The following is a 112,325-nucleotide window of genomic DNA, read 5'->3' as shown; positions in this document are numbered from 1 at the left end:
CGATCTCGCGGGTCGACGGTGTCGATGGCGTGTTCATTGGCCCGGCGGATCTGGCCGCCGATCTCGGGCATCTCGGCAATCCAGGCCACCCCGATGTGCAGGCCGCGATCGACGGCGCGATCCGCGCGATCAAGGCGGCCGGCAAGGCGCCGGGCATCCTGAGCGCGGATGAAGCGGCCGCGCGGCGCTATCTGGAAGCGGGCGCGTTGTTCGTCGCGGTCGGTGTCGATACGACGCTGCTGGCGAGGAGCGCGGAGCGGCTTGCGGCGCAGTTCAAGAAGGGCGGCGACGCCGCCGCGAAAAAGGGCGACGGTACGTATTGACGCGGCGGCGGGCGGTTGTTGTCTGCCGCCCGCCGGATCTTCGTCGTGCGGCTTCATGCGCGCGCATGGCCGCCGCTATCCGTGCGCCTGGCTTCCCCCCGCCAAATACCGCCCCGGCGTCGTCCCCAGCGCGCGCCGGAACATGTCGATGAACGCGCTCACGTTGTCGTATCCAAGATCGAGCGCGATCGTCGTCACCGGCACGCCGTCGGCGATGCGCTCCAGCGCCCGCAGCAGCCTCACCTGCTGACGCCATTGCGCGAACGTCAGCCCGGTTTCGGCGACGAAGCGGCGGCTCATCGTCCGTGCGCCGATGCCGGCCCATTCGGCCCATTCCTCCAGCCGCCGGTCGTTCGCGAGATCCGCGGCCAGCGCATCGGTGATCTTCACGAGCCGCGGGTCCCGCGGTCGCACCAGCCCCAGCGCTTCGGCTTCCGATGCCGCGATTTCATCGAGGATCACGTCGGCGATCCGGGCCTGTGCGGCATCCAATTCGGAATCGCCCCAGCTCGCCGCGCGCTGCACGGCCTCGCGCAGCAGCGGCGTCGTGCGGATCGCACGCGGCGTGGCCGGCAGCGCCGCGCAGCGCGCTTCGGCGACGAACGCCGACCAGCCGGAAATCGGCCCGAACGAGCGCAGCGAATGCCGGCAGTGCGGCGGAATCCAGATCGCGTGGATCGCGGGCACGACCCACTCCTGATCGTCGAGGCCGATCGTCACGAGCCCGCTCAGCGCGCCGACGAGCTGGCCGCGCGCATGCGAATGCGGCGCGGTGATACGGGGGGCGCGTTGCGACAGGGCGGCGGCGACCACGAACGGGCCGTCGTCGGACGTGACGAAGCGGGCGGGCAGAAGCGGATCGGACATGGCCGGATATCGGTATCGAATGGCCGTTATACCGGAGAACGGCCGGATTTGCACGCCTACACTGCGTCCATCGATGACAACCGGAGTACGACGCGATGCGAGCCGAACAAATGCTTCCCGACCATGCCAACCAGATCGATGCCGGCGGAACGACGATCCGCAAGGGCACGGTTGGCGCTTTTCTGGTCAATGCCCGTGTGTTGACCGATCCGAATGCCGCGCCGGCGGACAGGGCGCGCGCGGAGGCCGATGCGATCGATGCGCTGCCCGCGCTGCGCGCGCTCGGCCTGTTCGACGTGCTGGAAGTGCGCGATCCCGCGCTGCGCGCGTGGCTCGACGCCCGGTAAAGATCCACCGTCCAGATTGAAGGAACCACCATGAAAGCAGCAGTTGTTGAAGGCGCTGGACAGCGCCCGGTTTATACCGAATTCGAACCGCCGCGCGCGATGCCGGGCCACAGCCTGATCGACGTGACGGCGTCCGCGCTGAGCCGCATCGCACAGGGGCGCGCGGCCGGCACGCATTACTCGTCGGATCGACGCTATCCGTTCGTCGTCGGTGTCGACGGCGTGGGGCGTCTCGACGACGGTCGGCGCGTCTACTTCTTCGGCGCGCCCGTGCCGTTCGGCGCGATGGCCGAACGCACGATCGTGCCCGATACGCAGTGCGTGCCGCTGCCGGACACGCTTGACGATGTCACCGCCGCGGCGATCGCGATTCCGGGGATGTCGTCGTGGGCGGCGCTGACCGAACGCGCGCGGTTCGTCGCGGGCGAGACGGTGCTCGTCAACGGTGCAACGGGTACGTCCGGGCGGCTCGCGGTGCGAATCGCGAAGCATCTCGGTGCGGCGAAGGTGATCGCGACGGGCCGCAACGCGGCCGCGTTGCAGGTGTTGCTGAAGGCCGGCGCGGATGCTGTCGTGTCGCTGCAGCAGGACGACGCCGATCTGGCGCGGGCGCTCGAACCGCATTTCCGTGCGGGCGTGGATGTCGTGCTCGATTATCTGTGGGGCGCCAGCGCGCAGACACTGCTGGGCGCGGCCGCGAAAGTGACACCCGGTGGCCGGCGGCTGCGTTTCGTGCAGATCGGCTCGATCGGCGGCGCGGACTTGCTGGTGCCCGGCGCCGTGCTGCGGGCGACCGCGATCGAACTGATGGGCAGCGGTCTGGGCAGCGTGCCGTTGCCGGGCTTGCTGGCGTCGGTGCGCGGTGTATTCGAAGCGGCCGCGCCGGCGGGCCTGACGATCGACACGCGCACGGTGCCGCTGTCGGCTGTCGGCGAGCACTGGGGCGATACGAGCAGCGCCGTGCGTTTGGTGTTCACGATGCGTGGTGAGTAGGCGGCGCATCGCCCTGCGCCGGGTTGCACGGCAGCCTCCGGCCGTTCACTGTCATGCTGCCGCGCGTGGCAGGAAGGCAGACGGGCGGCTGACCGCCCGCCGACGCCGGCAGCGTCAGACTCAGAACCGCTGCTGAATCCCCGCCGTGACCCCGACCTGCGTGGTGCCGTACCCATTGAAATCGCGCGACACACCGACTTTCTGGTCGTGCTTCGCGATCGCGAACGCACCGGCTGCATACAGCACCGTGCGCTTCGACAGCGCGTACTGCGCACGCACCGACACCAGCGTCGGGTCGGCATCCGTGCCGCCCTTGATGTTCTGGTGGTAGACGGCCGCGATCAACGAGAACGTCGGCGTGAACTGGTACGACCCGCCGAGCCAATACATGTCGCTCAACTGGTTCGCGGCCGTGGTGTGATACGTGCGCCGATAGTTGCGATAGCCGGCCATCGTCTTCAGGTTACCGAAGTCGTAGCTCAGGCCCGCGTGGATGCCCTGGATATAGTTGACGGTATCGGCCGGCGTGACGCTGTCGGCCGCGCCGTTCTGCCGGTCGAACGTGACGACGGCCGCGAACGGCCCCGTCTCGTAACCGACCGCGAAATCGTATTTCGAGCTGGTCTTCACGCTGCCCGGCACGTTGCCGAAACCGTACAGCGCGCCGAACTTGAAGCCGCTGAATTCGCCGTCGTAGCGCACTGCGTTCGACGAGCGCGTGAACATGCCGTCCTTGCGGCCGCCCGTCGCCATCGACGACGAGGCCCACGAATAGTTCTGCGAGTAACCCATCGGGTCGAACGGCATCATGTAGTCGTATGTGACGGTGAAGTTGCGGCCAAGCGTCAGCTCGCCCCATTTGCTTTTCAGGCCCACCGTCGCGCGGCGCGCGAAGATCGAGTCCGGGCCGTCGTCGGACGCGCCGTTCGCGAGATCGATGCCGCTTTCGAGCCTGAACACGGCCTTCAGCCCGCCGCCGAGATCCTCGACGCCGCGCAAGCCCCAGCGCGACGTGTTCTTGTTACCCGATTTCAGCTTGAACGAATTGCCGCCATCCGGTGCCGCATGGTTCGCGTATTCGATGCCGGCGTCCATGATCCCGTATATCGTGACCGACGACTGAGCGTGCGCGGCCGGCACGGCGATACAGGCGGCTGCAGCCGAACCGGTGAGGACTACTGTTCGAATGGAACGTTCTGCGCGTGACTTCATTTTGACGGTGTCTCCTGGGTTGTTTTAGGCGGGTTGAAACAGAAAACGGGTACGCGGCGCGCCATCGGCGGACGCCATCAAGCGTCCGCCGATGCGAGTTGCAAACGGATGCGCGCTTGACTGCATGCGCGGCGGCGCGCGAGCCGCCGCGATCGGATCAGCCCGCTTTCGCGAACGCCCAGCAGTCGTTGGCCGGGAATTCGATCCAGTGCTTGCCGGCCGCGCGCGGCACGTGGCCGAACGCGCGCAGGCGCATCTCGCCGCAATGGAACAGGTATTCCCAGCGGTCGCCGAGATACATCGACGTGACGAGGTCGGCCTGCAGCCGGTTCGCGCCCGGGCCGTCGGCCACCTGCACGCGCTCGAGACGGATCACGGCCTGCGCGTCCTGGCCCGGCGCGAACGTGTCGCGGGCCAGCGCCTGCAACTCCCAGCCGTCGCCGGCAAGCGTCACGCGTTCGCCGTCGACGGCCGCGACGCGCGCGTCGATCCGGTTGTTGCTGCCCATGAATTCGGCGGTATACAGCGAGCGCGGCGCGCCGTACAGCTCGGCCGGCGTGCCTTCCTGTTCGATGCGGCCGTTGCGCAGCAGCAGGATGCGGTCGGACATCGCCATCGCTTCGGTCTGGTCGTGCGTCACGCACAGGGCCGACAGTCCGAGCGACACGATCAGCTCGCGCAGCCACGCACGCGCTTCCTCGCGCAGCTTCGCGTCGAGGTTCGACAGCGGCTCGTCGAGCAGGATCACCGGCGGGTTGTAGACGAGCGCACGGGCGATCGCGACGCGCTGCTGCTGGCCGCCCGACAGTTGATGCGGAAAGCGTTCGGCGAGATGGCCGAGGCCGAGCTGGTCGAGCGCGGCCTGCACGCGGTGTTTCTGTTCGGCAGGCGCCACGCGGCGCAGCTTGAGCCCGTAGCCGACGTTGTCGGCGACGGTGCGGTGCGGCCACAGCGCGTACGACTGGAACACGAGGCCGAGCGAGCGCTGCTCGACCGGCAGGTCGATGCGCCGTGCGCCGTCGAAGAACACGCGCTCGTCGAGCTGGATACGGCCGTCGGACGGCTGTTCGAGGCCGGCCACCGCGCGCAGCAGCGTGGTCTTGCCGCTGCCCGACGCGCCGAGCAGGCACACGACTTCGCCGGCCTTCAGTTCGAACGACACGCCTTTGAGGATCGGGTTGGCGCCGTAGCTGAGGTGCAGATCGTCGACGATGAGCTTATCCATGAAGTTTCACTCCGAAGCGCAGGGCCACGCCGAGACCGGCGCCGACCATCGCGATGTTGATGACAGAGAGCGCGGCGACCTGATCGACGGCGCCGGTCGCCCACAGCGACACGAGCAGCGCGCCGATCACTTCGGTGCCGGGCGACAGCAGGTAGACGGCGGTCGAGTATTCGCGCTCGAAGATCATGAAGATCAGCAGCCACGCGGCGAGCAGGCCGAAGCGCACGAGCGGCAGCGTCACGTCGAGCGACACGCGGCTGCGCGTCGCGCCGACGCTGCGGCCGGCTTCCTCGAGCTCGGGGCCGACCTGCAGCAGCGCGCTCTGGATGAGCCGCATCCCGTACGCGAGCCATACGACCGTGTACGCGATCCAGATGCTCCACATCGAGTTCTTCAGTTCGCGCAGGCCCGGCACGAACAGGAAGATCCACAGGAACGCGAGACCGGCGAGCAGGCCCGGCACCGCGCGCGGCAGCAGCACGAGGTAGTCGAGCAGCCTGGTCGCCCAGTCGGGGCGGCGGTGGCCGGCGAACGCGACGAGCGAGTAGAAGCCGATCGCGAGCGCGCCGCCGATCACGCCGATGCCGAGCGTGTTGACGATCGCGCGCACCAGGTTGTCCTGCTCGAACAGCTCGACGAAGTTCGCCAGCGTCAGCACTTCGCCGAGCGGCACGCCTTCGCCCCAGTTGGTCACGAACGCGCGCAGCACGATGCCCGAGATCGGCACGATCACGGTCAGCGCGAGCCACAGCGCGACGATCACGAGCGCGACCCAGCGCCACACGCCGAGCGGCAGCACGGTCGCGCGGCCGGCCTTGCCCTTCACGGTGACGAAGCGGTTCGCGGTCTTCAGCAGGCGGCGCTGCAGCAGCACGAGCGGGAACGTGATCGCGACGATGCACACGGCGACCGCGGCCATCAGGTGATACGACGGCACGCCGAGCTTGTTGGTCAGCTTGTACAGGTAGGTCGCGAGCACGAGGTGGCCTTCCGGGTCGCCGAGCACGAGCGGCAGCCCGAACACCTCGAAGCCGAGGAAGAACACCAGCACGCCGGCGAACAGTAGCGCGGGCATCGTCATCGGCAGGCTTACGTCGAGCGCGACGCGGAACGGGCGGGCGCCCGCGACGCGCGCGGCTTCCTCGACGTCCGAGCCGAGGTTGCGCAGCGCGGCCGACGAATACAGGTACACGTGCGGCACGTGCGTGAGGCCGACGATCACCGTGATCGCGAAGATCGAATACACGTTCCAGGGCACGCTCTGCACCCCGAACAGCTCCTTGAACCACACCGAATAGAAGCCGACCGGGCCGGCCGCGACCACGTAGCCGAACGCGAGCACCATCGGCGACACGAACACCGGCGTGAGCAGCAGCGGTTCGAGCCAGCGGCGGCCGGGCAGGTCGGTGCGCACCATCAGGAACGCGAGGATGCCGCCGAGCGGGATCGAGATGAACAGCATCCCGCCGGCGATGATGAACGAGTTCTTCACGGCCGACCAGAAATCGGGATCGCTGAAGATGAAGCGGAAGCCTTCGATGCCGAGCGTCTTGTTCGCGTCGAAGAACGGCGCGGACAGCAGGCTCTGGAACAGGATGAAGCCGAGCGGCAGCGCGACCGCGACGGTCAGTACCGCGACGACGATCCAGCGCAGCATGCCGGCGAGCGGCTGCAGGCTGCTGACCGGCAGCGCGGGAATCGCGTCGCGCGGGCCGGTGGCGGGCGGAACGGCCGGTGCCGTGCCGCGTGTGCTGGTGGAAAGCATGAGTTCGCCCCTGCGGCCATCCGGATGGCCGCCTCAAGGAAGTCGGTAAGGGGAAGGAGCCGCCCGCGCGCCGTGCGGCGGGCGGCCCGGCGTCAGCGGCTCAGCGCTTGATCGCCTGCTGCCATTGCTTCAGGAACGCGAGGCGCTTCGACTGGTCGAGATAGACGAGCAGGCCGGTGCCGATCTGGATCGGCTTCAGCGAATCGCCGAGTTCCTTCGTGAGGCTCGCGGCCGACGTTTCGCCGGTCACGTCCGCGCGGATCGCGTACAGGTTCGCCTGGTTCGCGATCAGCGTCTGGCCGCGCTTCGACAACAGGTAGTCGACCCACAGCTTCGCGGCGTTCGGGTTCTTCGCCTTCTTCGACACGGTGGCGAGGCGGCTCACGACCTGCGTGTAGTCCTTCGGAAACACGTAGCCGATCGACTTGTCCTTCTTTGCCTTCGCGTACGCATACGAGCCGATGATGTTGTAGCCGATCAGGTTCTCGCCCGACGAGATGCGCTCCATCATCGCGCCCGTGCTCGACTGCAGCTTCGGGCCGGTCGCGCCGATCGCCTTCACGAGTTCCCACGTGACCTTCTCGTTTACGTGCGCGTCCTGGGTCAGGTAGTTGAAGCCGACGCCCGATTTCTCGATGTCGTAGGTCGTGACCTTGCCCTTGAACTTGTCGGCCTGCGTGGTGAGCAGCTTGATCAGTTCGGCGCGGGTTTTCGGCACCTCGTTCTCGGGGATCAGCCGCTTGTTGTAGACGATCGCGAGCGGCTCGAACGTCGTGCCGTACGCCTGCTTCTGGTACTGCGCCCATTGCGGCACGTTCGGGCTTTCGGGCGAATCGTACGTCGCCATCAGGCCGTCGTTGACGAGCTTGACCTGCAGGTCCATCGCCGAGCTCCACAGCACGTCGGCGCTGGTGCTGCTCGCCGCGTTCTCGCTGATGTAGCGGTTGTACAGCTCGGTGCTGTTCATGTCGTTGTACTCGACCTTCACGCCGTACAGGCTTTCGAAGTCCTTGATCAGCGGACGCACGAGGCCCGTGTCGGTCGTCGAGTAGACGATCAGCTTGCCTTCCTTCTTCGCGGCGTCGATCACGCCCTGGTAGTTCCCCGGGTAGCCGGCCGGAACCTGCGCGGCGGCGCCGCCGGCGGCAGTGCCCAGGACGACCGCCAGCGCGGCGGCGAGGTGCTTCGGTGCAAACGGCATGTCTTCCTCCAGTGATGCGTTGATGTTGTTCGAATGACGCGGATGTTACGGGCGGGGCACTTTCAGCCCGCTTTCATTTCCGTTCGCGATTGCGCCGTTCGCGTCATGGATTTCCCGGGGGGCGACCGCGGCTTTCGCGGCGCAACAGGGGGGCGCGACGCGGGGTGACCGGCTACGCGGGTGCGGCCAGCAGTTGCCCGAGGACTTGGCCACCATGCCGCGCGTACGCGGCCGTCCGCGCCGCATACCCGACGCCGCCGCCGACGACGCGGCCCGTTCGCGGCACCCGCGCAACCCGTGTTTGCGCGAGGCGTGGAGACGGAAAGGATCATGTAATGTAGCGGGCTGTCGCTGACCTTACCGGAATCCCCATGCGTGTGCTGCTCGTCGAAGACAACCCGAACCTGGCCCAGTCGCTGAGCGATGCGCTGAGCGCCGCGCGCTTCGCGGTCGATCACATGGCCGACGGCGAGGCGGCGGACCACGTGCTGCGCACGCAGGATTACGCGCTGGTGATCCTCGATCTCGGGCTGCCGAAGCTCGACGGGCTGGAGGTGCTGCGGCGGCTGCGCGCGCGCCGCAATCCGGTGCCGGTGTTGATTCTCACCGCGCACGGGTCGGTCGAGGATCGCGTGAAAGGGCTCGATCTCGGCGCCGACGACTATCTCGCGAAACCGTTCGAGCTGACCGAACTCGAGGCGCGCGCCCGCGCGCTGATCCGCCGCAGCCTCGGCCACGAGCATTCGCGGGTCGAATGCGGGCCGCTTTCGTATGACAGTATCGATCGCAGCTTCCATCTCGCGGGCGAGCCGCTGTCGCTCACGCCGCGCGAGCGCTCGGTGCTCGAGGTGCTGATCCTGCGCAACGGCCGTGCGATCAACAAGGACACGCTGTCGGAGAAGATCTTCGGGCTCGACGAGTCGGTCAACGCCGATGCGATCGAGATCTACGTATACCGGCTGCGCAAGAAGCTGGAGAACACCGGCGTCGCGATCGTCACGCTGCGCGGGCTCGGCTATCTGCTCGAAGCAAAGGCTGGGACGGCCGAATGAGCGCCCGTCGCGCTCGCTCGTGCTCGCCGGCGGCCGACGCGGCGCCTGCGATCGTTGGCGCGGCCCGGCCGAACGCATGATGACCCGCCCGAACCTGCGCGCGCAGGTCGCGCTGTGGCTGCTGCTGCCGCTGCTCGGCCTGCTCGCGCTCGACTCGTGGCTCACGTACCAGCGCGCGATGAGCGCCGCGCACGTCGCGTTCGACCGCACGCTGTCGTCGTCGCTGAAGTCGATCCGCGAAGGCGTGCGGCTCAACGACGGCGAGATCGAGGTCGACCTCCCGTATCTCGCGCTCGAAATGCTCGAGTCGAGCGACGGCGGCAAGATCTACTACCTGATCCGCGAGGACAACGGCCGCACGGTCACCGGCTATCCGGACCTGCCGCTGCCGCACGGGCGCGACGCGGGCGACGGCGCGCTGTTCGTCACGCGCTACTACGACGTCGTGTATCGCGGCGAACAACTGCGGATGGCCGCGCTGCGCATCCCGGTGCACGACGTGCCGACCGCGCAGTCGCGCATCGTGTGGGTGATGGTCGGCGAGACGATCGAGGCGCGCCAGGCGCTCGCGCGCGAGATCCTGATCGGGTCGCTGCTGCAGGAAGGGCTGCTCGTCGTGCTGGCGCTCGGAATCGTGTGGCTCGGCGTCGGGCGCGGGCTGCGGCCGCTGAACCGGCTGTCGGCGACCGTCGCCGCGCGCAGCGAGGACGACACGACGCCGCTCGACACGGGCGCGATGCCGAGCGAACTCGCGCCGCTCGTCGATTCGATCAACCAGTACATCGGCCGCACGCAGCGGATGCAGGTGGCGCGGCGTCGCTTCTTCGCCGATGCGGCCCATCAGTTGAAGACGCCGCTCGCGGCGGTGCAGGCGGGCGTCGAGCTCGCGCTGCGGCCCGACGAGCAGCCGCGCATGAACGTGCACCTGCGGCGCGCGAACGGCGCGGTGCGGCAGGCCGCGAAGATCGTCCAGCAACTGCTGTCGCTGTCGCGGCTCGATTCGGACAGCGGTCATGCGGTCGCGCACAAGCCGGTTGCGCTGCACCGGCTCGCACGCAGCGTGACGCTCGACTGGTCGCCCGTCGCCCGCGCGCGCGACATCGATCTTGGCTTCGAGCACGAGGCAGACGTCGACGTGCTCGGGCAGTCCGACCTGCTCGGCGAGATGATCGGCAACCTGATCGACAACGCGATCCGTTATGCGGGCGACCATGCGGTGATCACGGTGCGCGTCTCGCGCGACGGCGAAGCGGCGCGGCTCGACGTGATCGACGACGGGCCGGGCATTCCGGCCGACGAACGCGACGCGGTGTTCGAGCGCTTCCATCGTGGCAGCAAGACGCAGACGGTCGAAGGCACGGGTCTCGGGCTGTCGATCGTGCGGGAGATCGCGCGCGTGCATCAGGGCAGCGTGACGCTGACCGATGCGGCCGGCGGCGGGCTGATCGTGACGATCCGGCTGCCGGCGGCGGTGAACGACGCGATGCCGCGCGCCGTATGACGGCGCGCGTAGTAGCGGGCCGCGCTGTCCGGCTCAATCGCCGAACCCGATCTCCGCTTCGACCGGCTGCCCGACTTCGAGCCACGCGCCCGCGCCTTCGACGACGATCGCATTGATACCGAACGTCAGCGCGCCGTCGTAGTTCGGGTTCGTGCGATAGGTCTGCATCGTGTCGGTCGGCTCGTGCGGCCATGCCGGGTCGGGCGTGCCGGTGGCCTGGTCGATCGTCGGCACCGGGCAGCGCGTGCACAGCTTGACGAGCCGCAGCCGCACCGGCGTGTCGCCGCCGGCGTCGAGATGCTCGACGAAATCCTCTTCGTACGCATCGAGATCCGACACGACGATGTTCGGCCGGAAGCGGTTCATCGGGATCGCCGGCGCGCCCTTCGCGGCAAGCCGCGCGTTCAGGTCGTCGAGCGACGACTGGCCGATCACCAGCAGCGGATAACCGTCCGCGAACTGCGTATGCGTATCGATGTCGCCGGTCCATTTGCGGTTGCAGCCGCGGCGTGCGTCGGGGCCGAAGCGCGCGAGCTTCGTCGGCGCGCCGAGGAATGCGGTGAGCCACGCGGCCGTTTCGGCGCCCGTGTCGATCGCGTCGACGGTGTCGCGCCACACGGTCGCGGCCATCTTCGGCGTCGCGGGCGTCGCGTCGCCGGCGAGCGGCGTGCGGATCTCCGGCATGCCCGGCGCGTTCAGCACGAGCGCATCGCCGTCGAGCGTCGGGCGGATCAGCGCGAGGCGCGGATGCGTGCGCTGCGTGAGCATCTGCCCGTGCGGATCGGTGATCAGCCAGTGGCGGTCGTACGCGAGGCCCGTTTCGAGCAGTTGCGCGCGCGACAGCGCGATGCCGGCGCAGGATTTGATCGGGTAGACGAAGAGTTCGGTGATGGCTGGCATGACGCTGGCTGAAGGCGGGATGGTCGAAGCGCGATTGTGCCAGATCGTACCGAAGCCGTTTGGGCGGCTGCGTGCCGCCCCGGCTCGTCACGCGAGCGGGAAGCCGGTATCGAAGGTCGTGCGCACGTCGAGCGGCTGGCGCAGCAGCCCTGCCTTCAGGTAGAAGTCGGCCGTGCGCTGCTGTTCGGCGATCACCGCTGCGTCGATCGGCTGCCAGCGCGTGCCGCGGCGCTCGAACTGCAGCTTCGCGGCGGCCGGTGGAATGCCGATGATGCGTGCGAGCGCCGCCGAATACGCGTCGACGTGCCGGTACGACCAGGACTGCGCGCGCACGACGCGCCGCAGGAAATCGTGCAGCACGTCGCGCTTCGAGGCGATCGCCGCGTCGGTCGCCGCGAGATAGCTGAGGCCCGACCACAGCCCGCGGCCGTTGACCAGCACGCGCGCGCGGCCGCTCGTTTCGGCGAGGGCGGTATAGGGCTCCCAGGTCGCCCACGCGTCGATCGAACCGGTGGCGAGCGCCAGCATCGTGTCGGCCGGCGGCAGGAAGCGGAACGACACCGCATCGGGCGGCAGGCCGGCCGCATCGAGCGCCTTCAGCGTGACGAAATGGCCGATCGAGCCGCGCGTGGTGCCGATGCGCTTGCCTTTCAGGTCGGTCGCGCCTTTCAGCGCGGCGTCGGGCTGCACGAGCACGGCCGTGCCGTACGGATCGGAACGGTTCGCGCCGATCACCTTGATGCGGGCGCCCGAGGCGAGCGCGAAGATCACCGGCGCGTCGCCGATCGGCCCGCAGTCGACGGCGGCCGCGTTCAGCGCTTCCGCGAGCGGCGCGGCGGCCGGGAATTCGGTCCACGCGATGTCGTACGCGAGCCCGTTCAGTTCGCCGGCCGCTTCGAGCAGCGCGCGCAGCCCGCCTTTCTGGTCGCCGGCGCGCAGCAGCGGGCGGACGCCCGACTGCGCGCGCACGGCGGCCGGCGCGGCGGCGATCGTGGCAAGGGCGCTCGCCTGCGCGAGGAAGTGGCGTCGGGTCGGATTCATCGTGAAGTTCGGTTCAAGAAAGGTTCAGGGATTCAATGCGGAAGCCCGGCCTGTACGTCGCGTACGGGTTCCTGGTCGACGCGCAGCAGCAGCGCGGTCAGTGCGTCGCCGCCCGTGGCGCGCGCGGCCGGGCGGGCCACCGTGTCCGAGCGGCACAGCAGGTCGGCATCCGACCAGCCGGCGCCGCCCGGCAATGCGCGCGCCCGCAGCCAGCCGCGCCGATCGGCAAGCAGTTGCGTGCCGCCGAGCGCATCGGGCGCGACGCCGGCGATCGTCGCGAACGCGAGCCACGCATCGGCGGTCGTCGCGACGCAGTTCGCGCGCGGGCCGGCTGACGGCGGCACGGGCGCGCCGCGTTCGGTGACGAGCAAGGTCTGCCAGCGCGCGTCTTCCTGCGGTGGCGTCGCGCCGGCCGCGAGCGCGACGACGCGCACGCGCTGGCCTTCGCGCCAGCGCTCGAGCGCCTGGGGCGCGGCGTCGCCGCACCGCACGTCGAGCGCCGGCAGCGGGACGGGCACCGGCCACGCGCCTTCCGCCTGCGCGCTGCTGCCGGCGGCCAGCGCTTTCAGGTAATCGAGCACGGCCCATGTGTCCTGCGGGCCGAGCGTCGCCGCGAAGCCGGGCATCGTCGACGCACCGTGCTCGTCCCGCGTGCCGTGGCGCACGCGCCAGAACAGTTCGCCGTCGAGCCGACGCGCGAGCAGCGCGCCGGCGAAGGTCGGCGGCCAGTGCGCGAGCGTGGCCGCGAGCGGGCCTTCGCCGCGCCCGTCCGCGCCGTGGCAGGCCGCGCAATGTTGCGCATACAGGTGCGCGCCGCGCATCACGTTCGACACGGAAAACGGCGCGGGATCGCGCTGGAAGCTCGTCGGCACGGCAGGCGCGAGCCACAGCGAAGCGGGCGGCCACGGCGCGAACCACGCGACGGCCAGCGCGGCGATGGCCGTCGCGACACGCCACTTGCGCGAAGCCAGCGCGGCGCAGGCGAGCCCGACGGCCAGCGCCGTCAACGTACACGCGAATGCGAGTTGCCGCGTGAGCCCCGCGTCGATGCGCAGCGTTTCAAGCGCGATGCGGTGTGCCCACGGCCACGCGGCCTGGCCGTCGGCGTCGCCGGTCAGGCCGATCGCGTGCAACCCATGCGCCAACGCGATTTGCGCGCGATACAGCAGTTGCAGGAACGCGATGGCCCAGTCGGCGAACGGCGGCGCGTTCATCGCGCGCGCCTCCGGCGGACCGCATTCGAACGTCGAACGGCACCCGGCATCTACCAGCTCGCATCGAGCCCGAGATGCCGCAGCGCGTCGTGGCGCAATTCGGCGAGGCGCGGATCGCCGCGATGGCGCGGGTAGGGCAGGTCGACGTGCAGTTCGGCGACGATCCGTGCCGGGCGCGGCCCGAACACGATCACGCGCTGCGCGAGAAACAGCGCTTCTTCCACGTCGTGCGTGACGAGCAGCGCGGAGAAACCGTCGCGTTGCCACAGCGCGGTCAGCTCGGCCTGCATCGTGAGCCGCGTCAGCGAATCGAGCTTGCCGAGCGGTTCGTCGAGAATCAGCAGGCGCGGGTCGTTGACGAGTGCGCGGGCGAGCGCGACGCGCTGCGCCATCCCGCCGGACAACTGATGCGGAAACACGTTCGCGAAGTCCTCCAGCCCGACGCGCGCGAGCGCATCGTCGACGCGATGCTGCGCGGTACGCGCCACGCCGCGTGCTTCGAGGCCGAGCGCGACGTTCGCGCGCACGCGCCGCCACGGGTACAGCGTCGGGTCCTGGAACACGACGATGCGCGACGGATCGGGGCGCTCGATCGGCACGCCGTCCTGCGCGATTCGGCCTTGCTTGGCGGCGTCGAGCCCCGCGACGAGGCGCAGCAGCGTCGATTTCCCGCAGCCGCTCGGGCCGAGCAGCGCGACGAATTCGCCGGCCGCGACCGACAGCGACACGTCGTCGAGCACCGGCAGCGCGCCGCCGGGGCCGTCGAACGCATGGCTCACGCGGCGGATGTCGATGCGTGCGCCTCGCGGCGGCGCGACGGCGGGCGCCGCAGCAGTGGCGGCGGACGGTTCGAGTACGGCGGCGCTTACCATTTGACGGTTCCTTTCTGCCAGGCGAGCACGCGGTCGCGCACCGCGAACAGCAGCGCGATCAACCCGGAAAACAGCAGCGCCATCACGATCAGCGCCGCATACATGTTCACGTACGACGCCCAGCCCTGCGCCCAGCTCAAATACCAGCCGAGCCCCGACTTGACGCCCATCATCTCGGCGACGACCAGCACCGTGAACGACGCGCTCAGCCCCATGAAGATGCCGACGAACACGTGCGGCAGCGCGGCCGGAATCGCGACGCGCAGCACGAGGAAGCGCGCGTTCGCGCCGAGCGTGCGCGCGACGTCGTAGTACTGCTTGTTCACGCTCGCGACGCCGGACCACGTCAGCACGGCGACCGGGAAGCCGGTTGCAAGCGCGATCAGGAACGCGGCGGCCGAATAGCTCGACGGGAAGAAGTAGAACGTGAGCGGCAGCAGTGCGGTGGCCGGCACGGGCCCGAGCACGCGCAGCACCGGATGCACCCAGTAGCCGATGCGGCGCGACCAGCCGATCGACACGCCGACCGCGAAGCCGACCGTGACGCCGTACGCGAACCCGAGCGCGAGCAGCTTCAGCGTGTTGCCGGCGCTGCCGGCGAGGCGCGGCCAGTCGTCGACGTAGACCTCGATCAGCGCCTGCGGCGGCGCGAAGAACGGCGTCGGCAGCCAGCCGGTTTTGGCGGTGACGATTTCCCACGCGGCGAGCACGAGCGGCAGCGCGACGAGCCACGGGCCGGCCGGGCGAACGCGTGCGAGCCGCGTGCGGGTCGCGGGAACGCGATGGCCGAGCGTCGCGGCGACGAGCAGCAGCGCGGCGATCGTCCACGCGGCCGTGCCGAACGTGTCGGTGTACGCCCAGTCGCTGAAGCCGACGATCCGGTTCGGCCACAGGTGCGTCAGCGCGCCGAGCGCGGCCCACGCGAATGCGGCGGCGATGCCGGTCGGCCAGGTGCGCGCGCGCCGCGCTTCCGCGGCCAGCGTGGCGTCGCAGGTCGTGCAGGCTGCGCGCGCGGAAGTTGCAGCGTTGGCGGCGCTGGCCGGAGCCGATGCGGCGCGTGCGGCGGACGCATGTTCGATCGTCGACATCGCGTTACCCCAGTACGTTCGCATAGACCTGCTGCGCGAAGCGCTGCGGGTCCGTGCTCTTCTTCAGCACGCTGATGCGGCGGAAGTCGTCCGCATAGAACGCGATTTCCTGCTGCAGGTCGACGTTGGTCGGGTGGTGCGTGTAGGTGAGCGTCGCGTACAGCTTGCGCAGATCCTCGGGGCTGATCTTCGGCGAATACTTCGCGAACACCTTCGCGGCTTCGTTCGGGTTGTCGTGCGTGTACTCGGTGGCCTGCACGATCGAGCGCGCGAGCGCGGCGGCCGACGGCCGGTCGTTGCGCACGAGGTCGCCGCGTGCGCCGATCACGCAGCACACCTTGCGCGCGTATTCGCCGGACAGGTTGGTCGCGAGTTCGGTATACGCGCCGTTGCTGCGCTTTTCGAGCAGATAGAGATTCGGGTCGCCGTCGGCGATCGCGTGGATTTCGCCCTTGTCGACCGCGACGCCGAGCAGGTCGGCCGGATACTGCCGCCACGTGATGTCGCGCTCGGGATCGACGCCGTTCTTCGCGAGCAGGATCGAGAAGAAGTGCTTGCCGGGCGCGGCCAGATCGCTGACGCCGACCGTCTTGCCCTTCAGCGCCTGCAGTGTCGTGACGCCGGCCGCCTTCGCGCCGAGCAGCCGCACGCAGCCGCCGTGCGAGCTGCCGATGATCTTCACGTCGAAGCCGGCTTCGAGCGGCTTCAGCCAGCGGTGGATCATCCCGACCGCCGCGTCGGCCTTGCCGGTCGCGATCGATTCGAGCAGCTGATCGGTCGAGCCGCTGTAGTTGATCAGCTCGACCTGCAGCCCGTTCTTCTCGAAGAAGCCGCGCTCCTGCGCGACGACGATCGGCGTCAGGCAGAACGCGTTCTGGTTCCACGCGAACGTGAGCTTCTTCAGCGGCGGCGCGGACCACGCGTGGCGGCCGAGCGTGATCGCCGGCACGGCGAGCGCGGCGGCGCCGGCCGCGCGCAGCAGCCGGCGGCGTTGGTCGTCGTGCGCGTCGTGGGGCGCGGGTGCGGTGGTTTGGGTCATGGTCTGGTCTCCGGTGTGGCGCAAGTCCGTTATTGGCGTGAACAGGCCCTAATCGAGCAGGTCGGGTTCGTCGGCGACGACGCGCGCGAACAGGCTGTCGAACGCATGCAGCGCACCGTCGGGACCGCCGATCTGGCCGTGCGTATGGCGCGCGGTCGCGTGATCGATCGGCCGCGGCGTGCCGGCCGCTTCGGCCAGCAACTGCGTGTGCGCGACGTTGTCGAGCGCGATGTACCACCACGCGGCGGCCTCGACCGTCGGGCCGGCCGTCAGGATCCCGTGGTTCTTCAGGATCACGCCCTTGTGCGTGGTGCCGTCCGGCTTCGCGAGCGCATCGGCGATCCGCGCGCCTTCGCTGGTGTCGACGACCATCCCCGTGAAATCGTCGAACAGCGCGTGATCCTCGTAGAACACGCACGCGTCCTGCGTGAGTGGATCGAGCGGGCGGCCGAGCGTCGACCATGCCTTGCCGTAGGTCGAATGCGTGTGCGCGGCGGCGACCACGTGCGGATGGGCTTCGTGGATCGCCGCATGGATCGCGAACGCGGCCTTGTTCAGCGGCCGCTGGCCGATCGCGGTTTCGCCGCGTGCGTTGACGAGCAGCAGGTCGGAGACCTTGATCTGCGAGAAATGCACGCCGAGCGGGTTCACCCAGAAATGATCGGGCAGCTCCGGATCGCGCGCGGTGATGTGGCCCGCGAGGCCCGCCGCGAAGCCGAAGCGCGCAAACAGGCGGAACGCGGCCGCGAGCCGCTCCTGCCGGTGGCGACGCTCGGCGGCGACGTCGAGGCGCGGCGCGGGCGGATCGAACCAGAAGTGCTGGCGCGGGGTATCGGCGAGCACGAGGCCCGATGCGGTACGGTGGGGCGAGGACAGGACGGCGGACATGATCGCGTATGGCTCCGTTGGGCTCCGTTGGCTCAGGCGGCGCGGCGTGCCGCGTCGCGTGCGGCGACGGCGCCGCGCACACGCGGAATCAGTTCACGGCCGCAGTCGATCGCGTCTTCCAGCGGGTCGAAGCCGCGGATCAGGAACGTCGTCACGCCGAGGTCGTAGTAGTCGAGCAGCGCGTCGGCGACCTGTTCGGGCGTGCCGACGAGCGCCGTCGAATTCGAGCGCGCGCCGGTGAGCTTCGCGATCTCGGTCCACAGCCGCTTGTCGACGCGCGAGCCGCGCTCGGCCGCGGCGAGCAGGCGGCGCGCGCCTTCGCTCTGCTGCGGGCCGCCGGCGCCGAGCCCGGCCGCTTCGCGCAGCCGGCGCGTTTCGTCGAGGATGCGGTGCGCACGCGCCCACGCTTCGTCCTCGGTCGCCGCGAGGATCGGGCGGAAGGATACGGAGAAGCGCACCTGGCGGCCGTGTTTCGCGGCTTCGGCGCGCACGCGCGTCGTCAGGTCGCGCACCTGGTCGAGCGATTCGCCCCACAGCGCGTACACGTCCGCGTGCTTGCCGGCCACCGCCAGCGCGGCTTCCGACGCGCCGCCGAAGTAGATCGGCACGTGCGGCTGCTGGAACGGCTTCACTTCCGAGAAACCCTGCTTGAACCGGTAATGCGCGCCGTCGTGATCGAACGGCTGCGCTTCCGTCCAGATTCGCCGCAGGATGCCCAGGTATTCGTCGGTGCGTGCATAGCGCGCGTCGTGATCGAGGAAATCGCCGTCGCGCTGCTGCTCGCTGTCCGAGCCGCCGGAGATGAAGTGCACGGCGAGCCGGCCGCGGCTGAACTGGTCGAGCGTCGCGATCTGCCGCGCGGCGAGCGTCGGCGCGGTGAAGCCGGGACGATGCGCGAGCATGAAATGGATGCGCTCGGTCGCGGCCGCCGCGAACGCGATCGTCAGCGTCGCCGACGGGCCGGTCGAGTGATGCGGCACGAGAATCCGGTCGAAACCGGCGGTTTCATGGGCGCGGGCAAAGTCGCGCACATAGTCGGGATCGACCACGGGGCCGGACGCCGGGTGGATTTCCGACTGCTTCTGGCTCTGGATCATGCCGATGAATTCGACGCTCATCTGGGTCTCCGGTGCAGGGATGTCCCGGCGCACGGCCGGGCAGGAATGGAGCGCAGGTTAACGCCGGGATCATGCGGAATGGAAATAATCAATCCCGATTTGAATATCAGATTTGCATGGTTTGGGGCCGTATGCGTTGCGCATACGCTGTGGGCTCGTGAATGATCGGGCGCGCGTCGGCGCTGTTTTCGCCTGCTGTTTTCGCCCGCCGTTTTCGTCGTTCCGCCGCCGTGTTCGACCTACCCAGGGAATCCGTTTCGATGTCCGCCAGCCTTGCCGTTTCCTCGCCGCCACCGCAACCCTCGCTGCGCCTGCTGCCCGCGGACGCCGCCAAGCCCGCCCACGCCGACGCCATCGACGAGACGGACGACGCGCGCCTCGCCGCGCTGCTCGAGCGTCTCACTCCCGAACTCGCCGCCGATGCGGCCCGCAACGACGTCGAGGGCCGCTTTCCGCACGAGAACTTCGCGCGACTGCATCGTGCCGGGCTGATCGCGCAGGTCGTGCCGCGCGAGCATGGCGGCGCCGGGGCGACGCTGGCGCGGGCGAGCCGGATCGTCGCGGCCGTCGCGCGGGCCGATCCGGCAACCGCGCTGGTGCTGACGATGACGTATCTGCAGCACCGCGCGCTCGGCCGCGCCGACAACCGCTGGCCCGCGCAGGCGCGGCGCGCGGTGTTCGACAGCGCGGTCGCGCACGGCGCGCTGATCAACGCGCTGCGCGTCGAGCCGGCGCTCGGCTCGCCGTCGCGCGGCGGGCTGCCGGCGACCCTCGCGCGGCGCGATGGCGACGGCTGGCGGCTGTCGGGCCACAAGCTCTACAGCACCGGGATTCCGGCGCTGCGCTGGCTGGCCGTGTGGGCGCGCACCGACGAACCGGCGCCGCGCGTCGGCGTGTTTCTCGTGCCGCGCGACCCCGCTGCGGACGGCGATCGCATCCACGTGATCGAAAGCTGGAATCACCTCGGCCTGCGTGCGTCCGGCAGCCACGAAGTCGTGTTCGACGACGTGCCGCTGCCGGCCGACCATGCAGTCGACGTGCGCGCGCCGGACGCATGGGCCGTATCGGCCGCCACTCATGCGGATGCCGACGCGCAGGCGGACCAGCAGGCGTGGATGGTCGTGCTGCTCGGCAGCCTGTACGACGCGGTGGCGCGTGCGTCGCGCGACTGGCTCGTCGAATTCGCGACGACGCGTGCGCCGAGCGGGCTCGGCGCCCCGCTCGCGACGCTGCCGCGCGTGCAGGAGGCGGTCGGCGAAATCGAAGGCTGGCTGCACGCGAACCGTGTGCTGCTCGACGATCACATCGCGCGCACCGACGCCGGCAACGCGCCGTCGGTGACGACCAGCGGCCTCGTCAAGCGCACCGTGACCGAGCACGCGATCCGGACGGTCGAGCAGGCGCTGAAGCTGTCGGGCAATCACGGGCTGAGCCGCGGCAATCCGCTCGAACGCCACTATCGCGACGTGCTGTGCAGCCGCGTGCATACACCGCAGGACGATGCGATCGCGGTGGCGGCGGGGCGGGCGGTGCTCGACGCGGCGACGCGCGGGGAGACGAACGCGGCGGCGGAAGCAACGTCACGCACCGGCATCGAAGGCGGTCGACGCGATGCGTGAGCCGGGCCAGGTTGCCGCGCACGGCAACGGCGCGGCGCGACGCAGGCGCCGCGCGGCCACCGAGGCCACCGAGGCTACGTTACGCGGCCTTGTCGTGCGATTGCTCGGGCAGCGCGAACGCCGTGCGCGCATGCGCGGCGACGGCCGCGAGCGGCGCGTCGAGGCGCGCGGCATCGTGCCGGCGCAGCAGCCACAGATCGATCTGCGGCTTGAAATCGGCGAGCGGCACGATATCGAGCGCGTCGCGCAGCGGGCTGCCTTCGACGAGCGGCAGCGGCATCAGCCCGAGGCCGAAGCCGTTGGCGACGCTCTGCAGTTGCAGGTCGCGGCCGTACGCATCGAGCGTGATCGGCATCGGCAGGCCCTGCGCGTCGAGCGCGCGCCGCAAGCCCGCACGAAAGCCGCAGCCGTCCGGGTTGAGCACCCAGCCGCGCGCGTGGCAATCGGCGAGCCGGTAGCTGCGGCGCGGCCAGTCGCCCTTGCGGCCGACCGCGACGAGCCGCGTGGCCAGCAAGCGTTCACCCTCGACCTGCGCCGGCAGCACCATCTCGCGCGCGAGGAAGACGAGCGCCGCATCGAGTTCGCGGCGGGCGATGCGGTCGACGAGCAGGCCGCCCCATGCGGTCGTGACCTGCGTCGCGAGCGCGGGCCACTGCGCGGCGAGATCCGCGATCAGCGCGGGCAGCATCAATTCGCCGAGGCCCTGCGTGAGCCCGATCCTGAATTCACCGGCGGGCGGCTGCTGGCCGGCCGTCAGTTCGCGCAGCGCGTCGACCTCGCGCAGGATCGCGCGACACTGCTCGAACACCTGCCGGCCGATGTCGGTCGGGCGCGGCGGCTTCGTGTTGCGGTCGAGCAGCGTCACGCCGAGCGTTTCCTCGAGATTCTGGACGCGCCGCGTGATCGCGGGCTGCGTCATCCCGAGCTCGGCCGCGGCCTGGCTCAGGGTCTGGCAGCGGACGACCGCTGCAAAAGCGTCGATATCGCTAATTTTCATGTTTGTTCTGCATGGTCTTTCGGGTGCATCATGACGATCCATCATATTCGGCATCATATTCGAGGAGACGGCCGATGAGTACGCTTTCGTTGCAACAGACGCCGCTGCGTCCGTTCGTCGAGGGTCTGGATGCGCTGCTCGCGTCCGGCGCGAACGAGGCGCGCATTCTCGACGAGGGCGGCGCGCTGCTCGCCGCGCTCGTCGAGCACGACGACTGGTTGCCCGACGCGTTCGCGCAGCCCGATCCCGAGCGTTACCGGCAGTACCTGCTGCATCTGGACCCGGACGAGCGCTTCTCGGTCGTCAGCTTCGTGTGGGGGCCGGGCCAGGCGACACCGATCCACGATCACACGGTGTGGGGGCTGATCGGGATGCTGCGCGGCGGCGAATTCTCGCAGCCGTACCGGTTCGACGCGGCCGGCAGGCCGGTGCCCGCGGGCGACGCCGTGCGGTTGCGGCCGGGCGAGGTCGAGGCCGTGTCGCCGCGCATCGGCGACGTTCACCGCGTGACCAACGCATTTGCCGACCGCGTATCGATCAGCATCCACGTGTACGGCGCGAACATCGGCAAGGTCGAGCGCGCGGTGTACCTGGACGACGGCACCGTGAAGCCGTTCGTGTCGGGCTATTCGAATGCCTGACGCAACGCCCGCTCGCGCGGCCCGTGGCGGGCGCGCGGCGGCAGGGCCACGATCGAGCCGTTCCGTTTTCTTCACCGACTTCAACGTATTCAACCCAGAGACATCGTGACGCACTCCGCAGATTCCCTTTCCCGTTTCCCCGTCGCGTCGTACCAGGACGTACGCGCGCGCCTGCTTGCCCGCGACGAGATCGCGCTGATCGACGTACGCGAGGAAGATCCGTACGCGCAGGGCCATCCGCTGTGGGCCGCCAATTTTCCGTTGTCGAAGCTCGAACTCGACGCGTGGACGCGGATTCCGCGCCGCGACACGCCGATCGTCGTGTTCGGCGAAGCGGGCGGCGAGGATCTCGCGCCGCGCGCGGCCGCGACGCTCGCGCGGCTCGGCTACACCGACGTGCGGCTGCTCGACGGCGGCCTCGCGGGCTGGGTCGCCGCGGGCGGCGAACTGTTCATCGACGTGAACGTGCCGAGCAAGTCGTTCGGCGAATGGGTCGAGGCCGAGCGCCATACGCCGTCGCTGTCCGCGCAGGAGGTGCAGGCGCTGATCGACGCGAAAGCCGATGTCGTGATCGTCGACGCGCGCCGCTTCGACGAATACCAGACGATGAACATCCCGACGTCGACCAGCGTGCCGGGCGCGGAACTCGTGCTGCGCGTGCGCGCGCTGGCGCCGGATCCGCGCACGCAGGTGATCGTCAACTGCGCGGGCCGCACGCGCAGCATCATCGGCACGCAGTCGCTCGTCAACGCGGGGCTGCCGAACCCGGTCGCCGCGCTGCGCAACGGCACGATCGGCTGGACGCTGGCCGGCCAGACGCTCGAGCGCGGCGCCGCACGGCGCTTTCCGGACGAGATCGATGCGACGCAGCGCGCCGAAGCGCGTCGGGCCGCCCGCGCGGTGGCCGAGCGCGCCGGCGTGCCGCGCATCGCGCTGGCCGACGTCGCCGCGCTCGCCGAACCGGGCCGCACGCTGTACCGCTTCGACGTGCGCACACCGGAGGAATACGAAGCCGGCCACCTGCCGGGCTTCCTGAGCACGCCGGGCGGCCAGCTCGTGCAGGAGACCGACCATCATGCGGCCGTGCGCGGCGCGCGGATCGTGCTGGCCGACGACGACGGCGTGCGCGCGGACATGACCGCGTCGTGGCTCGCGCAGATGGGCTGGGACGTGCGCGTGGTCGAGCCGGCCGGCGCCGCGGCATTCGTCGAGCGCGGCCAGCCGCCGCGCGACGTGCCCGCGACGCCGCCCGCGGCCGACGTGTCGCCCGCGACGCTCGCCGGCTGGCTGAAGGAGGCCGCGCCCGGCGAGCTCGCGATCGTCGACGTGACGGCCAGCGCGAACTACGTGAAGCGTCATGTGCCGGGCGCGTGGTTTGCCGTGCGTGCGCAGTTGCGAGACGCGCTGGCCGCGATTCCGCCCGCGAAGCGCTACGTGTTCACGTGCGGATCGAGCCTGCTCGCGCGGTTCGCGGCGGATGACGCCCGCGCGCTGCTGCCGGCGTCGGCCGAGATCCGCGTGCTGACCGGCGGCACGGCCGCGTGGATCGCCGCCGGGCTGCCGCTGGAGAGCGGCGAGACCCGTCTTGCGTCGCCGCGCATCGACCGCTATCGGCGCCCGTACGAAGGCACCGACAACGCGGCCGCGGCGATGCAGGCGTATCTCGACTGGGAATACGGGCTGGTCGACCAGTTGAAGCGGGACGGCACGCACCACTTCAACGTGATCTGACCGACGCGGTGCAACCGGGCGCGGCACCTCGTGCGCGGCGCCCGGTCGCGTGCGGGGCGGCGCTTCGTGTCAGCGCTTGAACGTATCGACGGCCGTGCGGCCGACGGCCGGATCGTCGGTGAAGAAGCCGTCGATGCCCGCGCGCAGGTACGCCTGGATCTCGCGCACCGAGCCGGCCGTGTTGCGCGTGGCCGGCGTGCCGCCGTCCTTCAGCGATGCGGGCAGGAAGTTGTTTTCCGGGCGGAACGTGTACGGATGCACGACGAGGCCGGCCTCGTGCGCGTAGCGCACGAACGGCGTCGGCTGCTGCAGCGTGCCGTCCGCGGCGACCGCGATGATCGACGTCTTGTACGGGCCGACGCCGTTCGCATAGGTCGCGATCTCGCGCATGCCGTCGCGCGTCGACAGGTCGCCGTAGGTGCGCGTGTCGTTCGCCTTCACGAAGTCGTACGGGCGCTGACCGGCTTCGTCCATCAGCTGCACGAGCCGCCAGTTCGGCTGGCTCGACTTGATCCGGTTGCGGATCGCTTTCAGGTTCGCGACTTCGAACGACTGGATGTAGACGGTCGCCGTGCGCGACGTGTATGAATCCTTCAGCAGCGCGTCGACGAGACGGTCCTCGAGCGGCAGGCCGATCGACTGGAAGTAGGTCGGATGCTTGGTTTCCGGGTACAGATGGATCGTGCGGCCTGTCTGAGCGGACATCTGCTTCGCGAGCGCGACGATCTCGTCGAACGTCGGAATCTCGAACTGGTCGTTGTAGGCCGTATTCGCGGGGCGCACCTGCGGAATGCGCTCGCGCGCCCGCAGCGTCTTCAGCTCCGCGAGCGTGAAATCCTCGGTGAACCAGCCGGTCAACTGCGCGCCGTCGATCGTCTTGGTCGCCTTGCGGCCCGCGAACTGCGGCAGCGTCGACACATTCGTCGTGCCCGAGATCTCGTTCTCGTGGCGCGCGACGAGCACGCCGTCGCGCGTCGACACGAGGTCGGGCTCGATCACGTCCGCGCCGTCCTCGATCGCCTTGCGATACGACGCGAGCGTGTGTTCGGGGCGCAGCGCGCTCGCGCCGCGATGGCCGACCACCTGGACCTTCGCGGAGATCGGCTGCGTGGGATCGCGCGTCAGAGCGTCGTCGCCGCCGCACGCGGCGAGCAGGAGCGCGGCGGCGCAGGCGAACGGGGCATAGCGCAGGGAGGTCGGGCGCTTGAGGAGCATGTCGTTGAACCTTCGAAACGGAGTCGGAAAGGGCGCTCGAGTCGGCGGCCCGGCGAGAAGCCGGGCAGAACGGAATCGAACGGTGCGCGATCGTCGCATCGAATAATTACATATGTATTACTTCGAGCTTTCCGTTCTGTTTTGAAGGGGCGACGCGCGCGGCAGCGCGAGCGACGGCAGCCTTGCGCGCACCGCATTCCGGCCGTCACAGCGAACCCGCGCGCCGGATGCACTAAACTTGCGGGAATTTTGCATCGCCGCACCGGGGCCGACGCCCGCCGCGCGCGACGATGCGGCGACTCGCGGGCCGGCGCGGGCGCCCGGCGCCCGTGTGCGTTCGGGGCCCGCACCGGCCGATTTTTCCCGACTCATGACGACCCATACCGATCCCGCCTATCTGCTCGGCGACCTGCTGAAGAACGTATCCCGCTCCTTCTACCTGACGCTGCGCGTGCTGCCCGACGGCATGCGCGACCCGGTCGGCCTCGCGTATCTGCTCGCACGCGCGGCCGATACGATCGCCGACACGGCGCTCGTCGCGCCCGAGCGGCGCGCGGCGCTGCTGACCGACCTGCGCGACGACATCGAGCGGCTCGGCGACGGCGCGGCGCTGTCGCGTTCGCTCGAGGACGTGACGCGGATGCAGACCGATTCGCACGAACACCTGCTGCTCGGTTCGATGGAACCGATGCTCGCGCTGCTGCGCGCGCAGCCGGAGGTCGATCGCGCGTCGATCCGCAAGGTCGTCGCGACGCTCACCGCGGGGATGGAATTCGACCTGCGCACGTTTCCGGACGAGCGGTCGGGGCAGGTCGCATCGCTGCCCACGCGCGGCGAACTCGACCGCTACACGTACCTCGTCGCGGGCTGCGTCGGCGAATTCTGGACCGACATGACGGGCGCGCATACGCGCGCCGCGCGCGGCTGGGATCTGCCGGACATGCGCGAGAAGGGCATCCGTTTCGGCAAGGCGCTGCAGATGACCAACATCCTGCGCGATTGCGCGAAGGACCTGCGCATCGGCCGCTGCTACCTGCCCGACGACGTGCTGCGCGCGCACGGGCTCGTCGTGGCCGACCTGATGCGGCCCGATGCGTCGGCGCGCGCACGCGGCGTGCTGGTCGACCTGCTGCGCGGCGCGCTCGACCAGTATCGCGACGCATGCCTGTATACGCTCGCGATCCCGCGCCGTTTCGTGCGGCTTCGACTCGCCTGCCTGTGGCCGATCATGATCGGCCTCGAAACGCTCGAACTGCTGGCCGGCCACGCTGCGTGGCTCGACCCGGCGCAGCCGGCCAAGGTGCCGAGAAAGCGCGTCTACCGGATCATGGCGGCGTCGCTCGCGCTGGTCGGTTCGAACACGGCGATCCGCGCGCGCCTGAGCGCGCTCGCCGACGCCGTGACCGCGCGGCTCGCGCGCCCCGCGTCGCAGCACTGAAGCGCGTCGGTGCGACCGGCACCGACGTCGCGTCCCGGCCCGCGCTCGCCGGGCCGTTCCCGTCCGATCTCCCGTGCCCCGTGCACGGACAAAAACGTTTTCATGATTTCGTGTCTCGAAATGTGGGTGTCACGAACGTCGGCGATCCTGCGCGGCGGCGTGAATCGCGGCGTCAGCTTCGATCGCGCATTTGTAAGATGTTTGGTTGCCGAAGGCGTCTGACGACATCGGACGGTCGCGTTGCACCCGTAAAAATGTAAAGCTAGGGTTTTCACCGGCAAATGCCGGAAAGGCCCGCCGCACAAGCATTTCGAGCTGTTATGTAACCGTTTGGTGAACGCCCGCGTTGCGTCGATCATACGATGACCGACTGCACATGTTGGGAAACAATTGGTAATCCGTCAGAATCGCGTCGGCATGTACTCGCACATGTGTCGGTCACAAAACCACACCAGAAAAGAAACATTCTTTGAGGACGGAGAATCAATGAAAAAGCGCGTCGCTTTCGCCATGACGGCAGTGGGTCTCGCAGCCGCTACCGCCGCCCACGCCCAGAGCAGCGTGACCCTGTACGGTATCGTCGACAACGGCCTGGCATACCAGAACAACGCGGCCCCGTCGACGGGTGCGACGACCGGCGGTCACTCGAAGGTATCGATGTCCACCGGCGTATGGGCAGGCAGCCGCTTCGGCCTGAAGGGCAGCGAAGATCTCGGCGGCGGCACGAAGGCGATCTTCCAGTTGGAAGCAGGCGTGAACTCGGCGACCGGCGCGTCGCAATGGGCAGGCGGCATCTTCACCCGCCAGGCATGGGTCGGTATGACGAACCAGGCGTACGGTACGCTGACGGCCGGCCGTCAGTACACGGCGTACTACACGCTGCTGTCGCCGTACAGCCCGACGACGTGGCTGACGGGCGCATACGGCGCGCACCCGGGCGATATCGATTCGCTGGATACCAGCTACCGCGCGAACAACTCGCTCGTCTACATGTCGCCGAAGTTCTACGGCTTCACGGTCGGCGGTTCGTACTCGTTCGGCGGCGTGCCGGGCAGCGTCAACCGCGGCTCGACGTGGAGCGCGGCGGTCCAGTACCTGAACGGCCCGGCAGGCATCGCGGTCGGCTATCAGAAGGTCAACAACTCGACGCTCGGCGGCGGCGTGTGGGGCGACAACTCGACGGTCACGAGCGGCGGCCAGCCGGCGGTGTCGGCGCTCAATGCCGGTTATCAGACGGCGCAATCGCAGCAGCGCATCGGCGTGACGGCCGGTTACCAGTTGACGCCGGCGTGGGATGTGTCGGCGTCGTACACGAACGTCAAGTACACGCCGGGCGTGGGTTCGGTGTTCCGCAACAGCGCGATCTTCAACACGGCCGGCGCCGTGCTGCACTGGAAGGCAGCGGCTCAGTGGGACTTCGCGGTCGGCTACTCGTACACGGCGGCGACGCAGTCGAACGGCATCACGAGCGCGGCCAAGTACCATCAGGTCACGCTGTCGCAGTACTACAGCCTGTCGAAGCGCACGGGCCTGTACGCACTCGAGGCTTACCAGCACGCGTCGGGCAATACGCTGAGCAAGACTGGCACCATCCAGGCAGCAACGACGCAGATCGGCGACGGCGTGGCGGCAGGTTCGAAGCAGAACCAGATCGCTGTCGGCGTCGGCATGATCCACCGCTTCTAAACGTCGCGCGGCGCGCGAGCGCCGCTCACGGCATGCGGTATGAAAAAACCGGCTTTCGAGCCGGTTTTTTCGTTTACGTCGCGAGCATTCGCCCGATTCGTCCGATTCTCCGGATCACTGATCGATCGGCGATTTCAGCGGCTGATGCTCGCCCGTCAGCCCGAACACGACCAGTTGCGCGGGCTCGGTCGCGCTCGCGTTGCGCGATACCTGATGGCGCGAGCCGGGCGGCTCGTACCAGCCTTCGCCGGCGCGATAGCGGCGCAGCGGGCCGCCGTTCACCTGCGACAGCACTTCGCCTTTCGACACGACCGCGAACACCGAGCCGAGATGCCGGTGCGCGTCGGACGCCTGACCGGGCGCATAGTCGACCGTCGCGACGACGACAAGCTTGCCGGGCGCTTCGGGCACGGCCTGCTGCATGATCGCGTGGACGCTGTCGCCGGCGTCGTGCGCGTGGGCGGCGGCCGGCAGTGCCGCCGCGAGCACGAGCCCGATGCACGGCGCGATGCGATGGAGCGGGGAGCGGATCATCGTCGCCGCCTTACTCGGGCATCTTGCGGAACGCGATCGCGAAGCGGTTCCACGAGTTGATCGTCGCGATCAGCATCGACAGGTCGAACAGCTCCTCGTCGGTGAAATGCGGCTTCACGGCTTCCCAGACGGCGTCGGGCACGTGGTTGCCGGCCACCAGCGTCAGCGCCTCGGTCCATTCCAGCGCCGCGCGTTCGCGCTCGGTGAAGAACGGCGTTTCGCGCCACGTAACGACGGTCGCGAGACGGCGGTCGGTTTCGCCGCCCTTGCGTGCGTCGCTCGTATGCATGTCGACGCAGAACGCGCAGCCGTTGATCTGCGACGCACGCAGACGGACGAGTTCGGCGAGCGGCTTCTCGATCGAGCACTTCGCGAGGAATTCCTCGGCGTTGCGCATCACCTTGATCGCATTCGGGCTGGCGGCATAGAAGTTCAGGCGCGGTTGCATGGCAGGTCCTTTTCGGTTGGGTAGCGCCGGGGTGGCGCGACAGGACCCACTTTAGGCCGCGCACTGGCCTGCTTGAATAGCCAATTCCGTGGAAATTCAGGTGACCAGTGACGGCCCGCCCGCGATGCCTGCTTCCAGCAGCCGGGCCAGCTTCGCGAGCGCCGTGTCGATGCGCAGCGCGTCGATCCCGCCATAGCCGAACAGCAGCCCGGCACGCACCGGCACGCCCGCGTGGAACGCGGAGATTCCGTACAGGCCGATGTCCTGCGCCCGCGCCGCGCGGACCAGCGCCGCTTCGTCGAGCCCCGGCTTCAGGTGCGCGGCGAGATGGATGCCGGCGGTCGGCACGATCGCGTCGAACCACGGCGCGAGTTCGCCGCGCAGGTGCGCGATCAGCACCTTGCGCCGCGCGTCGTAGTGCTTCTGCACGCGTTTCAGGTGCCGCGCGAAATCGCCATCGTGCATGAAGCGCGCGAGCGCCGCCTGCGTCAGCGTGCACGTGTGCCAGTCGACGATCTGCTTCGCCTTGGCCAGCGCGCCGCGCAGCGCGCGCGGCGCAATCGCGTAGCCGATCCGCAGCTCGGGAAAGATCGTCTTCGAGAACGTGCCGACGTACGCGACGAGGCCCGTGCGGTCGAGGCTCTTCAGCGATTCGACCGGGCGGCCTTCGAAGCGGAATTCGCCGTCGTAGTCGTCCTCGATGATCACTGCACGGCGACGCTGCGCCCATTCGAGCAGCGCGACGCGGCGGTCGAGCGTCATCGGCATGCCGAGCGGGAACTGATGCGACGGCGTTACGTAGACGAGCCGTGCGTCGTCCGGCAGCCGTTCCGTGACGAGGCCCTGCGCGTCCACCGGCACGCCGGTCACCGTCGCGCCGAGCGACGCGAACGCGGCGCGCGCGGGCGGATAGCCGGGATCCTCGACCGCGACGACGTCGCCCGGCCGCACGACCACGCGCGCGATCAGGTCGAGCGCCTGTTGTGCGCCTTGCGTGACGAGCACGTCGTCCCAGCTGCATGCGACCGCGCGGCTGAATCCGACGTAGCGCGCGATCGCGCCGCGCAACTGCGGGTCGCCGGCCGGATCGTGGTACTGGCCGGGGCCGCGCGCCTGCTGGCGCAGCGCGTGATGCAGGCAGCGCCGCCATGCGTCGAACGGGAACAGCGTCTTGTCGGTCACGCCGCCGCGAAAGTCGAAGCCGGGCGAATCATGCGGCGCGGGCATCGCGAGCGCGTCCGGCAGGTCGTTCCACAGCGCGCGTGCATCGACCGCGTCGATGCGCGGCATCTCGTCGACGATCGACGGCGCCGACGCGGCCGCGGCGTGCGGCACGCGCGCGAGGCCGTCCGCAACGAACGTGCCGTCGCCGGCGCGCGTATTCAGGTAACCCTCGGCCACCAGGCGCTCGAACGCGTCGAGCGTCGTCTTGCGCGACACGCCGAGCTGTTTCGCGAGGTCGCGCGTCGACGGCAGCCGCGCGCCGGCTTCGAGACGCCCGTCGACGATCGCGGTGCGCAGTTGCCGGAAGATTTGCCCCGTCAGGTCGTGACGGCCTTCGATGCGGATCGCGATGTCCATCGCAGTGGTTACCTCGATTCGTGTCATTTCGCCTCGGCCAGCATACCGGAAGTCGAGCGCGCCGGCGGCGGTTCGTGGCTCGCGACCGCAGCCGCCATCGCGCGATTGGACCGCCGTGCGCTGCTGCCTTACGATCCACGACAAACCTCACCGCGGAGCGATCTCATGCTGTCCGAAGACGAACTGGCGCTGCTCGACGCGATCCGCGCCACCGGCAGCCTGTCGCGTGCCGCCGCGCGGCTCGGCAAGGCGCCGTCGACGGTGTCGCACGCGGCGCGCCAGCTCGAAACGCGTTTCGACGCGCTGCTGTTCGACCGGCGCGGCTACCGGCTGCAGCTCACGCCGGCCGGACAATTGCTGGCCGACGAGGCGGCGCGGCTCGCGCTCGACGTCGCCCGGCTGACGCAGCGCGTGCGGCAGGTCGCGAGCGGCTGGGAGGACCGGCTGTGGATCGTCAGCGACGAGGTGCTGGAGTTCGATACGCTCGTGCCGGTCGTCCGCGCCTTCGATGCGCTCGATTCGGGCGTGTCGCTGCGTTTCACGCACGAGGTGCTCGGCGGGACCTGGGAAGCGTTGCGCGACGGCCGCGCGGATCTGGTCGTCGGTGCGACCAACGAGCCGCCGGCGATTCCGGGCCTCAAGTGGTTCGAGCTCGGCGCGATGGAGTGGGTGTTCGCGGTGTCGCCGCGCCATCCGCTGGCGTCCGCGCGCGGCCCGCTGACGCGCGACGCGATCGGTGCGCACCGCTCGGTCGTCGTCGCCGATTCGTCGCGGCGCGCGGCCGGCCGCGCGTATGGCCTGCTCGGCGGGCAGGCCGTGCTCGCGGTGCCGTCGATGCGCGCGAAGATCCTTGCGCAGCGCGATGCGCTCGGCGTCGGCTGGGTGCCGCGCCGGCGCGTCGCGTCGCTGCTCGCGCGCGGCGAACTGGTCGAGAAGCAGACGGCCGATCCGCGCGAGCCGAATCTGCTGTACGTCGCGTGGCACGGCGATCGCGACGGCCGCGCACTGCAATGGTGGCTGGAGCAATTGCGCGAGCCGAGACTCGCACGGCGGCTGCTCGACGGGATCGACGTGGTCGGCTGAACGCGCCCGCGCCAACATGTTCGACGTTTTCGAACATGTTCGTCGCGCCCGTCGTACGGCAAGGCCGGGCGCCGCGCGCATCCTGTGTTCACGGTCAACTCACCGGTTCACAGGAGAACATCATGCAACGCTTCGAAGGAAAGACGGTCCTCGTCACGGGCGGCAACAGCGGCATCGGCCTCGCGGCCGCCCGGGCATTCGCGTCCGAAGGCGCGCGGGTCGTCATCACCGGGCGCGACGCCCAGACGTTGGAAGCCGCCCGCCAAACGCTCGGCGAAGGGGCGCTCGCGATTCGCAACGAAGCCGGCAGCGTCGCGTCGGCCCGCGCGCTGGCCGATGCGCTCGCCACCGCCGGCGTGCGGCTCGACGCCGTATTCGTCAACGCGGGCGTCGCGAAACTCGCGCCGTTCGCCGACAGCGACGAAGCGATGTGGGATCTCGTGTTCAACACCAACGTGAAGGGCGCGTATTTCCAGATCCAGTCGCTCGTGCCGCTGCTGAACCGCGGCGCCTCGATCGTGATCAACGGCTCGATCAACGCGCATGTCGGGATGCCCGGCTCGTCGGTGTACGCGGCGAGCAAGGCGGCCGTCAATTCGTTCGCGAAGACGTTGTCGACGGAACTGCTGCCGTACGGCGTGCGCGTGAACGTGGTGAGCCCGGGGCCCGTGCAGACGCCGCTGTACGGCAAGCTCGGGTTCGATGCGGCGACGCTCGACGAGACGGCCGAGAAAATCAAGGGCCTCGTGCCGATCGGCCGCTTCGGCACGCCGGATGAAATCGCGTCGACGGTGCTGCACCTGAGCGCGCCGGAATCCGCGTTCATCGTCGGCGCGGAAATCATCGCGTCGGGCGGGATGGGGTTGCTCTGACGAGCCAGATGGGCGGGACCGTCGCCGGCGATGCGATGCCGGGCGGGCGGCCCCGTCACCCGCACCTATCGGGACGCGCAGGCGCCACGCGTATCGTCGCCGGCTTTCAGCTGCGTCACCGTCAATCCCGAGAACGTCGCGCGGCCGTGCTCGGCGAACACGGCCACGCGGTCCGCCTCGAGCGGCGGAAAGATCAGGTCGGTCAGCGCCACGCGGCCGCCGTTCGCGAATACTTCGACCGACCCGCGATCGACGACGATTTCGAGCCGCAGTTGCCCGTGCTCGAGCGGCAGATCGACGATGTGCTCGCGGCTGAACGTGCCGGCGAAATTCGTGTCGCCGGATTGCGACCGGTCGAGCGTCAGCGTGCGCTTCGTCGTGTCGTACACGATCCGCGTGCCGGTCGAGCCGTCGGCCGAGCGCCGGACGATCAGGCCCGCGCGCGCCGCATGCCGAGGCGAGATCGTCACCGTGATGCGCTGGACGACGCCGCGCGTCGCGGCCGACAGCACCCGCGTCGCGGAGTCGACCGTGACGTCGCCTTCGTGCACGGCGGGGCGGCCGTCGGCCCATGCGTCGAAGGCGGCGGCTGGCGCGACGACGAGGGTCGGCTCGCCGCCGATCGTCTTCAGCGACAGCTCGCGCGGCAGCGTGGTTGCGCCGCGCCACGGGGCGGTCGGCGCTTTCGCCGCGTAATCCCAGTTGCTCATCCATGCGATCGCGACCGGCCGGGCGCCGGGCGCGCCGGAGAACGTGCCGGCCGCATAAAAATCGGCGCCGTGATCGACCCAGCGGAATTGCGCGGGATCCGAGCCGGCCGGCGCGACGCGGTCGGGCACGAACGTGCGGCCGTCGAAGTTGCCGACGAAATACATCGCGCCGGAACCGCCGGCGATCGACCACGGGTTGACGTTGACGATCATCACCCATTTGATTCGCTCCGGATCGCCGTCGAGCGGCAGCGGCACGAGATCCGGCATTTCCCACAGCGCGCCCGCATGCGGCACGTCGGGCAGCGTGAAGTCGCTCAGGAACGACCAGTGGAGCAGGTCGTCGGAACGATAGAGCTTCACGACGTGCGCGTCGGCGACGACCGTCGTCATCAACCAGTAGCCGCCCGGCGCATACCACGACACTTTCGGATCACGAAATTGCTTCGATTCCGGGTCGAGCGTCAGCACCGGATTGTGCGCATACGGCTGCCAGGTCGCGCCCCGATCGAGGCTGTACGCGAGCGACTGCGCCTGTATGCCGGGTGCGTGACCCGAGCCGGGCTTGTAGACGCTCGTGTAAAGCGCGACGAGCGGCGCGTGGCCCGGTGTGCCGAGGCCGGACGTATTCAGCGTATCGGCGACGATCGAGCCCGAGAAGATTTCCTCGGTGGCGTTCGCGCGCATCGCGACTGGCTGCTCGCGCCAGTGGACGAGATCGGTGCTGGTCGCATGGCCCCACGACATGTTGCCCCAGTCGTTGCCGAGCGGGTTGTACTGATAGAACAGGTGATAGCGGCCGTTCTCGTACACGAGCCCGTTGGGATCGTTCATCCAGTTGCGCTGCGGCGTGTAGTGGAGGGCCGGGCGCCATTGCGGCGTGCCGTTTTCGGCCGGCGCGCCGCAGGGTGCGGCGGCGGCATGCGTGCAGGCGGCCGCGGCAAGCAGCAGCGCGGCGAAATGGACGGAAAGGCCGGAAGGGCCGGAAAGGCCGAACAACATTGATCTCATGCGTGATCCGGTGCTCCGTCGGGCGAAGCGGGAAAGGAGGGCGAATGCCGCTGCAACGACGGCATGCGCAATGGAGGAAAGAAAAAAGAGGAGGCGCACACGCGACACGCGCGATACGCGCCTCCTGAACCTCGTGCCTTTATCGACGACGGTTATTGTTGGTCATCCTAATTGGCCTGGGCGTTGCCGTCGTTGTGGCCGGCCCCCGTCGCGGGCAGGTTCGCCGGGATGTCGCCGTAGCCGCCGAGGCCGCCGCGTCCATACGCGCGGTCGACCGACGTCGACGTGCCGTTGATGTTCACCTTCACCGTCGGTGCGAGCGTGCCGCCGCGGCGCGGGCCGATCGCATCGATGAACGACTCGACGAGCCCGCCCGGCATCACGTAGTGCGAATACGACTGGAATTCGCGCGGGTTCTGGTTCGGGTCCTGCGAATACGGCGCGCCGGCCGGGGCCGAGAAGTCGGTCGGGTTGCCGAGCACGAGGCCGCTGCCGCCGTTCAGCGGCAGGAAGTCGCTGCGGATGCCGTTGCCGACGAAGCCGTACACGCCGTCCGGGCCGTCGACGCCGGCCGCCATCGTCGTGCGGTGGCTGATCGTGAACAGGTAGTACTTGCCGTCCTTCAGATAGATCTGCGGGCGCTCGGTCTGGTCGTCGACGCAGTTCGCCGACAGGATCGGCGGCAGGAACTTCCACTCGGTCAGTTGCGGGTTCGTCGCGACCGCGAGGCCGACGTTGGCCTTTTGATACACTGCGCCCGAATTCATCACCGCGTTGAGGTCTTCGCGGTTCGGATCGTTCGGCGCGTAGCCGAGATCGGCCTCGGTGCAGGTGCGTGCGCCGCGCGGGCCGCCGGTGTTGCCTTCGAACACCATGTAGGTCTTGCCCGGATGCGCGGGGTCGGTGAACACGAACGGATCGCGGAACGAGAAGTAGGTGTTCTGCTGGCCGGTCTGGTAGTACTTGCCGTCCGGTTCCAGCAGCGCCTTGTGATCGCCGAAGCCGGTGAACCACACGTGCTTGTCGTCGGCGTGGATGTTGCCGTCGGCGCGCGTGATGATCGCCTGCGGCGGCGTGATGTCGGCGCCGCCGGGCGCCGAGCGGTTGAACGACGTCGCGGTGTAGTACAGGCTGACGTTGCTGCCGTGCGTGAGGCGCGCGGAGCCCGACCATTCGGCGTTGTTGGTCATCGGCGCGGTGCCGAATACCTTGGCGCTCGCGCCGTCCGGGAACAGGTGGCCGCCCCAGGTCCAGCCGCCGTTCGCGGGGCGTTGCGACGCGGGGATGCCCGCGCGGCGATAGAAGAAGCCGATGCGGGCGTGCACGTGCCGGTCGTCGAACGTGTAGCCCGCGTGCGGATCGGCGGTGAGCGAGAAGATCACCTCCCAGCCCTTGTAGCTGAGCTGGTTCGCGCGCAGGTCGGCCAGCGGCCACGTGTCCCACACCCACACGTTCGAGTTGATCAGCGGGAAGTCCTGCGGGATGTCCGGCATCGTCAGTGCTTGCGGCAGCGAGTTCTTGTCGGCACCGGCGGTGTGCGATTGCGCGACGATCTGGCGGATGTCCGCTCGCGTCCAGCGCATCGTGAAGTTGCCTTCGGGATCGTAGGCTTGCTGCGTGTGGGGCGTGGGCATGGGCGCGCCCGTGCCGCCGGACTGCGCGTGCGCGACGGACGCGAAGGCGGCGAGTGCGCCGCCAGCGAGCAGCAAACGTTTGGCCGCGGTCGGGCGGAAAAGGGGAAAGTATGTCATCTCGTCGTTGTTTCCTGGAAAGGTGAAAGTGAACGGCTGAGTGGGCATCGATGTCCAAACCGGTTTGGATGCTATTTCAAACCGGTTTGGAACGCAAAAGATATTTAATTGACGGTAATCGTTACCAATTGGAAATAATTACCTGGTCGGCGTGTCCCGATGGTCGGGCGGCCGGGCGGAGCGGCGAATGCGAGGAGTGACGGTGAAGGTGAATCTGAAGGCGCTGTCGGACGCGCTCGGTCTGTCGCGCACGACGGTCAGCCGTGCGTTGAACGGTTACGACGACGTCAGCGAGGCGACGCGCGAGCGCGTGGCGAAGGCCGCGCGGGAAATGGGCTACGTGGCCGATCCGACCGCGCGCCGGCTGGCGACGGGGCGGGCCGACATGATCGGCATCGTCTATCCGTTCGGCGCCGGCGATCTCGGCGATCCGCGCTTCGGCGAGGTCGTCGCGGGCATCACCGAGCGGCTCGCCGAGCGCAATCTCGATTTCATCATCGCGTCCGCGCGACCGAATGCGGAACTGGACACCTACCGGCGGATCGTCGACGGCAAGCTCGTCGACGGGCTGATCGTCGCGCGCACGCTGGTCGACGATCCGCGGCTCGCGTACCTGCAGGCGAGCGCGTTTCCGTATGTCGCGTACGGCCGCACGCAGTCGGCCGGCCCGTATGCATGGTTCGACTTCGACAACGAGGCGGGCGCGCGCGACGCGGTGCGCCGGCTGATCGGCTTCGGGCATCGGCGCATCGCGATGATCAGCGCACCGCTGGCGCTGAATTTCGCCGCGCAACGGCGCGCCGGCTGTCTGTCGGCATTGCGCGAAGCCGGTATCGACGCGGATCCGGCGCTGCTCGTCGAGTGCCCGTTTACGCACGACGGCGGGGGGCAGGCAGCGCGGGCGCTGCTTGCACAGGCCGAGCCGCCGACCGCGCTGCTGGTCGACAACAACATTGCGGGCGGCGGCGCATTTCGCGCGCTGGTCGACAGCGGGGTGCGCCTGGGTGCGGACCTGTCGCTGATCGTCTATGACGGCGTGCCGCCCGATATCGCGCATCCGTATCGTGTCACGGCGGTCGTGCAGCCGACCGGGCATGCATCCGGGCGCGCGCTGGCGGAACTGATGCTGCGGCTGCTGGACGACGGCGCGCATGAGCATCGGCTCGAAGCGCCGACGATCGAAGCGGGCGACACGGACGGTCCGTTGCGCGGCTAGGTCCTCCGGCCGCGGCGAACCGAGGGCGGATGAGCGGGGCGGCGGGCGTGGTCGAACGACGCGCCGTCGCAAAGGCCATGACGTCGGCAGGGGCGAATGCGTGTTCTTCTAGACGACCGGTCTAATCCAGGGATATGATCCGTGCCGGTGAATGCGGCGACGTCCCTGGCGGATTCAGGCAGCGGGATGCCGTCGTTTTATTTCGGCCGCTTCTAGACGACTGGTCTAATAGGCATATATCGCATGCGGAGAAATGATTCGCACGTTGCCGCGCGCGGCCTGACTAACCGACAGGCGTGCCGCGACGTGCGGCGTCGTTCCCCGTTCATTTTCGAAGGAGTGTCCGATCATGAAGATTCTGGTTGTCCTGACCTCGCACGACACGCTCGGCGACACCGGCAAGAAAACCGGCTTCTGGCTCGAGGAATTGGCCGCGCCGTACTACACGTTCAAGGATGCGGGCGTCGAGCTGACGCTGGCGTCGCCGAAGGGCGGCCAGCCGCCGCTCGACCCGAAAAGCAGCGACCCGACGGCCCAGACCGACGCGACGCGCCGCTTCGACGCCGATGCGGCGGCCCGGGCCGAACTCGCGTCGACGCGCAAGCTGGCCGATGTGTCGATGGACGATTACGACGCCGTGTTCTACCCGGGCGGTCACGGCCCGCTGTGGGATCTCGCCGAGGATCTGCATTCGATCGGCCTGATCGAGCGCGCGCTCGCGGCCGGCAAGCCGGTCGCCGCGGTCTGCCACGCGCCGGGCGTGCTGCGCCACGTGAAGAACCCGCAGACCGGCGAGTCGGTCGTGCGCGGCAAGCGTGCGACGGGCTTCACCAACAGCGAGGAAGCGGCCGTCGAGCTGACCGAAGTCGTGCCGTTCCTCGTCGAGGACATGCTGAAGACCAACGGCGCGGCATTCGAGCGCAGCGCCGACTGGGCGCCGCATGTCGTCACCGACGGGCTGCTGATCACCGGGCAGAACCCCGCGTCTTCGGCGCCCGCGGCCGAGGCGCTGCTCGCGAAGCTCGGCCACCGCTAAACACGCGGCGCCGGCCCGGCCGGCGCCGCGTCCTTGCCGTCGCCGGGCGCAGCCGGCCCGCCGACGGCCCGCATCGTTGCGCCGTGCGCCCCGTACGGCGCATTCCCAGCCGTTTTGCAGAACCAAGCAAAGGAGTCGTGGATGTCTGCCCTGTTCGAACCGTTCAAACTCAAGGATGTCACGCTGCGCAACCGTATCGCGGTGCCGCCGATGTGCCAGTACGTCGCCGAGGACGGCGTCGTCAACGACTGGCATCACGTGCATCTGGCCGGCATCGCGCGCGGCGGCGCGGGCCTCGTGATCGCGGAGGCGACGGCCGTGTCGCCGGAAGGCCGCATCACGCCGGGCTGCGCGGGGTTGTGGAACGACGCGCAGGCCGACGCGTTCGCGCCGTCGGTCGCGGCGATCAAGGCGGCCGGCGCGGTGCCCGGTATCCAGCTCGCGCACGCGGGCCGCAAGGCGAGCGCCAACCGCCCGTGGGAAGGCGACGACCATATCGCCGACGGCGATCCGCGCGGCTGGCAGACCATCGCGCCGTCGGCCGTGCCGTTCGGCGCGCATCTGCCGAAGGTGCCGCGCGAAATGACGCGCGACGACATCGCGCGCGTGCAGGCCGACTTCGTCGCGGCGGCGCGGCGCGCGCGCGACCTCGGTTTCGAATGGCTGGAGCTGCACTTCGCGCACGGCTATCTCGGCCAGAGCTTCTTCTCGGTGCATTCGAACCAGCGCACCGATGAATACGGCGGTTCCGCCGAGAACCGCGGCCGTTTCCTCGTCGACACGCTCGCGGCCGTTCGCAAGGTCTGGCCCGAGCATCTGCCGTTGACCGCGCGCCTGGGCGTGATCGAATACGACGGTCGCGACGAGGAGACGCTCGCCGAGTCGATCGCGCTCACGCAGCGGATGAAGCTCGAAGGGCTCGACATGCTGAGCGTGTCGGTCGGCTTCTCGACGCCCGACGCCCAGATTCCGTGGGGCCCGGCGTTTCTCGCGCCGATCGCCGAGCGCGTGCGCCGCGAGGCCGGGCTGCCGGTGTCGTCCGCGTGGGGGATCGATACGCCGCAACTGGCGAATCGCGTGGTGGCGGAGCAGCAACTCGATCTCGTGATGGTCGGCCGCGCGCACCTGGCCGACCCGCACTGGCCGTACTACGCGGCCAGGCAGCTCGGTGTCGAGCGTCCGTCGTGGACGCTGCCCGCGCCGTACGCGCACTGGCTCGAGCGCTACCGGGTCGCCGACAAGGTGGCGTGAGCGACGCGTGACGACGCAGCGCCCGGGCGGCCGCGCATCGCGCGTGCCGCCGATCCGGCGCCGATGGATAGAATGGCGGTTCGCGCAGGCCGGTTGCCTGCGCGAACCGCCATTTTTTCATTTCGACCGAGGTGCCATGGGCGCGCATGTCCCGTCGTCTTCCGATTCCGCCGCGCGGCCGCGCGCCCAGCAGATCGCCCGCGTCGCGCTGTATGCGGCGTTGCTGGTGCTCGCGCTGTGGGTGATCCGCGATTTCATTCCCGCCATCGCATGGGCCTGCGTGATCGCCATCGCGATGTGGCCGCTGCTGAAATGCTTTGAATCGCACCGGCTGTTCCGCAACCGGCCGACGCTGATCGCGACCGTCATCACGGCGGCGATTTCGCTGCTCGTCGTGCTGCCGGTGGCCGTCGCGACGACCCAGGCGATCGCGCAGGCGCACGATCTGCGCGAGTGGCTGCGCACGATCCAGGACAACGGCATTCCGCTGCCGGACGTGGTCAGCCGGTTGCCGTACGGCGCGGCGCAGATCACCGAATGGTGGCAGGCCAATCTCGGCCATCCGCTGCATGCGGCCACCGCGATGCACGGTGTCAACGGCGAGAAATTCATCGCGTTCGGCCGGCACTTCGGCACGAAGCTCGCGCACGTGCTGCTCGAATTCGGCTTCATGCTCGTCACGCTGTTCGTGATCCTGCGCGCGGGCCACAAGCTGTCGGGTGCGTTGCTGCAGGGCGCGCGGCGTGCGTTCGGGCGCAACGGCGCGGAACTGATCGAGCGCATGGTCGCGGCCGTGTACGGCACGGTGACGGGGCTCGTCGTCGTCGGGCTCGGCGAGGGCGCGTTGCTCGGCGTCGCCTATGCGCTCGCGGGCGTTCCGCACGCGGCGCTGCTCGGCCTCGTCACGGCGGTCGCCGCGATGCTGCCGTTCTGCGCGCCGGTCGTGTTCTGCGGCGCGGCGCTCTGGCTGTTCGTGCAGGGGGCGACGATGTGGGCCGTCGTGATCGCGGCGCTCGGGTTCATCGTCGTGTTCGTCGCCGAGCATTTCGTGCGGCCGGTGCTGATCGGCGGTTCGACACGGCTGCCGTTCCTGCTCGTGCTGTTCGGCATCCTCGGCGGGGCGGAGACGTTCGGCCTGATCGGGCTGTTCGTCGGTCCCGCGCTGATGACGGTGCTGACGATGCTGTGGGCCGAATGGATTGCCTGACCGCGCATGCCGGTTCGACGCGGCGGTGCAGCGGCGCGGATGCGTGCACGGGCGCCGGTTGCAACGTTCGTTGACGATTCGGCTGGCGCGGATGCACGCCAGCGCGGGGATTCGGACAGAGATCTCTACATTTCTTTTCGATCCGGACCCAAAGGTCGAGTAGCATGGGGCTTTCGATCACGCCGGCATGGCGCAGCAGATTTCCCGAGCATGCGATTGATTTCGATGTCCCGTCCCGCGGCGGCGCTGTCCGTGGCCGCCGGCTGCCTGATGTTGCACGGCTGTGCCTGGTTCGACGCGTGGCTGCCGTTCTCGTACTCGCGCACGCCGCTCGCGCGGGCCGCGTCGCGGCATGGCGCGACGCGCGCCGACGTCGTCCGCGCCGCCGGCAACCCGCGCAGCGTGTGGATGGTCCGCAACGGCAGCGGCGTCTGCTACAACTATTTCATCGAGCACGGCAACGATCACCGCGCGTACTTCGTCGTGTTCGACAAGGCCGGCGTCGTCACGCGGTACGGCTTCGATTCCTGCATGGACGCCGATCGCAAGGGCGCGCTTCGCTCGGACAAGGCCGCTTCGCGCTAGCGCGGCCGCCCTGCGCCGCGCGAGCGTGTCACGCAGTCGTCACGCGATCGTGTCGACCACGCCGCCATCGACGCGCAACGCCGCGCCGGTCGTCGCCGACGCCTGCGGCGAGCACACGTACACGACCAGGTTCGCGACTTCCTCGGTCGTCGCCGGTCGCTGGATGATCGAGCTCGCGCGCTCGCTGCGCACGAAGTCCACCGCGATGTCGTCGATGCTGCGGCCCGTTTCGTCGGCCTGCGCCTTCAGCATCTCGCGCACGCCTTCCGACATCGTCGGCCCCGGCAGCACCGAATTGACGGTCACGCGGGTGCCGGCCGCGAGCTTCGCGAGGCCGCGCGCGATCGACAGTTGCGCGGTTTTCGTGAACCCGTAATGAATCATGTCGACCGGGATGTTCAAGCCCGATTCCGACGAAATGAACACGATGCGCCCGGCATTGCGTTCGATCATCCCTTTCAGGTAATGCCGCGCGAGCCGCACGCCGGACATCACGTTCATCTGAAAATAATGTTCCCATTCGGCGTCGTCGATGTCGAAGAACGGCTTCAGGCCGTAGATGCCCGCGTTGTTGACGAGAATGTCGGCATCCGGCGTGTGCTGCGTGACGCGCGCGACGCCGGCCGCGTCGGACAGGTCGGCGGCGACGCCGTCGAGGCTTGCGTCTGGCACGGCGTCGCGCAGTTTGTCGAGCGCGGACTGCACCGACGCGTCGCTGCGGCCGTTGACGACGACGTGCGCGCCGGCGCGCACGAGCCCTTCGGCGATCGCGAAGCCGATGCCGGCGGTGGAAGCGGTGACGACCGCGGTCTTGCCTTTCAGATCGATCTGCATGAGTGGTACCGGTTGGAAGAGGAAGCGGAACCCGCCGCGTCTGCCGCGGCGGCCGAATTCAAAGCTTAGGCGATCCAGCCGCCAGGCGTCGGTTCGCTGTTGCGCGGCGCCGCACAGTCTTGTACGGTGAGCGTTCGTCCGAACCGGGAGCCTGCCGCGTGAGCCGTACCGCCAACCGATCCGCCGTGCCGTCGCCGTTCTGGCGCGATGCGGCGCTGCCGTTCATCGAGGCGCGTACCGTCGACGACGGGCGCGCGATCTGCTATGCAAAGCACACGCACGACACGTTTTCGGTGGGCGCGATCGTCGGCGGCACGAGCACGTACGTGAACGGTGCGACGAACGCACACGTCGGGCGCGGCGTGCTCGTGATCATCGATCCCGAGCAGGTGCACGCGTGCAACCCGTACGGCCCCGATGCGTGGGCGTACCGGATGGTCTATGTCGACGTGCCGTGGCTCGCGCGGCTGCAACACGCGCTGGGCCGCGATCCGAACCGCGATTTTCACGGGTTTTCGACGAAGTGGACCGAGCGCGGCGATCTGTTCGCGCAATTCGGCGGCTTCTACCGCACGCTCGTGTCGCCACGCGTCGATGCGCTCGGCAAGGAGAGCGCGGCGGTCGAATTCTTCACGGCGCTGCACGGCGTGCTCGAACGCGAACCGCCCGATTCGCGGCCGGGCGACGACAACGCGAAGCTCGCGCGCGCGGCCGACTACATCGCCGCCCATTGCCGCGAGGCCGTCACGCTCGATGCGATCTGCGCGGCGGCCGACCTGTCGCCGTCGTACCTGATCCGCGCATTCAATGCGCGCTACGGAATGACGCCGCATGCGTTCCTGATCGATCGGCGCGTGCAGTACGGCCGCACGGAGCTGCGCCGCGGCCGGCCGATCGCCGAAGTCGCGCTCGATGCCGGCTTTGCGGACCAGGCGCATTTCCAGCGCGCCTTTCGGCGAATCGCGGCCGCGACGCCCGGGCAGTACCGCAGTGCGATGCGCTGACCGGCGAAGCCGCTACACGTCGAGCAGCAACAGCGCGCTGCCCGCGAGCAGCAGCGCCATCAGCCGGTTGAACACGCGCATGCGCCGTGCGTTCGCGAGCCGGTGCCGCAACGACGCGCCCGCATAGCCCCAGCATGCGATCGACGCGAAGCAGATCACCAGATACAGCGCGGCGAACTGCCAGACCTGCGCGCGGTCGCCATCGGCCGCATATGCGCCCATCGCGGCCACGCATGCGAGCCACGCCTTCGGGTTGAGCCACTGCATCGCCGCGCCGGCCGCCGCCGACGGGCCGGCCACGTCCGGATCGGCCGACAGCCGGCCGTCGTCGAGCGCAAGCCGCAACGCCATATACAGCAGGAACGCGATCCCCGACCACTGCGTGGCCGTCGTCAGCACGGGCCAGCGCGCGAGCGCCGCATGCAGGCCGAGGCCGATCAGCAGGAACAGCGCGACGAAGCCGAGCGTCGCGCCGGCCGCGTAGCGCAGGCTCGCGCCGAGGCCGTGGCGCGCGCCCGCGCCGAGCGCGACGATGTTGACGGGACCGGGGGTGATCGACGAGGCGAGCGCGAACGCGGCCATCGAAACCAGCATGCTCATCAGATGTCTCCATGCGACATGTCGAAAGTCGCACCGAGACTACGGGTGCCGCGTCGGTCCGTATTGAAGAAAACTGCCCTCGGCGGCGCGCGGCCGCCGTCAGTGCAGTGCGCCCGGCGCGTGCGCCGCGCGAGCGCCGTGGAGATCGGCCGGATTCGCCGAATCGGTGGAATCCGTGGAATCGGGCGGGCCGGCGGCGTCGCCGGGACGCAGCGGCCCGCCCGACCCGGGCTGCGTCGACACCGAGAAGCCGAACGTATTGACGCCGCCCGAGCACGCGACGAACACGCCGCCGCCGTGCATCTCCGCCACGGCCTTGACGATCGACAGCCCGAGCCCGTGGTTTTCCTTGCTGTTCGCGCGCGCTTCCTCGAGCCGGTAGAAACGTTCGAACACGTGCGAGCGCTGCACCGGGTCGATCGGCTCGCCCGGGTTCGACACGGCCATCTCGACGAGCGTGCCGCGGTGCGTGATCGTCACGTTCAGCGTCGCGCCGGGCGCCGAATGCTGGATCGCGTTGATCAGCAGATTCGTCATCGCGCGGCGGAACAGCGACGGATCGACGGCCGCGCGCGCATCGCCGTGCAGTTCGGCGCGCAACCGCGCCTCGTCGAGCGGGATTTCGAGGAAGTCGAGCATGCGCCGCACCTCGTCGGCCAGCGACACGTCCTTCAGGTCGGTCGCGCGTTCGCCGCGATCGCTGCGCGACAGGAACAGCATGTCGTTGATGATCACGCGCAGCCGCTCGAATTCCTCGAGGTTCGACTGCAGCGTCTGGCGCATCCGGTCGACCGAGCGGTCGCGGCTCGTCAGCGCGACCTGGGTCTGGCCGATCAGGATGCTGATCGGCGTGCGCAGCTCGTGCGCGACGTCCGCGTTGAACGCTTCGAGCCGCGCGTAGGTTTGCTGGATGCGTTCGAGCGCGCCGTTGAACGACGTCGCGAGATCGCGCAGCTCGGTCGGCAGCGCGTCGGTGTGCAGGCGCTGGCGGCGGTTCGTCGCGCTCACGCTCGCCGCGTCCCGCGACAGCCGGTCGAGCGGCGCGAGCCCGAAGCGCGCGACCGCGCGGCTCAGCAGCAGCGTGATCACGGTGGCCGTCGCGATCAGCGCGGCCAGCGTCCAGCCGAAGCGGCGCAGCATCCGCTGCGTACGCTCGCACGACGTCGCGACGACGAGCTGCAGCGTCGGCCGTTCGCCGGCGCCGGCCAGCGTAACGGTTTTCGTCATCACCGCGTAGCTGCTGTCGTTGAGCTGGTAGCGCTGGAACGCGCCGAACGGCGGATCGAGCGGCACGCCGTTGACGGGGCTGCCGAAGCGGAACGCGGGGTCGGGGCTGACGACCTGATAGTGCGTCGACCCGTCGGGCGGTTCGAGGTCGGCGAGCTTTTCCTGCATCAGGCGGCCGCGCGCGGCCGTGGTCGCGTGCGACACGATCATCGCGGCGACTTTGGCGCGCGTGTCGAGCGTCGCGCGCAATTCGGCGAACAGTTGCCGTTCCATCATCACGAACAGCCCGCAGCCGACCAGCGTGAACACCAGCAGCGACACGATGCCGAACATCGCCGAGAGCCGCAGGATGATCGAGCGTTTCATGCGCGCCGCTCCGTGTCGCCGTCGTCGCGCGCCTCGAGCACGTAGCCCATCCCGCGGATCGTGTGCAGCAGCTTCTCCGCGAACGGGCCGTCGAGTTTCGCGCGCAGGCGCTTGATCGCCGTCTCGACGACGTTCGCGTTGCTGTCGAAGTTCACGTCCCACACGAGTTCGGCGATCGTCGTCTTCGACAGCACCTCGCCGCTGCGCCGCGCGAGCACGCCGAGCAACTGGAATTCCTGCGCGGTCAGGTCGAGCCGCGCGCCGTCGCGGGTCGCGCGGCGGCCGATCAGATCGACGCGCAGGTCGCCGATCGAGATCAGCGTCGATTCCTGCACGCGCGCGCGGCGCGTCAGCGCACGCAGCCGTTCGATCAGCTCGAGGAACGAGAAGGGCTTGGTCAGGTAGTCGTCGGCGCCGCCGCGCAAGCCTCGCACGCGGTCATCGACGCGATCGCGCGCGGTCAGCATGATCACGGGCGTCTGCTTCTGCGCGCGCAGCGCACGCAGCACGCCGAAGCCATCGAGCTTCGGCAGCATCACGTCGAGCACGACCACGTCGTAGTCGAATTCGACGGCTTTCCACGCACCGTCCTCGCCGTCGAGCGCGGTATCGACGACCCAGCCTTCCTCGGTCAGGCCGCTCTTCAGGTATTCGACGACTTTCGGTTCGTCTTCGACGATCAGCACTTTCATAGGTTCGTTGTCCGCGTAACCGGTTAAGGGCAGGTCAAGGGCCGACGCCCGCGCCGCGCCGCGGGGCCGCCGACGCGACGTCGGACGGCGCGGCACCGTTCGCCGCATCGCCGTCCCAGCCGCCGCCGAGCGCCTTCGCGAGAAACACGACGAGCGCCGCGCGCTGGCCCTGGATCTGCACGGCCTGGCGCTCGCTCGTCAGCAATTGCTGCTGGGCCGTCAGCACGTCGATGAACGGCGTCAGGCCGCCCGCGTAGCGATCCTGCGCGAGCGACACGAGCTTGCGCGCGTCGTCGACGGCGGCCGATGCCTGCTGCGCCGCCTGCGCCAGCACCGACAGGCCGGTTACCGCATTCTGCACCTCCTGGAACGCGGTGAGCACGGTCTGCCGGTAGCTGGCCTGCGCGGCGACGTAGCCGGCCTGCGCGAAATCGACGCCGGCCTTCAGCTTGCCGCCTTCGAACAGCGGCTGGCTGAGCGATCCGCCGACCGACCACAGCAGCGCCGGCACGGTAAACAGGCCCGCGAAGCGCGTCGCGTCCCAGCCGATGTCGGGCGACAGCGTGATGCGCGGGAAATACGCGGCGCGCGCGACGCCGATCTGCGCGTTCGCGGCGGCCATCGCGCGCTCGGCCGACGCGACGTCGGGGCGCCGCTGCAGCAGGTCGCTCGGCATGCCGGTCGGCAGCGCGGGCGCGTTGATCGGCACCACGCGCGCCGGCAGCGAGAATTCGGGGGCCGGCGTGCCGACCAGCGTCGCGATCGCGGTTTCGACCTGCGCGCGCTGCTGGATCAGCAACTGCACCTGCGTGCGCGTCGCGTCGAGCTGCGCGCGCTGCTGCAGCAGGTCGAGGCCCGACACCGCGCCGAGGTCGTGGCGCGCGCTCACGTAATCGAGCGCCTTTTGCTGCAACGCGATCGAGCGCTTGACGACGTCGATCTCGGTGTCGAGTTCCCGCAACGCGAAATAGCTCGACGCGAGATCGGCGCTCAGCACAAGGCGCGCGTTCGCGAAATCGTCGCGCGCCTGCTCGCTGTTCGCCTGTGCCGATTCGACGTTGCGCCGCACGCGGCCGAACAGGTCGAGTTCGTAGCTGACCGCCGCGCCGACCTGGATCTCGTTCTGCACGGTCGACATGCTCTTCGTCGCGTAGTTGGTCTGCGGCCGGTCGGCGGAGATCTTGAAGCGCTGGCCGCTCGCGTTCAGCCCGACGGCCGGATACTGCGCGGACGCGACCGACGCGAGCGTCGCCTTCGCCTGGTCGTAGCGCGCGGCCACCGCCTTCAGGTTCTGGTTGTTGCGCAGCGCGTCGGCTTCCAGCGTGTCGAGCTGTGCGTCGCCGAACGCGGTCCACCAGGCCGGATCGAGCGGTGCGCGGGCCGGTGCGGCCGGGTGCCAGTATGCGTCGGCCGGGTCGAGCCGCCACGCGGCCGGCGTGTCGACAGCCGGGCGTTGGTAGTCCGGGCCGACCGTGCAGCCGGCGAGGGCGACGGCGGCGGCCGCGACGACGGCGGCGAGCGCCGCGGGCCGCACACGGATGCGTATCGCACTCACGACTTCGCTCCCGCGACGGCCGAGGCCGGCTGCGCCGCCGGCGCCTGCACGACGACCCGGTCGCCAGTCGCGAGCGCGTCGCCCGGGTTCGCGACGAGGCGGTCGTTCGGCGTGATCGGCCCGTCGACTTCGAGCGTCTGGCCGATCGTGCGCACGACCGTCACCTGTTTCAGATGAACCTGGCCGTTCGCATCGACGGTCGCGACCGTCGGGCCTTCGGCGCGGAACAGCAGCGTATTGGCCGGCACCTGCAGGCGGCCGACCGGCGTCATCGGCAGCGTCGCCTGCACGTACGCGCCGGGCAGCAGCCGCCCGTCCGGGTTCGGCAGCGTGATCTCGATCTGCAGCGAGCGCGTCGCGACGTCGATTGCCTGCGACGTGCGCGTGATCGTGCCGTCGAAGGTCCGGCCCGGCAGCTCGGCCTGCGCGACGCTCACGTGCTGGCCGACCTTCACCTGCTGCGCATACGCCTGCGGCACCTGCACGTACAGGCGCAGCCGGTCGGCCTGCACGACCGTGAACAGTGCGCGGCCCGCGTTGCCGGAATTGACGAGATCGCCGACGTCGATGTTGCGCTGCGTGACGATCCCGTCGATCGGCGCGACGATCCGCTGGAAGCCCTTCAATTCGGTGAGACGGCGCACGTTCGCATCGGCCGCCGCGAGATTCGCGGTGCCCTGGTTGAACGCGCCTTGCCGGTCGTCGAGTTCCTGTTGCGACACGGCATCGCGCTGGCGCAACTGCTGCGCGCGGTCGAACGACGTCTTCGCGAGCGCGAGCGACGCTTGCGCCTGCTGGCGCTGCGCGGTGGCCTGCGCGAGTTCCTGGTTCAGCTCGGGCGTGTCGAGTTCGGCGAGCGTTTGCCCCTGTTTCACGTGCGCGCCGATGTCGGCCTGCCAGCGCAGCACGTAGCCGCTGGCGCGTGCATGGATCGGCGCCTCGACGAAGCCGCGCAGCGTGCCGGGCAGCGTCAGCTTGCCGCCAGTGGCCGCGTCGACCGGATGCACGACGCTCACATATTGGCGCGTGTTCTGCTCGGCGACCGCGTCGAGGTGATGCCGGTTCAGCCCGTTGACGATCAGCGTGCGCGCGGCGCCGGCGGCCAGCAGCACGCCGACCACGATCACGACGATCCGCCCGCGTCGCGACACCGACGCGCGCGCCGGCAGGTGCATGCCGTGTTCGTCCACCTGGATGCCGACGGCGCTGTGATGTTTCTCTTCCATGAATTCAACCAATTCAACCAATTCAACCGGGTAGTGGGGCGAAAGTCAGTGTCCGGCCTGGCGCGCGCGCCGCCGGGCCAGCCGCGCATGCACGCCGCCGAACACGAGCGGCACGAACAGCAACGTCGAAACGGTCGCGAACAGCAGCCCGCCGATCACCGCGCGGCCGAGCGGCGCGTTCTGCTCGGCGCCTTCGCCGAGACCGAGCGCCATCGGCACCATCCCGATGATCATCGCGAGCGCCGTCATCAGCACCGGGCGGATCCGGGTCGCGCCGGCCTCCAGCGCGGCCGTGAGCGGCGGCGCGCCGGCGGCGAGCCGTTGCCGCGCGAACGACACGACGAGAATGCTGTTCGCGGTCGCGACGCCGACCGTCATGATCGCGCCCGTCAGCGCGGGCACGCTCAGGTGCGTGCCGGTGACGAACAGCATCCACGCGATGCCGGCGAGCGCGGCCGGCATCGCGCTGATGATGATCAGCGGGTCGAGCCACGACTGGAAATTGACGACGATCAGCAGGTAGACGAGCACGATCGCCATCGCGACGCCCGCGCCGAGACCGAGATACGACGTGCGCATCGTCTCGATCTGGCCGCGCATCGAGAGGTCGGTGCCGCGCGGCAGCGTCGCGCGCGCGTCGGCCACGATGCGGTCGATCTCGCCCGCGACCGCGCCGAGGTCGCGGCCCTCGACGCTCACGTATACGTCGATTGCCGGGCGGATGTTGTAGTGCGTGATCACGGCGGGGTTCGCGGTACTGCGCACCTGCACCAGGTTGCCGAGCAGTTGCAGCGGCGTGCCCGTGCGGCCGCTGGCGGAGATCGGCGTGCCGAGCAGATCGTCGACCGACGACAGGTTGTATTGCGGGGTCTGGATCTGCAGCGGGTACTGGACGCCGGTGCGCGGGTTGATCCAGAACGACGGCGTCGTCTGCGAGCTCCCCGACAGCGAGATCAGCATGTTCTGCGCGACGTTCTGCGCGGAGAGATTGAGCTGCTGCATGCGCGTACGGTCCATGTCGGCCAGCAGGGTCGGTTCGTCGTTACGTTGCAGCACGTGCACGTCGACGGCGCCGGGGATTTGCCTGATCTTTTTCATCAGGCCGCTCGCAATGGTCATGTTACTCGCGAGATCGTTGCCGAGCACCTGCACGTCGATCGCGGCCGGCTGCCCGAAGTTGAGGATCTGCGTGATGATGTCCGACGGCTGGAAGAAGAACTCGACGCCCGGGAAGCGCTGCGGCAGCAGCGTGCGCAGTGTCTGCACGTAGTGCCCCGTCGCGCGGTGGCCTGGCTTCAGCGCGATCAGCAGCTCGCCGTCGAGCGTACCGATCGTACCGGCGTTGCTGTACGACAGGTTGATGCCGCTCACCGGCAGGCCGAGATTGTCGACGATCGCGCCGAGCTCGTCGGGCGGCACGGTTTCGCGGATCACGCGTTCGACCTGGTCGGCGAGCCGCGCGGTTTCCTCGATCCGGTAGCCGGTCGGCGCGCGCACGTGCAGCCGGAGGTTGCCGGAATCGGCGTTCGGGAAGAAGTCGCGGCCGAGCACGAACACGAGGCCCGTCGACAGCACGCAGAAGCCGAGGAAGCACAGCGCGTAGAAACGGCGGCGCACGAGCAGGATGCTCAGCAGCACGATGTACCACGCGCGCAGCCGTTCGAACGCATGGTTGAACGCGTGATGGATGCGCGCGAAGCGCGACGTCGAAGGGCCGGGGCCGGTGCTCGCCTGCTGCGGGCGGAACAGCAGCATCGCGAGCGTCGGCACCAGCGTGCGCGACAGCACGTACGACGCGAGCATCGCGAATACCACGGCTTCCGCGAGCGGCACGAACAGGAAGCGCGCGACGCCGGTCAGGAAGAACATCGGCACGAACACGATGCAGATGCACAGCGTCGACACGAGCGCCGGTACCGCGATCTCGCCCGCGCCTTCGAGGATCGCGTCGTGCAGGTTCGTACCGAGATGGAGATGCCGCTCGATGTTCTCGATCGTGACGGTCGCATCGTCGACGAGAATGCCGACCGCGAGCGCGAGCCCGCCGAGCGTCATGATGTTGATGGTCTCGCCGAGCGCGGACAGCGCGATCAGCGACGTGAAGATCGACAGCGGGATCGAGATTGCAATGATCAGCGTGCTGCGCCAGTTGCCGAGGAACAGCAGGATCATCATCGCGGTCAGCACGGCGGCGATCAGCGCCTCGTGGATCACGCCCTGGACGGCCGCGTTGACGAACACCGACTGGTCGAACAGCGGCGTGATCGTGAGCCCCTCGGGCAGCGTCGGGATCACCTTCGGCAGCAGCGCCTTCAGGTCGGACACGACCTTGAGCGTCGACGCGTCGCCGCTTTTCAGGATCGAGATCAGCACGCCGCGCTGGCCGTTCTGGCGCACGACGTTGGTCTGCGGCGCGAAGCCGTCGCGCACCGCCGCGACCTCGCGCAGGTAGGTCGTCGCGCCGTTGATCGTCTGGACCGGCAGGTTGCTGATGTCGGCGACCGTATCGGCCGACGCGTTCGTGTCGATCCGGTATTCGGTCTGGCCCATCTTCGCGGTGCCGGTCGGCAGCACGAGGTTCTGCGCGTTGACCGCGTTGACGATGTCGGCCGGCGTGAGGCCCTTCGCCTGCAGCGCCTGCGGGTCGAGGTCGATCGCGACCACGCGCGTGCGCCCGCCGTACGGGAACGGAATCTGCACGCCGGGCACGGTGATCAGCTGCGGGCGCAGGAAGTTGAGCGCGATGTCGGCGAGCGACTGCTCGCTGAGCGTCTTGCTCGACAGCCCGAGCTGGATCACCGGGATGCTCGACGCGGAATAGGTGATCACGAGCGGCGGCGTCGCGCCCTGCGGCATCTGCCGCACGATCGCCTGCGCGGACGACACCGTCTGCGCGATCGCTGTCTGCACGTTCGCGCCCGGTTGCAGGAACACCTTGACGACCGCGATGCCGGGCAACGACGTCGATTCGACGTGCTGGATATTGTTGACGGTCGTCGTCAGGATCCGTTCATGCACGGACGTGATGCGGTTCGTCATCTCCGTCGCGGAAAAGCCGTTGTAATTCCAGATCACGCTGATCACGGGGATGTTGATCGCGGGCAGCACGTCGACCGGTGTGCGCATCAGCGCCAGCGGGGTGGCCAGCACGATCATGATGGCCATGACGATGAACGTGTAGGGGCGCCTGAGCGCGAGATTGACGATCCACATGGAGGCGGCGGGACAGGCGGTGATCGGGCGGCGGTGAAGGGAACCCGAATGATAGGCGTCGGCCCGCAACGGGTTACTGTCGCGAAACTGGCGGAATTGTCAGGTTGGGGCGTGGCGGCCGTCGGCCGATTCCGCAGACGGAATGCGCGGCCGCGATGGCGACGGTTCCGCGCATCGGGCGGCGCTCACAGCTGCTCCATGCCGAAACGCGCGAGCGCATCGAGATCGACGACCTCGATCTGGTTGTACGCGAGCCGCAGCGCACCGAGCTTTTCGAGCTGCTGCAGCGCCTGGTTGATCCGCTGGCGCGACACGCCGACGAGCATCCCCAGTTCCTCCTGCGAGATCGACAGCGACGGGCCGGTATCCGGATACAGCGCGGGGTTGAAGAGCTGCGCGAGCGCCTGCGCGACGCGCGCGTCGACGTCGAGCAGTCGGCTGTTCTGGATCGACGCGATGAATTCGCCCATCCGGTTGTTCAACTGATGAATCACGAAGCGCGTGAACGGCAGGCTCGTGTCGAGCAGCGCATGGAACGTGTCGACCGGCACGAACAGCACGGTCGAGCGCTGGATCGCGACGACCTCGTATTTGCGTAGCTCCCGCTTGATCACGCTGCCTTCGCCGAACCAGCCGCCCGACGGCACGCCGGAGAACGTGCAGCCGCGCCCCGATACGTTGAAGATCGCGAGCTTCAGCAGCCCCCGATGGACGCCGATCCAGTATTCGGACGGCGCGAGCCGGTGCGCGATCACGTCGCCGGCGTCGCACTGCGCGACGTGCGACTGGGCCAGCACGAGCGCCTGGTGTTCGGGCGCCAGCGTGCGGAACCACGCGCACTGGCCGAACAGCGTCGCCAGCGGCGGCACCGGGCCCGGTTCGGGAAGCGTGTCGGCCGGGGCGGCGGCCGCGTCGAGGTGGTCGTGCATGGATGCGGGTTTGCGAGGATAGGGATAACGCGCAGCGCTCGCGCGGCACTCTGTCGTTTCGATGACAGACGGCTCACAATAGCGCCCGTTAGGCTGTCGGCAATTGAACCACATCAAAACGATCCGGGGTGCATGCGCCCCGGTCGACAGAACACGGGAGACAGGATCATGACGCAGATGTTCGAGGCCGGGCTCGGCCGCCGCGACGCCAACTACGTACCGCTCACGCCGATCGATTTCCTGATCCGCGCGGCCGAAGTCTACGGCGAGCGCCTCGCGATCGTGCACGGCGACGTGCGGCGCACGTGGGGCGAAACCTGCACGCGCGCGAAGCAGTTGGCGAGCGCGCTCGCGCAGGCCGGCGTCGGGCGCGGCGACACGGTCGCGGCGCTGCTGCCGAACATCCCGGCGATGGTCGAGGCGCACTTCGGCGTGCCGATGGCCGGCGCCGTGCTGAACACGATCAACACGCGGCTCGACGTATCGTCGGTGCTGTTCATGCTGCGTCACGGTGAGGCGAAGGTGCTGATCGTCGACACCGAATATGCGGAGCTCGCGCATCGCGCGGCGCTCGAGGTGCCGGGCCTGAAGATCGTCAGCGTGGCCGACGCGATGCCGGCCGACCCCGAGCGTTTCGCGGGCGCGACCGACTACGAGGCGTTCGTGGCCGGCGGCGACCCCGACCATGCATGGACGCCGCCCGCCGACGAATGGGACGCGATCGCGCTGAACTACACGTCCGGCACGACGGGCGACCCGAAGGGCGTCGTCTACCACCATCGCGGCGCGTATCTCGCGGCGATCAGCAACATCCTCGAATGGGACATGCCGAAGCACGCGGTGTATCTGTGGACGCTGCCGATGTTCCACTGCAACGGCTGGTGTTTTCCGTGGGCCATCGCGGCGCGCGCGGGCGTGAACGTGTGCCTGCGCAAGTTCGACGCGAAGACCGTGTTCGACCTGATCCGCCGCGAGCGCGTCACGCATTACTGCGGCGCGCCGATCGTGCAGAGCGCGATCGCGAACGCGCCGGCCGAGCTGCGCGAAGGCATCGACCACACGGTGCACGCGATGGTCGCGGGCGCGGCGCCCGCGCCGGCGGTGATCGCGAAGATGAAGGAGATCGGCTTCGACCTGCTGCACGTGTACGGGCTGACCGAGGTCTACGGCCCGGCGACCGTCTGCGCGAAGCAGGCGCACTGGGATGCGCTGCCCGACGAGGAACGCGCGCGGCTCAATGCGCGCCAGGGCGTGCGCTACCACCTCGAAGCGGGCGCGACGGTGCTCGATCCCGACACGATGACGCCGGTGCCGGCCGACGGCGAGACGCTCGGCGAGATCATGTTCCGCGGCAACATCTGCATGAAGGGCTACCTGAAGAACCCGAAGGCGACCGACGAGGCGTTTCATGGCGGCTGGTTCCATACGGGCGATCTCGCGGTGCTGATGCCGGACGGCTATATCCGGATCAAGGATCGCAAGAAGGACATCATCATCTCGGGCGGCGAGAACATCTCGAGCATCGAGGTCGAGGACGCGCTGTACCGGCATCCGGCCGTGGCCGTGGCGGCCGTCGTCGCGATGCCCGACCCGAAATGGGGCGAGGTGCCGTGCGCGTTCGTCGAGCTGCGCGAAGGCGCGAGCGCGACCGAGGCGGAAATCGTCGCGCACTGCCGGCAACTGCTCGCGGGCTTCAAGGTGCCGAAGGCCGTGCGCTTCGGCGAGCTGCCGAAGACCTCGACCGGCAAGATCCAGAAGTTCCAGTTGCGTCACGCGGTCGGCTCGAACACGGCGATCGACCTGGCGGGCGACAAGAAGTAGGCAGCGCACCCGGCCGTGGCCGATCATCGGGCGTCGGTCACGCGCCGCGTTCGAGCCGGAACACGCTGACGGCGTCCGACAGTTGCGCGGCCTGCTCGCGCAGCGCGACGGCCGCGCGCTCGGCATCCGAAATCAGCGTCGCATTCTGCTGCGTCGCTTCGCCGATCTGCGTGACGGCCAGGTTCACCTGCTCGATGCCGGTCGATTGCTCGCGCGACGCGGCACTGATCTCGCCGATCAGCGTGCGCACCTGGTCGACCCGCGCGACGATGTCGCGCATCGTGCCGCGCGCGGCGTCCGCGATCCGGTAACCCTGTTCGACGGTCGTCGACGATTCGGCGCTCAGCGCGTCGATCTCCTTGACGGCGGCCGCGCTGCGCTGCGCGAGCGCGCGCACCTCGGCCGCGACCACCGCGAAGCCCTTGCCGTGCTCGCCCGCGCGGGCGGCCTCGACGGCCGCGTTCAGCGCGAGGATGTTGGTCTGGAACGCGATGCCTTCGATCGCGCCGGTGATCTCCGCGATCCGGCGCGTCGCACGGCCGATGTCGTCCATCGTCGCGACCACGCGCTGCACCGCGGCGTCGCCGTTCGTCGCGGCGGCCGATGCGTCCGCGACCAGCGCGTTGGCTTGCGCCGCATGCTCGGCGCTCTGCTGCACGGCGGCGGTGATCTGCTCCATGCTCGCGGCCGTCTGCTCGACGCTGCTCGCCTGCGTCGCGATTCGCGCGGCGATGTCGCTGCTGCCGGCCGCGATGCCGACCGTGCCGTGCGCGATGTCGGCCGCGCCGTTGCGCACCTGCGCGACGATTCGCGCGAGGCCGTCGCCGATCCCGTCGACCGCCTGCACGAGCCGGCCGATCTCGTCGTTGCCCGCGCTGCCGTGCGCGGCCGCGCCGTCGCGGATGCGCACGCTGAGATCGCCCGCCGCATAGCGCTCGGACGCGCGGGCGGCGGCTTCCAGCGGCCGGCTCACGACGCGTCGCACGACGATGACGAACAGCATCGCGAACGCCGCGACGAGCGCGGCGCCGATCATCAGGAAGCGGTTGCGGGTGGCGCGCATCGTGGCGAGCAGTTCGTCGTCGAGCGCGATGCCGCCGACGAGCCATTGCCACTGCGGAATCGTCGTGAAGGATACGAATTTCGCGGTCGGCCCGGCGTCGTGCGCGGCCGGGTCGGTCGACGTGTACGCGAGCCGGCCTTGGGCCGCCGCGAGCATCTGCGCGTAGGGCGCGCGCGTGTCGTCGGCCCGTTGGCCCGCCGCGTCGGGATGCACGACGAAGGTGCCGCGCGACGGCCCCTGCGATGCGTCGAGCACGAAGTAGTAGCCGTTGTCGCCGATCTTCAGCGCGCGGATGCCGTCTTCGACGAGCTTGAGCTCGGCGCCGATGTCGAGGCCGACGAACAGCGCGCCGATCACGCGGCCGCTTGCGTCGGTCACCGGCTTGTACTGCGTGATGTACGGCCGGCCGAACAGCTTCGCGAGGCCCGTGTAGCTGCGCCCGGCGACGAGCGGCGCATATGCGGGGCCGGCGCGGTCGAGCTTCGTGCCGACGGCGCGCGCGCCGTCCTGCTTCTTCAGCGACGTCGTGATGCGCACGAAATCGTCGCCGTCGCGCGCGAAGATCGTCGCGATCGCGCCGCTTTTCTTCAGGAACTGGTCGGGAATCGAGTAGTCGAGGTCGAGCGGCTGGCCGCCCGCGAGCAGCGTCGGCGCGGCGACGCCGCCGATATCGACGGTGCGCGCCGGGTCGAGCGAGAAATCGGCCGGCAGGAAGCTCGCGAACAGCGACATCGAGCGGCTGGCTTCTGCGCTCAGTGCCTTGTCGAACAGGTCGACCATCGCGCGGATCGACTGCTCCTTGTCGTCGATCCGCTGATGCGCTTCGTCGGCGAGCTGCTGGCCGGCGAAATGGGCGAGCGTCCACGCGAACACGGTAAACAGCAGGGCGACGAGCGCGCACGCCAGCGCGGCCAGACGCGCGCCGACGCTCACTCGGCCCGATTGGGTCATTCTCATGAGACATCCTGAGTGGGAGTGAGAGGAGGCGGAACGCACGCGTCACCGCTCGTGGACCCGTTAATACGGCAACTTTCGCGAAATCTTTAGCGGGCGTCGCAGATCACGGGCCCGCAGGCGGGCGAGGGGAGGCGGAGATCAGTGCGTGACGACCCACGCGACGGCCAGATAGCGGCCGACCTTCGCGATCGTCACGATGACGAGAAAGGTCGGCAGCGGCTCGCGCAGCACGCCGGCGATCATCGTCAGCGGATCGCCGATCACCGGCGCCCAGCTCAGCAGCAGCGACCAGCGGCCGTAGCGTGCATACCAGCGCTCGGCGCGCGCGAGCGCGGACGGCTTGACCGGAAACCAGCGGCGCTCGCGGAAGTGCTCGATGCCGCGCCCGAGCGCCCAGTTGATCGCCGAGCCGGCGACATTGCCGATGCTCGCGACCAGCACCAGCGCCCACACGGGTTCGCGCCCGGCGAGCAGCAGGCCGGCGAGCACGGCTTCGGACTGGAGCGGAAACAGGGTCGCGGCGACCATCGACACGGCGAACAGGCCGCCGTAAGTGAGCAATTCGGACATCGCGCGATTGTACTGGCGGCGTCGCCGCCGGTGCGGGGTGTCGCGGTCGCGTGGAAACGAACGCGTCGGCGGTTCTCAGTTCCAGCCGACCATGATCGCGCCCATCCCGACGAGCAGCCCGCCCGTCACGCGGTTCATCGCGCGCATCCGCGCCGGCCGCTGCAACGCGCGGCTCAGCCGGTGCGAGAACAGCGCCATCGACGCGACGCCGCCCGCGAACAGCAGCGCGAACGTCGCGGCGAGCAGCAGGTATTGAAGGTTCAGGCTCCAGTCGGCGTTCGGGCTGATGAACTGCGGAAAGAACGACGGAAAGAACAGCAGCGTCTTCGGGTTCAGCCCGGAAGTCGCGACGCCGCGCCAGAACAGCGCGCGCCCGCTGTCGGTGTCCGCCGCGGCGCTTGCCGTTGCGGCGCCGGTGTCGGCCGGTGCCGCGGCTGCGCCGGCCGGCGTGCGGCTCAGCCATTGCTTGCCGCCGAGCCAGACGAGATATGCGGCGCCGGCCCAGCGCAGCACGGTCAGCGCATGTTCGTCGAGGTGGACCAGCGAATTCAGGCACAGCGCGGTCAGCGCGAGTTGCAGCAGCACGGCGAGCGTGCCGCCCCAGACGCACGGCAGCGCGCGGCGCCAGCCGGTGCGCAACGCCTGGTTCATCGTGAGCAGGTTGACCGGGCCGGGCGCATAGATGAGGACGACGGATGCGGCGAGGAACGACAGATAAAGCTTGAACGACATACGGACTGGCAAGGAACGGGGAAGCAGGCACCGGCCCCGCACGCGGTCGGATAGGCGTGCGGGCGGCGGGGAATCGCATGCCTGCCGGCCGGCGCCGCAACTCGTGATTGCGGCCGTGCGTCCCGCTGCGACGGGTGATCGCGGGGAGCGTGCCGGGCAGCAGGCATGGAGAAAATGTATCAAGCGGCCCGGTTAAAAGGCTTCCTGTTTTCCAGCAAAACGGCCATGAAACCGGAATGGCGTTCAGATAGAATCGGGTTTTTCAGTAGAAGATTCTTCTCGCCATGGCTACCCGCGAACGCACGCCGAAAACGCTCGACAATCAGGACCGCAAGATCCTCGGTGCATTGCAGAAAAATGCGCGCCTGTCGAATGCCGAACTCGCCGAACAGATCGGCATGTCGACCACCGCCTGCTGGAACCGCACGCGGCAACTCGAACTCGACGGCTATATCGACGGCTATGTCGCACTGGTCAACCAGCGCAAGCTCGGCTACGCGGACATCGTGATCCTCGAAGTCACGCTCGATCGCCACGAGGACGACGCGCTGGCGCGCTTCGGCGCCGAACTGGCGGCGCTGCCGGAGGTGCTGGAGGCGTATCTGGTGTCGGGCGAGTACGACTACTGGATCAAGGTCGCGGTGGACGGCACGGCCGGCTACGAACGCTTTCTGCGGGAAAAGCTGTACCGGATTTCGAGCATCCGGCATAGCCGCTCGATGTTCGCGCTGCGGTGCATGAAGGACGTGCCTTCGATTCAGGTGTGACGGGGAATTGCTGGCGAGGCCGTTGTCGCGGCGGGCGGCGATGCGGCGTGGCGCTTGCGCGGAGGAAACCGGCGCAGGGCCGACAGGGAGGGCTCGCCGGGGAAAGGGCCCGCGGATACACGAAAACGGATGAATCTTCCGTCCGCGATGGTCGGGCACAATCGCGCGCCGGCGGGGAATGGTTTCTCGCCGAAGCGCCCGGTTTACAGCAATCCGCGCCGATAACGGATGAATCGGCGCCGGTATCGGCCTGAAACACGGCCTCTCAAGACGATCTTGAAACGCTCGCCGCGCGGTGAGCGCATTCGGCGGGTTGCGCCCGGCCTCTTGCTACACGACCGGCGCGGCAACAGCCGCTGCCGGCGTGCGTCAGCGCAAGCGAATCAGGGGGCCGGCGCTCCGGTGGCCGGCAATCCGGCTGCCCGCTCAGCGCGGCAGGCGCGCGTGTGCTTCAGCGATGACTTCGCAGTTCTCGAGGTGCAGCGCCCAGGCCTCTGCCAGCAGCTCGCCAACGCGTGCGAGCCAGCCAGTGGATTGGGTGGAACGATCGGAGACATTAGACGTTTGCATGACGAAGCCCCATATAGGTGGCGAGTTAGGGATAACCCTAATCATAGCGAAACGTCACCGCTTTGTGAAATTCGATTTCGTTATATGAGAATTTCTAACAGTTTATGTTGCTGCTGCGCAACATGAATATCGGCTGCCCGGGCGTATTGGATAGGCGTGACGAGGCCGTGCCGGCACGGCCTCACGGGGCGAAAGAAAGGGATTCGAGCGTACGTTCGGGAAAAGGGCGCGATTACCTGCCGATCCACCCGAAGCGCCACGATAGCCGCCGCGTCGCGGCCCGCAGCGTCCGCGCCAGCTCGCTGTCGGGCCCGCGCGGGAAGCCGCGCGACGCGCCGATGATCGCGATCACAAGCCGGATGCTGCCGGTGTGATCGAACACGGGCGCGGCGATCGTCCCGATGCCGGGCACCGGCGCGTCGAACGCGAAATCGAGTTCGTCCGCGCGGATCGCCGCGAGCCGTGCGCGGAACGCCGCGTCGTCGGGTGCGGCGGACGCGCCGGCGAGGCGCACGGGCTCGTTGGCGAGCAGATCGGCCAGCACGTCGTCGGACATGCCGGACGCGAAAATCCGCCCGATCGCCGTATTGACGAGTGACATCACGGTGCCGACCTGCAGGCTCACGTGCTGCGGCCGCGCCGATTCCTCGAGCCGGATCACGGTCGGCCCGAGCGGCCCGAGCGTCGCGGCGGCCACGCTCATGTCCGTCGCGCCGGCGAGCGCGACGATCTCGGCTTCCGCGTCGCGCGTCGGCGATACGCGCTGCATCGCGATCAGGCCGAGCGCCTGCGCGAGCGGGCCGCCGTCGAAGCAGCCGGCGTCGTCGCGGCTCAACAGGCCGATCTTCTGCAGGCTGACGAGATGCGGAAACGCCTTCGCGGCCGGCATGCCGGCCGCCGTCGCGAGATCGCGCAGCGGCAGCGCGCGGCCCGCCGAGACCAGCGCGAGCAGCAAGTCGCCGGTGCTGTCGAGGGCATTGATCCCGCGTTGCGCTTTCGCGTCGTCGGCGAGCGCGGGCGGCACGCGCGCCGCGGCCAACGCCGGCGCGGGCGTCGGTTCCGCATCCACCGCGCCGAGCGACGCGGTCGCCTGACGCGCCGCGTCGCGCAAGGCCGCCGCGATCGGCCCGTTCCAGTCGACATCGATCGATCCCGTCGAACCGATCACCGTCAACGCGAGTTGCAGACGCCCGTGTGCATCGAAAACAGGCACGCACATCCCGCTGACGCCGGGGCTGGGCCGGTCGATGCTGCGGTCGATGCCGCGGGTGCGGATCGCGTCGAGTTCGACGTGCCGCGCATCGGCGTCCGGCGCGGCCGGCTCGCCTTCGGCGCCGGCGAGCGTATCGCCCGCGCCGGCCTGGCTGGCCGCCATCGCGTCGAGTTGCGCGGCGTCGCCGAACGCGCGGAACACGCGGCCGGTTGCCGTCGTGTCGAGCGACATCACCGAACCGACGTGCAGGTTCACGTGCAGCGGATAGCCGCCGTGCTCGATGCGCACGATCGTCGGGCCGAGCACGCCCGGCACCGACAGCGCGACGCTCAGGCCGACCGTTTCCGCGAGTCGCACCGCATGCGGCAGCGTCGCGCGATAGGCCGGCTGGCGCTCGATCGACATCAGCCCGAGCCGCAGCGACAGCGGGCCCGGCTCGTAGTTGCCGGTGATCGCGTCGCGTTTCACGAGCGCGAGCCGGGTCAGGCTCACGAGATAGGTGTGCGCCTGCGCGGTGGAGAGGTCGGCCGCCGCGGCCAGCTCCGACAGCCCGAGCGGCTTGCGCCGGCGCGCGAGCGCGTCGAGCAGCCGGCCGCCGACCTCGACACTCTGGATGCCGCGCTGCGCCTTGGGCGGCGCATCGTCCGCGCTGACTTCGTGGTTCTGCACGCGATGATTCTTCCGTTGACGAAACCCCGCATGGTATCCGACGCCATTTCTCGCGCCAGCCCGCAGGTTTACCCGCATTAGACAATAGCAAGCGTGTTTGCCATTGACAAATATTCGATGCGGGCAGATGATCCGCTCATTCCCCTCAACACATGGCTCGCAGCCACGGAACGCACAATGGCCAAAGCATTCGCCTCCCAAGCCGATCTGGAAGAGAAGAAAGTCACCTGGACGCAGCTGTCCGAGAACGCGTACGCGTACACAGCCGAAGGCGATCCGAACTCCGGCGTGATCATCGGCGACGACAGCGTGCTGATCGTCGACACGACCGCGACGCCCGCGATGGCGCAAGACCTGATCGCGAGGATCCGCGGCGTGACCGACAAGCCGATCAAGCACGTGGTGCTGTCGCATTACCACGCGGTGCGCGTGCTCGGCGCGTCCGCGTATTTCGCCGAAGGCGCGCAGCACGTGATCGCGAGCCGCGGCACGTACGAGATGATCGTCGAGCGCGGCGAGGCCGACATGAAGTCGGAGATCGAGCGCTTCCCGCGGCTGTTCGCCGGCGTCGAGACGGTGCCGGGGCTGACGTGGCCGACGCTCGTGTTCGAGCGCGAGATCACGCTGTTTCTCGGCAAGCTCGAAGTGAAGATCATGCACGTCGGCTCGGGCCACACGAAGGGCGACACGATCGTCTGGCTGCCGTCGCAGAAGGTGCTGTTCTCCGGCGACCTCGTCGAATACGACGCCGCGTGCTATTGCGGCGACGCGCAGCTCGAACAGTGGCCGGCCACGCTCGAGGCGCTGCGCGCGCTCGGCGCCGAGAAACTCGTGCCGGGCCGCGGCCCCGCGCTGCTGAATCCGGCGGAAGTGAACAAGGGCCTCGACTACACGAAGGATTTCGTCACGACGCTGCTCGCGCAGGGCCGCAAGGCCGTCGAGCGCAATCTCGACCTGAAGGCGGCGATGGCGCTCACGCGCGAGGCGATGGACCCGAAGTTCGGCCACGTGTTCATCTACGAGCACTGTCTGCCGTTCGACGTGTCGCGCGCGTTCGACGAAGCGAGCGGCATCACGCATCCGCGCATCTGGACCGCGCAGCGCGACAAGGAAATGTGGGCCGCGCTCCAGGAGTGAATGGCTCAAGGCGGCGGCGCGGTGTTCAGATGACCGCGCCGCCGTTTCCCTGACGGTTGCGGCATTCGCGGCGGCATCGCGCCGCGGAGCCGGCAGCCGTATCCGGTCTCACAAGAAAGCAGGGCGCACGCACGCCCTCGGAGACTGCCGCGCGCTCGACATCGCGCGGCCCGTTTGGAGAGAGACATGCCCCAATCGCTTCCCGCCGAAGCGACGCTCGCGCACGCGAGCGCTTCGGCTTCCGTATCCGACTCCGCAATCAGCGACGCGCTGCTGTTCCGCAAGATCGCGTGGCGGATCGTTCCGTTCCTGTTCCTCTGCTACGTCGTGTCGTTTCTCGACCGCATCAACATCGGCTTCGCGCAGTTGCAGATGAAGCACGATCTCGGCTTCAGCGATGCGATGTACGGCCTCGGCGCCGCGGTGTTCTACGTCGGCTACGTGTTCTGCGAAGTGCCGAGCAACATGCTGCTCGCGCGGTTCGGCGCGCGCCGCACGTTCACGCGGATCATGCTGCTGTGGGGCCTCGCATCGACCGGGATGATGTTCGTGTCGCAGCCGTCGCATTTCTACGTGCTGCGCTTCCTGCTCGGCGTGTTCGAGGCCGGCTTCTTCCCCGGCATCGTGCTGTACCTGACCTACTGGTTTCCCGCGAACCGGCGGGCGGCGGCGATCTCGGTGTTCTTCGCGGGCGTCGCGGTGGCCGGCGTGCTCGGCGGGCTGTTGTCCGGCTGGATCATGCGCGACATGAGCGGCGTGCTCGGGCTGCACGGCTGGCAGTGGATGTTCGCGATCGAAGGCGCGCCGGCGATCCTGCTCGCGTTCGCCGCGTTCACGTTGCTCGTCGACCGGCCGCGGGACGCCACGTGGCTCACGGCCGACGAAAAGGCGCGCGTCGCCGCGCTGTGCGCCGAAGGCCGCGTACACGGCCACGGCAGCACACCCGGCGGCGCGCACGACGGGCGCAGCGTGATGGCCGCGCTCGCGAACCCGCGCGTGTACCTGTTCGCGTTCATCTATTTCTCGCTGACCTGCGCGTCGCTGACGCTCAACTTCTGGATGCCGCTGATGATTCGCGACTTCGGCGTGACCGACGTCGTCGCCGTGAGCCTCTACACGGTCGTGCCGAACGCGGTGGGCGCGGTGGGGCTGGTGCTGATCGCGCGCCGCTCGGATCGCACCGGCGAGCGCCGCAGGCACTTCGCGTGCTGCACGATCGGCGGCGGCCTCGCGCTCGCGGCGCTGACGCTGCATCTGCACAGCTTCGCGGCGATGCTCGCGTGCCTGTCGATCGCGGCGACGCTGATCTTCGCCGCGCTGCCGATCTTCTGGGCCGTGCCGACCCGCTACCTGTCCGGCAACGCGGCCGCGGCCGGGATCGCGCTGATCAGCAGCATCGGCATCACGAGCGGCATCGTCAGCCCGTGGGTGATCGGGATGATCCGCACGCGCACGGGCAGCATGGATCTCGCCGTGTACCTGCTCGCCGCGCTGCTGGTCGCGAGCGGCGTGGCGCTGATGCTCGGCGTGCGCGCCGCCCCGCGCGGCGCGGGCCCCGCCGCCAACTAGCGCGCTACGGTGTAACGCGGCGCGGGCGTATCGGCCGACAGGTGCGGCGCCATCGTGCGGCGCGCGGCCTCGTACGCCTCCCATTCGTCGCCCGCGTGCAGCGACGGGATCGTCACGAGTTCGCCGCGATCGAATCCGACCAGTGCGGCATCGACCATGTCCTGTGCGCTCATTACGATTTCCTTCGGCAGATGCTCGAGCGGCAGGCCGCCCGTCTGCCAGAAATCGGTGGCTGTCGCGCCGGGCAGCACGGCCTGCACCTGCACGCCCTTGTCGGCGAGCTCGTGATGCAGCGACTGGCTGAACGCGAGCACGAACGCCTTGCTGCCGCCGTACACGCCGTTCAGCGTTTCCGGCGAGATCGCGACGATCGACGAAATGTTGATCACCGCGCCGCGGCCGCGTGCGACGAAGCCGGGCACGGCCGCATAGGTCAGCCGCGTGAGCGCGGTCACGTTCAGGTCGATCATCCGCGTCATCGCGTCGACGTCGCTGTCGAGCAGCGGCGCATGCGTGCCGACGCCCGCGTTGTTCACGAGCAGCGTGATGCTCGCGTCCTGTTTCAGCTTCGCTTCGACGGCGGCGAGCGCCGCGCGGTCGTTGAGGTCCGCGTCGACGATCTCGACGCTGCGCCGCGTGTCGTTCGTGATGCGCTCGGCGAGGGCGTTCAGCCGGTCGCGGTTGCGCGCGACCAGGATCAGGTCGTAGCCGCGGCGCGCGAGGCGGTCCGCGTACACGGCGCCGATGCCCGACGACGCGCCGGTGATGAGGGCGGTACCGCGATGTGCTTGCGTCATGATGTGCTCCGTTTCGATGAGGGTGGCCGGATGGCGTGAACGCATTCTGGCCTCGACGCGCCGCGACATAAATGACGTAGATGGGTATGATTTCGGACATCGGGCCAATCGGCACGCGACCGGAGAGCGCATATGCACCGAATCGGCTTCTTGATCAGCGACGGTTTTCAGATCATGGCGCTCGCCGCGCAGTCGGTGTTCGAGTACGCGAACATGGGGATGGACGCGCCGTTCTACGCGATGGACAACTATTCGGTCGACGGCGGCGACGTGCGCTCGTCGCTCGGGCTGCCGGTCGCCACGCGCGCGCTGCGCGGGCGGCTCGGCGTCGATACATGGATCGTCGCGGGCGTCAACGACCCGCTTGCCGCGCCGGCGCCGGCCGGCGTCGTCGCGTACCTGCGCCGCGCGCATGTGCATGCGCGGCGGATCGCCGGCATCTGCACGGGTGCGTTCGTGCTGGCCGAGGCCGGGCTGCTCGCGCAGCGTCGCGCGACCACGCACTGGGCGTTCGGCCGCGACATGCAGCGGCACTACCCGGAGATCCGCGTCGAGGACGACCGGATCTTCATCGTCGACGGCCCGATCTGGACGTCGGCCGGGATGACGGCTGGCCTCGATCTCGCGCTCGCGATGGTGGAAAAGGATCTCGGCGCCGACGCCGCGCGCTCGGTCGCGCACAAGCTGGTGATGCATCAGCGCCGGGCCGGCGGCCAGTCGCAGCATTCGGAAATGCTTGCGCTTGCGCCGAAATCCGACCGGATCCAGAACGCGCTCGACTACGCGCGGCAAAACCTCGGCCGTGCGCTCAGCGTCGAGGAGTTGGCCGAGGCCGTGCACCTGAGCCCGCGCCAGTTCAGCCGCGTGTTTACGCTCGAAACCGGGCAGTCGCCCGCGAAGGCGATCGAGCGGCTGCGGCTCGAATCGGCGCGGCTGATGATCGAGCAAAGCCGCCACCCGCTCGACGTGATCGCGAAGGAGAACGGTTTTCGCGACCGCCGGCACATGCGCGACGCGTTCGTGCGCGGGTTCGGCGTGCCGCCGCAGGCGTTGCGGCGCGACGCGCGCGCGGACGAACGGGAAACGCGCTGACGCACGCGGCCGCCGCCAGCGCGGGTCCGAAAAAGCGCGCAGAATCGCGTCGACATGTTTCGCGAGGAGACACGATGCGCGCCGAGCCGTTCGATATTGCGATACCCGATCAAGCCCTTGACGACCTGCGCCGGCGCGTGCGCGACAGCCGCCCGCCGAACCTCACACCGGCCGAGCCCTGGCAGCAGGGCGTCGACGGCACGTGGCTGCGCGAACTGGCCGCGTACTGGGCCGACGGCTTCGATTGGCGCGCGGCGGAACGTGCGCTGAACCGGCTGCCGCAGTTCGTCGCGGACGTCGGCGGCCAGCGCGTGCATTTCGTGCATCGGCGCGGCACGGGGCCGAAACCCTATCCGCTCGTCGTCACGCACGGCTGGCCCGGTTCCGCATTCGAATTCCACGCGCTGATCGACCGCCTGTGCGATCCGGCCGCGTTCGGCGGCGATCCGGACGACGCATTCGACATCGTCGCGCCGTCGCTGCCGGGCTTCCTGTTTTCTCCCGCACCGGCGGCGCCCGGCACGTCGGCGCGCCAGGTCGCCGACTGCTGGGCGGAATTGATGGCCGGCCTCGGCTACCGACGGTTCGGCGCGCAGGGCGGCGACCTGGGCGCGGGCGTGTCGGTCGCGCTCGGCGCGCGGCATGAGAGCGTGGTCGATGGCATCCATCTGAACTACCTGCCCGGCAACTACGAACCGCCGATCGACGCGGCGCGGCCGCTGACCGACGACGAGCAGGCATTCCTGAAGCAGCGCGGCGAGTGGGCGGCGCTCGAAGGCGGGTACGCGCACGTCCACATGACGAAGCCGCGGACGCTGGCCGTCGCGCTCAACGATTCGCCGCTCGGGCTGGCCGCGTGGATTGCCGAGAAATTCCGTGCATGGAGCGATTGCGACGGCGACGTCGCGCGGCGTTTTTCGCTCGATACGCTGCTGACGGGCATATCGCTCTACTGGTTCACGGGCTGCATTGGCTCTTCCATGCAGATGTATTGGGAAAACCGGCTGCAGCCGATGCGGTTTGCGGCCGGGCAACGCGTGGCGGCGCCGGTCGCGTTCGCGCGTTTTCCGAAGGAGATCAGCCGCCCGCCGCGCAGTTGGCTCGAACGTGTGTTCGACGTCGCGCAGTGGACCGACATGCCGAGCGGCGGGCATTTCGCCGCGATGGAGGAGCCGGATCTGCTGGCCGACGATATTCGGCGATTTTTCCGGCGGTTTCGGTAACGAGCGGGGCGGCCGGCGAAGCGTGCCGGCGGCCATTCGTGCGATTGGCCGCGGCACCGCCGCGCGGATCGCGCGGCGCCGACGTCGCCTGTCTTGTCACGTACTTACCGCGTCACGAACGCCGTGGCCGCATCCGGCGCCGTCCGTGCATGCCTGCGCTGGCGCAGCAGCGCGACGCGGCAGTTCTCGCGCGCCGTTTCGCGGCCGTCGTCGTCAAGCAGCACGAGGTCGCCGCGCATCACGTTCAGCGTGATCACATCCTCACCCGGCGCGCCGAGCGTTTCCGGCGTATGCACCGAGCCGGCCGGTTCGAGCACCGTCGAACCGGCGCGCGCGACCCAGTCGTATTCGCGGTAGCGCCACGCCCCGTGCAGCGTATGGACGAACACCTCGCCGTCGTGGCGGTGGCGCGGCAGCGTGCCGCCGGCCGGCATCTTCAGCAGCGCGGTGAGCGTGTCCTCGGCCGCATTGATGTGCAGGTATTTGATCGCGAGCCCCGGCAGGTCGGCGCTCATCGGCAACCACGGCAGCGCGTCGCCGGGCAGGCACGAGATCGGCGGCAGATCGGTGGAGAGCGGGGCGGACGGCTGCGTCATGGCGGAAGGCGGCGTGGAAACGGAAAGAGGTTGGCATTATCGCAGAGCGTCGCGACCCATTTCGTCGCACGCCGGCGGGCGTGGCCGGGCCCGCGCGGCGACGGGGCCTGACCGAGCCGGAAACCGCTACGCCGCCGGCCGCACCGCCGCATGCGCGGCTTCGAGGCACGACTGGAACAGCAGCGCGGCCCGCGACGGCCGCGGCGAGCGCCGCAGCAGGCTCACGAACCGGCACCGGTAATTGAACCGGTGCGGCGCGACCGGCTGCATCAGCCCCTTGTTTTCGAAACTTTCCGCGTAGTGATCGGGCAGGAAGCCGAGATAGCGGCCGGACAGGATCAGCGTCGCGATCGATTCCTGGTCCGACGCGGTCGCGCTGCGGGTGAGCTTCGCGCGATGGCTCAGTTCCATGTTCGGCGAATGGAAACCGAGCCCGGCGAATGCGTGATTGCGGATCGTCGTCCACGTGAGCTTGCCGTGCGGCGCGTCGAACAGCGGATGCTGGCGGCCGCAGTAGAGCAGCATCCGTTCGTCGAACAGCGACGAATACACGAGGCTGCCCGAGTTGCGGTGCGCCGGAATGATCCCGACCTGATAGCTGCCGTCGATGATCCCGCGCTCGACCTCGTTGATCGACGCGACGTGCAGGTTCAGCGCGACGTCGGGCGCTTCGTCCGCGAACTGGCGGATCGCGTCGCCCAGGCGAGCATGCGGATTGGTGGCCGTCTTGTCGAACACCGCGATGTGCAGTTCTCCGCCCATCCTGTCATGAATACCGTCGATCCTGCTGCGAAATGCTTCCATCGACGCGAGCAGCCGCAGCGTTTCCTCGTACACCGTCTGCCCCTCGGGCGTCAGCGTGAAGCCCGCGCGGCCGCGCCGGCACAGTACAAGGCCGAGCCGCGTTTCCAGATCCTTCACGTGCCGGCTGATCGTCGAGATGCCGATATTCAGTTCCAACTCGGCCGCCGCCATCCCGCCGCACTGCACGACGCCCTTGAAGACTCGCAGCAGGCGCAGGTCCATGTCGCTGAGCTGCCCGAGCAGCGCGCGGCTCTTCGGTTTCTTTGCTTGCATAGATGAGCAAGTGAACATTGATATTGCGATATTCAAAAGACTAATTGGCGTCCCGACAATGTGCAACATCATTACCAGGAGGAGGGGCGCGCCGCGCCGACCGACATGACCGACATCACCACCGCCCAGCACGACGAAATCAACCTCCGCACCGACGCCGCGTGGCTCGATGCGCACTGGATGCCGTTCACGGCCAACCGCCAGTTCAAGGCCGATCCGCGCCTGATCGTGTCGGGCAAGGGCGCGTATTACACCGACGCCGAAGGCCGCAAGATCTTCGACGGCCTGTCGGGCCTCTGGTGCACGGGCCTCGGTCACGGCCGCACGGAAATCGTCGAGGCCGTGAGCCGCCAGGTCGCGCAGCTCGACTACGCGCCGGCCTTCCAGTTCGGCCATCCGAAATCGTTCGAGCTCGCCAACAAGATCAAGGAACTCACGCCGGCCGGCCTCGACTACGTGTTCTTCACGGGCTCGGGCTCGGAAGCGGCCGACACGTCGCTGAAGCTGGCCCGCGCGTACTGGCGCGCGAAAGGCAAGGGCACGAAGACGCGCCTGATCGGCCGCGAGAAGGGTTACCACGGCGTGAACTTCGGCGGCATCTCGGTCGGCGGGATCGGGCCAAACCGCAAGCTGTTCGGCCAGGGCCTCGACGCCGATTTCCTGCCGCATACGCAACTGGCCGAGAACAAGTTCTCGCGCGGCATGCCGGAGCACGGCGCCGAGCTGGCAGACCGCCTGCTCGAGCTGATCGCGCTGCACGACGCATCGAACATCGCGGCCGTGATCGTCGAGCCGTTCTCCGGTTCGGCGGGCGTGGTCGTGCCGCCGAAGGGCTATCTGAAGCGCCTGCGCGACATCTGTACCGCGCACGACATCCTGCTGATCTTCGACGAGGTCATCACGGGCTTCGGCCGGGCCGGCGCGATGACGGGCGCCGACGCATTCGGCGTGGTGCCGGACATCATGAACTTCGCGAAGCAGGTGACGAACGGCACGCAGCCGCTCGGCGGCGTGATCGCGACGAAGGAGATCTACGACACGTTCATGGCCGCGGGCGGCCCCGAGTACATGCTCGAGTTCCCGCACGGCTACACGTATTCGGCGCACCCGGTCGCCTGCGCGGCCGGCGTCGCGGCGCTCGACCTGCTGGTGAAGGAAGACGCGGTGGCCCGCGTGCGCGATCTCGCGCCGCATTTCGAGGCGGCCGTGCACGGGCTGAAGGGCCAGCGCCACATCGCGGACATCCGCAACTACGGGCTGGCGGCCGGCCTGACGATCGCCGCGCTGCCGGGCGAGCCGGCACGGCGCCCGTACGAAATCGCGATGCGCTGCTGGGCGAAGGGCTTCTACGTGCGCTACGGCGGCGACACGATCCAGCTCGCGCCGCCGTTCATCGCCGAGAAGCGCGAGATCGACAACCTGGTCAACGCGCTGTCCGACGCACTGAACGAAGTCGACTGAGCCACGGCTCGCCCGCAGCGACAACCGAATTCACGAAAGAGCCCGAACCATGAAACACGACAGCAATGTGACCTCCACCGTCGGCCACCTGATCGACGGCAAGCGCGTCGACGGCGGCAGCCGCGTCCAGCCGGTGTTCGACCCGGCCACCGGCGAATCGCACAAGAGCGTCGCGCTCGCCGACAAGCCGACCGTCGAAGCCGCGATCGCGTCCGCGCAGGCCGCGTTTCCGGCATGGCGCAACACGCCGCCGCTGAAGCGGGCCCGCGTGATGAGCCGCTTCAAGACGCTGCTCGAGGAGCACGCGGAAGAACTGTGCGCGCTGATCACGGCCGAGCACGGCAAGGTGCTCGCCGATGCGATGGGCGAACTGCAGCGCGGGATCGAGAACGTCGAGTACGCGAGCTACGTGCCCGAGTTGCTGAAGGGCGAGCACAGCAAGAACGTCGGCCCCGCGATCGATTCGTGGAGCGAGTTCCAGGCGCTCGGCGTCGCGGCCGGCATCACGCCGTTCAACTTCCCGGTGATGGTGCCGCTGTGGATGTGGCCGATGGCCGTCGCGTGCGGCAACACGTTCGTGCTGAAGCCGTCCGAGCGCACGCCGTCGTCGACGCTGCGCATGGCCGAGCTCGCGCTCGAAGCCGGCCTGCCGCCGGGCGTGCTGAACGTCGTGAACGGCGACAAGGAAGCGGTCGATACGATCCTGACCGATCCGCGCGTGAAGGCGGTGAGCTTCGTCGGCTCGACGCCGATCGCCGAAACCATCTATTCGACCGGCTGCGCGCACGGCAAGCGCGTGCAGGCGCTCGGCGGCGCGAAGAACTTCGCGGTCGTGATGCCGGATGCCGATATCCCCAACGCGGTGAACGCGCTGATGGGCGCCGCGTACGGCTCGTGCGGCGAGCGCTGCATGGCGATTCCGCTGGTCGTCGCGATCGGCGACGAAACGGGGGACCAGGTCGTCGCGGGGCTGAAGGCCGAGATCGAGAAGATGAAGGTCGGCCCGGGCAACGGCGCGGGCGTCGACATGGGCCCGCTCGTCACGCAGCAGCATTTCGAGAAGGTCACCGGTTTCGTCGAGGCGGGTGTGGCGGCGGGCGCGACGCTCGTCGTCGACGGTCGCGGCGTGAAGGTCGACGGCCATGACGGCGGCTACTACCTCGGCCCGTGCCTATTCGACAACGTGAAGCCCGGCATGCCGATCTATCAGCACGAGATCTTCGGGCCCGTGCTCGGCGTGATCCGCCTGAAGTCGCTCGACGAGGCGATGGCGCTGATCGATGCGCACGAGTACGGCAACGGCACGTGCCTGTTCACGCGCGACGGCGAGGCCGCGCGCTACTTCAGCGACAATATCCAGATCGGCATGGTGGGTATCAACGTGCCGTTGCCGGTGCCGGTCGCGTATCACTCGTTCGGCGGCTGGAAGCGTTCGCTGTTCGGCGATCTGCATGCATACGGCCCGGACGCCGTGCGCTTCTACACGAAGCGCAAGACGATCACGCAGCGCTGGCCGTCGGCCGGCGTGCGCGAAGGAACGGTGTTCAGCTTCCCGTCGAACCGCTGAGTTGACGCGCGCACCGGCTGCATCCAGCCGGTGCGACGTGCGGAACTGCCAGGGCCCGCCCCGATCGCCGATCGGCGGCGGGCCTTTTACGTGCTTACGGCGCGACCACGTGCCACACGTTCTTGAAGTTGTCGCCGTTGCGTTCGCCCTGTTTCATGTCCTTCGAGAAGAAGTACAGCGGCTTGCCCTTGTACGCCCATTGCGGGCTGCCGTCGTCGCGCTTGACGATCGTGTAGGGGCCGACCGGTACGTCGGTCGCGCTGGCCTTGTACGGCGGCCAGAGGGTTTCGCATGGGCCTGAACAGGCGCTGGTGCCGGCGTTGGGCTTGTCCTTGTCGAACGTGTAGACGGTCATCCCGTTCGCGGCGACGAGTGCGCCGTTTTCTTCCTTCGTGATGGAACCCTGGGCCGTGGCCGAAGCTGACGCAATGGCGAGCAGGGCGGAGCTGACGAGCAGCGCGGCTTTCATGAGTGCCTCCTGATAGTCCGGTGAGCGGCCGCGATCGCGCACGGGCGAGCGTGCGCCGGAATCGCGCTGAATGGTGCCGGAGCACGGCGCCGTCGCCACCCGCCCGCGCGAGCGAGCGACCCGGGGCGAATGGCGGCAAACGGGCGCCTTCTTCACGATAGGCGGTTTTTGGCGACGCTGCGAGAAGATCGGGGGGCATATCGGCGGCACGTAGGGCGCGCAACGGCGCGACGATCGTCATCATGCGTCGGTATTCGGCGTCCGTCCCCGAGCCCGGCCCGCGCGTGCCGGCCGACGCACTCATCCGGCCGCATTGTCCCCCAACGCCTGAATGAACCGCGAAAACAGCTCCGGCTGAGACGAAATCCCGAGCTTCGCGTACACATGCCGCCGATGCACCTTCACCGTTTCGGGTGAAATCGCGAGCCGCTCGGCGATCGCCTTCGACGAATTGCCGCGCAGCACCATGCGTGCGATCGACATCTCGCGGTCGGTCAGCACGCCCGCGCCGAAGCGTGCGAGCGCCTGCTCGACGCGCGCGCCGAGATCGGCATCGGGCGTCGTGCGCGCCGCATCACCCACCAGCCGCCAATGCTGCCGGATGACCGCGAGCACCCACGGCATCGCGGCCGTCAGCTTGCCGAGCGGCTCGACGTCGAAACGCGTCGATGCACCGAGCGACAGCGACAGCAGCGTATCGGCATTCGGCCGCACCAGAATCTGGATCTCGTCGTCGCCGACCGCGTCGCGGAAATAGCTCAGGAAATACTCGCTCTGCCGAAACAGGTCCGGCGCGACCTCCTCGAGCCGGTAGCAGCCGTCGGCGAGCCCGTCGTGCGCGGCCTGCAGGAACGGATCGAGCAGATATAACCCATTCAGGTAAAGCGGCACCGGCGACGCGGTATCGGTGCCGCCCGTGTCGTATTCGTCGAGCACGAGCGGCACGCCGTCGCGGCCGACCGCGGTCGCGAGCGCGTTGTCGAACGGCGCCATTTCGTTGAGCAGCAGCACGAGGAACCGCCAGAAGCGCGGCTGGCCGAGATGATCGATTGCGCGGCCGAGCGCCTGGTGCATCGCGATTTCGGAAAAGAGACGATCCATACCACCACCGGAAGGGCGTAACACGAAGGGGGAATAGCGGTCCTGAAATTGGCTTCCTAGACTGCCACGCAATCAATCGGGCCCGAGTATGGGTGTTCAAAAAAACGCGGCACAGGAACATTGGAGAACGAAATGGCGATGATGTCGGAATCCACGGGCACGCTGCAAGCGGCCTCTGCAACGGAAGACGCGCCGCGCGCGCTGTCGCAGACGCTCAGCGTGCGCGACGCAGTGATGATCACCGTATCGGGCGTGACGCCGGCCAGCTCGATCTTCGTGATCGCGCCGTTCGCGATCCAGCAGGCCGGCAGCGGCGCCGTGCTGTCGTTCGTGCTCGGCGGCGTGCTCGCGCTCGCTTTCGCGCTCTGCTATGCGGAACTCAGCGCCGCGCACCGCAGCGCGGGCGGCGAATACGTGATGGCCAAACGCGTGTTCGGCACGCTGCCCGGCTACCTGACCTTCATCACGGTGCTGTCCGTCAGCGTGTTCATCCCGGCGGTGCTCGCGAGCGGCGCCGCGCCGTACCTGAACAACGCGCTCGGCACGCACTTCGGCAACCAGTCGGTCGCGCTGACGATCGTGCTGCTCAGCTATCTGCTCGGCATGCTGAACATCAAGACGAATGCGTGGATCACCGGCGCGTTCCTGGTCGTCGAAATCGGCGTGCTGATGTTGATCGCGGGCCTCGGTTTCGGCTCGCCGCAGCGCGGCGCCGACGTATTGATCGCACCGGTCGTCGCGAGCGGCAATGCGCTCGCGCCGGCCACGCTCGCGGCCATCGTGCCCGCGATCGGCACCGCGATCTTCTGCTACAACGGCTTCGGCTCGGCCGCCTATCTCGCGGAAGACCTGCGCGGCGGCAACCGCAACGTCGCGAAGGCGGTGATCTATTCGCTGCTCGTGATCCTCGTCGTCGAACTGGTTCCGCTCACCGCCATCGTGCTCGGCGCGCCGTCGCTGACGGAACTGACGAAGAGCGCCGACCCGATCGGCTATGTCGTGCGCTCGCTGAGCAATCCGGCCGTGTCGCGCGTGGTCAGCGGCGGGATCTTCCTGTCGGTGTTCAACGCGATCATCGCGATCGTGATCACGATGGGCCGCCTGCTGTACAGCAGCGGCCGGCATGCGCTCTGGTCGCGCACCTGCAACCGCGCGTTCTCGACGATCCATCCGCGCCTCGAATCGCCGTGGCTCGCGACGATCGCGCTGGCCATTCCGTCGGCCGGGCTCGTGTTCGTGTCGAGCCTCGACGAGCTGACCGCGTTCACCGTCGACCTGCTGCTGCTGATCTACCTCGTCGTCGGGCTGGCCGCGCTCGCGAGCCGGTTCGTGCGCCGCGACGTCGAGCATCACTACCGGATGCCGCTGTGGCCCGTGACGCCGCTCGTCGCGGTGGCGGGCGCCGCGTATACGCTCTACACGACGCTCGCGACGGCGACGAAGCCGACCGACCTGATCATCATCGCGGGGCTGCTGGTCGCGGCGCTCGCGATGTACGTGGCGTGGGCGCGCCACAGCGAAGCATTCCGCGCGCTCTGAGCACCGGATCGACATCTTGCAGCACCGAAACATCGAACCATTGAAAGATTGAAAGACTGGAGGAATCGCATCATGCGCACGAGGGATCTCGGCATCCGCATCGGCCTCGGCACGCCCGGCCGCTTCAACGCGATCACGGACGTACCGGGCGTGCGGGTCGGACACTGCACGCTGAACGTCGAGGACGGCGACGCGTCGATCCGCACCGGCGTCACCGTCATCGAGCCGCGCGCGGGCGCCGCGCACGATTCGCCGTGCTTCGCGGGCGTGCACGTGCTGAACGGCAACGGCGACGCGACCGGGCTCGAATGGATCCGCGAAGCCGGCCTGCTGACGACGCCGATCGCCTATACGAACACGCACAGCGTCGGCGCGGTGCGCGACGCACTCGTCGCGAACGAACGCGAAGCGGCGGCCGAGCGCGTGTACTGGTGCATGCCGGTCGTGATGGAGACCTACGACGGACTGCTGAACGACATCTGGGGGCAGCACGTGAATGCCGCACACGTCTTGCAGGCGCTGGCCGCCGCGCAGTCGGGGCCGGTCGCCGAAGGCGGCGTGGGCGGCGGCACGGGCATGATCTGCCACGAGTTCAAGGGCGGCATCGGCACCGCGTCGCGCGTGCTGGCGAGCGATGCGGGCGGCTGGACCGTCGGCGCGCTCGTGCAGGCGAACTACGGCGTGCGCGAGATGCTGCGCGTGGCCGGTTACCCGGTCGGCGAAGTGCTGCGGCACGTGCATTCGCCGTTTCGCGAAGCAGGCGCGAAAGGCGAGGCCGGCATGGGCTCGATCGTCGTCACGATCGCGACCGATGCACCGTTGCTGCCGCATCAATGCACGCGTCTCGCGCAGCGCGCGAGCGTCGGGCTCGCCCGCGTCGGCGGTGGCACCGAGGATTCGAGCGGCGACATCTTTCTTGCGTTTGCCACCGGCAACGACGGCTTGCCGGCGGTGAACTACGGCCGCAAGGGCGCGCCGACCACCGACGTGCGGATGGTCAACAACGACCATATTTCCGCGCTGTTCGTCGCGGCGGCCGAAGCGGTGGAGGAGGCGATCGTGAATGCGCTGGTCGCGGGCGGCGACGTCGAGTCGCGCGGGGCGCGGGTCGAAGGCATCGGGCCGGCGCGGTTGCTGGATGCGTTGCGCGAAGTGGGCTGGCGGCCGGGGCGTGGCGCGTGAGACGGCAAGCGCGGCTTCAACCGAAGCGGTGTGGGGCGGGACGGCGGTGTGGCGGCCGGCCGGACCGCGATCGGCCGGGCCGCCGTCCGCCCGCGCATGTCATGCATACGGTGCGAGCGATGCGGGCCTGGCCGTGACGACGCGGCATCATGCTCAACTGCCGAAGTAGATGTTGCAGAAGCTGACGGGGCCGACGCACGCGTTCGGATCCTCCTGCTTCGATTGCGCACGATCGACGCGACCGGCGGCCTGGACCGCCTCGGCGCGGTTCGCCTGTTGCGGTGCGGCGTCTGCCGGCGCCGGCTGCGCGTGGGCGACGGCAGCGGTGAGCGACAGGGCAACGAGGGCGAGGTGCAGCGGCTTCATTTTGTTTCTCCTGGGTGAGTGCCAGTCTCGCTGGCAGTGAGGAAACTATAGGCTCGCACTGCTTAAAGATTAATCACCGGGGCTGTAGAGCTTATTTCCATCCGAAACAACGATCCCGTTGCGCGCACATCCATCCTCAATGGCGGTGCCGGTTGAACGGCGCGTCCTTGTCGAGCAGCGCGCTGCGCATGAAGTGCAGGCAGCCGACGATCCGCTGCATGTTGCGGCGCGCGTCGGGCACCGCGTACCACGCCTGCAGCGCGTGCTGCGCCGCGCGGATCGCGAGATTCACGGATTTCAGCGTGCGCGCATGGCGGGCGGGCGTCGGATCGTCGAAGAAGCGCGGCAGTTCCAGCAGCACCGCATCGATCGAACCGGTCCAGCGCAGCGTCTGCGGCGGTTTCGACGCGCGGAACGCGTGCAGCTCGTCGCGCAGGTCGATCACGGCATGGCCGACCTCGAGCGTCGACAGCATCCAGCGCAGGGCATCGCGATGTTGCCGCGTGCGACGCACGAGCAGCGTACGCAATTGCGCCATCAGGTCATGCGTGCTCGACTGGAAGCGCTGCGCGAGGCCGGTCGGCGCCCCTTCGCACGCAAGCGTCACCTGGCGGCGCAGGTCGTGCGCGATCCGGCCGGTGAGCCAGGGCATGTGGGTAGGGAACACGACGGCGAACACGAGCGAGCATGCGAGCATCGCGACGACGACCGCCAGCCCGTTGTTGATCAGCACTTCCGGCGTATACGCGATCGTGTTGTCGGGGCCCGCGAGCAGGCAGAAGAACACCGCGAAGCCGATCCCGTAGCCGGACAGGCCCGGCCGCATCGCGAGAAACGCGCCCAGGCCCAGCACGGGAGCCAGCGCCGCGCACAGCAGCGGGAAGCCGTCGATGTTCGGATAGACGTAGCACAGGAACACATAGCCGACCGCGGTCGCGAACGCCGCGCCGACGCCCATCTGCGCGACGAACTTCGGCGCGCGCGGCGAGGTCGAGCTGAGCGCGCACGCGATCGCGGTGGCGATCACCGCGAGCGAGCCGCTCGGCCATTCGGACGCGATCCAGAACGCGCTCATCGCACCGACGGCGACGACCGTGCGCAGGAACGCGAAGCCGACGAAGAACGAATTGGTTTTGACCGCGTAATGCGTGACCGAGCGCTCGAACGCGTGATCGTCCTGGTCGAGCGACGCGTAGGTGTCGACGTAGCCGAGATATTCACCGATGAACCGGTATAGCAGCTCGATCGCGGTATCGAAGTCGAGCAGGCCGCCGGCCGCGTGGTCTTCGATGGCCCGGCGCGACGCGCGCGCGGCCTTCGGCAGCGCGCCATGGAAGCGGCGCAGGTCGAGCAGCGCGCCGGTGGCCGGTGCGATGCCGCGCTGGCGTTCGTCGCGCAACGCGGCGAAACGCAGCGCGAGCGCGTCGACGTGCGGCGCCAGCGCTTCGAGCACCGCGTCCGAGCGATTCGCGCGCAGCCGCTTGACGAGCTGGTGCAGCGCATGCAGCCGCGTGCATGCGTTCATGAACTCGCTGTTCAGCCGCGCGAGCCGGCGGCTGCGCGCGCGAATGTGCGGATCCTCGAACGACGCGAACGCGCGGTTCGCTTCGAAGCCGACGATGTCGTCGACGAAGTCGGCGAAGCGCCGTTCGAAATCGCCGCGTGCGACGTCGCCCGCCAGTGCGCCGGCCGTGAATGCCGCGAACGTCGCGTGGCGTGCGCTCAACGAACGCATCAGCGCCTTCGCGGAACTCAACGGCAGGATCAGCGCGCTGACCGCGCCCGAGCACGCGATGCCGAGCGCGACTTCCGCGGCGCGCGTGAGCGCGGACTGGAACAGCGTCTGCGGCGTCATCACGGCCGGCAGGCCGATCAGCGCGGCCGTGTAGCCGGCGAGCACGAAACCGTACCAGCGGAAGTGGCGGTTGCGCACCGCGAGTGCGATGCAGCCGCCGATCCACAGCGTGATGCCGGCCATGTAGAGCTCGGGCTGCTGCGCGAACAGCCCGCCGAGCGCGAGCGCGCCGACGAGGCCGGCCGCCGTGCCGAGCACGCGGTAGAAGCTCTTCGCGAACACCATCCCCGACAGCGGCTGCATCAGCACGAACACGGTGGTCATCGCGGTGCGCGGCTGCGACATCTCCAGACGCATCGCGATGCCCATCGCCAGCAGCGCCGCGAGCACGGTTTTCGCGAGGTGCAGCCAGATCAGCCCGTCGGTCGCGGCCCAGTCGCGCGCCGCGTTGCCGAGTGGATCGAGCCATGCTCTCCATCGTGCCGGTTCGATGGAAGGTCGCTCGATCGCAGGTTGTGGCTTCATGAAAAGAGGGCCCAGGGCCGACCGCGCAAGGTGCCGCGGTACGCCCGAACGGGTCCGTTCGACGGGTGAGGCGCCGATTGTAGGAGTGCGGCGCCCGCGCATTAACGCAGTTGCGGGGAAACGATAGTTGCAGCCGGAGTAACAATCTGTCGCATCCGGTGGAGGAAAATGACGGCTCCGCTACAGGTTGCTCACAGGAATGGATACCCTACAAAACATGCGGGTGTTTTCGCGCGTCGTCGAGACGGGCAGCTTCACCGCGGCCGCGCAATCGCTGAATTCGACCACGGGCGCGATGTCGCGCGCGGTATCGGAGCTCGAGGCGCGCCTGCGCACCCGCTTGATGAATCGCTCGACGCGCCGTCTCGCGCTCACGTCGGCCGGTGAAAACTATCTGCGGCGCTGCCGCCAGATCCTCGCCGACGTGGACCGCGCGGAAGAAGAGGCGAGCTGCGCGCACGAGCGCCCGGCCGGCGTGCTGCGCATGCATAGCTTCGCGAGCGTCGGCCATCACTACGTATTGCCCGCGCTGACGCGCTATCACGCGCAGTTCCCGGACGTCTCGATCGAGCTGTCGCTGTCGCAGCGCATGCCCGACCTGTTCGACGGCACGAGCGACATGGCCGTCGTCACCGCTTCGTCGCTGCCCGACTCGGAGCTCGTGTCGCACCTGCTTGGCTCGACGTTCAGCATTCTGTGCGCATCGCCCGATTACGTGAAACGGCACGGCGCGCCGGCGCGCCCGCAGGATCTCGCCGCGCACGCGTGTCTGACGCTGTGTACGCCGGCGTTCCCGACGCACGAATGGGTGCTCGAAGGGCCCGAAGGCGTGGAGCAGATCCACGTCACCGGGCCGGTGCAGACCAATACCGCCGAATCGCTCGCGCTCGCGATCCGCGACGGCATCGGGATCGGCATGCTGCCGGTGTATTCGGCGATCGACGCATTGCGCGACGGCACGCTCGTCCGTGTGCTGCCCACACATATCCTGCAGAAGATGAACGTGCATGCGCTGTACCCGTCACGCCGCTTCGTCGATGCGAAGGTGCGGACGTGGGTCGAGATGCTGCGCGCGCAGGTGCCGGGGATGATCGCCCGCGACGTCGAGATGCTGAACGCGATCGACCGCGAACCGCGGGCCGCGTGAATGCCGCGCGCGCATCGGCGCGCGGCGGCATGCTTCATGCAAACACCGGATACGCGCCGCTCGCAATGGATGCCCGATGCGTGCGACGCGCGCCGTCACAGCGCGGGCCTGGCCGCCGCGCCCGATTCGGTTGCCGGCTCGCCGGCCGGGCCGTAAGCGGCCTGCGCCGCTTTCCTCGCGGCGACACGCTTCGCCTGCAGTCGTTCCTGCGCGGCCAGGATGTCGTCCGGATAGTTGCCGACTTCACCGCGCGCCGGGTTGTAGCCGACCGATTCGAGATCGATCAGTTCCTGCAGCACCTGCGCGCGCGTGACGGGCGAGGTCGGCTGCTGGGCGAACGACAGGGCCGGTGCGGCAAGCAGGACAGCAGCGGCGGCGGTTACGACGAGCGATTTCACGAGGTTCTCCTGAATACGGGGTGGGTGACCGCAGCGGCGTGTGACGCCCGGCTGCGACCTTCGACGTCAGTCTACGTAGCGCTGCCACGTGCAAACACCCCGATTTCAGGAGGGCTGCCTTCCAGAAGGAACAACATTGGCGGCGTCGCCCGAGGCCACCGAACCCGTGTGTGCACACGGGCACCATGTACACGGGCACCGTTACGCGATGCCGGTCAGAACCGCGTGCGCATGCCGATCGTGCCGACCACCTGGTTCGCCGTGCTCGATGCGCCGCCCGACGTGTTGATGAACGCGTGGTAGCCGCGGCCGGACGCATGCTGGAACATCGCTTCCGCGTACAGGTCGGTGCGGCGCGACAGCTTGTACACGGCTTGCAGGTTGGCCTGATGCCACTTCGGGTCGGTGCCGTGCTTGCTGTCGGGATTCGACACGCTGGCGTCGGTATAGACATACGCCGCGCCGACGCTGACGGCCGGCGTGACCGCATAGCGCACGTTCACGTCGTAGTTGTTGAATGCGATCTGGCCGCGGGAGCCGAACGCGCCCGGGTTGTCGTACTGCGAGCGCGTGTAGACGAAGCCGACGGTCGCCGGGCCGAACACGTAGCCGACGCCGCCGCCGTAGGTGCGCATGCGGTCCGAGCCGATCGACCAGCCACCCTGGTTCAGGCTCTTCGCCTCGGCCGAATCGAGCGCGCCCGGGCTCGCGCTCGTCGAGCCCTTCGTGCCGTTCATCTGCAGGTACGCGCCGGCCAGCTTCAGCGGGCCGTTCGTGTAGCTCGCGGCCACGCTGTACGCGCGGTTGACGCTGAAATTCGCCGAGTTGGAGAATGCGTACAGCGCTCCGACCTTGAAGCCCGCGATCGTGTCGCTCGTGTACTTGACCGCGTTGCTGATGCGCAGCGAGTGGTTCAGGTTGTCGTTGTCGAACGGATGCGCGAAGCCCGTATCGCCGAAATCGCCGGCCGTCGCGGACAGCGGCGCGACGAAGTCGACCATCGTGTCGTACTGGCGGCCGAGCGTCAGCGTGCCGTAGCCGGCCTGGCCGAGGCCGACATACGCGTGACGGCCGAACAGCTTGCCGTCCTGGCCAAGCCCGCCGTTGTTCGCGTTGAAGCCGTTTTCGAGCACGAACAGCGCCTTCAGGCCGCCGCCGAGATCCTCGGTGCCGCGCAGGCCGAAGCGGCTGCCGTTGATCGTGCCGGTCGTCATGCGCCATTGCGACCCGCCGTTTGCGTTGTTGGTATAGGCGATGCCGGCGTCGATCAGGCCGTACAGCGTGACCGAGCCTTGCGCGTGGGCGAGCGGCGCGAACAGGGCGGCGGCGCCCGCGCCGGCGATCAGGTTTTTTTTCATCGTGAAGCTCCTGCGTGTGGGACTGGAAACGAAAGTTCGGCGCAAGTATAGGAATGCGCGGCGTGCGCAAGGGCCGGGCGGCCGCGAGCGCACCGTTCCAGATCCGGCAAGAGTCGTTCACAAAACCGACACGACGTGTGGCGCGCGCCGGGCAGGCGGTTCTTGCGTGACGACCGGCGAGCGGCGTCCGTCCGGCGCGGCCCGGCTGTCGTGCCGATGCAACATGCACGGCACGTACGCGCGTCGCCGCTTTTCCTCCATACTGGTCGTCCGGACCGCACGGCCGCCGACGCAGATCGCGCGGCCGTGTTCATGCATACGACCAGAGGCCTCCCCCATGAACCTGTTCAACGTACGCCTGCGTGGCCGCGACGGCCTGTTCACGATCGGCATCGACGCCGGCACGATCGCGCGCATCGACGCGCAAGCCGCACCGATCGCGTCGACGAATCCCGACCATATCGATGGCGGCGGCCGGCTCGCGATTGCGCCGCTCGTCGAGCCGCATATCCACCTCGATGCCGTGCTGACGGCCGGCGAGCCCGCGTGGAACATGAGCGGTACGCTGTTCGAGGGCATCGAGCGCTGGGCCGAGCGCAAGGCGACGATCACGCACGACGACACGAAGGCGCGCGCGCATGCGGCGATCGGCATGCTGCGCGACCACGGGATCCAGCACGTGCGCACGCACGTCGACGTGACCGATCCGACGCTCGCCGCGCTGAAGGCGATGCTGGAAGTGAAGGACGAGGCGCGCGGGCTGATCGACCTGCAGATCGTCGCGTTCCCGCAGGAGGGCATCGAATCGTTCGACGGCGGCCGCGCGCTGATGGAGCAGGCGATCGACCTCGGCGCGGACGTCGTCGGCGGGATTCCGCATTTCGAGAACACGCGGGAGCAGGGCGTCAGCTCGATCCGGTTCCTGATGGATCTCGCGGAACGCACGGGCTGCCTCGTCGACGTGCACTGCGACGAGACCGACGATCCGCAATCGCGCTTTCTCGAAGTGCTCGCGGAGGAAGCGCGCGTGCGCGGCATGGGCGCGCGCGTCACCGCGAGCCACACGACCGCGATGGGTTCGTACGACAATGCGTACTGCTCGAAGCTGTTCCGGCTGCTGAAGCGGGCCGGGTTGAACTTCATCTCGTGCCCGACCGAGAGCATCCATCTGCAGGGGCGCTTCGACACGTTTCCGAAGCGGCGCGGCGTCACGCGGGTCGCGGAGCTCGACCGTGCCGGGATCAACGTGTGCTTCGGGCAGGATTCGATCAAGGATCCGTGGTATCCGCTCGGCAACGGCAACATCCTGCGCGTGCTCGATGCGGGCCTTCATATCTGCCACATGATGGGGTATCAGGATCTGCAGCGCTGTCTCGACTACGTGACCGACCACAGCGCGACGACGATGCATCTCGGCGATGGCTACGGCATCGCGGTCGGGCGGCCGGCCAATCTCGTCGTGCTCGACGCGGACAGCGACTACGAAGCCGTGCGCCGGCAGGCGAAGGCCACGCTGTCGATGCGCCACGGGAAGATCATCATGCGGCGCGAGCCGGAGCGCATTACGTATCCGGATTGACGAAGCATGACGGGCCGCCACGGCCCGTCATGCTTCGAATAGTCGGAAAATGCATGAGTTGATCAGAAAAATACGTTTGTCTCATGATGGGCGCACGCCTACGATGCGGTTCTGACGATGGCGCGCGTATTGCGCGCCGTCCCTTCGATCCTCGTTCGCCGACCCCATGCGCCTCGATCTTCCATCCGCTCCCGCTTCGTCTTCGCCGGCCGCCAGCCCGTTCGCGCGCATGGCCGTCGTCACGGTCCTGACCGGCATCGGCGCGGGGCTCGGCGGCATGCTGCTCGCGTTGCTGCTGCATGCGATCCAGCACGTCGCGTACGGCTACAGCATCGCGCACGTGATCGGGTCCGAGAGCTTCCTCGCTGGCGTGACCGCGGCCGATCCGCTGCGCCGGCTGGCGGTGCTGGTCGGCTGCGGACTCGTCGCCGGCGGCGGCTGGTGGGCGCTTTACCGGTACGGCCGGCCGCTCGTCAGCATCCGGCGCGCGGTGCGCGCGGCCGATCCGCGCATGCCGTTCGTCAGCACGACGGTTCACGCGCTGCTGCAGATCGTCACCGTCGCGCTCGGCTCGCCGCTCGGCCGCGAAGTCGCGCCGCGCGAGATCGGTTCGCTGCTCGCCGGGCGGTTTGCCCATGCGGCGGGACTCACGCCCGACGATTGCCGGCTGATGGTCGCGTGCGGCGCCGGCGCGGGGCTCGCGGCCGTCTACAACGTGCCGCTCGGCGGCGCGATCTTCGTGCTCGAGGTGCTGCTCGGTACGTTCGAGCTGCGTGCGCTGATCGTGGCGGTCGTGACGTCCGCGATCGCGGCGATTGTCGCGTGGATCGGCCTCGGCAACGAGCACCAGTACACGGTGCCGGCGTTCGTGCTGAGCACGCCGCTCGTCGCATGGTCGGTCGTCTGCGGGCCGCTGTTCGGCTTCGCAGCGTACGGTTTCGTGCGGCTCACGACCGCGGCGCGCGCGAACGCGCCGAAGGACTGGCGGCTGCCGGTGTTCGCGCTGCTCAACTTCGCGGTGATCGGCTTGCTAGCGATCGGGTTTCCGCAACTGCTCGGCAACGGCAAGGGGCCGGCGTCGCTGGGTTTCGACGGCACGCTGACGATCGGGCTTGCCGCGGCGTTGCTGGTGCTGAAGGTGCTGATCGAAGCCGGCAGCCTGCGGGCCGGCGCGGAAGGCGGGCTGCTGACGCCGGGTCTCGCGAACGGCGCGCTGCTCGGCGTCGTGCTCGGCGGGCTGTGGAGCGCCGTATGGCCGGGCGCATCGCTCGGCGGATGCGCGCTGATCGGCGCGACCGCGTTTCTCGCCGCGTCGATGCAGATGCCGATCACGGCCGTCGTGCTGATGCTCGAATTCACGCGCGCGAATCACGACTGCCTCGTGCCGATGTTGCTCGCCGTGGCCGGTTCGCTCGTGGCGTACCGGTTCGCGCAGCGGGTGGCGGAGGGGCGTGCGCGGGCAATCGCAGCTGTCAGCACGCTGGAGGCGGCTGCCCGCTAGCCGGGCTCACGGCCGGCCACATCCAGGGTACTGGCGAGCGCGACGAACCGCACCACGACTTGGCGTGTTCGGCGGGTGCCGCGTGGATACTGGAAGGGCACGGGGCGCGCGCGTAATTCCCTTTTGAAGTGGATTAGAGCCGAACATCTCATGGTAAGACCCAACATGCGGGGATTATATTTCTTGAGCGTATCTCGCTCATAACTCTATAATATTGTGAGTTATCAGAGATAAAGCCTTCTAAGATCCACTATGTTGGAATTAAGTTTCCGCAAGCCCGACGAAATCGTCACCCTCCTTTGTGCGCGGCTTCGCACGGAGCGGCTCGCGTTGCAACTGACGCAGAGCGACGTAGCCGCGCGTGCCGGCGTCGGTGCCAATACCGTGTCCAATCTCGAAGCTGGCCGCAATGTGAGCCTCGAGACGGTAATCCGTGTAGCGATGGTTCTGGGACGAAGCAAGGAACTCGAGGGACTTTTCCTGCCGAAGCTCGATAGCCTGGAAGACGTTCACCGGTATGAAAAAAGTGCCAAACGCCGGCGCGTCAAGAGGGGTAACCAGAAATGATCGAGCGGATCGATGTCTACTACGACGGCTGGGGGGAACACTGGCTGTGGGGATCGATGGTTTCCACGACCGCGATCACGGGGCGCCCGTTGGTCGTATTCGAATATAGCGACGACGCGCGCAAGAGGGGGCTGGAACTGTCGTCTTATGCGCTCCCATTGCATGGGGCGAGGCTGCGCAAGGACTTTCCGGCCCACCAGCTTGGATTGCCCGGACCGGTCTATGACGCGTTGCCCGATGGATGGGGCATGTTGCTGATGGACCGCTTGTTCAAACGCCGCGGTCTCAACGCCGCACGTATCGGGCCGCTGGAGCGATTGGCTTACATTGGCAACCATGCAATGGGCGCCCTGTCGTTCGAGCCTGTCGCGCCCGAGATCCTGGCGCCGCGGCAGGATATCCCCCTCGCTCGGCTTGCGGCCGAGGTACAGGAAGTTCTCGATGGCGAGGGTGGCGAATTCCTTCATCAATTGCTGCAGGTCGGTGGCTCTCCGCAAGGCGCCAGGCCAAAGGCCCTGGTCTATCGTGATCCGCGGTCCGGCGTATTTACCACGGCCGCGGTGGCAGGCTTTGAAGCGTGGTTGGTCAAGTTCCCGGCTCGGCATGAGCATCCCGAGGTGTGTGCGATCGAAATGGTCTACGCCGAGTGCTTGCGCATGTGCGGCATCGAGACCCCGGACACGCTGCATTTCAATTTGCCTGACGGGATGGCGGCATTTGCGTCCCGGCGTTTCGATCGACTGGACGGTCTGCGCGTGCCCATGCAAAGCGTTGCCGCGTTCTCCGGCGCCGATTACAAAACGCCGGGTGCGCTGGATTACGTGAATTTCTTGCGCGCCACTCACATGTGCACCAACGACGTACGCGAGAAGGCGCGGGCGTTTGAACGGGCTGTCTTCAATGTCGCATTCAACAATCGCGACGATCATCCGAAGAACTTCGCGTACGTCATGTCGCGATCCGGCGAGTGGAAGCTCGCGCCGGCCTACGACGTGACATTCTGCGAGGGGCCGGGCGGTTACCACCAAATGGACGTCATGGGCGAGGCGCTGCGGATCGACCGAGCCGCATTGCTCGGACTGGCAGAGGAAGCGGAGCTTCCCGCAGCCGCTGCCGGCGACATGATCGACGGAATGTGCGGCGTGGCCAGCCAGTTTTCGACCATTGCGAAGTGCCGCTACGAGGGGATCATCACCGAAGACACCCTCATGGACATCCAGCGCCGAATCGACGAGAACGTTGCGCTGCTGCATTAGGGGCTCGGCATGCGCGACATCATGGGGTATTGCGTGACGACGATGCTGTTCTCGGGCGTCGTGTTCGTCGGGGCGATGTATCTGTTCTGACGACGTGAGGCGAGAGGCGGGCGGGGGCTGAGCCCACCTCCCGTCAGCTTGATTCCAGCCTGCCTGTCAGCCGCGCGACCGCGCGTCGGCGCGCTCGTGCCCGTGACGCAACGCGAGGCTCGCGACCGCCGCGACGACGAGCGCGGCTGCCAGCAGCGTCAGCCCGTTCTTCGCATTGCCGGTCGCCTGTTCGATCGCGCCGACGACGGTCGGCCCGACGAAGCCGCCGAGCAACCCGCACGTATTCACGAGTCCGAGCCCGCCGGCCAGTGCGCTGCCCGCGAGGCGCGACGCCGGAAACGTGAACACGATCGACTGCACGACGAAGAACATCGATGCGGCCACGCACACGCAGAGCAGCCCGGCCAACGGCGACGCATGCGCGGCGCCGACCATCCCGGCCGCCATCACGACGAGCCCCGCGCACAGCATCCGCCGCGAATGACGCGATTCGCGTGCGAAGCGCGGCAGCGTCCCGGCCCCGAGCGCGGCGGCGAGCCAGGGCAGTGACGTCAGCAACCCGACCGCCACCGGCGAAAGACGTCCCGACGCGCCGATGATGCCCGGCAGGAAGAAGATCACCGTGTAGATGGTCAACTGGTGGCAGAAGTACACGAAGATCGCGAGCCAGATCTGCGGATCGCGCAGCGCGGCGCCGAATGCATGGCCGCCGTGCGCGGCGACGCCCGCGTCCTGTTCGGCTGCGAGCCTTCGCTCGAGCGCGCGGCCGGTTTCCGGCGCGAGCCACGGCGCGGCGCTCGGACGGTCAGGTAACCGCGCCCACACGACGAACGCGAGCAGGATCGCCGGAATGCCTTCGATGACGAACAGCCATTGCCAGCCATGGAAGCCGAACGTGCCGTCGAGCTCGATCAGCGCACCGGCTAGCGGCCCGCCGACGATGTTGGCGATGCACACGCCGAGCAGGAAGTAACCGGTCGCGCGCGCACGCTCCTCGCGGCCGAACCAGTACGTCAGATACAGCATCACGCCCGGAAACAGGCCGGCTTCGGCCACGCCGAGCAGCAGGCGCATCACGTAGAACGACGTCTCGCCGCGGACGAACGCCATCGCGACCGACAGCGCGCCCCACGTGATCATGATCCGCGTGATCCAGAAGCGCGCGCCGACACGATGCATGATCAGGTTGCTCGGGATCTCGAAAAGCGCGTAGGTCAGGAAGAACAGTCCCGCGCCGAGCCCGTACGCGGCCGACGAAATGCCGAGATCGACGCCCATCGAATGCTTGGCGAACGCGATGTTGGTGCGGTCGAGAAAGCTGATCACGTACGCGGCGATCAGCAGCGGCATGAGTTTGCGGAACAGCAGCCGGTTCAGCGACGCGTGTGCGTCGCCGGCGGCGGAAGGCAAGGCCTGGGCGTGATGAGTGGACATGCGGACGACTCCGGTAAGGGCGAACCGGCGCGCACGGCAAGCACGGCGCGCCGCGTTCGGCAAATGCCGCTGCGGTGCACGCAGCGGATGGGCAGACGACGGAGCCGCGCCGGCGGCGCTCGAATGGAGCGGGGCGATCAAGGGCGCCTTGTCACTGCGCTTGCGGATGCTGCTGTTGGGGAATGGCCCGGCGCTCAGAAATTCACCGCGTCCCCGCCCTTGAGCGCGAGCATCGCGCGCGCCTCGGCCGGCGTCGCGATCTCGAGCGACAGGCCTTCGAGCACCTGGCGCATTTTCAGGACCTGGGCGGCGCTCGATTCCGCGAGCTTGCCGGGCGCGATCCACAGCGAATCCTCGAGCCCGACGCGTACGTTCGCGCCCTGCGCGGCGCCGATCGTCGCGAGCGGAATCTGGTTGCGCCCGGCGCCGAGGATCGACCACACGTAATCGCCGCCGAACAGGCGGTCGGCCGTGCGGCGCATGTGCATCAAATCCTCCGGATGTGCGCCGATCCCGCCGAGCAGCCCGAACACGCTTTGCACGAAGAACGGCGGCTTCGCGAGCCCGCGATCGACGAAATGCGCGAGGTTGTACAGGTGCGAGATGTCGTAGCACTCGAATTCGAACCGCGTGCCGTTCGCGCCGCAGCGCGTGAGGATCGTCTCGATGTCCGCGAACGTGTTCTTGAACACGAGATCGCGGCTTTTCTCGAGATGCTCGCGCTCCCACGGATGCTTCAGTTCGCGAAAGCGCTCGAGCATCGGGTACAGCCCGAAGTTCATCGAGCCCATGTTCAGCGACGCGATCTCGGGCTGGAAGTGCAGTGCGGGTTGCAATCGTTCGTCGACCGTCATGTGCGGGCTGCCGCCCGACGTGAGGTTGATCACCGCGTCGGTCTGCGCCTTGATGCGCGGCAGGAATTCGGCGAACACGGCCGGATCCTGCGTCGGCCTGCCGTCGGACGGGTTGCGTGCGTGCAGGTGCAGGATCGCCGCGCCGGCCTGCGCGGCCGCGACCGCGGCCGTTTCGATTTCGTGCGGCGTCACGGGCAGGTACGGCGACATCGACGGCGTATGGATCGCGCCGGTCGGCGCACAGGTGATGATGACTTTGCGAGCGTTTGCCACGGATGGATTCCTTTCGATGAACGATGCAGGAGGGCTCAGAGCACTTCGACGTTGCCGCAGACGGAGATCGCCTGGCCCGTGATCCCGTGCCCGCCCGGCGAGCACAGGAACAGCGCGGTCGCGGCGATTTCGGCCGGATCGGTCATGCGCCGCAGCGAGATCTTCTCGAGATAGCGCTTTTCCATTTCGTCGTAGCCGATGCCGAGCTGCTGCGCGCGCGCCTCGATCACGCGGCGCATTCGCGGGCCGCGCACGATGCCGGGCTGGATCGCGTTCACGCGGATGCCGAGCGGCCCGAGCTCGATCGCGAGGCTCTTCACGAGGCCGACCACCGCCCATTTGGTGGCCGCGTACGGCGTGCGGAACGCATAGCCGAGCCGGCCGGCGACCGACGACAGCGCGATGATCGCGCCGCCGTGTTTCGACTCGCGCAGCAGCGGCACCGCGCGGCGGGCGAACTGGAATTGCGCGTTCAGGTTGATCGCGACGGTCTGCTCCCACTGCACGGGGTCGATTTCGTCGATGCCGCCGGTCGGGCCGGCGATGCCCGCGTTGTTGACCAGCACGTCGAGGCCGCCGAGCGTGGTCGACACGTCCGCGAACACGCGCTCGACGGCGGCCGGGTCGGATACGTCGGCGAGCGTCGCGCCGATCGCACGGGCCGCGGCGCGCGGCGGCCGGTCGGCGAGCGCCGCGATCGCGGCTTGCGACGCGTCGCACACGTGCACGCGCGCGCCGCATTCGGCGAGCGCGTCGGCGATTTCGAGGCCGATGCCCGACGCGCCGCCCGTCACGAGGACGCGCAGGCCTTCATAGGGTTTCAGTAGTTCGGAAGCGGTCATGCCGGGTCGTCTCCATCGTTGGTGTAGTGGGATGGCGGCCGCTCGTGCGGCGGGCGGCCGTGGCAAGCGGTCGCTACGGTTTCGCGTTCACGGTCCGCGGTGTCTGTTCGGCCCGCAGCGTCTCGGCGAGATCGTGCGCGGCGCCGCCGATGTCGAGCGCGATGCCGGCCCGCACGCCCGCGCCGTCGCGCCGTTCGAGCGCATCGACGATCGCGCGGTGCGCATCCATCGAGCGCCGCATGTGCGGGATGTCGAGCGCGACCATGTTGAGGAACGGGCCGACGCGCATCCACAGGTTCTCGACGATCGCGAGCGTGTTTTCGCTGGCGCCGTGCGCGTAGATCGCGCTGTGGAACGCGAAATTGCTTTGCAGGTAGGCGCGCGAGCGGCCGGCCTCGGCGTGTGCCTGCATCGTTTCGCAGGTCTTGCGCACGGCCGCGATCTGCGCATCGGTCATTCGGGCGCACGCGCGCTCGGCGATGCAGCCTTCGAGCGCGATGCGCACGTCGCGCAGTTCGTCGAGCATGTCGAGCGTCATCGGCGGGACGACGAGCGCCCGATTCGGGCCGTCGACCAGCGCGCGTTCGGCGCGCAGCCGCGTGAGCGCGGCACGCACGGGCATCGTCGACGAGCCGACCGCCTCGGCGACGCTGCGCAGGCTCAGCGCCTGGCCAGGCGCGAAGCGGCCGCTCATCAGCGCTTCGCGCAGTTGCTGGTAGACCTTGTCTCCCATCGTTTCCTGTTCGATGGCTTTCAGGGCGGGCGGGACGATACGAGGCGGCAAGGCGGGGTCCTCCTGGGTTTGATCTGCGATCTGTGATCACACTGGCGATGGGTGAAGTCTTGACGATCGGGGGAGCCGAGTCAAGTCGAACGGGATCGGGGAAAACGAGGGGGGCGGGTGGGCGAACAGGCTCGCAGACCGATGCGTATCCGGTCGCTCTTTCTTGTCGAAACCCTTCCATTCCGGGCCGCGACAGTCGGCAATACTTTTCCACGTCAAGGTTCGATCCGGGTCTCGCGGCACGGGTCCCGCGTTGCGCAACATCGATCGGGATGGCATGGAGCCGAGCCACGCTATTCAACGGGCGCACATGTTACGACCATTGCTACTTCAACGAGCCGGGCGCGCGGTATCGTACCGATCGCGCAAATTTTTGGAGCTTGTCATGAGGGGAGTCCGGATCGCTGCCGCGTTCGCGTGCATCGCGTTTCAACCGGCGATGGTCGTGGCGAAGGACGCCGCACAGCAGTCGCCTGAAGCCGGCTCACGGACTTACCTCCAGAACTTCAAGGACATGGTGCTTGCGGAGTGCCTGGCTACCGCTTATAAGCACGAGCCCGGCGCGAGCACGGACATCGGCAGCAGCGCCAGCGCGTTGCGCGACTGGACCTACTACGACATGGAACGTGCGCCGGACGTGATTCACGCGCTGGTCGCGAAGTATCTGGCGCGCGACTATCGGAATCCGATTGTCGAATCCGAAGTCCGGGATGTGAAGTTCGACTTCCTGAAGTGCATCGATCTGTATCACGGCAAGGAACTGGACGCTGCGGCGAAGAAGCTGGTATTGCGCCCGAACGGTACCTACCGGGCCGAGCATTCCCCAAAGCCGCGGTAGCGATCAAACGCCGCTGCGCAATGCAGCGGCGCGCCGTGCGTCATTTCCCCGGCGCTATTCAAGCGTCCGGATCGAATTGCTGATGCCGCGCGCGCAGTCGATCACCGCCGGCGCGAGCTTGCGGCGCGCGTCGTCGAACGTCCAGCGGCTCGTCGGCGCGACCACGTGCACGGCCGCGACCGGCTGTCCCTGACTGCCGAGCACCGGTGCGGCGATCGACATGTCCCCGATGAACAATTCTTCCTGGTTGGTCGCGTAGCCTTCGCGCCGCGCGCCATCGAGCAATGCGACGAGCTCGTCGAGCGCCGTGACCGTGCGCGGCGTATGCGGCGTGCGCACCATGCCGTCGAGCCGCGCGCGCGCATCGTCCGGCGGCAACGCGCTCAGGAACGCACGGCCGGAGCCCGTGCAATACATCGGGATACGGCTGCCGATCGGCATGTGGATCGGCACGAACTTGGTGGACACGAAACGCGCGACGTACACCATTTCATCCTCGTCCGGCTCGGTGAGGTTGGTGGTTTCGCCGGTCAGGTTCGTGAGCTCGGACAGGAACGGATTCGCGACGTCGATCAACGTGTCGGCCGCGAGATAGTTGAAGCCGATCCGCATCACGTGCGGCGTGAGCTGGTAGCGGCGCGTGACCGGATGCTTGCGGATGTAGCCGAGCTTCTCGAGCGTGTAGACCATTCGCTGCGCGGAGCTTTTCGTCATCCCGGCCGCGTCGGCCACTTCCGCCAGCGTCATCGTGCGCCGTTTCGCGCTGAACGCGCGCAGCACGTTCAGCCCTTTCTCGAGCGACTGGTTGAACAGCAGATCGTTTGATTGGTCGGGCAAGGTGTCCATGGCGAGGGGCGCGATCGATTCGATATCGCATCATATCGTATCGAATATCGATACGCAAAAATCTGTTTGCGATATTTTTGATTCGTTCTAAGATCGGGTCATCGTCGCAGTGTCGATCAGCGGCCGGCCGGCGCATCGGATTATTCGAGAAGGAGTCACCATGGTTCCGTTCATCAAGCGGTTCGGCGCACTGGCCGCCGGTTTCGCCACCTGTATCGCACTCTCCACGGCTTCGGCGAGCGCCGTTGCCGCCGAGCCCACGCTGAAGGTCGGCGCGACGGCGACCGGCGTGCCGTTCACGTTTCTCGATGTCAAGAGCAATTCGATCCAGGGGATGATGGTCGATGCGATCACGGCAGCCGGGAAGTCGGCCGGGTTTCGCGTCGACGTGCAGCAGACCGTGTTCTCGGCGCTGATCCCGTCGCTCACCACGCAGAAGATCGACATCATCTCGGCCGCGATGCTGAAGACGCCGGCGCGCCAGCAGGTCGTCGATTTCTCCGACACCGTCTACTCGTTCGGCGAAGGTCTGATCGTGAAGGCCGACGACCCGGGCCGCTATACGTCGATGGACGATTTCAAGGGGCAGGCGGTCGGCGCGCAGGTCGGCACGGCCTTCGTCGACGCCCTCAACAAGAAGGGCATCTTCAAGGAAGTCCGGACCTACGATTCGATCGCCGACATAATGCGCGACGTCGCGCTCGGGCGCATCAAGGCCGGCTTCGCGGACCAGCCGATCGTCGCGTACCAGATCGAGCACGGCGTCAATCGCCAGGTGCGGCTCGTGCCCGAATACCAGAGCGTCGTGAAGGGGCAGGTGTGCTTCATCGTGCGCAAGGGCGACACCGCCATGCTCGAACAGCTCAACGGCGCGATCCGCAAGATGAAGAGCGACGGCACGCTGCAGCAGATCCTGCAGAAGTGGCACATGAGCTGAGCGTCCGCGCCCGAGTTCCGACCGGTATCGCCCGCGCGTCGCGGGCATCCACGGCGGCGCGCCGTCCGGGCGTCGCATAGGAGACCTCATGTTTTTCCAGAACGCGATCGATTTCCTGCCGATCCTGCTGAAGGGCGCGGTGGTCACGATCGAGATCACCGCATGCGCGTTCGTGCTCAGCTCGGTGCTCGGGCTGATCCTCGCATTGCTGAAGGTGTCGCGCAATCGGGCCGTATCGACGGCCGGCAGCACGATCATCAACGTGATCCGCGGGCTGCCGATCATCGTGCAACTGTTCTACATGTACTTCGTGCTGCCCGATCTCGGCGTGCAACTGTCGGCGTTCCAGGCTGGCGTGCTGGGCCTCGGCATCGCGTATTCGGCGTATCAGGCCGAGAATTTCCGCGCCGGCATCGAGGCGATCGATCGCGGCCAGATCGAAGCCGCGCACGCGATCGGCATGCGCGGCCCGATGATCATGCGGCGCGTGGTGCTGCCGCAGGCGTTCCGCATCGCGCTGCCGCCGTACGGCAACACGCTGGTGATGCTGCTGAAGGATTCGTCGGTCGCGTCGACGATCACGGTCGCCGAGATCACGCGCGCCGGCCAGCTGATCGCGTCGTCGACGTTCCAGAACATGAGCGTCTACACGCTCGTCGCGCTGCTGTATCTCGCGCTCGGCCTGCCGCTGATGTTCGGCGTGAACCGGCTCGGCAAGCGGCTCGCACTGAGGAGAGGCGCATGATCCGGATCGATTCGATACACAAGCGGTTTCAGCAGCACGCGGTGCTGAAGGGCGTGAGCCTCGACGTGCGGCAGGGGGAGGTCGTGTGCCTGATCGGGCCGTCGGGTTCCGGCAAGTCGACCGTGCTGCGCTGTATCAACGGCTTCGAGACCTACGACGAAGGGTCGATCACGATCGACGGCGTGAAGGTCGACGCGCATTCGAAGCGGATCCACGAATTGCGGATGCGGGTCGGCATGGTGTTCCAGCGCTTCAACCTGTTCGCGCACCGCACCGCGCTCGAGAACGTGATGGAAGGGCCCGTGCACGTGCGGCGCATGCCGGCCGCGCAGGCGCGCGAGCAGGCCCGCGCACTGCTCGACAAGGTCGGGCTCGCGCACCGGATGAATGCGTATCCGTCGGAGCTGTCGGGCGGGCAGCAGCAGCGCGTCGCGATCGCGCGCGCGCTCGCGATGGAGCCGCAGGCGATCCTGTTCGACGAGCCGACGTCGGCGCTCGACCCCGAGCTCGTCGGCGAAGTGCTCGGCGTGATGCGCGGGCTCGCTCGCGACGGGATGACCATGGTGGTCGTCACGCATGAAATGGCATTCGCACGCGAGGTGGCCGATCGCGTGTGCTTCCTGCACGACGGCACGATCTGCGAGAGCGGACCGGCGCGCGACGTGCTCACGCAGCCGACGCATCCCCGTACGCAGGAATTCCTGCGCCGCTTGCTGGCGTCGGACGGCGCCGACCACCCGGATCGAACATGAGCGCAACGAACGCGGCACCCGGATGGCCCGGCTCGCGGTGGCCGGATTCGCTGTGGGCGGCGACCGCCGCGCCGGCGCCCGATACGCCCGCGCTCGACGCGTCCGCGTCGTGCGACGTGGCGATCGTCGGCGCCGGCTTCACCGGCCTGTCGACCGCGCTTCATCTGGCCGAGCGCGGCGTGAACGTCCGCGTGATCGACGGCGCGCAGCCAGGCTGGGGCGCGTCGGGCCGCAACGGCGGGCAGGTGATTCCCGGGCTGAAATACGACCCCGACGAACTGGTGCGCCGGTTCGGCGACGCGGCCGGCGAGCAGCTTGCCGGCATCGTCGGCGGCGCGGCCGACACGGTGTTCGACGTGATCGCGCGGCACGGAATCGACTGCGATGCGCGTCGCCACGGCTGGATCCAGCCGGCGCCGACCGCCGCGATGCTCGACACGGTCGCACGTCGCGCGCAGCAATGGGCCGCGCGCGGCGCGCCGGTCGACGTCCTCAGTCGCGACGACGTCGCGCGACGGCTCGGCACGCCAGCGTATGCGGGCGGCTGGATCGATCGCCGCGCGGGCAGCGTGCAGCCGCTCAGCTATACGCGCGGCCTGGTGCGCGCCGTGCAGGCGAGCGGGGCGGTCGTGCACGGAGCGACCCGCGCCGTCGGGCTGACGCGTGCCGACGGCCGCTGGCGGATCGCGACGTCCGGCGGCGCGACGCTGTCGGCCGAGCGCGTCGTGATCGCGACCAACGGCTATACGGACGGGCTGTGGCCCGGCTTGCGTCAGTCGGTGATCGCCGCGAACAGTTTCATCGTCGCGACGGAACCGCTCGCGCCGGCGCTTGGCCGCGACATCCTCGCCGGCGGCGAGGTCGCATCGGATGCGCGGCGCCTGCTGCTGTACTTCCGCCGCGACGCGGCCGGGCGCCTGCTGATGGGGGGGCGCGGCCCGTTCGCGGAACCGCGCGCGCCGAGCGACTGGCGCCATCTCGAACGCGCGACGACGCTGTTGTATCCGCAACTGAAGGGTGTCCGGTTCGAATACCGCTGGGCGGGGCGCGTCGCGATCACCGCGGATTTCCTGCCGCACGTGCACGAGCCCGCGCCGGGCGTGACGATCGCGCTCGGCTACAACGGCCGCGGCATCGCGATGGCGACGACGCTCGGCAAGCACCTGGCCGCGCATCTGTCGGGCGATGCGCAACTGCCGCTGCCGTTCCGGGTTTCGCCGATCCGACCCATTCCGTTGCACGGGCTGCAGCGCTTCTATATCGCGGCCGGGGTCGCGTGGTATCGGTTGCTCGACAGTCTGTCCTGACGCAGGCGCGACGGCAGTCGCCATCCGTTATCCGATCGGGCAGAATCGGCCTGCCCTGTTTCGACCGACGGATACCCCATGACCGAACCGAACGACCCGAACGAACCGCCCGGCCGCCGCGCTTACGCGAGCTTCGCGCAACGCTATGCGGACATCGCGCCGACGAAGGCACACAACGCGCTTTACGAGCGGCCGGCTACGATGGCGCTGCTCGGCGACGTCGACGGCCTGACGGTGCTCGACGCCGGCTGCGGGCCTGGCATCTGCAGCGCGCATCTCGCCCATCACGGCGCGACCGTGCATGCGTTCGACGTGACGCCGGAGATGGTCGCGCTCGCGCGAACGCGCTGCGCCGGGCTGGCGGTCAACGTCACGGAAGGCGACCTGGAGGCGCCGCTCGCGTGGCTGCCCGACGCGTCGGTCGACAAGGTGCTGTGCTCGCTCGCGCTCGACTACGTGCGCGACCTCGCACCGACGCTGCGGGAATTCCGGCGCGTCGCGCGCCCCGGGGCAACGCTCGTGTTCTCGATGGCGCATCCGATGCGCGACTGGATGGACGAACGCACGCGCGGCGACGGCACGTACTTCGACACTTCGCGTTTCGGTTTCCACTGGTCGGGGTTCGGCGAGCCGAGGCCGTACGTCGAAGCGTGGCGGCGGCCGCTCGCCGACATCCTGAACGCGGTCGCCGACGGCGGCTGGCGGCTCGACCGCTTCGTCGAACCGAAGCCGCTGCCGGAGATGAAAGCCGTGTCGGAACGGCTTCATGCGGAGCTGTCGCTCGCGCCGGCGTTTCTCTGCATTCGCGCGCGCTGCTGACGCGGCGCTGCGCTCGGCCGGCGTTCAGCGCTGCGGCGGCGGGTCCGTCAGCGTGCCGAGAAACGCTTCGATGTCCTTGATGTCCTGCGCCGTCATCGCGGGTTTGTCGCCGGGCTTGCGATCGAACGGCGCGTCGGTCACGTCGACGTTCGCGCGATATTTCGGCGGGATGTCGTCGTATTCGTCGATCTTGCCGTCCGGCCCGCGCGGATAGAACTTCTGCGGCGAGATGCTGCGCTCGTTGTAGAACGCCATCACCTGGTCGAGCGTATGGAATACGCCGTTGTGGAAGAACACGTGGCGCGTCGCCGCGTTGCGCAGCGTCGGCGTCAGGAACATCCCGCAATACTGCGTCTGGTCCTTCAGGTCGTCGCGGAACGGCCCGCACACGCCGAGATCGTGGAACGCCGGGTTGCGGTTCTGCGCGAGCGCGCGGTTGCGCGGCGCGCCCAGCGCCTCGTACTGGTAGTCGGTAAACATCGGCGGCAAGCCGTCCTTGCCGGGCTTCGACAGATGGCAGCCCGCGCAATTGGCTTTGTCCGGATCGTTGAACAGGCGCAGCCCGCGCAACTCTGCCTGCGTGAGGCGCGCGCGGCCTTCGAGCCAGTGGTCGTACTTGCTGTCGTACGGATGGAACGACGGATCCTCGACCTGGTAGCGCGCGATCGCGAACATCGCTTCCGATACCGCGAGCTGCGGCGTGGAGAACACGCGCGCGCCGAACAGTTGCTCGAATTGCGCGCGATGCGACGACTGCGCGAGCTTGCGCGCGACGTCGTCGATGCTCGCGTTCGCCATCTCGACAGGATTCAGCAGCGGCCCGAACGCCTGTTGCTGCAGCGTATCGGCGCGGCCGTCCCAGAACATCCCGCCCTGCGGCACGAGTTGCGGCGCCGCCGACGTGCCGGCCACCTTCTGCGCCTTGACGACGCCGGCCGCCGCCGCGGCCTGCTGCGCGACGCTCGGCGCGGCGTCGTTCTCGCCGGCATCGGGGCCGATGCTGAAATTCGGCTGGCGGTACAGGTACATCAGCGACGGCGGCGGACGATAGCCCTGCTGCGTCATCGCGAGGCCGCCCGGCTGCACGTCGAGCGCATTCGGCGGGCCGTACGCGTGATCGGGGCTGTGACACGACGCGCACGACTGCTTGCCCGACGCCGACAGCGACGGATCGTGGAACAGCGCGCGTCCGAGCTGCGCGACCGCCGACAACGGCTGTGCGGCAGGCCGCTGCAACACGACCGGATGCGGGTTCGCGCCCGTCCAGTCGGCGACCACGGCGCCGATCGCCGCCGGCACCTGCGCGGGAAACGCGATCGCGAACGCGCCATAGCCGAGCACGGCCGCGCCGAGCACGAACGCCGCGCGGCGCAGCAGGCGGGAAGGGGCGCGCGGCGCGGGTGCGCCGGCGGCATCGGGAGACGGAAACGCGGGGCGAGCTGTCATGCTGTCGGTCGAAAATCGGGCGTCGCACGAAGCGGCGCGTTGAAATGGAAACGGCCGGCGCGTGATGCGCCGGCCATGCGGTCAGGCCGTCCCCGTCAGATCGCCGGGGCCGCGCTCAATGCGGTGCCGAGCGTCGGGTCGAGATACAGCGGCGTCGTGTTCGGCTTCGACGTGAAGTCGAACAGGTTGCGCAGGTCGCCGGCCGTCGCGTCGAACGAGCCGCCGCCGATCCGCTGGCCGCCGAGCCAGTTGTCCTCGATGAAGCGCACCACGGACGACTGGTCGAGCATCGTGTGATCGACGTAGTTCTGCTTCGCATACGGCGAGATCACGACCAGCGGAATGCGCACGCCCGGGCCGCAGCGGCCGTTCACGGTCGCGCCGTTCACGCCGGTGGTGCCGCCCGTGCCGCACTTGCCGGCGCCGTTGAGCTGGTCGACCGGGTCCGACGATGCGTGCGTCGGCGCCGTGTACACGTGGTCGTACCAGCCGTCCGAGTCGTCATAGGTGACGATCACGGCCGTGTTCTGCCAGTCCGGCTGCTGCTGCAGGAAGTTGACGACCTTCGTCACGAACGCCTGCTCGTCGAGCGGATCCGAATAGCCCGCGTGCCCGTCCTGCGCGGCCGGCGCCTTCAGGTAGCTCACCGACGGGAAGTTGCCGGCCTTCACGGCGGCGAAGAAGTCGTCCGTGTCGTACTGGTGGTTCGCCGGTTCGGGCGTCTTGCCGTCGGTCTCGACGCTCGAACCGATCGCCGCGATCGAGCTCGGACGCGTGTGTTGCGGGTTCGCGGTCGACGCGTAGTACTGGAACCAGTTGTGATGCGGGATGTAGTCGGCCGTCGCGGCGTTTACGGCGGTGGCGACCGTGCTGCGCGCGCAGCCCGTCGTGCCGTTGCCGTTCGTCGTCGACAGGTTGAAGCCGCCCATGAAGCCGCCCCACGTGATCTTCGCGGCGTTCAGCAGGTCGCCGATGTTCTTGCCGGTCATCATCGCCTGGTCGGTCGTGCTCGAGCACACGTCGAAGCCCGGGTCGACGTCGTTGATCATCGTGAGGCCGCCCTGGCCGTCGTTGATGTAGTACGAGGTCGCGGCGAGCGTCGACGGCTGCTTCGACGTCTTGACGATCTGCATCCCGTTGGTCTGGCCCGACACGACGTTCAGCGCGCCCGGCGTCGACGGGCCGTAGACCGTCGTGTACGTGTTGTCGCTCATCGCGAAGCGCTGTGCGTAGTTCCACAACGCGGTCACCGTGTTGCCGTCGAAATAGCCCATCACCTGGCCTTTCGTGCCGAACGCGCCGGCGCCGCCGGACGAGCCCTTGCCCGTGTACTTCGGGAACAGGTCCGCAAGACCGTTGTCCTCGGCCTGCTGTTCGGCCGTGTACGCGTGGTTCTGGTCGGCGGTCGCGGCCTGCGTGCGGTCGAGGCGGAACGGGTTCGCCGCGTCGGTGCCGTTGGCCGTGTTCGTGAAGTTCGGGTTCGCGGTGAGCAGCGTGCCCGTCAGGCCGTTCGGCGTCGGCGTGCCGGGTTTCGCGGTGAACGCCGGTTCGCCCGACGGGTTCGTCGCGTTCGGATAGGTGCCGAAGTAATGATCGAACGAGATGTTTTCGCCGTAGATCACGACGACGTGCTTGATCGGCGTGGCGGTCTGCAGCGCATCCTGCGACGACACGGCGGCCGTCGGCGTGGAATCGTCACTGCCGCCGCAGGCGAACAGCGCAAGCGTGGCGCCGGCGCAGGCGGTGACGAGCAAGGCTTGACGGAACATCGGGAAACTCCAGGGTAAGGCCTTCGATGGTGGAGAACGGCCCCGTCGCCGTGTCGGTTCGGCGCGGAGCTCGTGAGGAAGCACGCGCATTGGAACAGCCGCGTATGAAAATATGGGGACGGAGTGTTTTCGCGACGGTTGCGCCGCGGTATCGGTTTCATTACGGCCCGGCGCGATGCGAAAGAGAACGGAAAGGGGCGGACTGTCCGCAACCTCCACGTCACAGGTCGCCGCATGCCGGTCGCTTGCGACGCCAGCATTGCCGGGCGGGCGACGGGCAGCCGCCGGCCGGATCCTTGGCAGGGCGTCGCGCGTCGCTTTTTTGACAATACGGTGACGCGTTCATACGATGAACGCCTGCCGTGCACCGTGCGGCTTCCGACCGTCAGGGAGTATTGAGCGTGCCGATCCCCGTTCTGTTTGCCGTTCTGTGCGCGGCGTTCCTGCACGCATCATGGAATGCGCTCGTGCGCAGCAGCGGCGACCGGCTGCGCTCGGCCACGGTGCTGCAGATCGCGATCGGGCTGTTCGCGCTGCTGTTCCTGCCGGCCGCCGCGCCGATCACGCCGGCGAGCTGGCTCTGCGTCGTCGCGTCGGCCGTGATCCACGTCGTCTATACGCTGCTGCTCGTCCGTGCTTACGAGCACGGCGACCTGAGCGTCGCGTACCCGGTCGCGCGCGGCACCGCGCCGCTGCTGGTCACGCTCGGCGCGGCGGCGTTCGCGGGCGAGCGCCTGAACGTCGGCGCGCAATGCGGGCTCGTGCTGATCTGCGCGGGCATCATGGCGATCGGGCTGGAGCGCGGGCGCGGCGCGAAACACCGGATGATGCAGGTGCTGCCGACCGCGTTCGCGACCGGCGTGTCGATCGCGGCGTACAGCGTGGTCGACGGGATCGGCGTGCGCGAGAGCGGCAGTACGGTCGGCTATACCGCGTGGATGTTCGTGCTGACAGGCGCGATGATGGCCGCGTACTACCGGCTGCGGGCGGGGCCGCTGCGGTTGACGCAGGATGTCGGCGAAACCGCGAAGGCGGCCTGCGGCGGCGTGTTCGCGGCGCTCGCGTACGGCATCGTGATCTGGGCGATGGATCGCGCGCCGATGGGGCCGGTGTCGGCGCTGCGGGAAACGAGCGTGGTGTTCGCGGCGCTGATCGCGCGCGTGTATCTCGGCGAGCGGCTGACGCCGCGCCGGGCGGCAGGGTGCCTCGTGATTGCTTGCGGCGCGCTGCTGATCAGTGCGTTCGAGACGGTGCGGTGAGCGCGCCGGCGCAGCGCTCCGGGCGCGTCAACCTTCCACCGGCATCGCGCTCGTGCACTTGATCTCGTCGAGACACACGCTCGAATGCACGCCGCTCACGCCCGGAATGCGCATCAGCGTTTCGAGCAAGAACGTCGACAGCCCCTTCAGGTCGTGCGCGACGACCTTCAGCACGTAATCGATATCGCCCGTGACCGAGAAACATTCCTGGATCTGCGCGAGATCCGACACGAGTTTCTGGAACTTCGACAGATCGCGGATATGCCCGCGCTCCATCGTCACGTGCACGAACGCGGTGACGCCGAACCCGAGCGTATCGGGGCACAGCCGGGTTTCATAACGGCGGATCGCGCCGATTTCCTCCAGCCGCCGATGGCGCCGCAAGGTCTGCGCGGGCGACAGCCCGACGGCCTTCGCCAGGTCGAGGTTCGACGCACGGCCGTTCTCCTGCAACACCGACAGCAAGTGGCGATCGATGCGATCGAGAAGCGGTTCAGGCATTTTTGTTTCCTCATCTGTCTCCTGGGCGCAATCTTATCTCATAATGTAGGGTTTGCATGAGCGGGTTACGCAACCCGATTTCGCCGTCGCGACGCTAAACTGACGCCGGATTTTCGTGTTCGGCCGCGGCAATGCGGCATGGGCGACGAGTCGGCGGCCGGTCTGGCCGGCACGCCGACGCGAATCGGGTGTCGCCCGCGCGAAAATTGCAGTCCCCAACCCGGCGTCCCCACGAACGGCCGCCGGCACAGCAAAAACAGCGCCCGGCACACCGAGGCGCGCCGCACCGCTTCCGGCGGAGGCGGGAAGAATGGAGAAGACATGGTTTCTGGAAACGAGAGCGCTGGCCTCAAACGCGGGCTGAAGAACCGGCACATCCAGCTGATCGCGCTCGGTGGCGCGCTCGGCACGGGGCTGTTCCTCGGCATCGCGCAGACGATCAAGATGGCCGGCCCGTCCGTGCTGCTCGGCTACGCGGTGGCCGGCATCGTCGCGTTTTTCATCATGCGCCAGCTCGGCGAGATGGTCGTCGACGAACCCGTCGCCGGCTCGTTCAGCTATTTCGCCGACAAATACGTCGGCCACTTCACCGGTTTCCTGTCCGGCTGGAACTACTGGGTGCTGTACATCCTCGTCAGCATGGCCGAGCTGTCGGCCGTCGGAATCTACGTGCAGTACTGGTGGCCCGGCGTGCCGACCTGGGTGTCGGCGCTGGTGTTCTTCGTCGCGATCAACCTGCTGAATCTGGCGAGCGTGAAGTCGTACGGCGAGACGGAATTCTGGTTCTCGATCATCAAGGTCGCCGCGATCGTCGGGATGATCGGCTTCGGCGGCTGGCTGCTCGCGAGCGGGCAAGCGGGGCCCGAAGCGAGCATCGCGAACCTGTGGCGGCACGGCGGTTTCTTCCCGAACGGCGTGTCGGGGCTCGTGATGTCGATGGCCGCGATCATGTTCTCGTTCGGCGGGCTGGAGCTGATCGGCATCACCGCGGCCGAGGCGGACGATCCGAAGCACAGCATTCCGCGCGCGACCAACCAGGTGATCTACCGGATCCTGATTTTCTACATCGGCGCGCTCGCCGTGCTGCTGTCGCTGTATCCGTGGGAAAAGGTCGTCACCGGCGGCAGCCCGTTCGTGCTGATCTTCCATGCGCTGAGCAGCAACGTGGTCGCGAACGTGCTGAACGTCGTCGTGCTGACGGCCGCGCTGTCGGTCTACAACAGCGGCGTGTACAGCAACAGCCGGATGCTGTTCGGCCTCGCGAAGCAGGGCAACGCGCCGAAGGTGCTGTGCTCGGTGAACAAGCGCGGCATTCCGCTCGCCGCGCTCGGCGCGTCGGCGCTCGCGACCGGCGTGTGCGTGCTGGTCAACTACTTCATGCCGGGCAAGGCGTTCGAGGTGCTGATGGGCCTCGTCGTGTCGGCGCTGATCATCAACTGGGCGATGATCACGCTGATCCACCTGAAGTTCCGCCAGGCCAAGCGTGCTGCCGGGGAAGAGACATCCTTCCGCAGTGTGGGCTATCCTTTCACGAATTACCTGTGCCTGGCATTCATGGCCGGCATTCTCGTCGTGATGTACCTGACGCCGGATCTCCGCCTGTCGGTGTACCTGATCCCGGTATGGCTCGCGGTGCTCGCGATCGGGTATCGCTTCCGTCAGAAGAATGCGGGCTTGGCGGTGCACGACGGCGTCTCCGCACGCTGACGCAGGCCACGACCGACCATTGTTCCAAACGAGACCGACTCAAGCCATGTTCGAACACATCGACGCGTACCCGGGCGACCCGATCCTGACGCTCAACGAGAATTTCCAGCAAGATCCGCGCGACCGGAAGGTCAACCTGAGCATCGGGATCTATTTCGACGCCGAAGGCCGGATCCCGGTGATGGGCGCCGTGCGCGAAGCCGAAACCGCGCTGCAGCGCGACAGCGGCCCGAAGCCGTACCTGCCGATGGTCGGCCTGGCCGCGTATCGCGACGCCGTGCAATCGCTCGTGTTCGGCGCCGATCACCCGGCCCGCGTGGCCGGCCGCATCGCGACGCTGCAGACGCTCGGCGGCTCGGGCGCGCTGAAGGTCGGCGCCGATTTCCTGAAGCGCTATTTCCCGGATTCGCAGGTGTGGCTGAGCGATCCGAGCTGGGAAAACCACCGCTTCATCTTCGAGCGCGCCGGCTTCACGGTGAACACGTATCCATACTACGACGAAGCGACGGGCGGCCTGAAGTTCGACGCGATGCTCGCGGCGATCGACGCGCTGCCGGCGCGCAGCATCGTGCTGCTGCACGCGTGCTGTCATAACCCGACCGGCGTCGATCTCGACGAAGGCCAGTGGGAGAAGCTGATCGACGTGATCGAGGCGCGCGGCCTGCTGCCGTTCGTCGACATGGCGTACCAGGGCTTCGGCGCGGGCCTCGATGCGGACGCGTTCGCGGTGCGCGAGCTGGCCCGCCGCGGCGTGCCGACGCTCGTCGCGAACTCGTTCTCGAAGAACTTCTCGCTGTACGGCGAGCGCGTGGGCGGCCTGAGCGTCGTCTGCGAGGACGCGGCCGCCGCCGACCGCGTGCTCGGCCAACTGGCCGGGGCCGTGCGCTCGAACTACAGCAACCCGCAGACCTACGGCGCGAAGGTCGTCGCGGCCGTGCTCGGCACGCCGGCGCTGCGCAAGCAGTGGGAAGAGGAACTGTCGGCGATGTGCCGCCGCATCGCGCGGATGCGCCAGTCGATCCACGACGGCCTGCGCGACCACGTGAGCGGCGAGGCACTCACGCGCTACGTGAAGCAGCGCGGGATGTTCACGTACACGGGCCTGACCGAGTCGCAGGTCGACGCGCTGCGCGAGGTGCACGGCGTGTACATCCTGCGCTCGGGCCGGATGTGCGTGGCGGGCCTGAACGACTCGAACGTCGGCATCGTCGCGGACGCGATCGGCAAGGTGCTGAAGAGCGGCGTCTGAACGCGGCGCGCCTCGGCGCGTCACGATGAAGAACCGGCTGTGTCCCGTCGCGGGAGCAGCCGGTTTTTCGTTGGGCGGCCGTCATGTGCGATGCCCGGCTGACGCGCGGGCAGGCGCGGCGGTACGATCACGGGATCGCATGCACGACCGAGGAGCAGAGAAACGACATGGGCATCCGGATCATCCAGCTCGGCACGCCGCGCGCGGCCGGCGAGGGCCTGCGGATCGGCACGGTGCGGCGGCCGCCGCGCGGCGTGCCGAAGGCGGAATTCGCGTCGCGCAACTACTATGATGTATGGTTGCCGACGCTGTCGCCGAGCCCCGAACTCGTCGCGCAGGCGCAGGCCGCCGAAACCGACGCCGAACGGAAGGCGTTCAAGCGCCACTTTCGCGCGGAGATGGCGCACGGCGATCCGGCGAAGGTGCTGGACCTGCTGGCCGCGCTGTCGGCGACCACCGCGTTCTCGATCGGCTGTTATTGCGACGACGAAAACCATTGCCACCGCAGCGTGCTGCGCGAGCTGCTCGCGGAGCGCGGCGCGACGATCGAGCCCGACGCGGGCTGAAGCGGGCGGAGGCCGCGTCGCGCGGCGGCGCGATCGTGCGGTGCGGCGAACCGGTTGACGTGGGTCAAGCGCGCGGCCGCGCGCGCCACTATGCTCTCGTCATGGAGCCATCACGACGATGACAGACCGACAGATGCACATTGCTTTCCCGTCCGAACCGCCGGAATACTGCGCGCGCGACCTGGTCGTCGCGTTTTCGGCGCTGGTCGACGGGCGTTGCGTCCAGTGCGCGGTCACGGCCGAGGCGCTGGAGGACCATTTCGGCGCGCGCTCGCTGCTCGAGCGCGATCTGCTGAGCGCATTCGACGCGCACCGCCCGGCCATCGAGGCGATGGCACGACGCATGCTCGAGGAAATCGGCGGCCGGCCGGTGCTGCTGCACAGCGGGCACTTCCGGCTCGAAGGCTGATACCGCAGGAGGGCGCATGACACTGCAGGGCAACATTCACGAACGCGACTGGTCGGTCGAAGTGGAGACGCGCCCGTGCGAATCGGGCGAGTTCCGCTGCCGCGTGTCGGTCGAGCACGGCGCCGGCGCCGCGCGGTTTCATCATACCTTCGAGCACAGCCACGCGTATCCGACGGAGCGCGAAGCGATGATCGAAGGGCTGCGGGCCGGCATGACGTGGATCGAGATGAAGGCGTCGCAGACCTTCAACGTATGAACGGTCCCGCGCCAGCCAGGCGCGGGCAGACTATCGGCCGGCCGCGATCGAACCATGCGCGCCGCGTCACGGGAAACACGTGCCCCCGCATGGCGATGCGGACGGCACTTGCAAGGCGGTCGACGAGCGGCGGCCCCGTCAGGAGACACGACATGGGCGTGGGCATGCAGATCGCCTGCCTGGGATTCACGGGTTCGGCGGCGGTCGAGGCCGAAGCCGGCGCGCAACTGGTGAGGCTCGAACGGTTTCGCGCATTGATCGACGGCTGCCACCTCGCGATCGAATTGCGCACGGCGGCCGATGGCGAGCGCGTGTACGACGTACGGGTCGACCTGGTGATGCACGACGCGGCGCTCAGGCCTTTGCCGCTGCCGCCATGCGTCGGCGCCGATGTGGACGATGCGCTGCGTCGCGCGTTCGCGCAGGCCGAGCACGCGCTGATCGCGTGGCAGCGGGGCGCCGCCACGGCGGCGCTGCGCGACACCATGCAATGACGTGGCGCCGGCGATCCGGCGCCCTGCGTCAGACCCGCGCGAGCGCTTGCGCGTCGATGATGCGCACGCGCTTGCCGCGCGTTTCGACGAGCGCTTCGCGATGGAACCGCGAGAACATCCGGCTGACGGTTTCGAGCTTCATCCCGAGATAGCAGCCGATTTCCTCGCGCGTCATCCGCAGGTTGAATTCGGTCGCCGAATAGCCGCGCGCCTCGAACCGCGACGACAGGTTCAGCAGGAAATGCGCGACGCGCTGCTCGGCCGACATCGTGCCGAGCAGCAGCATCTGGCTCGATTCGCGGACGATCTCGCTGCTCAGCATCTGGTAGAGAAAGTGCTGCATCGGCTTCATCTCGCGGCACGCGGCTTCGAGCGCGCCGAACGGGATGATGCACACCACGCTGTCCTCCAGCGCGATCGCGTCGCAGCAATGCTGGCCGCCGCCGATGCCGTCCATCCCGAGCGTTTCGCCGGCGATCTGGAAGCCGGTCACGTGCTCGCGGCCGTCGCGATGCATCATCACCGTCTTGAACGAACCCGCGCGCACCGCGTAGATGCTCTGGAACGGATCGTCGGTGCGAAACAGCGCGTCGCCCTGGCGGACCTGCCGCGTCGTGCAGATGATCGCGTCGAGGCGGCCGTATTCGGCGGGCGTCAGGTGCGGCGGCAGGCACATCGAGCGCATTGCGCAGGCCGAGCAGCGGGCGGCCGGATGTTTGGCGGCGTCGGCGCGCGCGGCCGGGCGCAGCGGGATCGTTGGCCGGGGTACGACGGACACGTCGGCGGCGAAGGCGGTGGCGGTGGACATGAGTCGCTCCGGCTCGTCAGGTGCGGCGCACGCGAGCGTGCACCAGGGATTCGATCACATGGCATGCGGCGTCGAATTCGACGGTCTTGTCGAAGAAGTAGTCGGCTCCCGCCGTCGCGCATGCCTCTCTGAATGCCGGTGCCGAGTGGTTCGTCAGCACGATCGTGACGATGCGCGGCGCGGCTTTCGACAGCATCCCGATCAGGTCGAGACCGCTGCCGTCCGCGAGCCGCACGTCGACGATCACCACGTCCGCGCCACTGCTGCGGATATGCGTCCACGCGTCCTGGCCGTCTTCCGCTTCGCCCACGACCGCAACCCCGCGGATCGCGCCGACGAGCAGCGCGATCCGCTGGCGAACGGCGACCGCATGATCGACGAGAAACACCCTGAGCAAGGCGGGTGACAGGCTGGCATTCATGCCGGCAGTATCGTGTTGCGCCGCCGAAATTGAAATCGGCCGAATTGGAAGTTCGTGTAGGCCGCTTCGACGCGGTGTAGGGCGTTTCCTACAGCGCGTACGGGAAATCGCCGGTATGAATCCGACGAGGCGATGCCGCGCGAGCGGTGCGAACGGTCGCGCGGCCGGGTCAGCCGGCGCCGCGCGCGGCCAGTGCGTCGCGCGCGGTGCGGCAAGCGGCCAGGTCCCACGCGGCGCAGCCGACGCTCTTGAACAGCAGCGGGCCGCCGCGGGCGAAGGTGCCGTTCAGCACGTCGGCGAGCGATGCGACGTGCCGCCAGTCGACTTGCGCGACGATCAAGTCGCCGGCTTCGTGGCGCGCGCCGGCCGGATCGTCGACGACGAGCCGGCTGCCCCGCACCGTGTTCGCGTCGATCTCGGCGGCATCCGCGGTGAACGCGCCGACGCCGACCACGAGCCGGCCTTCGCGCGCGGCTTCGCGGTAGACGGGCGTGCGGCTCGTCGTCAGCGTGACGACCACGTCGATCGCGTCGGGAATCGCGTCGCCGTCGAGCGGCGCGAGGTGCGGCGCATGCGCGCGGTGGGCGGCGCAGAACGCGGCCGCGCTGTCCGCGCGCGTACCGCGCACGTGAAGGCGCGCGTCCGGAAAGATCGCCGCGAGCGCTTCCGCATGATTGGCGGCCTGCTTGCCGGTGCCGATCAGCAGGATATCGCGCGGCGCGGCGCCGTGCAGCGCGTGGATGCCGAGCGCGGTGATCGCCGCCGTGCGGCGGCCGGTGACGGTCGGGCCGTCGAGCGCGAAGCGCATTTCCCCGGTGGCGGCATCGTACGCAGTGACCTGGCCGAGGATCGTCGGCAACCCGCGCGCCCCGTTGCCGGGGCACACGGTCACGAGCTTGTGGCTCGCCAGGTCGTGCGCGCTCGACGGCATCGACAGCATCACGCCGCCGCCTTGTAGCGGCACGACCAGGCGTTCGGGGCTGACGATGTCGCCTGCCGCATACTCGACGACCGCTTGCCTGAGCGTGGCGAGCAGCGCCGGGTAGTCGAGCAGCGCGGCCGTGTCGGCCGCATCGAAAACGGGAATCGGGGAAAGGGCGGTCATCGTGTACGTCGGGGGCGTCGGTGAGTGTGGTCGGCGGACGCATGCCGCGCCCGCCGCGGGTCTGCCGGATACCGTGACACAGGGCAGTGGATCGAATCTATACCACTTGCTGGCGCGCCCGCAACCCAGAAAATAAAGCGCTTCGTGGATTTTGGTTCTAATATCTGGCCAGAAGGCTCGCCGATGCCGCGCTGCCCGCCCGCTCCGGTATAGTGCGAACCCATTCCAGATCCCACGCCCGCGAACGGGCAGGAGCCATACGATGATGTCCGCGCGCCCCGACTCACTCGAAGGCGGTTTCAGGCCGCTGCAGATCTACGAGCAGGTAGCCGAAAAGATCCGCGACGAGATTCGCGCCGGGCGCTACGCGGCCGAATCGCGGCTGCCGTCCGAGCGCGAGCTCGCGGCGCTGTTCCAGGTCGGCCGGCCGGCGGTGCGCGAAGCGCTCGGCGCGCTGCAGAACGAAGGTCTCGTCTTCACGAAGCGCAATTCGGGCACCTACGTCGTCGCGGCGCCGCTCGACGTGCTCGCGCGGCACGGCGACGCGCACACCGTGCTCGAGGCCGATTTCAGCCCGACGTCGACGCTCGACGTGCGGCTGATCCTGGAGCCCGCGATCGCGCGCCTCGCGGCCGCCCATGGCCGCGCCGACGCCGGCGCCGAGCGCTATCTCGCGCAGATGGAAACCATCACCGACATCGACGATCCGCACCAGCGCGCGCTGTGGAACGAGAGCGACCGGCTGTTCCACCGGCAGCTCGCGCTGATGACGGGCGACGCGCTGATCGTGAAGATCGCGGACGAGGTCGCGAAGACGATGGACCAGCCGCTGTGGAAGCGGCTGAAGGACGACGGCATCTACGACGCGGGCCGGATCCGGCTCTACGTGTCCGAACACCGGCTGATCTACGAGGCGATCGTGTCCGGCGATGCCGATGCGGCTGCGTTCTACGTCGAACAGCACATCCGCCGCGTGCGGCGCGACATCGCGCCGAAATGACCGGCCCGCGCGCGCATCCGTTCTGGTCTTCAATATGACCAAAATGCCGACGATTATTTTGAAATTGCTTGCGATGTGACCACGCATGTCCTACATTGGTTTCACACAAAACCAATTAGGAGACATCATGCGACACCTCGTGACCGCGCTTTCGGTGGCCGTCGCCGCTGGCGCGCTGACTTCCGCGCATGCGCAGGAGGTCGTGACGATCGGCCATTCGGCGCCGCTCACGGGCCCGCAGGCCGCCAACGGCAAGGACAATGAAAACGGCGCGCGGCTGGCGGTCGACGAGCTCAACAAGGCTGGCGTGAAGGTCGGCGGAAAGACCGTGACCTTCAAACTGGTTTCCGAAGACGACCAGGCCGACCCGAAGGCCGGCGTGCAGGTCGCGCAGAACCTCGTCGACAAGGGCGTCGTCGCGGTGCTCGGGCCGTACAACTCGGGCGTCGCGATTCCTGCGTCGCGCGTGTATTCGAACGCCGGCGTGCCGATCCTGCCGGTCGCGTCGAACCCGGCGCTGACGAAGCAGGGCTTCAGGAACATCTTCCGGATCGGCGCGAGCGACGAGCAGCTCGGCGGCACGATGGCCACGTTCGCCGCGAAGACGCTGAACGCGAAAACCGCCGCCGTGATCGACGATCGCACCGCATACGGGCAGGGCGTCGCCGAGCAGTTCATGAACGTCGCGAAGGCGAACGGGATCAAGATCGTCGACCAGGAATACACGAATTCGTCGGCCACCGACTTCCTCGGCATTCTCACCAAGATCAAGGCCGCCAACCCCGACGTGATCTTCCTCGGCGGCTATGCGGCGCAGGGCGCGCCGATGGCCAAGCAGATGAAGCAGCGCGGCTTGCGGGCGAAGCTGCTCGGCGGTGACGGCATTTGTTCGGCCGACATGGGTAAGGTCGCGGGCGAGGCGGCGTCGATCGTCTACTGCGCGCAGGGCGGCGTCGCGCTCGAGAAGACGCCGGCCGGGCGCGCATTCCTGAAGAAGTACCACGACACCTATCACACCGATACGCAGGTCTACGGCGTCAATTACTACGACGGCGTGAAGCTGCTCGCCGACGCGATGGTCAAGGCCGGCACGACCACCGACAAGGCGAAGCTGAGCGCGCAGCTCGCGAAGTCGAACTACGCGGGCGTCGCCGGCACCTATTCGTTCGACGCGAACGGCGACCTGAAAGGCGCGCCGACCACCGTCTACGTGATCCGCAACGGCCTGCCGGAACCGTACGCGAAGTAATCCCGTCACGGACGGCGGCCCGGCCGCCGTCCTTCGTTTCAACGCATCCAATTCGTCATGAAGATTTCCCGATCCCTTTCCACCGTCGAAGTGCATACCGGCGGCGAAGCGTTTCGCATCGTCACGAGCGGGCTGCCGCGGCTGCCCGGCGCGACGATCGTCCAGCGCCGCGCATGGCTCAAGGCGCATGCCGACGAAATCCGCCGCGCGCTGATGTTCGAACCGCGCGGCCATGCCGACATGTACGGCGGCTATCTGACCGAGCCCGTTTCGCCGAATGCCGATTTCGGCGTGATCTTCGTGCACAACGAGGGTTACAGCGACCATTGCGGACACGGCGTGATCGCACTGTCGACGGCGGCCGTCGAGCTCGGCTGGGTGCAGCGCACGGTGCCCGAGACGCGGGTCGGCATCGACGCGCCGTGCGGCTTCATCGAGGCGTTCGTCCAGTGGGACGGCGAGCATGCGGGGCCGGTGCGCTTCGTCAACGTGCCGTCGTTCATCTGGCAACGCGACGTGTCGGTTCAGACGCCCTCGTTCGGCACCGTGACCGGCGACATCGCGTATGGCGGCGCGTTTTATTTCTATGTCGATGGCGCGCCGTTCGACCTGCCGGTGCGCGAGTCGGCCGTCGAAAAACTGATTCGCTTCGGCGCGGAAGTGAAGGCGGCCGCGAACGCGGCGTATCCGGTCGTGCATCCGGAGATCCCGGAAATCAACCATATCTACGGCACGATCATCGCGAACGCGCCGCGCCACGCGGGTTCGACGCAGGCGAACTGCTGCGTGTTCGCGGATCGTGAAGTCGACCGCTCGCCGACCGGCTCCGGCACCGGCGGGCGCGTCGCGCAGCTCTACCAGCGCGGGCTGCTCGCGGCGGGCGACACGCTCGTCAACGAATCGATCGTCGGCACGGTTTTCAAGGGGCGCGTGCTGCGCGAAACGACGGTCGGCGGCCTCCCGGCCGTGATCCCGGAAGTGGAAGGCAGCGCGCATATCTGCGGGTTCGCGAACTGGATCGTCGACGAGCGCGATC

The 112,325-nt window shown here is 68.5% G+C and carries 101 protein-coding genes and 1 pseudogene (2 of these 102 cut by a window edge); 50 read left to right on the top strand and 52 right to left on the bottom strand.

The annotated features are described in order from the left end of the window. On the top strand, positions 1 to 323 hold the final stretch of the coding sequence (hpaI, locus tag LGM42_RS02805) for a 4-hydroxy-2-oxoheptanedioate aldolase (protein ID WP_226231507.1). It extends 484 nt beyond the left edge of the window; 323 of the gene's 807 nt are visible here — the last part of the coding sequence; its start codon lies off the left edge, out of view; its stop codon occupies positions 321 to 323. Between the two features lie 75 nt (positions 324 to 398). On the opposite strand, the gene LGM42_RS02800 is transcribed toward hpaI, so the two are convergent. Beyond that, entirely contained in the window at positions 399 to 1,190 is a 792-nt protein-coding gene (locus LGM42_RS02800) for an AraC family transcriptional regulator (protein ID WP_226231506.1), read from the bottom strand. Positions 1,191 to 1,285: 95 nt separating this feature from the next. Between LGM42_RS02800 and LGM42_RS02795 the strand changes: the two genes are divergently transcribed. Both LGM42_RS02795 and LGM42_RS02790 read left to right on the top strand, forming a co-directional pair. Then, positions 1,286 to 1,537 carry a hypothetical protein gene (locus LGM42_RS02795; RefSeq protein ID WP_059574583.1) on the top strand — a complete coding sequence of 84 codons (252 nt, stop codon included), beginning with the start codon at positions 1,286 to 1,288 and terminating at the stop codon, positions 1,535 to 1,537. 30 nt (positions 1,538 to 1,567) lie between these two features. Further along, positions 1,568 to 2,530, top strand: a complete 963-nt coding sequence (locus LGM42_RS02790) for a quinone oxidoreductase family protein (RefSeq protein ID WP_226231505.1) — start codon at positions 1,568 to 1,570, stop codon at positions 2,528 to 2,530. Positions 2,531 to 2,650: 120 nt separating this feature from the next. Here LGM42_RS02790 and LGM42_RS02785 read toward each other — a convergent pair whose 3' ends face one another. From LGM42_RS02785 to LGM42_RS02770, 4 genes are all read right to left on the bottom strand, one after another. Further along, entirely contained in the window at positions 2,651 to 3,742 is a 1,092-nt protein-coding gene (locus LGM42_RS02785; RefSeq protein WP_226231504.1) for a porin, read from the bottom strand. A 157-nt stretch (positions 3,743 to 3,899) separates the two neighbouring features. Further along, positions 3,900 to 4,967, bottom strand: a complete 1,068-nt coding sequence (locus tag LGM42_RS02780; RefSeq protein WP_059639380.1) for an ABC transporter ATP-binding protein — start codon at positions 4,965 to 4,967, stop codon at positions 3,900 to 3,902. After that, a complete protein-coding gene (locus LGM42_RS02775) occupies positions 4,960 to 6,732 on the bottom strand; it encodes an ABC transporter permease (protein WP_226231503.1) in 1,773 nt (590 codons plus the stop codon). Before LGM42_RS02775 ends, LGM42_RS02780 begins: the two co-directional genes overlap by 8 nt. Positions 6,733 to 6,832: 100 nt before the next feature. After that, positions 6,833 to 7,933 (bottom strand): ABC transporter substrate-binding protein, encoded by a 1,101-nt coding sequence (locus LGM42_RS02770; protein ID WP_059639382.1) that lies wholly within the window; start codon positions 7,931 to 7,933, stop codon positions 6,833 to 6,835. 371 nt (positions 7,934 to 8,304) lie between these two features. Between LGM42_RS02770 and LGM42_RS02765 the strand changes: the two genes are divergently transcribed. Both LGM42_RS02765 and LGM42_RS02760 read left to right on the top strand, forming a co-directional pair. After that, positions 8,305 to 8,985: a response regulator gene (locus LGM42_RS02765; protein ID WP_226222267.1), complete on the top strand. Its 681-nt coding sequence runs from the start codon at positions 8,305 to 8,307 to the stop codon at positions 8,983 to 8,985. Between the two features lie 79 nt (positions 8,986 to 9,064). Then, positions 9,065 to 10,486, top strand: a complete 1,422-nt coding sequence (locus LGM42_RS02760) for a sensor histidine kinase (protein WP_226231502.1) — start codon at positions 9,065 to 9,067, stop codon at positions 10,484 to 10,486. A 33-nt stretch (positions 10,487 to 10,519) separates the two neighbouring features. On the opposite strand, the gene LGM42_RS02755 is transcribed toward LGM42_RS02760, so the two are convergent. The 8 genes from LGM42_RS02755 to LGM42_RS02720 all read right to left on the bottom strand — a co-directional run bounded on the left by LGM42_RS02755 (position 10,520) and on the right by LGM42_RS02720 (position 18,646). Beyond that, positions 10,520 to 11,386, bottom strand: a complete 867-nt coding sequence (locus tag LGM42_RS02755; RefSeq protein WP_226231501.1) for an MOSC domain-containing protein — start codon at positions 11,384 to 11,386, stop codon at positions 10,520 to 10,522. 87 nt (positions 11,387 to 11,473) lie between these two features. Continuing rightward, a complete protein-coding gene (locus tag LGM42_RS02750; RefSeq protein WP_226231500.1) occupies positions 11,474 to 12,427 on the bottom strand; it encodes an ABC transporter substrate-binding protein in 954 nt (317 codons plus the stop codon). Positions 12,428 to 12,459: 32 nt separating this feature from the next. Beyond that, entirely contained in the window at positions 12,460 to 13,641 is a 1,182-nt protein-coding gene (locus LGM42_RS02745) for a c-type cytochrome (RefSeq protein ID WP_226231499.1), read from the bottom strand. 50 nt (positions 13,642 to 13,691) lie between these two features. Next, positions 13,692 to 14,513: an ABC transporter ATP-binding protein gene (locus LGM42_RS02740; protein WP_226231498.1), complete on the bottom strand. Its 822-nt coding sequence runs from the start codon at positions 14,511 to 14,513 to the stop codon at positions 13,692 to 13,694. Continuing rightward, complete coding sequence (locus LGM42_RS02735) at positions 14,507 to 15,601, bottom strand: ABC transporter permease (protein ID WP_226231497.1); 1,095 nt, start codon at positions 15,599 to 15,601, stop codon at positions 14,507 to 14,509. The genes LGM42_RS02740 and LGM42_RS02735 overlap by 7 nt, the downstream gene beginning before the upstream one ends. Positions 15,602 to 15,605: 4 nt before the next feature. Continuing rightward, positions 15,606 to 16,640, bottom strand: coding sequence for an ABC transporter substrate-binding protein (locus LGM42_RS02730; protein ID WP_060011325.1), 1,035 nt, complete (start codon positions 16,638 to 16,640; stop codon positions 15,606 to 15,608). Positions 16,641 to 16,688: 48 nt separating this feature from the next. After that, on the bottom strand, positions 16,689 to 17,528 hold the full coding sequence (locus tag LGM42_RS02725; protein ID WP_059639392.1) for a class II aldolase/adducin family protein: 840 nt from the start codon (positions 17,526 to 17,528) through the stop codon (positions 16,689 to 16,691). A gap of 32 nt (positions 17,529 to 17,560) precedes the next feature. After that, positions 17,561 to 18,646: an LLM class flavin-dependent oxidoreductase gene (locus LGM42_RS02720; RefSeq protein ID WP_226231496.1), complete on the bottom strand. Its 1,086-nt coding sequence runs from the start codon at positions 18,644 to 18,646 to the stop codon at positions 17,561 to 17,563. 260 nt (positions 18,647 to 18,906) lie between these two features. Between LGM42_RS02720 and LGM42_RS02715 the strand changes: the two genes are divergently transcribed. After that, entirely contained in the window at positions 18,907 to 20,265 is a 1,359-nt protein-coding gene (locus tag LGM42_RS02715; RefSeq protein WP_226231495.1) for an acyl-CoA dehydrogenase family protein, read from the top strand. Positions 20,266 to 20,344: 79 nt separating this feature from the next. Here the strand turns inward: LGM42_RS02715 and LGM42_RS02710 are convergent, their stop codons facing one another. Beyond that, complete coding sequence (locus LGM42_RS02710) at positions 20,345 to 21,319, bottom strand: LysR family transcriptional regulator (RefSeq protein ID WP_196493562.1); 975 nt, start codon at positions 21,317 to 21,319, stop codon at positions 20,345 to 20,347. 17 nt (positions 21,320 to 21,336) lie between these two features. Here LGM42_RS02710 and LGM42_RS02705 point away from each other — a divergent pair, with 17 nt between their 5' ends. Beyond that, positions 21,337 to 21,903: a cysteine dioxygenase gene (locus LGM42_RS02705; RefSeq protein WP_099317391.1), complete on the top strand. Its 567-nt coding sequence runs from the start codon at positions 21,337 to 21,339 to the stop codon at positions 21,901 to 21,903. A 105-nt stretch (positions 21,904 to 22,008) separates the two neighbouring features. After that, positions 22,009 to 23,634 carry a rhodanese-related sulfurtransferase gene (locus LGM42_RS02700; RefSeq protein WP_226231494.1) on the top strand — a complete coding sequence of 542 codons (1,626 nt, stop codon included), beginning with the start codon at positions 22,009 to 22,011 and terminating at the stop codon, positions 23,632 to 23,634. A 69-nt stretch (positions 23,635 to 23,703) separates the two neighbouring features. Here LGM42_RS02700 and LGM42_RS02695 read toward each other — a convergent pair whose 3' ends face one another. Further along, entirely contained in the window at positions 23,704 to 24,849 is a 1,146-nt protein-coding gene (locus LGM42_RS02695) for a glycerophosphodiester phosphodiesterase (RefSeq protein WP_226231493.1), read from the bottom strand. Between the two features lie 370 nt (positions 24,850 to 25,219). Here LGM42_RS02695 and LGM42_RS02690 point away from each other — a divergent pair, with 370 nt between their 5' ends. Together LGM42_RS02690 and LGM42_RS02685 are read left to right on the top strand one after the other, a co-directional pair. Further along, positions 25,220 to 26,287 (top strand): phytoene/squalene synthase family protein, encoded by a 1,068-nt coding sequence (locus LGM42_RS02690; RefSeq protein WP_060311021.1) that lies wholly within the window; start codon positions 25,220 to 25,222, stop codon positions 26,285 to 26,287. Positions 26,288 to 26,773: 486 nt separating this feature from the next. Then, on the top strand, positions 26,774 to 27,973 hold the full coding sequence (locus LGM42_RS02685; RefSeq protein ID WP_226231492.1) for a porin: 1,200 nt from the start codon (positions 26,774 to 26,776) through the stop codon (positions 27,971 to 27,973). A gap of 114 nt (positions 27,974 to 28,087) precedes the next feature. Here the strand turns inward: LGM42_RS02685 and LGM42_RS02680 are convergent, their stop codons facing one another. The 3 genes from LGM42_RS02680 to LGM42_RS02670 all read right to left on the bottom strand — a co-directional run bounded on the left by LGM42_RS02680 (position 28,088) and on the right by LGM42_RS02670 (position 30,536). Next, positions 28,088 to 28,507 carry a cupin domain-containing protein gene (locus LGM42_RS02680; RefSeq protein WP_059574540.1) on the bottom strand — a complete coding sequence of 140 codons (420 nt, stop codon included), beginning with the start codon at positions 28,505 to 28,507 and terminating at the stop codon, positions 28,088 to 28,090. Between the two features lie 10 nt (positions 28,508 to 28,517). After that, the gene (locus LGM42_RS02675; protein ID WP_059574538.1) at positions 28,518 to 28,955 is read right to left on the bottom strand and encodes a carboxymuconolactone decarboxylase family protein; all 438 of its coding nucleotides are present in this window, start codon (positions 28,953 to 28,955) and stop codon (positions 28,518 to 28,520) included. 96 nt (positions 28,956 to 29,051) lie between these two features. Continuing rightward, positions 29,052 to 30,536: a PLP-dependent aminotransferase family protein gene (locus LGM42_RS02670; RefSeq protein ID WP_226231707.1), complete on the bottom strand. Its 1,485-nt coding sequence runs from the start codon at positions 30,534 to 30,536 to the stop codon at positions 29,052 to 29,054. Positions 30,537 to 30,701: 165 nt separating this feature from the next. Between LGM42_RS02670 and LGM42_RS02665 the strand changes: the two genes are divergently transcribed. Next, complete coding sequence (locus LGM42_RS02665) at positions 30,702 to 31,619, top strand: LysR family transcriptional regulator (protein WP_059574534.1); 918 nt, start codon at positions 30,702 to 30,704, stop codon at positions 31,617 to 31,619. A gap of 122 nt (positions 31,620 to 31,741) precedes the next feature. After that, the gene (locus LGM42_RS02660) at positions 31,742 to 32,491 is read left to right on the top strand and encodes an SDR family oxidoreductase (RefSeq protein ID WP_060311018.1); all 750 of its coding nucleotides are present in this window, start codon (positions 31,742 to 31,744) and stop codon (positions 32,489 to 32,491) included. Positions 32,492 to 32,556: 65 nt separating this feature from the next. Here the strand turns inward: LGM42_RS02660 and LGM42_RS02655 are convergent, their stop codons facing one another. Continuing rightward, the gene (locus LGM42_RS02655) at positions 32,557 to 34,203 is read right to left on the bottom strand and encodes a glycoside hydrolase family 32 protein (protein ID WP_413227407.1); all 1,647 of its coding nucleotides are present in this window, start codon (positions 34,201 to 34,203) and stop codon (positions 32,557 to 32,559) included. A gap of 176 nt (positions 34,204 to 34,379) precedes the next feature. Next, positions 34,380 to 35,963 (bottom strand): glycoside hydrolase family 68 protein, encoded by a 1,584-nt coding sequence (locus tag LGM42_RS02650; protein ID WP_226231490.1) that lies wholly within the window; start codon positions 35,961 to 35,963, stop codon positions 34,380 to 34,382. 187 nt (positions 35,964 to 36,150) lie between these two features. Here LGM42_RS02650 and LGM42_RS02645 point away from each other — a divergent pair, with 187 nt between their 5' ends. The 5 genes from LGM42_RS02645 to LGM42_RS02625 all read left to right on the top strand — a co-directional run bounded on the left by LGM42_RS02645 (position 36,151) and on the right by LGM42_RS02625 (position 41,258). Then, the gene (locus LGM42_RS02645) at positions 36,151 to 37,179 is read left to right on the top strand and encodes a substrate-binding domain-containing protein (RefSeq protein ID WP_124658109.1); all 1,029 of its coding nucleotides are present in this window, start codon (positions 36,151 to 36,153) and stop codon (positions 37,177 to 37,179) included. 349 nt (positions 37,180 to 37,528) lie between these two features. Further along, on the top strand, positions 37,529 to 38,215 hold the full coding sequence (locus LGM42_RS02640; RefSeq protein ID WP_059574523.1) for a type 1 glutamine amidotransferase domain-containing protein: 687 nt from the start codon (positions 37,529 to 37,531) through the stop codon (positions 38,213 to 38,215). Between the two features lie 141 nt (positions 38,216 to 38,356). Continuing rightward, entirely contained in the window at positions 38,357 to 39,466 is a 1,110-nt protein-coding gene (locus LGM42_RS02635) for an NADH:flavin oxidoreductase/NADH oxidase (RefSeq protein WP_059574521.1), read from the top strand. Between the two features lie 136 nt (positions 39,467 to 39,602). Then, a complete protein-coding gene (locus LGM42_RS02630) occupies positions 39,603 to 40,673 on the top strand; it encodes an AI-2E family transporter (RefSeq protein WP_059574519.1) in 1,071 nt (356 codons plus the stop codon). A gap of 210 nt (positions 40,674 to 40,883) precedes the next feature. Then, positions 40,884 to 41,258, top strand: a complete 375-nt coding sequence (locus LGM42_RS02625; RefSeq protein WP_059639406.1) for a hypothetical protein — start codon at positions 40,884 to 40,886, stop codon at positions 41,256 to 41,258. 39 nt (positions 41,259 to 41,297) lie between these two features. Here LGM42_RS02625 and LGM42_RS02620 read toward each other — a convergent pair whose 3' ends face one another. Further along, the gene (locus LGM42_RS02620; RefSeq protein WP_226231489.1) at positions 41,298 to 42,092 is read right to left on the bottom strand and encodes an SDR family NAD(P)-dependent oxidoreductase; all 795 of its coding nucleotides are present in this window, start codon (positions 42,090 to 42,092) and stop codon (positions 41,298 to 41,300) included. Positions 42,093 to 42,250: 158 nt separating this feature from the next. Here LGM42_RS02620 and LGM42_RS02615 point away from each other — a divergent pair, with 158 nt between their 5' ends. After that, positions 42,251 to 43,096 carry an AraC family transcriptional regulator gene (locus tag LGM42_RS02615; RefSeq protein WP_226231488.1) on the top strand — a complete coding sequence of 282 codons (846 nt, stop codon included), beginning with the start codon at positions 42,251 to 42,253 and terminating at the stop codon, positions 43,094 to 43,096. Positions 43,097 to 43,108: 12 nt separating this feature from the next. Here LGM42_RS02615 and LGM42_RS02610 read toward each other — a convergent pair whose 3' ends face one another. The 7 genes from LGM42_RS02610 to LGM42_RS02580 all read right to left on the bottom strand — a co-directional run bounded on the left by LGM42_RS02610 (position 43,109) and on the right by LGM42_RS02580 (position 52,904). Continuing rightward, positions 43,109 to 43,696 carry a LysE family translocator gene (locus LGM42_RS02610; protein ID WP_059574512.1) on the bottom strand — a complete coding sequence of 196 codons (588 nt, stop codon included), beginning with the start codon at positions 43,694 to 43,696 and terminating at the stop codon, positions 43,109 to 43,111. A 99-nt stretch (positions 43,697 to 43,795) separates the two neighbouring features. Continuing rightward, positions 43,796 to 45,289 (bottom strand): heavy metal sensor histidine kinase, encoded by a 1,494-nt coding sequence (locus tag LGM42_RS02605; RefSeq protein ID WP_226231487.1) that lies wholly within the window; start codon positions 45,287 to 45,289, stop codon positions 43,796 to 43,798. Then, positions 45,286 to 45,981, bottom strand: coding sequence for a heavy metal response regulator transcription factor (locus LGM42_RS02600; protein ID WP_226231486.1), 696 nt, complete (start codon positions 45,979 to 45,981; stop codon positions 45,286 to 45,288). Before LGM42_RS02600 ends, LGM42_RS02605 begins: the two co-directional genes overlap by 4 nt. Before the next feature lie 34 nt (positions 45,982 to 46,015). Beyond that, entirely contained in the window at positions 46,016 to 47,527 is a 1,512-nt protein-coding gene (locus LGM42_RS02595) for an efflux transporter outer membrane subunit (RefSeq protein WP_226231706.1), read from the bottom strand. A 5-nt stretch (positions 47,528 to 47,532) separates the two neighbouring features. After that, entirely contained in the window at positions 47,533 to 48,762 is a 1,230-nt protein-coding gene (locus LGM42_RS02590; protein WP_226231485.1) for an efflux RND transporter periplasmic adaptor subunit, read from the bottom strand. A gap of 45 nt (positions 48,763 to 48,807) precedes the next feature. Then, the gene (locus LGM42_RS02585) at positions 48,808 to 51,975 is read right to left on the bottom strand and encodes an efflux RND transporter permease subunit (protein ID WP_226231484.1); all 3,168 of its coding nucleotides are present in this window, start codon (positions 51,973 to 51,975) and stop codon (positions 48,808 to 48,810) included. 185 nt (positions 51,976 to 52,160) lie between these two features. Further along, positions 52,161 to 52,904: a Crp/Fnr family transcriptional regulator gene (locus LGM42_RS02580; RefSeq protein ID WP_060311009.1), complete on the bottom strand. Its 744-nt coding sequence runs from the start codon at positions 52,902 to 52,904 to the stop codon at positions 52,161 to 52,163. Between the two features lie 168 nt (positions 52,905 to 53,072). Between LGM42_RS02580 and LGM42_RS02575 the strand changes: the two genes are divergently transcribed. After that, positions 53,073 to 54,725: an acyl-CoA synthetase gene (locus LGM42_RS02575; protein ID WP_060311008.1), complete on the top strand. Its 1,653-nt coding sequence runs from the start codon at positions 53,073 to 53,075 to the stop codon at positions 54,723 to 54,725. A 37-nt stretch (positions 54,726 to 54,762) separates the two neighbouring features. Here the strand turns inward: LGM42_RS02575 and LGM42_RS02570 are convergent, their stop codons facing one another. The 3 genes from LGM42_RS02570 to LGM42_RS02560 all read right to left on the bottom strand — a co-directional run bounded on the left by LGM42_RS02570 (position 54,763) and on the right by LGM42_RS02560 (position 58,047). Further along, entirely contained in the window at positions 54,763 to 56,745 is a 1,983-nt protein-coding gene (locus tag LGM42_RS02570) for a methyl-accepting chemotaxis protein (RefSeq protein WP_226231483.1), read from the bottom strand. 138 nt (positions 56,746 to 56,883) lie between these two features. Next, on the bottom strand, positions 56,884 to 57,315 hold the full coding sequence (locus tag LGM42_RS02565; RefSeq protein ID WP_060311006.1) for a YqaA family protein: 432 nt from the start codon (positions 57,313 to 57,315) through the stop codon (positions 56,884 to 56,886). 75 nt (positions 57,316 to 57,390) lie between these two features. Further along, positions 57,391 to 58,047 carry a LysE family translocator gene (locus tag LGM42_RS02560; protein WP_060311005.1) on the bottom strand — a complete coding sequence of 219 codons (657 nt, stop codon included), beginning with the start codon at positions 58,045 to 58,047 and terminating at the stop codon, positions 57,391 to 57,393. 284 nt (positions 58,048 to 58,331) lie between these two features. On the opposite strand from LGM42_RS02560, the gene LGM42_RS02555 reads away from it, so the two are divergent. After that, positions 58,332 to 58,814 carry an Lrp/AsnC family transcriptional regulator gene (locus LGM42_RS02555; RefSeq protein WP_006479115.1) on the top strand — a complete coding sequence of 161 codons (483 nt, stop codon included), beginning with the start codon at positions 58,332 to 58,334 and terminating at the stop codon, positions 58,812 to 58,814. Between the two features lie 802 nt (positions 58,815 to 59,616). Here the strand turns inward: LGM42_RS02555 and LGM42_RS02550 are convergent. Continuing rightward, positions 59,617 to 61,266, bottom strand: coding sequence for an IclR family transcriptional regulator (locus tag LGM42_RS02550; protein ID WP_226231482.1), 1,650 nt, complete (start codon positions 61,264 to 61,266; stop codon positions 59,617 to 59,619). A gap of 177 nt (positions 61,267 to 61,443) precedes the next feature. On the opposite strand from LGM42_RS02550, the gene LGM42_RS02545 reads away from it, so the two are divergent. Next, positions 61,444 to 62,403, top strand: coding sequence for an MBL fold metallo-hydrolase (locus LGM42_RS02545; RefSeq protein WP_060311003.1), 960 nt, complete (start codon positions 61,444 to 61,446; stop codon positions 62,401 to 62,403). Between the two features lie 186 nt (positions 62,404 to 62,589). Beyond that, on the top strand, positions 62,590 to 63,972 hold the full coding sequence (locus LGM42_RS02540; RefSeq protein WP_226231481.1) for an MFS transporter: 1,383 nt from the start codon (positions 62,590 to 62,592) through the stop codon (positions 63,970 to 63,972). Here LGM42_RS02540 and LGM42_RS02535 read toward each other — a convergent pair. After that, positions 63,969 to 64,769 carry an SDR family NAD(P)-dependent oxidoreductase gene (locus LGM42_RS02535; RefSeq protein WP_060311707.1) on the bottom strand — a complete coding sequence of 267 codons (801 nt, stop codon included), beginning with the start codon at positions 64,767 to 64,769 and terminating at the stop codon, positions 63,969 to 63,971. The two genes, LGM42_RS02540 and LGM42_RS02535, sit on opposite strands and share 4 nt — an antisense overlap. Positions 64,770 to 64,901: 132 nt before the next feature. On the opposite strand from LGM42_RS02535, the gene LGM42_RS02530 reads away from it, so the two are divergent. Next, a complete protein-coding gene (locus LGM42_RS02530) occupies positions 64,902 to 65,861 on the top strand; it encodes a GlxA family transcriptional regulator (RefSeq protein ID WP_060311000.1) in 960 nt (319 codons plus the stop codon). Positions 65,862 to 65,935: 74 nt separating this feature from the next. Then, a complete protein-coding gene (locus LGM42_RS02525; RefSeq protein ID WP_226231480.1) occupies positions 65,936 to 67,084 on the top strand; it encodes an epoxide hydrolase family protein in 1,149 nt (382 codons plus the stop codon). A 104-nt stretch (positions 67,085 to 67,188) separates the two neighbouring features. Here the strand turns inward: LGM42_RS02525 and LGM42_RS02520 are convergent, their stop codons facing one another. Then, entirely contained in the window at positions 67,189 to 67,680 is a 492-nt protein-coding gene (locus LGM42_RS02520; RefSeq protein ID WP_226231479.1) for a 2,4'-dihydroxyacetophenone dioxygenase family protein, read from the bottom strand. A gap of 126 nt (positions 67,681 to 67,806) precedes the next feature. Further along, positions 67,807 to 68,757, bottom strand: a complete 951-nt coding sequence (locus LGM42_RS02515; protein ID WP_060310997.1) for a LysR family transcriptional regulator — start codon at positions 68,755 to 68,757, stop codon at positions 67,807 to 67,809. Between the two features lie 105 nt (positions 68,758 to 68,862). Here LGM42_RS02515 and LGM42_RS02510 point away from each other — a divergent pair, with 105 nt between their 5' ends. Together LGM42_RS02510 and LGM42_RS02505 are read left to right on the top strand one after the other, a co-directional pair. Further along, on the top strand, positions 68,863 to 70,218 hold the full coding sequence (locus LGM42_RS02510; RefSeq protein ID WP_089465787.1) for an aspartate aminotransferase family protein: 1,356 nt from the start codon (positions 68,863 to 68,865) through the stop codon (positions 70,216 to 70,218). Positions 70,219 to 70,267: 49 nt separating this feature from the next. Next, on the top strand, positions 70,268 to 71,785 hold the full coding sequence (locus tag LGM42_RS02505; protein ID WP_226231478.1) for a CoA-acylating methylmalonate-semialdehyde dehydrogenase: 1,518 nt from the start codon (positions 70,268 to 70,270) through the stop codon (positions 71,783 to 71,785). Between the two features lie 94 nt (positions 71,786 to 71,879). Here LGM42_RS02505 and LGM42_RS02500 read toward each other — a convergent pair whose 3' ends face one another. After that, positions 71,880 to 72,254 (bottom strand): hypothetical protein, encoded by a 375-nt coding sequence (locus LGM42_RS02500; RefSeq protein WP_059574669.1) that lies wholly within the window; start codon positions 72,252 to 72,254, stop codon positions 71,880 to 71,882. 300 nt (positions 72,255 to 72,554) lie between these two features. Next, positions 72,555 to 73,355, bottom strand: coding sequence for a helix-turn-helix transcriptional regulator (locus tag LGM42_RS02495; RefSeq protein ID WP_226231477.1), 801 nt, complete (start codon positions 73,353 to 73,355; stop codon positions 72,555 to 72,557). A 132-nt stretch (positions 73,356 to 73,487) separates the two neighbouring features. Here LGM42_RS02495 and LGM42_RS02490 point away from each other — a divergent pair, with 132 nt between their 5' ends. Both LGM42_RS02490 and LGM42_RS02485 read left to right on the top strand, forming a co-directional pair. Next, on the top strand, positions 73,488 to 74,894 hold the full coding sequence (locus tag LGM42_RS02490; protein WP_060310994.1) for an APC family permease: 1,407 nt from the start codon (positions 73,488 to 73,490) through the stop codon (positions 74,892 to 74,894). A gap of 72 nt (positions 74,895 to 74,966) precedes the next feature. Further along, the gene (locus tag LGM42_RS02485) at positions 74,967 to 76,076 is read left to right on the top strand and encodes a P1 family peptidase (protein ID WP_226231476.1); all 1,110 of its coding nucleotides are present in this window, start codon (positions 74,967 to 74,969) and stop codon (positions 76,074 to 76,076) included. Between the two features lie 153 nt (positions 76,077 to 76,229). Here the strand turns inward: LGM42_RS02485 and LGM42_RS02480 are convergent, their stop codons facing one another. Beyond that, positions 76,230 to 76,442 (bottom strand): hypothetical protein, encoded by a 213-nt coding sequence (locus LGM42_RS02480; protein WP_059574472.1) that lies wholly within the window; start codon positions 76,440 to 76,442, stop codon positions 76,230 to 76,232. A gap of 136 nt (positions 76,443 to 76,578) precedes the next feature. After that, positions 76,579 to 78,762: an FUSC family protein gene (locus tag LGM42_RS02475; protein ID WP_060310991.1), complete on the bottom strand. Its 2,184-nt coding sequence runs from the start codon at positions 78,760 to 78,762 to the stop codon at positions 76,579 to 76,581. Positions 78,763 to 78,961: 199 nt separating this feature from the next. Here LGM42_RS02475 and LGM42_RS02470 point away from each other — a divergent pair, with 199 nt between their 5' ends. Continuing rightward, the gene (locus LGM42_RS02470; protein WP_226231475.1) at positions 78,962 to 79,909 is read left to right on the top strand and encodes a LysR family transcriptional regulator; all 948 of its coding nucleotides are present in this window, start codon (positions 78,962 to 78,964) and stop codon (positions 79,907 to 79,909) included. 95 nt (positions 79,910 to 80,004) lie between these two features. Here the strand turns inward: LGM42_RS02470 and LGM42_RS02465 are convergent, their stop codons facing one another. Both LGM42_RS02465 and LGM42_RS02460 read right to left on the bottom strand, forming a co-directional pair. Further along, positions 80,005 to 80,307 (bottom strand): DUF4148 domain-containing protein, encoded by a 303-nt coding sequence (locus LGM42_RS02465; RefSeq protein ID WP_089465578.1) that lies wholly within the window; start codon positions 80,305 to 80,307, stop codon positions 80,005 to 80,007. Positions 80,308 to 80,522: 215 nt separating this feature from the next. Next, positions 80,523 to 81,665 carry a porin gene (locus LGM42_RS02460; protein WP_226231474.1) on the bottom strand — a complete coding sequence of 381 codons (1,143 nt, stop codon included), beginning with the start codon at positions 81,663 to 81,665 and terminating at the stop codon, positions 80,523 to 80,525. 337 nt (positions 81,666 to 82,002) lie between these two features. Between LGM42_RS02460 and codA the strand changes: the two genes are divergently transcribed. From codA to LGM42_RS02435, 5 genes and pseudogenes are all read left to right on the top strand, one after another. Further along, on the top strand, positions 82,003 to 83,244 hold the full coding sequence (gene codA / locus LGM42_RS02455) for a cytosine deaminase (protein ID WP_226231473.1): 1,242 nt from the start codon (positions 82,003 to 82,005) through the stop codon (positions 83,242 to 83,244). 166 nt (positions 83,245 to 83,410) lie between these two features. After that, a complete protein-coding gene (locus LGM42_RS02450) occupies positions 83,411 to 84,745 on the top strand; it encodes a chloride channel protein (protein ID WP_226231472.1) in 1,335 nt (444 codons plus the stop codon). Between the two features lie 255 nt (positions 84,746 to 85,000). Next, the gene (locus tag LGM42_RS02445) at positions 85,001 to 85,312 is read left to right on the top strand and encodes a helix-turn-helix transcriptional regulator (RefSeq protein ID WP_319000568.1); all 312 of its coding nucleotides are present in this window, start codon (positions 85,001 to 85,003) and stop codon (positions 85,310 to 85,312) included. After that, positions 85,309 to 86,568 (top strand): type II toxin-antitoxin system HipA family toxin, encoded by a 1,260-nt coding sequence (locus LGM42_RS02440; RefSeq protein WP_226231471.1) that lies wholly within the window; start codon positions 85,309 to 85,311, stop codon positions 86,566 to 86,568. The genes LGM42_RS02445 and LGM42_RS02440 overlap by 4 nt, the downstream gene beginning before the upstream one ends. Continuing rightward, positions 86,569 to 86,658, top strand: a pseudogene (locus LGM42_RS02435) (TIGR00366 family protein); the annotation flags it as partial. 66 nt (positions 86,659 to 86,724) lie between these two features. On the opposite strand, the gene LGM42_RS02430 reads toward LGM42_RS02435, so the two are convergent. The 4 genes from LGM42_RS02430 to LGM42_RS02415 form a co-directional block, all read right to left on the bottom strand. After that, positions 86,725 to 88,053 (bottom strand): MFS transporter, encoded by a 1,329-nt coding sequence (locus LGM42_RS02430; protein WP_226231470.1) that lies wholly within the window; start codon positions 88,051 to 88,053, stop codon positions 86,725 to 86,727. A 194-nt stretch (positions 88,054 to 88,247) separates the two neighbouring features. Continuing rightward, entirely contained in the window at positions 88,248 to 89,180 is a 933-nt protein-coding gene (locus tag LGM42_RS02425; protein WP_060310983.1) for a 3-keto-5-aminohexanoate cleavage protein, read from the bottom strand. Between the two features lie 35 nt (positions 89,181 to 89,215). Beyond that, the gene (locus LGM42_RS02420) at positions 89,216 to 90,022 is read right to left on the bottom strand and encodes an SDR family oxidoreductase (RefSeq protein ID WP_226231469.1); all 807 of its coding nucleotides are present in this window, start codon (positions 90,020 to 90,022) and stop codon (positions 89,216 to 89,218) included. A gap of 73 nt (positions 90,023 to 90,095) precedes the next feature. Beyond that, positions 90,096 to 90,806: a GntR family transcriptional regulator gene (locus LGM42_RS02415; RefSeq protein ID WP_059574448.1), complete on the bottom strand. Its 711-nt coding sequence runs from the start codon at positions 90,804 to 90,806 to the stop codon at positions 90,096 to 90,098. A 385-nt stretch (positions 90,807 to 91,191) separates the two neighbouring features. Between LGM42_RS02415 and LGM42_RS02410 the strand changes: the two genes are divergently transcribed. Beyond that, on the top strand, positions 91,192 to 91,644 hold the full coding sequence (locus LGM42_RS02410) for a type VI secretion system amidase immunity protein Tai4 (RefSeq protein WP_226231468.1): 453 nt from the start codon (positions 91,192 to 91,194) through the stop codon (positions 91,642 to 91,644). Between the two features lie 54 nt (positions 91,645 to 91,698). Here LGM42_RS02410 and LGM42_RS02405 read toward each other — a convergent pair whose 3' ends face one another. Continuing rightward, positions 91,699 to 92,490 (bottom strand): IclR family transcriptional regulator, encoded by a 792-nt coding sequence (locus tag LGM42_RS02405; protein ID WP_059574447.1) that lies wholly within the window; start codon positions 92,488 to 92,490, stop codon positions 91,699 to 91,701. A gap of 160 nt (positions 92,491 to 92,650) precedes the next feature. Between LGM42_RS02405 and LGM42_RS02400 the strand changes: the two genes are divergently transcribed. The 5 genes from LGM42_RS02400 to LGM42_RS02380 all read left to right on the top strand — a co-directional run bounded on the left by LGM42_RS02400 (position 92,651) and on the right by LGM42_RS02380 (position 97,050). Next, positions 92,651 to 93,427: an ABC transporter substrate-binding protein gene (locus LGM42_RS02400; protein ID WP_059574445.1), complete on the top strand. Its 777-nt coding sequence runs from the start codon at positions 92,651 to 92,653 to the stop codon at positions 93,425 to 93,427. 88 nt (positions 93,428 to 93,515) lie between these two features. Further along, on the top strand, positions 93,516 to 94,172 hold the full coding sequence (locus LGM42_RS02395) for an amino acid ABC transporter permease (protein ID WP_059574444.1): 657 nt from the start codon (positions 93,516 to 93,518) through the stop codon (positions 94,170 to 94,172). Continuing rightward, the gene (locus tag LGM42_RS02390) at positions 94,169 to 94,924 is read left to right on the top strand and encodes an amino acid ABC transporter ATP-binding protein (protein WP_060310980.1); all 756 of its coding nucleotides are present in this window, start codon (positions 94,169 to 94,171) and stop codon (positions 94,922 to 94,924) included. The genes LGM42_RS02395 and LGM42_RS02390 overlap by 4 nt, the downstream gene beginning before the upstream one ends. Continuing rightward, a complete protein-coding gene (locus tag LGM42_RS02385) occupies positions 94,921 to 96,231 on the top strand; it encodes an NAD(P)/FAD-dependent oxidoreductase (protein WP_226231467.1) in 1,311 nt (436 codons plus the stop codon). The genes LGM42_RS02390 and LGM42_RS02385 overlap by 4 nt, the downstream gene beginning before the upstream one ends. A 78-nt stretch (positions 96,232 to 96,309) precedes the next feature. Then, positions 96,310 to 97,050, top strand: a complete 741-nt coding sequence (locus LGM42_RS02380) for a class I SAM-dependent methyltransferase (protein WP_226231466.1) — start codon at positions 96,310 to 96,312, stop codon at positions 97,048 to 97,050. 24 nt (positions 97,051 to 97,074) lie between these two features. Here LGM42_RS02380 and LGM42_RS02375 read toward each other — a convergent pair whose 3' ends face one another. Continuing rightward, complete coding sequence (locus LGM42_RS02375; protein WP_226231465.1) at positions 97,075 to 98,496, bottom strand: cytochrome-c peroxidase; 1,422 nt, start codon at positions 98,494 to 98,496, stop codon at positions 97,075 to 97,077. 95 nt (positions 98,497 to 98,591) lie between these two features. Then, positions 98,592 to 100,265, bottom strand: coding sequence for a phospholipase C (locus LGM42_RS02370; RefSeq protein WP_226231464.1), 1,674 nt, complete (start codon positions 100,263 to 100,265; stop codon positions 98,592 to 98,594). Positions 100,266 to 100,666: 401 nt separating this feature from the next. Between LGM42_RS02370 and LGM42_RS02365 the strand changes: the two genes are divergently transcribed. Further along, positions 100,667 to 101,524: an EamA family transporter gene (locus LGM42_RS02365; protein ID WP_226231463.1), complete on the top strand. Its 858-nt coding sequence runs from the start codon at positions 100,667 to 100,669 to the stop codon at positions 101,522 to 101,524. Positions 101,525 to 101,551: 27 nt separating this feature from the next. Here LGM42_RS02365 and LGM42_RS02360 read toward each other — a convergent pair whose 3' ends face one another. After that, positions 101,552 to 102,025 (bottom strand): Lrp/AsnC family transcriptional regulator, encoded by a 474-nt coding sequence (locus LGM42_RS02360; RefSeq protein ID WP_059574437.1) that lies wholly within the window; start codon positions 102,023 to 102,025, stop codon positions 101,552 to 101,554. Between the two features lie 321 nt (positions 102,026 to 102,346). Between LGM42_RS02360 and LGM42_RS02355 the strand changes: the two genes are divergently transcribed. The 6 genes from LGM42_RS02355 to LGM42_RS02330 all read left to right on the top strand — a co-directional run bounded on the left by LGM42_RS02355 (position 102,347) and on the right by LGM42_RS02330 (position 106,706). Next, positions 102,347 to 103,732 carry an amino acid permease gene (locus LGM42_RS02355; RefSeq protein ID WP_059639448.1) on the top strand — a complete coding sequence of 462 codons (1,386 nt, stop codon included), beginning with the start codon at positions 102,347 to 102,349 and terminating at the stop codon, positions 103,730 to 103,732. Between the two features lie 46 nt (positions 103,733 to 103,778). Next, positions 103,779 to 104,981, top strand: a complete 1,203-nt coding sequence (locus LGM42_RS02350; protein ID WP_060310974.1) for an amino acid aminotransferase — start codon at positions 103,779 to 103,781, stop codon at positions 104,979 to 104,981. Positions 104,982 to 105,148: 167 nt separating this feature from the next. Then, a complete protein-coding gene (locus tag LGM42_RS02345; RefSeq protein WP_226231462.1) occupies positions 105,149 to 105,547 on the top strand; it encodes a DUF488 domain-containing protein in 399 nt (132 codons plus the stop codon). A 118-nt stretch (positions 105,548 to 105,665) separates the two neighbouring features. Then, complete coding sequence (locus LGM42_RS02340) at positions 105,666 to 105,956, top strand: DUF1488 domain-containing protein (protein ID WP_059574434.1); 291 nt, start codon at positions 105,666 to 105,668, stop codon at positions 105,954 to 105,956. Positions 105,957 to 105,972: 16 nt separating this feature from the next. Continuing rightward, entirely contained in the window at positions 105,973 to 106,212 is a 240-nt protein-coding gene (locus tag LGM42_RS02335) for a hypothetical protein (RefSeq protein WP_006479066.1), read from the top strand. A 152-nt stretch (positions 106,213 to 106,364) separates the two neighbouring features. Beyond that, entirely contained in the window at positions 106,365 to 106,706 is a 342-nt protein-coding gene (locus LGM42_RS02330) for a hypothetical protein (protein ID WP_059574433.1), read from the top strand. Between the two features lie 28 nt (positions 106,707 to 106,734). Here the strand turns inward: LGM42_RS02330 and LGM42_RS02325 are convergent, their stop codons facing one another. The 3 genes from LGM42_RS02325 to lhpI all read right to left on the bottom strand — a co-directional run bounded on the left by LGM42_RS02325 (position 106,735) and on the right by lhpI (position 109,040). Further along, entirely contained in the window at positions 106,735 to 107,514 is a 780-nt protein-coding gene (locus LGM42_RS02325) for a helix-turn-helix domain-containing protein (protein ID WP_059574432.1), read from the bottom strand. 16 nt (positions 107,515 to 107,530) lie between these two features. After that, positions 107,531 to 107,935: a response regulator transcription factor gene (locus tag LGM42_RS02320; protein WP_060011360.1), complete on the bottom strand. Its 405-nt coding sequence runs from the start codon at positions 107,933 to 107,935 to the stop codon at positions 107,531 to 107,533. Positions 107,936 to 108,104: 169 nt separating this feature from the next. Continuing rightward, positions 108,105 to 109,040 (bottom strand): bifunctional Delta(1)-pyrroline-2-carboxylate/Delta(1)-piperideine-2-carboxylate reductase, encoded by a 936-nt coding sequence (lhpI, locus tag LGM42_RS02315; protein ID WP_226231461.1) that lies wholly within the window; start codon positions 109,038 to 109,040, stop codon positions 108,105 to 108,107. Between the two features lie 262 nt (positions 109,041 to 109,302). Here lhpI and LGM42_RS02310 point away from each other — a divergent pair, with 262 nt between their 5' ends. The 3 genes from LGM42_RS02310 to lhpH form a co-directional block, all read left to right on the top strand. Then, positions 109,303 to 110,040, top strand: a complete 738-nt coding sequence (locus tag LGM42_RS02310) for a FadR/GntR family transcriptional regulator (RefSeq protein WP_099317429.1) — start codon at positions 109,303 to 109,305, stop codon at positions 110,038 to 110,040. 127 nt (positions 110,041 to 110,167) lie between these two features. After that, a complete protein-coding gene (locus LGM42_RS02305; RefSeq protein WP_226231460.1) occupies positions 110,168 to 111,289 on the top strand; it encodes a branched-chain amino acid ABC transporter substrate-binding protein in 1,122 nt (373 codons plus the stop codon). A gap of 57 nt (positions 111,290 to 111,346) precedes the next feature. Continuing rightward, on the top strand, positions 111,347 to 112,325 hold the 5' portion of the coding sequence (lhpH, locus tag LGM42_RS02300; RefSeq protein ID WP_226231459.1) for a trans-3-hydroxy-L-proline dehydratase. 29 nt of this gene lie beyond the right edge of the window; 979 of the gene's 1,008 nt are visible here — the first part of the coding sequence; the start codon lies at positions 111,347 to 111,349; its stop codon lies beyond the right edge, outside the window.

The organism is Burkholderia sp. AU39826 (assembly GCF_020419965.1).
In the GTDB taxonomy this organism is placed as follows: domain Bacteria; phylum Pseudomonadota; class Gammaproteobacteria; order Burkholderiales; family Burkholderiaceae; genus Burkholderia; species Burkholderia semiarida.
The sequence above is the reverse complement of the archived record's forward strand: the minus strand, read 5'-3'. Positions and strand labels throughout refer to the sequence as shown.

What these genes read in the sequence shown, in the direction of transcription:
- LGM42_RS02800 (WP_226231506.1), bottom strand. Translation starts at nt 1,190, where the DNA reads ATGTCCGATCCGCTTCTGCCCGCCCGCTTCGTCACGTCCGACGACGGC.
- LGM42_RS02795 (WP_059574583.1), top strand. Translation starts at nt 1,286, where the DNA reads ATGCGAGCCGAACAAATGCTTCCCGACCATGCCAACCAGATCGATGCC.
- LGM42_RS02790 (WP_226231505.1), top strand. Translation starts at nt 1,568, where the DNA reads ATGAAAGCAGCAGTTGTTGAAGGCGCTGGACAGCGCCCGGTTTATACC.
- LGM42_RS02785 (WP_226231504.1), bottom strand. Translation starts at nt 3,742, where the DNA reads ATGAAGTCACGCGCAGAACGTTCCATTCGAACAGTAGTCCTCACCGGT.
- LGM42_RS02780 (WP_059639380.1), bottom strand. Translation starts at nt 4,967, where the DNA reads ATGGATAAGCTCATCGTCGACGATCTGCACCTCAGCTACGGCGCCAAC.
- LGM42_RS02775 (WP_226231503.1), bottom strand. Translation starts at nt 6,732, where the DNA reads ATGCTTTCCACCAGCACACGCGGCACGGCACCGGCCGTTCCGCCCGCC.
- LGM42_RS02770 (WP_059639382.1), bottom strand. Translation starts at nt 7,933, where the DNA reads ATGCCGTTTGCACCGAAGCACCTCGCCGCCGCGCTGGCGGTCGTCCTG.
- LGM42_RS02765 (WP_226222267.1), top strand. Translation starts at nt 8,305, where the DNA reads ATGCGTGTGCTGCTCGTCGAAGACAACCCGAACCTGGCCCAGTCGCTG.
- LGM42_RS02760 (WP_226231502.1), top strand. Translation starts at nt 9,065, where the DNA reads ATGACCCGCCCGAACCTGCGCGCGCAGGTCGCGCTGTGGCTGCTGCTG.
- LGM42_RS02755 (WP_226231501.1), bottom strand. Translation starts at nt 11,386, where the DNA reads ATGCCAGCCATCACCGAACTCTTCGTCTACCCGATCAAATCCTGCGCC.
- LGM42_RS02750 (WP_226231500.1), bottom strand. Translation starts at nt 12,427, where the DNA reads ATGAATCCGACCCGACGCCACTTCCTCGCGCAGGCGAGCGCCCTTGCC.
- LGM42_RS02745 (WP_226231499.1), bottom strand. Translation starts at nt 13,641, where the DNA reads ATGAACGCGCCGCCGTTCGCCGACTGGGCCATCGCGTTCCTGCAACTG.
- LGM42_RS02740 (WP_226231498.1), bottom strand. Translation starts at nt 14,513, where the DNA reads ATGGTAAGCGCCGCCGTACTCGAACCGTCCGCCGCCACTGCTGCGGCG.
- LGM42_RS02735 (WP_226231497.1), bottom strand. Translation starts at nt 15,601, where the DNA reads ATGTCGACGATCGAACATGCGTCCGCCGCACGCGCCGCATCGGCTCCG.
- LGM42_RS02730 (WP_060011325.1), bottom strand. Translation starts at nt 16,640, where the DNA reads ATGACCCAAACCACCGCACCCGCGCCCCACGACGCGCACGACGACCAA.
- LGM42_RS02725 (WP_059639392.1), bottom strand. Translation starts at nt 17,528, where the DNA reads ATGTCCGCCGTCCTGTCCTCGCCCCACCGTACCGCATCGGGCCTCGTG.
- LGM42_RS02720 (WP_226231496.1), bottom strand. Translation starts at nt 18,646, where the DNA reads ATGAGCGTCGAATTCATCGGCATGATCCAGAGCCAGAAGCAGTCGGAA.
- LGM42_RS02715 (WP_226231495.1), top strand. Translation starts at nt 18,907, where the DNA reads ATGTCCGCCAGCCTTGCCGTTTCCTCGCCGCCACCGCAACCCTCGCTG.
- LGM42_RS02710 (WP_196493562.1), bottom strand. Translation starts at nt 21,319, where the DNA reads ATGATGCCGAATATGATGGATCGTCATGATGCACCCGAAAGACCATGC.
- LGM42_RS02705 (WP_099317391.1), top strand. Translation starts at nt 21,337, where the DNA reads ATGAGTACGCTTTCGTTGCAACAGACGCCGCTGCGTCCGTTCGTCGAG.
- LGM42_RS02695 (WP_226231493.1), bottom strand. Translation starts at nt 24,849, where the DNA reads ATGCTCCTCAAGCGCCCGACCTCCCTGCGCTATGCCCCGTTCGCCTGC.
- LGM42_RS02690 (WP_060311021.1), top strand. Translation starts at nt 25,220, where the DNA reads ATGACGACCCATACCGATCCCGCCTATCTGCTCGGCGACCTGCTGAAG.
- LGM42_RS02685 (WP_226231492.1), top strand. Translation starts at nt 26,774, where the DNA reads ATGAAAAAGCGCGTCGCTTTCGCCATGACGGCAGTGGGTCTCGCAGCC.
- LGM42_RS02680 (WP_059574540.1), bottom strand. Translation starts at nt 28,507, where the DNA reads ATGATCCGCTCCCCGCTCCATCGCATCGCGCCGTGCATCGGGCTCGTG.
- LGM42_RS02675 (WP_059574538.1), bottom strand. Translation starts at nt 28,955, where the DNA reads ATGCAACCGCGCCTGAACTTCTATGCCGCCAGCCCGAATGCGATCAAG.
- LGM42_RS02670 (WP_226231707.1), bottom strand. Translation starts at nt 30,536, where the DNA reads ATGGACATCGCGATCCGCATCGAAGGCCGTCACGACCTGACGGGGCAA.
- LGM42_RS02665 (WP_059574534.1), top strand. Translation starts at nt 30,702, where the DNA reads ATGCTGTCCGAAGACGAACTGGCGCTGCTCGACGCGATCCGCGCCACC.
- LGM42_RS02660 (WP_060311018.1), top strand. Translation starts at nt 31,742, where the DNA reads ATGCAACGCTTCGAAGGAAAGACGGTCCTCGTCACGGGCGGCAACAGC.
- LGM42_RS02655 (WP_413227407.1), bottom strand. Translation starts at nt 34,203, where the DNA reads ATGTTGTTCGGCCTTTCCGGCCCTTCCGGCCTTTCCGTCCATTTCGCC.
- LGM42_RS02650 (WP_226231490.1), bottom strand. Translation starts at nt 35,963, where the DNA reads ATGACATACTTTCCCCTTTTCCGCCCGACCGCGGCCAAACGTTTGCTG.
- LGM42_RS02645 (WP_124658109.1), top strand. Translation starts at nt 36,151, where the DNA reads ATGCGAGGAGTGACGGTGAAGGTGAATCTGAAGGCGCTGTCGGACGCG.
- LGM42_RS02640 (WP_059574523.1), top strand. Translation starts at nt 37,529, where the DNA reads ATGAAGATTCTGGTTGTCCTGACCTCGCACGACACGCTCGGCGACACC.
- LGM42_RS02635 (WP_059574521.1), top strand. Translation starts at nt 38,357, where the DNA reads ATGTCTGCCCTGTTCGAACCGTTCAAACTCAAGGATGTCACGCTGCGC.
- LGM42_RS02630 (WP_059574519.1), top strand. Translation starts at nt 39,603, where the DNA reads ATGGGCGCGCATGTCCCGTCGTCTTCCGATTCCGCCGCGCGGCCGCGC.
- LGM42_RS02625 (WP_059639406.1), top strand. Translation starts at nt 40,884, where the DNA reads ATGCGATTGATTTCGATGTCCCGTCCCGCGGCGGCGCTGTCCGTGGCC.
- LGM42_RS02620 (WP_226231489.1), bottom strand. Translation starts at nt 42,092, where the DNA reads ATGCAGATCGATCTGAAAGGCAAGACCGCGGTCGTCACCGCTTCCACC.
- LGM42_RS02610 (WP_059574512.1), bottom strand. Translation starts at nt 43,696, where the DNA reads ATGAGCATGCTGGTTTCGATGGCCGCGTTCGCGCTCGCCTCGTCGATC.
- LGM42_RS02605 (WP_226231487.1), bottom strand. Translation starts at nt 45,289, where the DNA reads ATGAAACGCTCGATCATCCTGCGGCTCTCGGCGATGTTCGGCATCGTG.
- LGM42_RS02600 (WP_226231486.1), bottom strand. Translation starts at nt 45,981, where the DNA reads ATGAAAGTGCTGATCGTCGAAGACGAACCGAAAGTCGTCGAATACCTG.
- LGM42_RS02590 (WP_226231485.1), bottom strand. Translation starts at nt 48,762, where the DNA reads ATGGAAGAGAAACATCACAGCGCCGTCGGCATCCAGGTGGACGAACAC.
- LGM42_RS02585 (WP_226231484.1), bottom strand. Translation starts at nt 51,975, where the DNA reads ATGTGGATCGTCAATCTCGCGCTCAGGCGCCCCTACACGTTCATCGTC.
- LGM42_RS02580 (WP_060311009.1), bottom strand. Translation starts at nt 52,904, where the DNA reads ATGCACGACCACCTCGACGCGGCCGCCGCCCCGGCCGACACGCTTCCC.
- LGM42_RS02575 (WP_060311008.1), top strand. Translation starts at nt 53,073, where the DNA reads ATGACGCAGATGTTCGAGGCCGGGCTCGGCCGCCGCGACGCCAACTAC.
- LGM42_RS02570 (WP_226231483.1), bottom strand. Translation starts at nt 56,745, where the DNA reads ATGAGAATGACCCAATCGGGCCGAGTGAGCGTCGGCGCGCGTCTGGCC.
- LGM42_RS02565 (WP_060311006.1), bottom strand. Translation starts at nt 57,315, where the DNA reads ATGTCCGAATTGCTCACTTACGGCGGCCTGTTCGCCGTGTCGATGGTC.
- LGM42_RS02560 (WP_060311005.1), bottom strand. Translation starts at nt 58,047, where the DNA reads ATGTCGTTCAAGCTTTATCTGTCGTTCCTCGCCGCATCCGTCGTCCTC.
- LGM42_RS02555 (WP_006479115.1), top strand. Translation starts at nt 58,332, where the DNA reads ATGGCTACCCGCGAACGCACGCCGAAAACGCTCGACAATCAGGACCGC.
- LGM42_RS02545 (WP_060311003.1), top strand. Translation starts at nt 61,444, where the DNA reads ATGGCCAAAGCATTCGCCTCCCAAGCCGATCTGGAAGAGAAGAAAGTC.
- LGM42_RS02540 (WP_226231481.1), top strand. Translation starts at nt 62,590, where the DNA reads ATGCCCCAATCGCTTCCCGCCGAAGCGACGCTCGCGCACGCGAGCGCT.
- LGM42_RS02535 (WP_060311707.1), bottom strand. Translation starts at nt 64,769, where the DNA reads ATGACGCAAGCACATCGCGGTACCGCCCTCATCACCGGCGCGTCGTCG.
- LGM42_RS02530 (WP_060311000.1), top strand. Translation starts at nt 64,902, where the DNA reads ATGCACCGAATCGGCTTCTTGATCAGCGACGGTTTTCAGATCATGGCG.
- LGM42_RS02525 (WP_226231480.1), top strand. Translation starts at nt 65,936, where the DNA reads ATGCGCGCCGAGCCGTTCGATATTGCGATACCCGATCAAGCCCTTGAC.
- LGM42_RS02520 (WP_226231479.1), bottom strand. Translation starts at nt 67,680, where the DNA reads ATGACGCAGCCGTCCGCCCCGCTCTCCACCGATCTGCCGCCGATCTCG.
- LGM42_RS02515 (WP_060310997.1), bottom strand. Translation starts at nt 68,757, where the DNA reads ATGCAAGCAAAGAAACCGAAGAGCCGCGCGCTGCTCGGGCAGCTCAGC.
- LGM42_RS02510 (WP_089465787.1), top strand. Translation starts at nt 68,863, where the DNA reads ATGACCGACATCACCACCGCCCAGCACGACGAAATCAACCTCCGCACC.
- LGM42_RS02505 (WP_226231478.1), top strand. Translation starts at nt 70,268, where the DNA reads ATGAAACACGACAGCAATGTGACCTCCACCGTCGGCCACCTGATCGAC.
- LGM42_RS02500 (WP_059574669.1), bottom strand. Translation starts at nt 72,254, where the DNA reads ATGAAAGCCGCGCTGCTCGTCAGCTCCGCCCTGCTCGCCATTGCGTCA.
- LGM42_RS02495 (WP_226231477.1), bottom strand. Translation starts at nt 73,355, where the DNA reads ATGGATCGTCTCTTTTCCGAAATCGCGATGCACCAGGCGCTCGGCCGC.
- LGM42_RS02490 (WP_060310994.1), top strand. Translation starts at nt 73,488, where the DNA reads ATGGCGATGATGTCGGAATCCACGGGCACGCTGCAAGCGGCCTCTGCA.
- LGM42_RS02485 (WP_226231476.1), top strand. Translation starts at nt 74,967, where the DNA reads ATGCGCACGAGGGATCTCGGCATCCGCATCGGCCTCGGCACGCCCGGC.
- LGM42_RS02480 (WP_059574472.1), bottom strand. Translation starts at nt 76,442, where the DNA reads ATGAAGCCGCTGCACCTCGCCCTCGTTGCCCTGTCGCTCACCGCTGCC.
- LGM42_RS02475 (WP_060310991.1), bottom strand. Translation starts at nt 78,762, where the DNA reads ATGAAGCCACAACCTGCGATCGAGCGACCTTCCATCGAACCGGCACGA.
- LGM42_RS02470 (WP_226231475.1), top strand. Translation starts at nt 78,962, where the DNA reads ATGGATACCCTACAAAACATGCGGGTGTTTTCGCGCGTCGTCGAGACG.
- LGM42_RS02460 (WP_226231474.1), bottom strand. Translation starts at nt 81,665, where the DNA reads ATGAAAAAAAACCTGATCGCCGGCGCGGGCGCCGCCGCCCTGTTCGCG.
- codA (WP_226231473.1), top strand. Translation starts at nt 82,003, where the DNA reads ATGAACCTGTTCAACGTACGCCTGCGTGGCCGCGACGGCCTGTTCACG.
- LGM42_RS02450 (WP_226231472.1), top strand. Translation starts at nt 83,411, where the DNA reads ATGCGCCTCGATCTTCCATCCGCTCCCGCTTCGTCTTCGCCGGCCGCC.
- LGM42_RS02440 (WP_226231471.1), top strand. Translation starts at nt 85,309, where the DNA reads ATGATCGAGCGGATCGATGTCTACTACGACGGCTGGGGGGAACACTGG.
- LGM42_RS02430 (WP_226231470.1), bottom strand. Translation starts at nt 88,053, where the DNA reads ATGTCCACTCATCACGCCCAGGCCTTGCCTTCCGCCGCCGGCGACGCA.
- LGM42_RS02420 (WP_226231469.1), bottom strand. Translation starts at nt 90,022, where the DNA reads ATGACCGCTTCCGAACTACTGAAACCCTATGAAGGCCTGCGCGTCCTC.
- LGM42_RS02410 (WP_226231468.1), top strand. Translation starts at nt 91,192, where the DNA reads ATGAGGGGAGTCCGGATCGCTGCCGCGTTCGCGTGCATCGCGTTTCAA.
- LGM42_RS02405 (WP_059574447.1), bottom strand. Translation starts at nt 92,490, where the DNA reads ATGGACACCTTGCCCGACCAATCAAACGATCTGCTGTTCAACCAGTCG.
- LGM42_RS02400 (WP_059574445.1), top strand. Translation starts at nt 92,651, where the DNA reads ATGGTTCCGTTCATCAAGCGGTTCGGCGCACTGGCCGCCGGTTTCGCC.
- LGM42_RS02395 (WP_059574444.1), top strand. Translation starts at nt 93,516, where the DNA reads ATGTTTTTCCAGAACGCGATCGATTTCCTGCCGATCCTGCTGAAGGGC.
- LGM42_RS02390 (WP_060310980.1), top strand. Translation starts at nt 94,169, where the DNA reads ATGATCCGGATCGATTCGATACACAAGCGGTTTCAGCAGCACGCGGTG.
- LGM42_RS02385 (WP_226231467.1), top strand. Translation starts at nt 94,921, where the DNA reads ATGAGCGCAACGAACGCGGCACCCGGATGGCCCGGCTCGCGGTGGCCG.
- LGM42_RS02380 (WP_226231466.1), top strand. Translation starts at nt 96,310, where the DNA reads ATGACCGAACCGAACGACCCGAACGAACCGCCCGGCCGCCGCGCTTAC.
- LGM42_RS02375 (WP_226231465.1), bottom strand. Translation starts at nt 98,496, where the DNA reads ATGACAGCTCGCCCCGCGTTTCCGTCTCCCGATGCCGCCGGCGCACCC.
- LGM42_RS02370 (WP_226231464.1), bottom strand. Translation starts at nt 100,265, where the DNA reads ATGTTCCGTCAAGCCTTGCTCGTCACCGCCTGCGCCGGCGCCACGCTT.
- LGM42_RS02360 (WP_059574437.1), bottom strand. Translation starts at nt 102,025, where the DNA reads ATGCCTGAACCGCTTCTCGATCGCATCGATCGCCACTTGCTGTCGGTG.
- LGM42_RS02355 (WP_059639448.1), top strand. Translation starts at nt 102,347, where the DNA reads ATGGTTTCTGGAAACGAGAGCGCTGGCCTCAAACGCGGGCTGAAGAAC.
- LGM42_RS02350 (WP_060310974.1), top strand. Translation starts at nt 103,779, where the DNA reads ATGTTCGAACACATCGACGCGTACCCGGGCGACCCGATCCTGACGCTC.
- LGM42_RS02345 (WP_226231462.1), top strand. Translation starts at nt 105,149, where the DNA reads ATGGGCATCCGGATCATCCAGCTCGGCACGCCGCGCGCGGCCGGCGAG.
- LGM42_RS02340 (WP_059574434.1), top strand. Translation starts at nt 105,666, where the DNA reads ATGACAGACCGACAGATGCACATTGCTTTCCCGTCCGAACCGCCGGAA.
- LGM42_RS02335 (WP_006479066.1), top strand. Translation starts at nt 105,973, where the DNA reads ATGACACTGCAGGGCAACATTCACGAACGCGACTGGTCGGTCGAAGTG.
- LGM42_RS02330 (WP_059574433.1), top strand. Translation starts at nt 106,365, where the DNA reads ATGGGCGTGGGCATGCAGATCGCCTGCCTGGGATTCACGGGTTCGGCG.
- LGM42_RS02325 (WP_059574432.1), bottom strand. Translation starts at nt 107,514, where the DNA reads ATGTCCACCGCCACCGCCTTCGCCGCCGACGTGTCCGTCGTACCCCGG.
- LGM42_RS02320 (WP_060011360.1), bottom strand. Translation starts at nt 107,935, where the DNA reads ATGAATGCCAGCCTGTCACCCGCCTTGCTCAGGGTGTTTCTCGTCGAT.
- lhpI (WP_226231461.1), bottom strand. Translation starts at nt 109,040, where the DNA reads ATGACCGCCCTTTCCCCGATTCCCGTTTTCGATGCGGCCGACACGGCC.
- LGM42_RS02310 (WP_099317429.1), top strand. Translation starts at nt 109,303, where the DNA reads ATGATGTCCGCGCGCCCCGACTCACTCGAAGGCGGTTTCAGGCCGCTG.
- LGM42_RS02305 (WP_226231460.1), top strand. Translation starts at nt 110,168, where the DNA reads ATGCGACACCTCGTGACCGCGCTTTCGGTGGCCGTCGCCGCTGGCGCG.